This is a genomic window from Halomonas sp. A29, assembly GCF_046723295.1.
Lineage (GTDB): Bacteria > Pseudomonadota > Gammaproteobacteria > Pseudomonadales > Halomonadaceae > Halomonas.
In genome coordinates, this window is record NZ_JAXQPR010000013.1 from 1 (window position 1) to 99,572 (window position 99,572).

Below are 99,572 nucleotides of genomic sequence, written 5' to 3' on the forward strand. Positions count from 1 at the left end.
TGCCGGAGCGGGTGCGCAACACCTGGCGGCGCCGCGACGAGCCCGACTTCTCCCATGAGGTCTACGAGGCCATGGCGGGCTGCCTGGCCTGCAAGTCCTGCGCCGGCCAGTGCCCGGTGAAGGTCAACGTGCCGGATTCGCGCTCGCAGTTCCTCGAGATCTACCACGGCCGCTACCTGCGCCCTGTACGCGACTACCTGATCGGCGGCATGGAGTTCTTCGTGCCCTATCTCGCCTACGTCGCACCGCTCTACAACGCTGCGCTAGGCAACCGCCTGGTGGACCGGCTGCTGGCGCAGCACGTCGGCCTGGCCGACAGCCCACGGCTCTCCCGGGCACGGCTGGCCAGGCAGCTGCGCGCCTGGGGCGTGGCCGAGGCCACGCCGGTCTCACTGGGCCTGCTCAGCGAGGCGCAGAAGGCCCGCAGCGTGGTCATCGTGCAGGACGCCTTTACCAGCCACTTCGAGGCCGAACGGGTGATGGACATCGTCGAGCTGCTCGCCCGCCTCGACGTGAAGGTCTTCGTCGCGCCCTACTCGCCCAACGGCAAGCCGCTGCACGTGCAGGGCTTCCTCGGCGCCTTCGCGCGCACCGCCGAGAAGCAGGCACGCCGCCTGCGCGCCCTGGCCGAGTTCGGCGTGCCGCTGGTGGGCATCGACCCGGCCATGACCCTGACCTACCGCCAGGAGTACGTGAAGGCGCTGGGACCACAAGCCGTGCCCGAGGTGCTGATGCTGCAGGAGTGGCTGGCGGCCCAGGGCAAGCGCCTGGTGCCGCCGGCGCTCGCGCAGCAACTGGGCCAACTCGAGGACCCCGGCTTCCGGCTGCTCTCGCACTGCACCGAGAAGACCAATGCCCCGGGCAGCCCCAAGGCCTGGCAGCAGGTGTTCGCCGCCTTCGGTGTCGAGCTGGAGCTGCTCAGTACCGGCTGCTGCGGCATGTCCGGCACCTACGGCCACGAGGCGCGCAACCTCGAGACCTCGAAGACCATCTACGCCCAGTCGTGGCAGCCGGTGGTCGAGGGCGAGGCCAACCGCGGCCGGCTGCTGGCCACCGGCTACTCCTGTCGCAGCCAGGCCAAGCGGCTCTCCGGCCAGGCCCTGCCGCACCCGCTGCAGGGGTTGCTGGCCGAGCTCAAGCGGTGCGGTTGAGACCTGTCTTGCGCCGCTCTTTAGGCGAGATACCGAAGAACTTTCGATAGCACTTGCTGAAGTGGGAGGTAGAAGAAAAACCGGTCGCTGTGGCGATATCTATGATGGGCATCGAAGTATATCGCAGTAGCCTATCACCGTGCTCCAAACGAAAATTCAGGTAATAGTTTGCTGGCGTGACCCCGAAGTGCTGCTTGAAGAGTCGCTGCATCTGACGGTGAGAGACATCCACCAGCATCGCGATGCTCTCACAGCTCAAGGGGTCTTCAATGTGAGACTCCATGACTTTAATAGCAGCTATGAGCGTGGAATTGTGAACCCCAAGCCGGGCTTCGTGACTCATCCGCTGCTTCTCATGAGCCGAGCGAATATTCGGATGGATACACTGTTCAGCGATCTGCTTGGCCAGCTCACCACCATGCTGCCTCTCGATCAAGGACAGCATCATATCCAGACCAGCGGTACCTCCTGAACAGGTCATGATGCCCTGGTCGATCTCAAAGAGTTCATTGGAGACCATTATTTCCGGATATTCTTCCTGAAGGCTGGCCTGATTTTCCCAATGAATGGTGCAGTGTTTACGATCGAGCAAGCCCGCCTTGGCCAGCAAAAAACTGCCAGTTGAGGTTGAACCCAACAGGCGGCGACTTCGCCCCACCTTTCTCAGCCACTGAAAAAGTCGCTCATCGGCGATCAGATTGGTGCCCAAACCAGCGACCAGGATGAGGGCATCGAGTTCATGCCAATCAGCCATCGCTAGAGTCGGCATGAAAGGGAGACCGTTACTGGCTTCCAGACCTTGATCGTCAAGGCTCATAAGATGCCAGCAATACAGAGATTTCCCACTCATGCGATTAGCTATTCGCAGCGGCTCGATTACGGAGCTGAACGACAGCATGGCGAATTGGGGAAAGAGCAGAAAACCCACCATAAAGGGAGAGTCGCCGTCTCGGAAAGGCTGATTATGGCGTGTCACGATCTTACCCATACATGTCGCTTTTGAACCTTAAACTCTGATTGGACTGCCGCAAGATGTCAATACTGTTCGGGCAAGCATTAGTTTCATAACAGGAGTTAGAAATGAATTCCGAAAGTGTTTCGATCATTAGCGATGGTCTTAGGCTGGATGGTTCCTACTACTGGGAGGAGTCGTCTCTCAAAAAAGAGACTCCCCTGGTGATTGTCTGCTCCGGCTTCACCGGCTTGAAGCGGATTCACCCGGAGCGCTTTGCGCGTTATCTCACCAAGCAGGGCTTTATGACGTTTGGCTTCGACTATCGCGGCTTCGGCGATAGTGAAGGAGAACGCGGCAAGGTTCTGCTCGAAGAGCAGGTACGCGATATCGCCAATGTGGTGGCAGTGGTCAGCAACCGCGCCAGGAATGAAGGACGCAAGCTGGTACTGGCCGGCTGGGGGATGGGTGGAGGGTTGGTGCTGGATGCCTATCAGCATGCCGAGGAGCTCATCGATGGCCTGATTTCCATGAATGGCTTCTTCGATGCGGTACGCGTTCAGAAAGCACTGCGGGGTGAACTCGGCTGGAAGCAGTTCCGGGCCTTCATGAACGAGGAGCGTCGCTATCTGGCCCAGGGCGGCGAACCGCGAGAGATCGACCCCTTTGATATCTATCCGCTGGATGAGATTTCTCGTGGGTATGTGGACGAGGTACTGCGCAAGACGCCGGGATATGGCCTGACCTCGGTACTGGACTTTGCCGACTCGCTGATTGCCTTCTGCCCGGAGGCACATATCGACGAGCGCTACGCCAATACGCCGCTGCTGATCGCTCACGGTGCCGAGAACGATCTGCACCCAGTCAGCGAGGCACGGTCATTGTATGCCACCTACCCGGGCCCCAAGTCGCTCTATCTGCTTCCCGAGGGCGGCCATACCGAGTGGATGCTCGACGACGATCCCAAGTTCCAGACCTTCGCTAGTCATGTCGCCGACTGGCTGCAGCGTGAATTCTGAGCCTTGCATGGTATGAGAGGGATTGCGCCAATGATTCCCCTGTGTGCGGCTGCCGATCCTGCTCCGCGTACGCCTGACTTCACCGTCCCTCCGGGGGCGGTGGACTGTCATGCCCATGTGTTCGGTCCGCAGAATCGCTACCCCTATCACCCCGAACGCACCTATACCCCACCCGATGCGAGCCTGGTGGACTATCTGGCGTTGCACCGCACCCTGGGAATAGAGCGCGGCGTACTGGTACAACCCAGCGTTTATGGCCTCGACAACAGGGCGACCCGTGATGCGCTACGGACCCTGCGTAGTTTCGGGCTGGATTACCGGGGCATAGCCGTCGTGGATGGCAGCGTCGAGGAAGGCGAGCTGGATGCACTGCAGCAAGACGGCTTCTGCGGGGTTCGTCTCAACCTGCTGTTCAAGGGCGGCATCGACTGGCAGGACGTGGCGGCGCTGGCTGGGAGGCTGGCGGATCGCGACTGGCACCTGCAGTTCCTGGTGGATGTCTCGACCTTCGAAGGCCTGGAGGCGCGGGTCCGGCGTCTGCCGGTACCCGTCGTCGTCGACCACATGGGGCACATGCCCTGCGCCAAGGGAGTGAACCATTCAGGTTTCTTGGCCTTGTGCCGGCTGCTGGAAACAGGCAATGCCTGGGTCAAGCTATCCGGGGCCTATCGCATCACCGATGATAAATTCCCCCCCTTCGAGGATGTGCTGCCTTTCGCCAGGCAACTGCTCTCTGCCAATGAGGAGCGTTGCGTCTGGGGTTCGGACTGGCCACATCCCCATATTCCGGTGGCCATGCCCAATGATGGTGATCTTCTGAGCGAGCTGGCACGCTGGGCTCCTGATGAGCGCTTGCGCCAGCGCATCCTGGTGGACAACCCGAAGTGCCTCTACTTCAGTTGAGCCAGCACAACTTCTTCCTTTCGAACGACTCGACAGCGCCAGATGCTGCCGAGTCGTTACGTATTGGGCTGGGTCAGGTCAGGCTAGAGGGGGCAGGAAAGGGTCAGGAAAACCGAGCGGACAGTAGTTGCTGGATCAGAGGGGTGTCGGCATCGCGATGGGTTGGCAGCTCGAAACGTGCCTTGGCGATCTCGCGCCGCGACAGCGACGCAGTGATCAACGCCTCGGCGTCCTCTGCCGCGATGAGAGTCTCGCCACGCGGCCCGAGGATGCACGAGCCACCCCAAAAGTGGCTTGCTCCCTCGGGGCCGAAACGGTTGGCCATGATGACTGGGGTACCATAGGTCATGGCGTAGAAGCGAACGTTGAGCAGCCAGTTGCGCTCGTTGGAAAACTCCTCGCTGACGATGCCCGAAGCTGAGTTGATCGGCGCGCACAGCACCGCCGGACGTGAAAGCAGGGCCGCATGCACCAGCGCCGGATTCCACAGGTCGGCGCAGATCAACGACGTGGTGGTCCAGCCGGGGCATACGTCAGCATGAGTCAGCCGTAGACCATGGCAGAACCACTTGCCCTCTTCGAGCCCCCCATAGGTCGGCAGATTGAGCTTGCGATGAACGGCCACGACGCGGCCATGCTGCAGCACGCCGAGCGCATTGTAGTACTCCCCGGGGCTGGCCTCCTCCACGAAGCCCACGATCGTCTGCATCGCTTCGGCAGCCTCGGCCAGGGCGATAAGGCGTGGATCCTGAGCTGGCATGGCGACTTCCATCACCCGAGGGCCAAGCGCGTAGCCTGTCAGCGACAATTCGGGAAAGACCAACAGCTCGAGCTTCTGGCGGCGAGCCTCGGCAATGTACTCCTCGTGACGGGCGAGATTGTGATCCACGTCGCCCAGCTCGACATTGAGCTGTACGGCGCCGACCCGCAGGGTGTCTTGATGGTGCATGGCGACCTCGAAAGAATGGAAGGCTCGAGCTTCAGGCAACGGTAGTGGGACCAGGGGCGCGCAGGCAATGCAGCAGAGCCGAAGCGGGCAACTGTTCGAGCCGCGATACCACCTCGAGCAAGCGCCGGGCGTCAGTACCGAGCACGGGTTCGGCCAGGGTCAGAAACTTGGCGTGGAGCGCTTCATCGGACAAGGGCGAATGCGGATCGCCCCGGGCTTCTCGCGGCTCACTCTCTACCACACGCCCGTCAGCCAGGTGGACTCTGGCGATAGCCCAGCGCTCGCGAGGGAAGCGATGATTAAAAAGCTCGCTCTCCTGGATCACGACCCGTGCGGCCAGCGTCGTCAGCCTGGTATCGTCCAGTGCCGTGGTCACGGCGTCCACATCGATGCCACCCGAGAGCAGGGCGCAGGCCACCGCCCAAGGGAGACTGTACTGAGCCTCCTCCGTGGTGCGGGGGCGAACCGTATGCAGGCGCTTCGCCTCGTGAAAGGTGATGATCTCGATGCGCCGGATCCGGTTCGGATCCCCTACCGCATCGCGCAGTGAGCGTACCGCCTCGACGGCGGGCTGGGCCCAGCGGCAAACAGGATAGGGCTTGAAATACTGTTCGTGGAGGTACCAGCGCTCTCCGAGATCGGCCCACAAATGGGCCACCTCCCGAGCGCTGACGCAGAGCGCCGGGGCGCCGGTGAAACCGTCCTGCGCCAGCAAGGCGGACGAAATCCCAGCCAGCGCCCCCCACCCCGAGCCGTCCTTGAGCATGGTGGGCGAGTCGATGCAGCGCATCATCTGGCTGCGCGGCCCATAGAACTCGGCGATACCCAGGGCGTGGTGGAGGCGCGACGCATCAAGGCGCAGCAGGCGTGATGCTACTGCAGCAACGCCCAAAGCGTTCCAGGCGCCCGACGTGTGGTAATCCGGGCTAGTGGCATGGAGCGCGATGCCTGCTCGGGTCGCCACTTCGTAGCCCATTGCCAGCAGCCCCAGCCATTCACGCCCCGAGAGCGCTTCGGCCTCAGGCAGGGCGAGCAGCCCGGGAAGTAGGGCCACCCCGGCGTGCCCTTTGGTAAGGGCCTGACCATCATGGGCATCGAGGGCATCGATCAGCCAGGCCCCGTGCAGGGCGACACCGCATGGCGAGGCGCGCCCCTCGGAGAACAGCAGGGGACGAGTGCCCGGATATTGGCACAGAGTGAAGCGTTGCGCCTTGTCCGCCAGCGGCGTTCGCGTGGCGGCGGCGGCCACGCCGAGCAGATCGAGCAGACAGCGCTTGGCTTGCGCCAGATGAGCGTCAGCCAGCCGCCCTGGATCCTGGCCGATGAGCCAGGCCAGCAGTGCAGGAGCGGGAGTCATCTCGCTGTCTCCTGGTTCAACCTGGCGTATCGAAGACCGGGGCCTCCCATGGAGGCCCCAGCCGGCAGAGGTCAGAGCAAGCCATGCTCCTCGAGAAAGGTTTTCGCCACTTCCTCGACTGACTTGCGGCGCACGTCGACCTGAGCATTGAGATCGGCCATAACATCATCGTCGAGCAGCGACGACAGGTCGTTCATCTGATCCTCCAGCGACGGGAAGGCCAACAGGGTCTCCTGGCGTACCACCGGGGTCAGGGCATAGGCAGGAAAGAAGTTCTGGTCGTCTTCCAGCACCTTGAAGGCGAACGCAGGGATGCGACCATCGGTGGCAAAGACCAAGCCGACGTCGACTTGTCCATCACGCAGTGCCTGATAGACGAGCCCCGAATCCATGCGGTTCACATCGCGTCGGCCTACCTCGAAGCCATAAGCCTCTTGAAGCGGCCGCCAGCCATCGTCCCGGGCATAGAACTCGGCATTGAGAGCGAAGCTCAGCGCCTCACCGTCATTGACGGCCCGGGCCAGATCGGAGAGGGAGTGAATGCCGCGCTCTTCGGCCACTCCCGCGCGCATGGCCAAGGCATAAGTATTGTTGGCCGCAGAGGGTTCCAACCATACCAGGCCTTTCTCAGCATCCAGCTCCTTTACGGTGGCGTAGGTCTCCTCCGGGCCAAGTCTCTCACTGATACCGTTGAAGTTGATCAGCGAAGTGCCGGTATATTCCCAGTAAAGATCGATCTGACCGTTCTCCTGTGCCTGGCGCAGCACCGCCGACCCCATACCAGCCCGGGTATCCACCTGATAGCCAAGGCCTTCCAGGTACTGGCTGGTCATGCTGGCAATGATCTGCTGTTCGGTGAAGTTCTTGCCACCCACCACCAGATCGGAGGCGTGGGTGATGGAAATACCTCCGGCCAGAGCCAGCCCGATGAGGGTGGTGAAGCATTGCTTGATCATGGTGCGTATTCCTTAGTTGTTTATTGTGGATGTTGCTCAAGCATGAGCTGCTGCACGAGCAGGGTTGACACCGCGAGGGACCACCAGAAAGGCGATGGAAGCAACCAGGGCATCGACGCAGATGGCCAGTAGCGCGGTGGGAATGGCACCGGCAAGCATCATGACGGGGTCATAGAGATCGATGCCGGTGAAGATCAACTCACCGAGACCGCCGGCGCCGATCAGGAACGCGAGAGGGACCGTCCCAACGTTGATAGCCAACGCCGTGCGGATACCAGCGAAGATGACGTAGAGCGCATTGGGCAGCTCGACGCGAAACAGGCGCTGAACAGGCGACATTCCGATACCAGCCGCCGCCTCCTTGAGAGCCGGTGAAACCCCCTTGAGGCCGGTGTAGGTGTTACGCGTGATTGGCAGCAAAGTGGCCACGAACAAGCCGAAAATGGCAGGTACCATGCCAATGCCCAGCAGGCTCATGGAAAGTGCCAGCACTGCCAGGGTTGGGATGGTGGTACCGACATTGAGTATCTGCATCGCCGATTCAGCCCAGCGTGCCACGCTGGGACGCGACAGCAGCACACCCAACGGAATAGCGACCAAAATGGCCAGACTGCCAGAAACAGCGGTGAGCCAAAGGTGCTCGGCCGCCAGGAACTGGATGTCAGGCAGATAGAACAGGAAATCATCGATCAAGCCACTGGCATGGCTCCATGCACCGATGAAGAAGATGGCCAGCAGGAGCAGAGCGCGCAGTGCCCCTTTCAGGGTCTGGATGGGCATCGGCTCACCCCTCCGTCAGCAGGCTGGTCGGCTGTGGGGCATCCTGCTGCGCGCGAAAGCGGGCACCCAGATGATGCGTCATGTCGCGCTGGGTGATCTGCCCGCAGAGCTTCCCCTCGTCATCGGTGCAGGGCAGCCAGGTCATATCGTTGGCCAGCATCAGCGATACTGCCTTGCGCAGGTCATCGCCGACATGCACGGTCGCCGGCACCCGCTGCGCATGGTCATGGCAGATGCCCCGGCTGGCCTTAGCCACCGCGCGGGGAATGATGCCAATGGGCTGGCGTTTCTCGTTGACCATGACGATAGCGTGCTGGTAGCCATAGTCATCGAGCCGCTTGAGCGCGGTCTCGAGGCTATCGCTGGGTGTCACGGTGGCAAATTCCCCGCCGATCACCTCCTGGACCTTGACGAGATTCAGCCGCTTCAGTGCCCGATCCTCACCGAGGAAAGACTCCACGAAGGCGTCCTTGGGCGTCGCCAGCAGCTCATCCGGTTGAGCGTACTGAACCAGGTGGCCGTCACGAAAGATGGCGATGCGATCCCCCATCTTGATCGCTTCGTCGATATCATGGCTGACGAACATGATGGTTTTCTTGAGCTCCTGCTGCATCTTGAGGAACTCATCCTGGATCACGGCCCGATTGATCGGATCGATGGCGCCGAACGGCTCATCCATCAGCATGACCGGCGGGTCGGCCGCCAGCGCACGAGCCACACCGATACGCTGCTGCTGCCCTCCGGAAAGCTCGTTCGGATAGCGCTTCAGGAAGGCATCCGGCTCCAGCGCGATCATTGCCATCAGCTCCCGGGCGCGTTCCCTATACTTGGCTTTGTCCCAGCCGAGCAACCTTGGCACGACGGTGATATTTTCCTCGATCGTCATGTTGGGAAACAGGCCAATCTGCTGGATCACATAGCCGATGTTGCGTCGCAACGTCTGGGTATCCATGCCAGTGGTATCTTCACCATCGATAAAGACCTTGCCGGAAGTTGGCCTGATGATACGGTTGATCATCTTCAGCGTGGTCGTCTTGCCGCAGCCCGATGGCCCCAGCAGAATACAGATCTCTCCGCTAGACACTTCCATGTTGATATGGTCAGCGGCCACCACCGCACCCTCAGGGGTATCGAAGACCTTGGTCAAGTTGTCCAGTCGAATCATTTCAGTATTCCTTATTATTGGATGGAGGTATCAGGAGAGCGAATATCAGGTCCCAGCGGGAACTCCCTCCATCCCTTTTGGCGTCAAGTATTTCTGCAGACAAAGCAAAGCAAAATCGACAATGATAGCCAACAAACTGACGGCCACAGCACCGACTATTAACTGACGGGGGTCGGACTGAGAAATACCACGACTGATGAAAGTTCCAAGACCTCCAGCGCCGATATAGGCGGCAATTGCCATGACGCCAATATTGAGCACCACGGCGGTTCGAACACCCGCCATGATGACCGGAACAGCTAGCGGAATTTCTACCATACGTAGGCGCTGATTGGGGCTCATGCCAACACCCTTCGCAGCCTCACGCAATGCCGGGCTTACATTATTGATCGCTGTATAGGTATTACGGATGATAGGAAGCTGCGAATAAAGAAGAACAGCAATGATAGCCGGCACATAGCCAATCCCATGCCCAATAACCGAGAGCAGCGGAATCATTAGGCCAAAAAGTGCAATGGAGGGAATGGTCACAATGATAGATGCGACATAGAGCACATTCTTCGCCAAACGCTCATTCTTGGTGATGGCGATGCCGATCGGCACTCCAGTCAGTGTGGCGATGCCCACTGCTATCCCGACTAGTGCAATATGCTCGAGAGTGCGTGACACGAGCAGATCGAGATTAGCAATAGCAAAATGCATCAGCTCCATGACGTAGCCTCTTATTGGATTTGCTGGGTGCAGGCTAGGTTCTATCCTAGTGCCATGAAGCAACACGAACTAACCAAAAGGCGACACAAAAGAACATAATCCTGTCATTGGCAGCGCAGGGTAGGACAGCAATCCCCTGAGATGTAACGTTGCTGCCAAGCCGCTGTCATGGCGCCCTGCCAGGATGCTGGGGTCTTCCCCACCCTCAGGTGCCGACCATGCGTTTGACGCGACGAGATCTGCTGAGCCTGGGCCTGAAAGGGGGTGCCGTACTGGGCACCACCCTGGCCGCTCCCTCCATCATCCTGGCCGAGAGCCGCCGCCCCGTGATCACCAGCGGCGTAATGAGCGGCGACATGCTTGCCGACCGCGCCATGCTCTGGTCGCAGGTCGACCGGCCGGCCCGCATGTTGGTCGAGATCGCCGACAACCCCGAGTTCCGTGGGGCTCGTCAACTGCTCGGCCCGGAGACCCTGCACGCCACCGGCCTGACCGCCAAGCTCGACGCCACCGGGCTGGCCGGCATGGACACCGCCCACTATCGCGTCCGCTTCGAGGCGCTGGACGACCGCCGCGCCATCAGCGAGCCGGTCACCGGCCAACTGCGCCTGCCCCCGGCGACCCGCCGCGACGTACGTTTCGTCTGGTCCGGCGACACCGCCGGGCAGGGCTGGGGGATCGACGAATCCCGCGGCGGCATGACCACCTACGGCACCATGCTGCGCCAGCGGCCGGACTTCTTCATCCACTCCGGCGACACCGTCTACGCCGATGGCCCGTTGCAAGAGAGCGTAGCACTGCCCAATGGCGAGCTGTGGCGCAACCTGGTGACACCCGACAAGCTCAAGGTGGCCGAAACCCTGGACGAATTCCGCGGCCAATACGCCTACAACATGCTCGATGCCAACGTGCGCCGCTTCAATGCCGCCGTGCCCATGCTCGCCCAGTGGGACGACCACGAGACCGTCAACAACTGGTACCCCGGCGAGATTCTCGACGACGACCGCTACAGCGAGAAGAACGTCTCGCTGCTCGCCGCCCGAGCCCGCCGCGCCTTCCTCGAATACATGCCGCTGCGCCAGCGCCCCGAGGCCCCCGGGCGAATTTATCGACACTTCGCCTACGGCCCCAGCCTGGAGATCTTCATGCTGGACATGCGCTCCTACCGCGCGGCCAACAGCCGTAACCAGCAGACCGGAGGCGAAGAGGCTACCTTCCTCGGGCAGGACCAGCTGCGCTGGCTACTCGACGGCCTGCGCCAATCCCGTGCGACCTGGAAGATCATCGCCTCGGACATGCCCATCGGCCTGATCGTACGCGATGGCGACGACTTCGAAGCCATCGCCAACGACCACCACGGCGAACCCCTCGGGCGTGAGCTGGAGGTCGCCGAGTTGCTCAGGGCGATCCGCGACGAAGCCATCCACAACGTGGTGTGGCTCACTGCCGACGTGCACTACACCGCCGCCCACCACTACTCGCCGGAGCGTGCCAGCTTCCAGGAGTTTGCCCCCTTCTGGGAGTTCGTCAGCGGCCCCCTGCATGCCGGTACCTTCGGCCCGGGCGAGCTCGACGGCACCTTCGGCCCCCAGGTGGTCTTCCAGAAGGCGCCGCCGGATGGCCGCGCCAACCTGTCGCCCGCCGAGGGCTATCAGTTCTTCGGCCAGGTCGACCTGGACGGCGAGAGCGAGACCCTCACCGTTACCTTGATGGATGCCGCCGGCGAGGCCCTGCACCGGCAGGTACTCGAGCCGCAAAGGGCTTGAACACGAACGAGGGATGGGTCACTGCGCTGCCACGGCCGTGGCAGCGCGGTTAGCCCGCCAGCGCCTCCTCCACCACGGCCCGCGCTTCACCGCTCATGGGCAGCTCCAGCGCCAGCTCCCGGGCGCGCGGCGACATCTTCTTCCAGGTCATCTGCACGATGCGCACCAGGTGCTCGTGTTCCACCTGCTTGGAGAAGTCGGCGAAGTAGTTCTCGAGAAATACCAGGCAGGCGCAGTCCTCAACCGCCTGGGTGCCCGGGTCGCGGCCCAGGCCCTGCTTGCGGATCATCCTGGAAACCTCGGCAGCGTCCTCAGCGGTATAGCCTTGCGCTTCCATTACCCGCGCCGTGGTCTCGCCGGCCCGCTTGCCCTGGTCGCGGCGCCAGGTGAGATAGCCCACGCGCCCCTCCGGGTATTCGCTGCGGGGCACCTCCCAGCGCTGCAGGTGCTGCGAGCGCACCGCGATCTGCACCAGCTCGCTCGGGGCTTCCTCCACCCGCTCTAGCCAGGCGCTCATGCGCCCCGCATGCCACAGCTCCAGGGGCAGGCTTTCACCCTCCACATCCACCCGGCGCGGATCCTCGGCGTGCAGGGCATCGAGTTCGGCCATGGCACGCTGGAACGGTGTTTGGTCAGACATGGGTGAATCCTCGCAAGTCATTATTGCCACAGCATACCGCACCCGGCAGGCGGCTCACGAGCGGGCTACCGAAGCGCAGCGCTACCCGCCGCCCCGGCCAAGGACAAGATGCCGCATGTCATCACCTTGTGAACGCCATGCGCTATAACTAGCGTTGAAAATACTTCTTTCCACCTGTTGAGGTATGCCCGATGAAACGGATAGCCATCGCCCTGCTGCTCACCTCCCTGACACTCGGCGCCGCCCACGCCGCCGAGGAACTCGAAGACGCTGGCGGCCAACCCGCTCAAGACCTTTCCCAGGCCGTGGACTACCTGGAGATCGAGAACGACAGGCTCGACGCGCTGCTGCAGAAGCGTGAGCTGACCGACGACGACCTCGCCATCATCGAGCAGCTCAGCGAGACCCTCGCGAACGCCCTGAACACGGTTCGCAGCGAAGTCGACACCATGAGCGAGCGGGTACAGGAGGTGCGCTCCGGCGCAGCGGATAAGGACCACGATCGCGTTCGCGAGAACGGCCAGGACTACCTGGAGCGAATCAAGACACTGATGCAGTAAGGCAGCGCTGCGGGCCCGACACCACCGGCATCAGCGCACCAGCATGCGTGGCAACACGCCCTGCCCGTTGCGCCGATGCCACCATCCACGCGACTTCCCCTTCGAAGCCCGCCATCAGCGGAATATCGAAGTGCTCGAAGGCGCGCCCCGATCCGTACTGGCGCAGCAGTCCAGCGCCGGCACCGCCAGCATTGGTGGGCAGCCTCGACACTATTCATGAACGGTTCCTTCCCCTTGGCCGCAACGGCCTCGTTACGCTCGATTCTTCAACGTAGCGGCGGATTGAAGAAGTTGTGTGAAAGCCCCCGCCGGTGTTCCCTTCTTGCGAGGAAAGCATCGGGCTCGGCATGATACAAAGCCTCACCCCTGACCCGGAGCCTGCATGTCATTCTTCACTCGCCTCAAGGAAGTGGCCTCCCCCACCATCGGCCTGGGCTGCATGAACCTCTCTCACGGCTATGGCAACCCGGTTGACGAAGCCGAAGCGCTGCGCGCCCTGGATGAAGCCTTCGAGATGGGCTATCGCCACTTCGACACCGCCACCCTATACGGCGCCACGGCCAACGAGCGGGTGGTAGGCAAGGCGCTGGCCAACAAGCGACACGAGATCCTCTTGGCCAGCAAGTGCGGCATGGCCATGAACCCTGAGCTTGGCAAGAAGGTGATCGACGGACGCCCCGAGACGATTCGCCGGCAGTGCGAGGCCAGCCTGGAGCGCCTGCGCACCGACCACCTGGATCTCTACTACCTGCACCGAATGGACCGCAACGTGCCCATCGAAGAGAGCGTCGGCGCACTGGGGCGACTGGTGGAAGAAGGCAAGGTGCGCGCCATCGGGCTCTCTGAAGTTTCCGCCGCCACCCTGCGCCGCGCCCGGGCCGAACACCCTATCGCCGCGGTGCAATCCGAATACTCGCTGTGGACCCGCAACCCCGAGATCGCCCTGCTAGACGCCTGCCGCGAGGCCAACACGGCCCTGGTCGCCTTCAGCCCCCTGGGCCGCGGCTTCCTGGCCGGCGCCATAACGGAAACCACCCAACTCACCGAGAACGACGTGCGCCGCGGCATGCCCCGCTTCAGCGCCGAAAACCTGCCGCACAACCTGCGCCAGCTCGAAAAGCTCCAAGCCATCGCCAGCGAACAGGAAGTGACCACCGGCCAATTGGCACTCGCCTGGCTCAAGGCCCAGGGCGACGACGTGATCCCCATCCCCGGCACCCGCTCCATCGCGCATATGCGCGAGAACCTCAAGGCCGAAGACCTGCGCCTGGATACCGCCACCCTTGAGCGGCTGAGCGAGCTGCTGACACCGGACCAGGTGGCCGGCGCCCGCTACAGCGAAGCGCTGCAGGCGGAAATCGATACGGAGGAGTTTGGGGGGTAGTGCGGTGGAAGCTATGGATGTAGCTCTACCATTGAGCTGCACCCAAGACGGTTTGTTTTCTCCGCCACTGCGGGGAACGAAGTCTCACCAGTGAGACGATAAGCCGGTATTACGGTTTATCCCCGCTCCGCGGGGATCGGTCTTTCTCGGGGACCAGGTGCCAGGCTTCCTTCGGTTAATCCCCGCTCCCGCGGGGATCGGGTGCGCTCGAAGACCTCCATCGCCTGGAGATACGGTTAATCCCCGCTCCCGCGGGGATCGGCTTTCATCAATTCGATACCATCCTCTGCCGTGCGGTTAATCCCCGCTCCCGCGGGGATCGGGTTTGACCCGCCATGAAGGGCTCGAAACCTTCCGGTTAATCCCCGCTCCCGCGGGGATCGGTCGCCGCTCATGGCCTGTTCGATGAAGCGAGCCGGTTAATCCCCGCTCCCGCGGGGATCGGTTGAGTCGTCAAAGGAAATTGAAGCGCAACAACGGTTAATCCCCGCTCCCGCGGGGATCGGTAGCCGATCAGCTGCGCCAGTTGCTCTTGATACGGTTAATCCCCGCTCCCGCGGGGATCGGCTATCGTGAAGTCGGGGCACCGAGCTGGTGGCCGGTTAATCCCCGCTCCCGCGGGGATCGGCAGGTATGGCTGCGGTTGAGCCGCTTCGTCACCGGTTAATCCCCGCTCCCGCGGGGATCGGTACATCGCCAATCCCGCGAATATTGGTGTGAACGGTTAATCCCCGCTCCCGCGGGGATCGGTGCGCTCCTGCGACCACATCGCCGAGGAGCTGCGGTTAATCCCCGCTCCCGCGGGGATCGGACCCCGAACTCCCGGGGCGCGGCGTCGGCGGACGGTTAATCCCCGCTCCCGCGGGGATCGGCAACCTGGGGGTTTCTCGTTTCTGGGGTTTACCGGTTAATCCCCGCTCCCGCGGGGATCGGCAGGTATGGCTGCGGTTGAGCCGCTTCGTCACCGGTTAATCCCCGCTCCCGCGGGGATCGGGGAGTATTGGAGATGATCAATGTTCGTCGAGCCGGTTAATCCCCGCTCCCGCGGGGATCGGTTGCCGGCTTGCGGGCCGTGGTAGCCCTTGGGCGGTTAATCCCCGCTCCCGCGGGGATCGGAACTTGGCCAAGGCCACTTCGCCGGATACCCGCGGTTAATCCCCGTTCCCGCGGGGATCGGGTCACTGTGATCTGGACGAATACGCCATCGACCGGTTAATCCCCGCTCCCGCGGGGATCGGCCGCCGACTTCTTTATCCAGCGCATCTTGATGCGGTTAATCCCCGCTCCCGCGGGGATCGGCCGCCGACTTCTTTATCCAGCGCATCTTGATGCGGTTAATCCCCGCTCCCGCGGGGATCGGTGGCTAGAGAGCGCCGCGACTGCCTTCACCGACGGTTAATCCCCGCTCCCGCGGGGATCGGATTTCCCTATAAATTACGCTGTTTCTACCCAGCGGTTAATCCCCGCTCCCGCGGGGATCGGTGTTATTCAGTAGGCCCGCGTTACGTTCCACACGGTTAATCCCCGCTCCCGCGGGGATCGGTCGGCCAGGGCCTTATCGAACGCAGCGGCTACCGGTTAATCCCCGCTCCCGCGGGGATCGGCAGGCCGGTCTGCATCTCGTAGGCCATGCGCGCGGTTAATCCCCGCTCCCGCGGGGATCGGTCATGCGGCAGGGCATTGCTGGGATACGTGCCCGGTTAATCCCCGCTCCCGCGGGGATCGGGAGTACTGCTGGGCTGCGCTGATGCACCTGACCGGTTAATCCCCGCTCCCGCGGGGATCGGTGGCCGGTTTGCATGAATGCGATGCAGATAGGCGGTTAATCCCCGCTCCCGCGGGGATCGGATCACAAGCGATGGGGTGTTCTAATGTTTAATCGGTTAATCCCCGCTCCCGCGGGGATCGGTTGCCGGTTTGCATGAATGCGATGCAGATAGGCGGTTAATCCCCGCTCCCGCGGGGATCGGATCACAAGCGATGGGGTGTTCTAATGTTTAATCGGTTAATCCCCGCTCCCGCGGGGATCGGGCCGCGGTCGTGTTCAAGCTGATCCGTCGCGCCGGTTAATCCCCGCTCCCGCGGGGATCGGTTCGCCGTAACATCTACGCCGAGGGTATCGGACGGTTAATCCCCGCTCCCGCGGGGATCGGGACGTTCCTAGGCCTACGTCCGTGGCTATCACCGGTTAATCCCCGCTCCCGCGGGGATCGGAGGCCGCCGAACATCTGCAGTACCGGGTCCACCGGTTAATCCCCGCTCCCGCGGGGATCGGATTAGCGCCCCATTTACCAACGGCATCGGCAACGGTTAATCCCCGCTCCCGCGGGGATCGGTATTAACGGGAGAGTCACTCATTTCAGGCGCTCGGTTAATCCCCGCTCCCGCGGGGATCGGATTAGCGCCCCATTTACCAACGGCATCGGCAACGGTTAATCCCCGCTCCCGCGGGGATCGGTATTAACGGGAGAGTCACTCATTTCAGGCGCTCGGTTAATCCCCGCTCCCGCGGGGATCGGACCAGGGAAGAGGCGGCAAACGCGAATCTCGGCGGTTAATCCCCGCTCCCGCGGGGATCGGGCATTGAGGCTGTGCGATATGTGACGAAAGGTCGGTTAATCCCCGCTCCCGCGGGGATCGGCACTGAGGTTTATGGAATATCCAGTCTGCTGCCGGTTAATCCCCGCTCCCGCGGGGATCGGGCGGCAAGGTGAAGGGCGCCGCCCCTAACCTGCGGTTAATCCCCGCTCCCGCGGGGATCGGTCAATGAATGCGGTCGCGTCCAGGTAGGTGCCCGGTTAATCCCCGCTCCCGCGGGGATCGGGCGGCAAGGTGAAGGGCGCCGCCCCTAACCTGCGGTTAATCCCCGCTCCCGCGGGGATCGGTCAATGAATGCGGTCGCGTCCAGGTAGGTGCCCGGTTAATCCCCGCTCCCGCGGGGATCGGGATCACGTTCATGCAGTGGTGGTCTACGACAACGGTTAATCCCCGCTCCCGCGGGGATCGGCCGACCACGCATTAGATAAGACCGCTGCCAGGCGGTTAATCCCCGCTCCCGCGGGGATCGGCATACTGGCCGAAACTGCCGTAATCAAACCCCCGGTTAATCCCCGCTCCCGCGGGGATCGGAACATTCCGCAATACCAAAGGTTTGGTATGAGCGGTTAATCCCCGCTCCCGCGGGGATCGGATTTCCATGACCTGACGAACGAGGCCATCAAGCGGTTAATCCCCGCTCCCGCGGGGATCGGGGCGCGACGACTGCGAACCATACGCCACCTGGCGGTTAATCCCCGCTCCCGCGGGGATCGGATTTCCATGACCTGACGAACGAGGCCATCAAGCGGTTAATCCCCGCTCCCGCGGGGATCGGGGCGCGACGACTGCGAACCATACGCCACCTGGCGGTTAATCCCCGCTCCCGCGGGGATCGGGGCCGAGAAGTCGCGCAGCTGGCTGAACCACATGGTTAATCCCCGCTCCCGCGGGGATCGGGGTTACGAAATAGGAACAATAATAGGTGAAGGCGGTTAATCCCCGCTCCCGCGGGGATCGGTCGGCCTGCTTGCGCTCGCGCTGGGCGCCGGCCGGTTAATCCCCGCTCCCGCGGGGATCGGATAATGGCGAACTTCGGTATCGGGCTCGGTTCCGGTTAATCCCCGCTCCCGCGGGGATCGGTCCTCGGGTAGCTCGGCTTCGATAAGAGGAACCGGTTAATCCCCGCTCCCGCGGGGATCGGTCGTCCCGCTCGCGCCCGGTCAGTCCCTCATCCGGTTAATCCCCGCTCCCGCGGGGATCGGCGAGTCTGAAACTCGCGCGACATGGCCGACCCCGGTTAATCCCCGCTCCCGCGGGGATCGGTCGTCCCGCTCGCGCCCGGTCAGTCCCTCATCCGGTTCATCCCCGCTCCCGCGGGGATCGGTGTTCCAGATCATGGGCTTCCACTGGGCGCGCCGGTTAATCCCCGCTCCCGCGGGGATCGGCTGCTGGTCGGCGACATCGCCGGCGTCCGTCACGGTTAATCCCCGCTCCCGCGGGGATCGGCTAGTCTGAAACTCGCGCGACATGGCCGACCCCGGTTAATCCCCGCTCCCGCGGGGATCGGCTAGTCTGAAACTCGCGCGACATGGCCGACCCCGGTTAATCCCCGCTCCCGCGGGGATCGGGCCGTGAGCTCGGCCTGCGTGAAGCGCTCAAGCGGTCAATCCCCGCTCCCGCGGGGATCGGTCGTAGTCCCCCCGGATCAGCTTGATTTCCTGCGGTTAATCCCCGCTCCCGCGGGGATCGGCGGCGAAAAATGCCCGTTCGTCGCTCTGGGTCCGGTTAATCCCCGCTCCCGCGGGGATCGGTCGATACGCCGGGTGTTGAGCTTTTCCATCACCGGTTAATCCCCGCTCCCGCGGGGATCGGAGCCTGGCGCGCAGCGAAACCGAACTCGAGGCCGGTTAATCCCCGCTCCCGCGGGGATCGGCGCGACATGCTTTGCCGCGCCATCGCGGCCATCGGTTAATCCCCGCTCCCGCGGGGATCGGCGTGGCGTAGCGCTTTACCTCGATATGCACACCGGTTAATCCCCGCTCCCGCGGGGATCGGACCACCACTACGCCCATATCGCCCAGGTACTGCGGTTAATCCCCGCTCCCGCGGGGATCGGAACTACTGCAACAACCGGGGCTTCGGATTCAACGGTTAATCCCCGCTCCCGCGGGGATCGGGCGCAACTGGTCGAGCTGGAGCAGCGGCAGCGCGGTTAATCCCCGCTCCCGCGGGGATCGGTTGCGGCAGGCCAACCTCTCGACCGGCGCCGCCGGTTAATCCTCGCTCTCGCGGGGATCGGGTGGGGGGCTACGGCCCCGTGCAGGGCAGCAACGGGGAATCCCCGCGCCCGCGGGGATCGGGTGTGGGGCTACGACCCCTTGCAGGTCAGCAACGGTTAATCCCCGCTCCCGCGGGGCTCGGGTGTGGGGCTAAGGCCCCTTGCAGGTCAGCAACGGTTAATCCCCGCTCCCGCGGGGATCGGTTGCTCCGTGATTGGGCAACTCGTCCTCTACACGGTTAATCCCCGCTCCCGCGGGGATCGGTGTCGGATAGCATTAGCCACCGCATCGAGAGACGGTTAATCCCCGCTCCCGCGGGGATCGGGGCCCCGGCCGTGCTGCGCTCGCTCAGGGCGTCGGTTAATCCCCGCTCCCGCGGGGATCGGGCCGCTTCGACGGCATTGATACAGTTTGGCGCCGGTTAATCCCCGCTCCCGCGGGGATCGGGAACCAAGGTCTTCAACGTCTGCTTCCTCATGCGGTTAATCCCCGCTCCCGCGGGGATCGGGGTCAAGCAGCAACCCGCCTAACCGGTGACGGAGGTTAATCCCCGCTCCCGCGGGGATCGGGCGGTAAAAGGCACCCGCGCTGTCGGCGCCACCGGTTAATCCCCGCTCCCGCGGGGATCGGACACTACTCAAGCCGACGACATGCTGCGCTTCCGGTTAATCCCCGCTCCCGCGGGGATCGGTCGAAAGCAGGCTCTATTTCTGGACCGAATTGCGGTTAATCCCCGCTCCCGCGGGGATCGGATATATCACCGATGGGATAATCTTCTAGGTAGCGGTTAATCCCCGCTCCCGCGGGGATCGGTACTCAAATACCCACGCGAGGAACTGGAATGGCGGTTAATCCCCGCTCCCGCGGGGATCGGATCTCCAGCGAGGAGAAGTCCGACTGTATGATCGGTTAATCCCCGCTCCCGCGGGGATCGGGGTCGGCTGGTGACGTTGCATTTATGATTCGACGGTCAATCCCCGCTCCCGCGGGGATCGGGCTCGGTTCGTTTTTCATCGATCCCCAGCCGGCGGTTACTCCCCGCTCCCGCGGGGATCGGGCTCGGTTCGTTTTTCATCGATCCCCAGCCGGCGGTTACTCCCCGCTCCCGCGGGGATCGGGCTCGGTTCGTTTTTCATCGATCCCCAGCCGGCGGTTACTCCCCGCTCCCGCGGGGATCGGGCTCGGTTCGTTTTTCATCGATCCCCAGCCGGCGGTTACTCCCCGCTCCCGCGGGGATCGGGCTCGGTTCGTTTTTCATCGATCCCCAGCCGGCGGTTAATCCCCGCTCCCGCGGGGATCGGCTGCATCGGCTCTGGCTCTCTCGTCTGTCGCTCGGTTAATCCCCGCTCCCGCGGGGATCGGTCATAACTGGTGTTCCAGGGGCAGGGAAATCGCGGTTAATCCCCGCTCCCGCGGGGATCGGTAATACTACTCATCCACGCCAATATCGCGGTACGGTTAATCCCCGCTCCCGCGGGGATCGGGGCATGAACTTACCGAAGGCACAAGCCCAGTCCGGTTAATCCCCGCTCCCGCGGGGATCGGGACGCTACTCGTTATGTCCAGGCCTGCACGGACGGTTAATCCCCGCTCCCGCGGGGATCGGCTGGCCGGTTTGCATGAATGCGATGCAGATAGGCGGTTAATCCCCGCTCCCGCGGGGATCGGACCAAAATGCTGAGGGGGAATTTGAGCATATTCGGTTAATCCCCGCTCCCGCGGGGATCGGTGGAGACGATCAGCGGCAGGTTCGAGCTCACGCGGTTAATCCCCGCTCCCGCGGGGATCGGTCCCAGTAGGTCTCTGTCCTGCGGATGCCGAGCGGTTAATCCCCGCTCCCGCGGGGATCGGCTGGTCGACAGCCTGCGTCGCCCGCCGTCGTTCGGTTAATCCCCGCTCCCGCGGGGATCGGCTGGCGTTGGTCGGGGCGCTGCTCTATCTCGCCGGTTAATCCCCGCTCCCGCGGGGATCGGTAGACGATGGCCCGGATCTCATCGGCGGTTAGCGGTTAATCCCCGCTCCCGCGGGGATCGGGGAGAGTGTGATGGGTAAAGTGACACGCCTGCCGGTTAATCCCCGCTCCCGCGGGGATCGGATCTCGGCAGCGTCCTCGGCCGACATGCCGGGCGGTTAATCCCCGCTCCCGCGGGGATCGGCGGACGGTATGAACCTCAGCAGAAACATATTCCGGTTAATCCCCGCTCCCGCGGGGATCGGCCTCGATATGCGTGCGGATTAGTCGAACTCAACGGTTAATCCCCGCTCCCGCGGGGATCGGACATTTGATGTGAAAAAAAGGCGTGAAAAAAGCGGTTAATCCCCGCTCCCGCGGGGATCGGCCGCACCAGGTTCCAATAAGTCGGACTGGTCGCGGTTAATCCCCGCTCCCGCGGGGATCGGCGATGCTGATAGATCACCTGGGCGCTGTCGATCGGTCGCTCCCGCGGGGATCGGACGGACTGTATCGCGGCGGCTCGATACTTGGCTTCATAACAGTTAATCCCCGCTCCCGCGGGGATCGGTCATAACTGGTGTTCCAGGGGCAGGGAAGTCGCGGTTAATCCCCGCTCCCGCGGGGATCGGATCGGGTCATCGTCCGCCACGGTCAAGACTGACGGTTAATCCCCGCTCCCGCGGGGATCGGTAGGACCATAGCCCTACACACACAGACGAGGGCGGTTAATCCCCGCTCCCGCGGGGATCGGCCTGGATCACCTCACTCACTACGCGCGCCTGGCGGTTAATCCCCGCTCCCGCGGGGATCGGCTATGGCGAGCAATCAAGCGGCGTGGCGATACCGGTTAATCCCCGCTCCCGCGGGGATCGGACGGACTGTATGCGCCTCCGCTGAAACATATTCGGTTAATCCCCGCTCCCGCGGGGATCGGCTGAACTATATCAACGGGCAAATGCTGATCGACGGTTAATCCCCGCTCCCGCGGGGATCGGACGGACTGTATGCGCCTCCGCTGAAACATATTCGGTTAATCCCCGCTCCCGCGGGGATCGGCTGAACTATATCAACGGGCAAATGCTGATCGACGGTTAATCCCCGCTCCCGCGGGGATCGGTTAGTGCTGACACAATCTGGAGCAAAAACATACGGTTAATCCCCGCTCCCGCGGGGATCGGCCATTTGAGGAATTATAAACATATCCAGAATTCGGTTAATCCCCGCTCCCGCGGGGATCGGTACCTATGGTGGCATGCAAGCTTTTTTCACGCCGGTTAATCCCCGCTCCCGCGGGGATCGGATTAGCGCCCCATTTACCAACCGCGTCAGCAACGGTTAATCCCCGCTCCCGCGGGGATCGGTGGCCGGTTTGCATGAATGCGATGCAGATAGGCGGTTAATCCCCGCTCCCGCGGGGATCGGACTAATCGTAGACGATTGATCTACAAAAGGAAAATCGCCAGCGGATTTCCCACCAGCGATTTTGCCTATTTTTTGTACAGCATGGATTGTTAAAGAGCCTGGAAAATCAGTTAGTTGGTCTCTAGCGGAAGAAAGCGCACCAAGCGCAGTCCGTCATGGTCCCAGGGCTCACGACGATTCGAGCCGTATGTTTGGAATTCAAAACCGGACTCATGATTGCTAGCCCAGGCCATCACGACATTGCCTTCCTCCGCCAGCGCATTGATCTGCTCCCAAATCATTTCGCGGATACGCCTACTGACGTCGCCGACATAGACACCAGCGCGGACCTCGAGCAGCCACACGGCAAGCCTGCCGCGTAGACGGGGCGGTACGGCTTCGGTCACTACGACTAGCATGGCCATTTCAACCGCTCCTGTGCCCGGCATCGCCCACGGCTGCCGGCTCCGGTATGGCCGGTGGCACGGCTTCAGGGGCTGGCGGCGGTGGTTCGATCTCCCCTGCTGATAGAACTTCTTCGATCAGTGGTATCAGGCTCTGAAGCAGCTTCGTTTGCCGGAAAGCATCGCGGCAGGCAATACGCACCTCCCGCTCTGGCAGAGGTGGATTGCGCGCCGCCACGCGGAAAGCCGCAGGAACTACCGTTTCGAACTTGACGATATCGGCGATATCGTAGACGAAGCTCTTTGGCTTTCCGGTGTGCAAAAAGCCAATGGCTGGCGCATAACCCGCCGCCAGAATCGCTGCTTCAGTTACCCCGTAGAGACAAGCGGTGGCAGCGGAGAGGCATTGGTTGACGGTATCGGAAGCATCCCATTGGCTCGGGTCGTAACGGCGCCCTGTCCATTTGATTCCGTACTGTTTGGCCAAGTGTTGATACGTCTTGCGCACACGGGCGCCTTCGATTCCCCGCAACTGTTCGATACTGCGCCGCTCAGGTGCCGGCTCACCGAAGCGCAGCTCGAACATCTTGCGCACCACCTTGAGCCGCAGCTTCTCCTCCAGCACCAATCTAGCCTGATAAAGCAGCTTGTCGGATCGGGCGCCGCCAGGCTGCCCTGCACTGTAGAGCCGTACGCCGGCATCCCCAACCCAGATCAGCAGGGTGCCCACCGCCGCGGCAAGCTTGATGGCTGCATGGGAAACTCTGGTGCCAGGCTCGAGCAGCAGGCAGGCAACCGAGCCGACCGGTATGTGCATGCGCTCGCCGTTGACATCGTCGATCACCACGAAGGCGCCATCACGTACGTCGATCTGGCCCATGCCGATGAAGATCATCGACATGCGATCCTTCATCGGGATCGGCTTGAGGGGGATAAAGCTCATGGATCACTCCGGTACGCGGCGCAGCAACATCAGGCCACAGCCAAAGGCCTTGGCGCGACCAATGCCCTCTTGCAGCGCGCGATTGAGCCGTTCGGGTTCCGTCACCTCCAGCAGACCTTCGTAATCCACACTGGAGTAACGGATGGGCTCCCCGCCCTCCTTCTTGCTCAGCGCATGCTGGCGGTATGCACCCACCTCCGGTGCGACCGGCAGCGTGAAGCCAAAACCTTCAGCACGCGCTTGGAGCCAGTTGCGGGCCGCAGCCTCCATCGCCTCGACGCATGCCAGACTCGTCCGCTCTCCCTTGGGAAACGGTTTGCGCGCATCCATCAAGACATCGGCACGATGGGAACGGCTGCCATGGCCGACGTATTTAGCAACCGTGGGGTTGGCGCGCAGCCGAAACGCCAGTCGGTCGCCTTGCGCAAGCTGGGGCTTGAGAGGCTTGCACTGCACGTCGAAGCCCTCGACCGGCTCGGGCGGCCGATCCGAGGCGACGTAGAAGCGAGGCAGCCCTGCGCTCTGGCCGCTGGCGTCTTCTTCCATCTCCTGGCGGAAAATAAAGGGCCGCTCGCCCTGAGGCGTCTCGGGAAACAGCCTCCAGAGCAGCTGATGAGCGGTGTAAGCGCCACCTTCCAACACATCGAATAGCTCGGAACGAGTCAAACGGTTGAGATCGAGCCTGACACTTGAAAGATACATTAGTGTGTCTCCTCCACAGCTTCGATTCGCCTGTGTTCAAGGCGCGGCCCGAACTGCCAGCGGCGGCGATGCAGCGGTTCATCCCAGACCTCACTGGACTCACTGGCCGTAACGCCATCGAGCGCATCGGCTGCCCCTTCCCAGGCGTAGAGCACCTCGTCGGGTAGGCTCAGCAGGCGCTTATCCTTCTCCTCATTCCCCACCAGCGCCAGCCAAGTGCGGTCGGGGTTCAGCGCGCTTTCAAAACGATGATCCAGCGCCTGCCGCCAGTGGCTGGCCTCGACCACGGCCGGCACCAGGGGAGCTGCTAGTGGGCACGCCTTGCGACCGAGATAGAGCGGGAACCGGGGCCTTTCCAGCGCCAACTTCAGCTCATCCAGTGTCCAACCAGCATCTGACGCTAGTCGAATCGCAACGGACCAGAGGCCGTCGCAACGGTAATCCCGAGAAGAGAGAATGGTATTGAGTGACTCCTTGGGCACCGAAAGCTCTTCACGGCGCGTGCGGTGGGATACTTTCGCTTGCGATGGCGGCACCTGCACGGTGTGATAGTCGCGTAGCAACAGCCCCGGTGAGCGCTGCTTGACCGCCACTTGCAGACCCTTGCGCAGGCGGCGCTGTCCTTCATCGTCGTCGCGCCGGATGCCAAGTGCCGCCCCGACTAGCCCCAGGATGGCGCTACGACCGGGGTAGGTCGCCGTTGGCCGTGTCTCGCCAACCGCGGCCTCCCCCCAACTCGCCATGGGCGCATAGAGGCGAAAAACCAGATGTCGTGGCATACCGCCTCCGTTCACTCGTCGTCTTTGAGAAAGCTCAGCAGATCCTGCAGGTTGCCTCGCTGAATATCGCCCTTCAGAACAGGCGCGCCGTACTCCGGCGTTGCCGAGAGGATAAAGCGGCGATCCGCGCCGGCACCGTAGGCGTCATCGAAGGCCTGGGCCTGCCTTTCCAGTTTCTCGATAGCCTTGGTCGCCTGCTCTTCGCCGTTGACCGGTTGCAGGAAGGAAGCTGCCAGCGAGCGTGGCTGCTGATCACCCTTCTCTGCCAGCAAGTAGCTCGCATGGGCGCGGGAGCCGAAGCTGTTCTGCTTACCCTTGGGCGAGATCTTGACGGCAGATTCCACCAGCGCAGCGATGGCACGATCAGCCAGTTCTTCGTTGCCTTGCAGGTTCTCGATCAGTAGATCCCGGTCGATGCAGATATAGAGATAGAAGAGCCCGGCGGCAAAGCCGGCCTCGCCAATATGCGCTGCGCCGCGGTCGTCATCGCCGATGTTGAGGTCATCGACGGCGGTGAAGTAGTCGTCTTCGACCTCGGCGGCGTGCACGGTGATGGCATGAGCAACCTGACAAGCGGCTTCGACGTTGTAACTGGGGGCGGCGGCAAGCATCCGCCCGAACAGCGCCACATCGACGGCGGTGGGGCGCTGCGCGAGCAACTCAGTGAGTTCTTCATCGGTCGGCTCGCGATTCTCCGCGCCCAGGGTATCGGCCAGCCCCTCCAGTGCTGTGAGTTCTTCGGGGCCAACATGCACCAACTGCTCGATCTCGTACTCGTGCTTTTCTCCCTTCTCGACTTTACGCAGTTTGCCGAAGACACCAGCGATCTTCTCAGCACTGCTACCGGCGACTTTCTCGTCGGCACCCGCGCTGGTCATCCGTTTGTAAACCTCTCCTCCCAGACGCTTGGTGCGTGTGCCCTTGTGGCCATTGACCGCCGCTTCGAACAGATTGGAGGTGCGCCAGTTGCGCTTGAGACTCTGCGAGGAGACACGCAACCGCCGGGCGCCGCCCATAAAGGCCGTCTTGGGGCGACCCAGATCGTCGCGGTTGAGGTTGGAGGGGGGGTAGGAGGTGAGTAGGTGCAGCTGAATGAAGTGGCTCATGATGGGTTCCCTGAATACAAGAGTAATACGGATGTTAGAAAGTGGCTGTCGTCGCTCAGTCGCCCGCTGCCGGTTTCAATGCGCGCGCCTTGAAGTAGGCATCGCTCATGACGAAGGCAAAGCGTTGGGCGGCCTTGACGCGGTACTGACCGCGCTGCTCTAGGTCCCAGAGCGCGACTATATCGGCCAGGCGGACAACGCTAATACCGGCGTTATCCGCGAGTTTGAGCGCCCGACGGAAGCGGCGAATCAGCTCTTCCCCACTGTGACAATCAAGCAGCTGCTGGAAGCGTAAGTCGCTCATCCGCGGAGTATCAACGGTATTGGGGCGCTTCTCTCCCAGACGTTTACCCAAGGGGGCATCAAACGTTTCGTCGCGTAGCTCGCATACCACCGCGGCAATGACCGACCAAACTTCGAGACGTTGATTGCGCTTATTCGGCCCCTCGTTAGCCGCCTCCGTCCAGGCCCGTGATTCGAGCGTCAGCCAAAGATGGCGAAAGGCCTCGGTCAGCATGACCGACTCGATAGTGGCGCAGCGGCGCAGCGTAGCGCGCACGCCGCGGGGATAGGGCCGCTGCTGCGTGTATCGCTTGAGCTTCTTGTCATCCATGACCAGTCGCCGCCACCACAAGCGCAGCTCATAGGCCTCTTGATCAGTAAGCACATAGCGGTAGCGCTCTACCGCATTGCCTGCGGTAGCCTCGCCCTCTGCCGCTTGTGGCTGCGGCGCTTGTTGCTCCACCTCACTCATGCTGCGCTCTCCTCATCACGTTGGGGCATTGAGGCTTGCAGCTCAAAGCCGCCCACCTCGGCGAACGCCTGAACCGTTTTGCCGACCTTCTTGCCGCTGCCGTTCAAATAGGCTTGTAAGTAGCGCCGGGAGCTGGTGATCCGCTCCAGTTGCTGCATCTTCATGCCCTCCAATGGCCCGCTGATGGCCTGCGCATCGAACAGGGACAGCGCTTCATGCTTGAGGGCGAGGTACCACTGTCGGTGAATGTCGGGGGAGAGCGTCGGCGTTGCGGTTTCATCGCGCAGCGTCTCGCTCATCATGCGCAGCGCCTTGAAGAACGCCAACTGGGTGGCTTCGAAGAACTGGGCATCGACCTGACTCATATCGCCCTTGGCATCTTCCGGGCGTTTGAACCAAGCACGCTTGAGCTGGTTGCGCAGGGTCCAGCTAAACTCCGAAGCCAGATCGACGAAACGTTTGACCCAGTCGCGTAGTATCTCCTGATGCGCTTCAGGCACCCCTACCAGTGGCATTTCCACGCTATACCAGCCGCGCGGCTTCATGTTGTCCATGTCATAGCCAAACACCCAGAGTCGGGCGCGCCGGAACAGCGCCTCGAACGCTTCACCGTCGTCACGTGCGGCTTGGACCATACGGTACTTGTGCAGGTGGTGAGTGACCACGCGGGCAGGCAGAGCTCCGCTCACGGCTTCATCTTCCAGCACCAGCCCCGGCCAGTGGCGGTAGCCCAGCCCGCCGGGTTGCCCCTTGCTGGAGAGCGGTAGTTCATCGAGCTTTTTGGGATTGAGACGGCGATAAGGTGTGAGCGGGTGCCGCCAGGGGCCGTCGTAGTTGGCACCCTGCTTCTTGGCACGCAGACGGCGCACCGGGTGCGACGTCTCCCGACCACAGAGATCGCAGCACCCCAGCGTCTCGTCGAACAGCAGCCGGTAGCGCCGCGGCATCGACCAGAAGGCGTGCAGGGGGTGCACTTGTTCAGGCAACACCTCGGTGCCCTTCTTGTCGCTGATGCGGGTCTCAGCCATCCAGAAGAACAGCTTGCCATCGTCTGCTTTGGGCGGGCGCCACGTTTGCCCCGGCTGACCCACGGCCTCGGCGGGCATCACATTGGGCCAAAGACGATGCCATAGCGGCTTGGACTCGTCCTCCGGCAAGATCAGGGTGGTGAGCGGCCCGCCACCACGCAGCCCGACCCGAATGCCGGCCCCACCGGCGGGTGCGTTAATCTGCATGGTAAAAAGGGCCAGCGCCGCGCACTCGGGGCAAACGGTCTCCACCCGACCGCGCTTGACGAAGAAATCGGTGTTGTTCTTGATGCCGTTGGCACCGGGCGAGTCGATCAACAGGCCGGCGACCGACGCTTCCTTCACGTCTTCCAGCGGGTCCAGGTCCTGCATGAAGCGTGGGCCGTCGCCGTCGAGCACGAACGCCGTCGCAAAAGGTGCCAGCGCTTCGTCAAGCTCCGCCACGCTGGGTGGCGACTGGTAGCGATCCAGCCAGGCGTCGGTATCATCCGGCGTCATTGCTGTCTGCAACAGCGCAATCAGAAACTGCCACGCCGCGCCTTGGAAATCGGCGCGAGGCAGCGCCAGATCGAGCACCTCGGGGTCGGCGAGGGCCGAAGGTGGGCGATATTCGATTCGGCCATCGCGATGGCGAAAGGGTAACCAGGGTTCTGTCAGTAGATTCATGGGCATCCCTCGAAAAAATGGGCTGACTCATTTACAGAGCCAGCCCCATGCTTAGTTCAATTTATCCACCTCGTTGCTGTTTGTGGTTACCGGCGGCCCGACAACGCGAAAGCTTTTGATGTCGATGACTCGGCCACCAGCGAAGTGCAGATAGAGACGAAAAAACATAATGCCTCCTTTGGCATTGAATACAATGGGAGGCGACGCCCGCTTGTGCGTTGGCACCAAAAATACTAGCCTGTCGTTGCGAGCAACATGGTAGTGCAATTCGGTGATTCGTCGCCGCCTTGCGCCCTTTAGTTTCATAAGGTGCTCAGCGCTATCTATTGCAAGCCCAAATAGAACTCAAGAGACATGGACCCTTCTACACGGAACTGGTACCATTGTCAAGTCAAATGCGTTTCGCTACGACAGTGGTGATGAACCTGTGCTTAGCGCCAGCTAGGCAAGGCCAAGGTGACGTTCCCCGCGTAAGCGGGGATTTTCATTACCCAAAACTCACGCCCCACTGCTCATCGTAACCACACTCATCATCCTCCTCCGGTAGCCAGGGCTGGACGAAGCGCAGCCCACGGTGGCGCTCCTGCAGCGCTTCCCACTGCTCGGCATAGTGCCCCGGTAGCGCGGCGAGTTTTTTGACCTGACTCTCCCTTAGGCGGCATCGGCTCAACCGATCGGCATGGCGGTGGTCCTCTGCCCAGAGCACGAGCGTCTCACCCTGACGTTTGAGTAGCGCCACCTCAAGGCTCCGCTCGTCGCTAAGCCGGGTGCCGAATTCGCGCTCCTCCTGCCAAGGGTCGAAATCGGCATTGAGGCGATAGCCCGCTTCCAAATTCAATGCATTATGGGTGGCCATCGAGGCCGCCAGCTTATCCATCCCCGTTCGCTCGAAGTGCGCCTGATCCAGCGCCTCGGGAATATCGTCCACCGGGAAGGCGTAGACACTTTCGATCAGCGTCCGCGCTGCGCCTGGCATGGTAATGGCGCCCAGCTCGCGCAGCACACGCTGAGTCAGCCAGATCAGCGAGGTGTCCTTGTATACCGCCTGGGTGCCGCGGTGCGCCTGGCTTAGCCAGTCCGCTCTGGGATGCACGTCCCATTTGGGCGCGAGCACGTGCAACACCGGGGCGGCACGCTCACCGCGCTGGTGACGCTGCAGGCGCCCGGCACGCTGAATCAACAGATCGATGGGGGCGATATCGCTGACCATTTGGTCAGTATCACAGTCGAGACTTTCCTGGAAAACCTGAGATGTGACAAGCACTTGGCCGCGCCTTAATGGCGGCTTCGAGTCTTTGCCAAAGCGGCGGATGACCTCGGATTCGATTCGCTGGCGGTCCACCATCGCAAAGCGAGCGTGGAAGAGCAGGCAGAGCTCGGGCTCGGGATGGCGCTCGCGTAGCTGTTGAAAGGCTCGGATGGCATCGTCGACGGTATTGCGCACCCAGACGATGCACTCACCCGACTCCGCCGCCGCCAGCACGCACTCGATGGCCTCTTCTTCTCTCTCCAGCCACTTGATGGCCACGCTACGCGTGACTTCAGAGCGGGTTTTGACATGAATCTCCTCGGGAGTACCTTCCCCGCAGTGGGTGAGCAGCGGATAGTCGGTTTTCTCGAGCAAGCTGGGCTCCGCGCCCAGACCATGACGCCAAGCCGCTACCAGCGCCTCACGCATAGCATGGGGCAGCGTCGCCGTTAGCAGGATAGCGCTGCCGCCTTGGCGGGCGTGGTGGGCCAGCAATTGGTGCAGCAGGGTCTGCATGTAGTGATCGAAGGCGTGAACCTCGTCGATGATCAAAACCTTGCGTGCCAGCCCTAATAGGCGCAGCGATTGATGGCGAAACGGCAGCGCGCCCATCAGTGCCTGGTCGATAGTGCCGACACCTACATCGGCCAATAGCGCCTTCTTGTTCGAGTCGGCGAGCCAACGGTTGCATTGGGTCGAGGCGCTGGCGTCTTCTGCATCGTAGTCGTCGTTTTCCGGCTGGGCGATAGCGCGTTCGAACTCCTCGTTGAGTTCGCGAGCCCCGTGGGCAAGCACCAAGGAAGGCCGCGAATCGCTGCTGTAAAAATGGTGGTGCAGGTCGCCCAGGCGGCTATACATGGCATTGGATGTCGCCATGGTGGGGAGCGCAAAGTAAATCCCTTCGCCGTGACCTGCGGCCAACAGACGCTGAGCCAGAATGCAGGCGGCTTCGGTCTTGCCCGCGCCGGTCACATCTTCGAGGATGAACAGCTGCGGACCGCTCTCCAAGGGGAGACTCTCTGCTTGCTGCTGAAGCGGGGTGGGCGTGGCGTCACCGTCGAACCATTGGGCAAGGCCCGCGTAGGGTATCGGCTCCGGTGGGCGGTCGAATCCGGTAACCTCCAGCACCTCCTCAGCCTGCTTGAGCGCCCATGGCCAGTATTCACCCAGTGGAATGGGCTTCTGGCAGTAGGGAAAATAGTCACGATGCGACCCCAACCAGTCGCTGAGGGTGGCCCAACCGGCAACAGTCCAGCTCAGCGTCTTGAAGACGCCCTGCCAATGTTTGTCGAGTAATCTTTCGAGCGGCCAATGGGGTTTGATGAGCGCTGCCCAATCGGCAACAAAATCACCCGCAGCAGTGACATCGTCGAGCACACCATCGTCGATGTAGAACTGAGCGAGCGTGAGCTGGCCCGTGGATACGGGATGCCCGTGATGGCCAAAGAACGGTGCCATCAGGCTATCCATGGGCTCCAACAGTTTCGAACTGCGTACGCCCGCGTCCTCGGGCCAGCCAAGCACCCCTTCCCTTCGCCATGTATTCCAACAGGCGTCCCAAAGCAGAACGCCCAGGCGGTCGTGGCGCACGGTATATCCATATCGCGCCACCGGAGGGGCAAGCGTCATACCCTCGGGCCTAGCAAGCCCCTGAAATGTACGCGAGAACTTGCCAATATCATGCAAACCAAGCAAAAAAACGAAAAAGCGTCGTAACTGCTCAGGCGGCATATCGAGGCGCTCTGCCAGCAGTTGGGTAAGCGGCCGCTCCGGGGCGAGCAGGTGCCAACCGACGGCAGCCACATCGAGGCTATGGTAGGGCAGGAGATGGCAGCTTGCGCCTTGCGAGCCTGGTTTCGCTTTTCCCCAATAGAGCCAATAGGTCACCGGCGAACTCCCTTTCGTTTGTTGTTCTCAATGCCCCTCATGTAATCACTTGTTAGGATGGGTAACTAGTGATGTATATCAAACCAGCGTACTAAGCAGCCCGGTCAGTCCATTTTCGTTTGAGTGCGCTGAGCTCATGGAGAAGTTAACGATGGAAAGGACCTCGCTGCCCTGGGACACTCAAGCCCGCTATCGCCTGATCGAGATTCTGGCGCTCTGGGAGGGGCGAGTGACGGCTTCACAGATCGGGGCAGTGTTCGGCATCGGCAGGCAGCAATCTCAAAAAATTATTCGGCAATACAGGGAGTTGGCGCCGAACAGTCTGATCTACGACGAGTCGAGAAAAGGCTTCGTACCCACGGAAGATTTCAGCCCTCTCTTTACCCTCGGTCGGGTCGAAGAGTACCTACATCTACAAGGAGCAAATCATCAGCTCGACTCGCCGTTTACGGGATTGAGTCTAGGGGCAGCCAACACCGAGGCCCTGCCGATGCCCAGCCGTGAGATCTCTCCCCTGGTGGTAAGGGAAATCGTCAAGGCCGCTCGACAAGGTTTGAGGCTGGAAGTTAATTACGCTTCGTTCTCTAATCCCCAGGGTGAGGATCGTATTCTCGTACCGCATACACTGGTATTCGCCGCTGGCCGCTGGCATGTCCGGGCGTTCTGCGAGAAGCACCTGCAGTACCGTGATTTCGTGCTAAGTCGATTCCGTGACGTACCGGAGTCGTGCGGTAGCATGTTGGATAATCACGATGGAATGCACGATGCCGATTGGCATACGCAGGTAGCGGTTCGGCTGATTCCTGATCGCCGACTGCCGGAAGTCGAGCGCACTTTGATTGCCAGAGATTACGGGATGGACAAAGGAGAGCTGTCACTGACCTGTCGCGGCCCGCTCGTGCTATACGCCTTGAGGGAGATGGGGCTTAATCCTCAGCACAGCGAAGTCAACCCGCGCGCTCAGCAGGTCGAAATAGCCAACCGTGAAGTACTGACCCGGTGGATACGCTGGGATTGAACTACTCCTCCCACCACTCTCAGCAAAGCCTCAAACCACCTCCGCTACCTCCTCAAACGCCAACCTCGCCCCCCTTGGGCGCTGGCTCTCGGGGTCACCTGCGCCCAGGTTGACCAGGAAGTTGCTCTTGTAGCGGCCGTCGGGGAAGAACTCTTCGTCGACCATGGCGTTGTCGAAGCCGCTCATGGGGCCGACGTCCAGGCCCAGCATGCGGGCGGCAATGATCAGATAGGCGCCCTGCAGGGTGCCGTTGCGCCAGGCGGTGTCGCTGGTCGTTTCGGGGTTTGCGGCGAAGCGTTCGCGGGCGTTGGGCGAACTGGGAAAGACCTTGAGCATGTGTTCGTAGAAGCGGGTATCGACGGCGACGATCACCGTGACCGGGGCTTCGTGGGCCTTGTCGCGGTTGGCTTCGGAGAGCGCCGGCAGCAGGCGCGACTTGCCCTCTTCGCTCATCACGAAGACGTAGCGCGCCGGCTGGCAGTTCATCGAGGTGGGGCCCCACTTCAGCAGGTCGTAGAGCCGGCGCAGGGCGGCCTCGTCGACGGGCTCCGGCCGGAAGCCGTAGTGGGTATGCGCTTGGCGGAAGACGGTGTCGAGCGCGATGTCGTCGAGGGGCGGTCGCATGGGGTCTCCTGCTGTAATGGGGTTTTTGTCCCTGTGGCCGTGCCTGGAAGGGGTCGCCTCGTCTCACATCACATGATGCGCTGCGGGCAGGTTTTCGGAGAAGTAGATTTCCATGGCCACCGGGGCCATGTCCGTCTGCTCACCTGTCGCCGCGGCAATGGCTCGCGAATAGATCAGGTCGGGACTCTGGGTGATGACGGCATCCATCGTTCCATCGAGTAGCATGCTACGAGTATCGGGCGTCAGTCCATGACCTATGAAACAGATATCGGCATCACGTCGTGATTCGCGCAGTGCTCGCCCAATGCCATCCGACGCACCGCCCACATTGTAGATGCCCACGATATCGGGATGCGCTTCCAATAGGCGGCAGGTGTTCTGGTAGTTCTCGTCGCGGTTGTCGTGCCCTTCGTGCGGGCCGATCACGCTCAGGTAGGGGAAGTTCGCCTCCGTCAGGGCCAGAAAGCCCATCTCGCGCTCCATGTGGGCACGGTAGGCCCGGCTTGCTGCAATGAGCGCCAGCTTGCCCGAGGTGACATGGCAGAACCGCCCCATGATCTGGGCGGCGGTGCGCCCCGCGGCGAAGTTGTCGATACCGAGATAGAGGTGGCGGTTCGAGCTTGGCAGGTCCGAAATGATGGTGATGATGCGTTTTCCTGCCATCACGAGTTCGTCGATGGCCTGCCTCACCCGTGGATGATCGATGGCCATGAACACGACGGTATCTGCGCTTCTGCCGTAGCGCCTCAGCGCCTGTGCCAACGCATCGGGATTGAAGCTCTCGATGAAGTGGCTCCGGACCTTGACCGGCCCGGGAGAGAGAGCCGCCAGTTCGCGTACGCGCGTATTGAGCCCCGTGAGGTAAGGGTTCGTTCCCCTGGGCAATAGAAAGACCACCTTGGCAAAGCGCGGGCCGAGCCGTTTGCTCAACTCCTCCTCGTCCATGTAGCCGATGTGCACGGCCGCTTCGAGCACTCGGCGCAGCGTGGCCTCCCGTACGCCAGGGCGACGGTTCAGGACCCGATCCACCGTCGCCGTCGACACCCCTGCCAGGTCGGCAATATCCGGTATCAGCGGTCGCCTTCCATCAAAAACCATCAAGAAGTCCTCATTGCCTCTTCGCAGGATCGTGCCCTAGCCTTGAGAATCGTAGGGTACGAACATCATTACCTACAAATAAATAAAAAAACATCAGCCGGAGAACGTCATGCTTAACAAGATCAACAAGCTCGGCCGCCTGACGGCCGTAGCGAGTGCGCTGGCCATGTGCGCTGGCACGGCGGCGGCCCAGGAAGTCACCCTGCGCTACGGCCACATGCATACGCCGAACTCGATCGCCGGCATGCAGGCCGAGTGGCTGGCCGAGGCCATCGCGGAGAAGACCAACGGCGAGGTCGCGGTGGATATCTTCCCCAATTCGCAGCTCGGCAAGCTTCAGGAGCTGGCCGAAGCGGTATCGACGGGATCGATCGCCATCTCCCACAACACGGCTGGCGCGATCGGCTCGCTCTACCCTCCCTTTGCCGCGTTCGATACGCCCTACCTGTACCGCGACATCGACCACTTGATGGCCGTGATGGATGTGGATTCGCCCGTCATGCAGGAACTCAACGAGGGCCTGGTGGACGCCTCCGGGGTGCGCTTGCTCTACGCCTTCTACTTCGGCACCCGCCACCTGACGACCAACCAGGAGATCAAGTCGCCGGACGATCTCGAAGGCGTCAAGATTCGGTCCATTCCCTTCCCGATCTACATGGCCACCGTAGAAGGGATGGGCGCGGTTCCCGTTCCCGTGGATTGGGCCGAGGTGCCCACGGCACTGGCAACCGGCGTGGTCGAAGGCCAGGAGAACCCGGTCAACGTGGTCGTCACCTCGAAGCTGAATGAGGTGCAGAGCCACATGATGCTGACCGGCCATATCAGCGCCGCCCAGGTCATCGTCATGAACGACGACACCTGGCAGTCGCTGTCGCCGGAGCATCGGGACGCCATCACCGAAGCCGCCGCCGAGGTTCGCGAGCGCGCCACGGCCGCCATGCTGGAGGCGGAAGCCGAGGATTTCGCCACCCTGCGAGCCGCGGGCATGCACATCGTCGGCCCGGAGGAGGGCCTGGAGCTCGAGGCGTTCCGCACCCGCGTCAGTGATCGTATTGCCGAGGAGTTCACCGCGCAGTATGGCGAACTGTACGAGCAGATCGCAGCCGTCGACTGAGCCATGAACGAGCACAAGCCGATTGTCGGGCGAGCGGTCACCTGGCTGACCCAAGCGTGCCTTGGGGTGTCGATGGTCCTGCTGATCCTCATTGCCGTACTGATCGTGACCCAGGTCGTGGCGCGCAACCTGTTCAACACTGGCCTGCCCAGGGTTGATGAGGCCGCCCGCTTTGCCGGCATCGCCATGGTCTATCTTGCCGCCCCGTTTCTGCTGCTACGCGGCCAGCACGTGGCGGTCACGCTACTGGTGGAGCTGCTGCCCCGACTGGGGCGCCGGCTCTGCCTGGTGGTGGGTGAACTAGCCACGCTGGGGTTCTGCGCCCTGATGCTGTACGGCTTCTATCGCTTCCTGTTGCGTGCTGGGCGCTTCGCCACACCGGCAATGGGCATGCCGAACCTGTGGTTCTACATGCCTGCACTGGTGGGGCTGGCCATTCTCGCCGTGGTGGCCGCCTACCGCCTCGGCCTGTTGGCGTCGGGCAGGGAGGTCGAGGAATGACCGTTACCCTGCTCATGCTGTTCGCCCTGGGCCTGCTCATCGGCGCCCCCGTGGCCGTCAGCCTTGGCCTGTCGGCGGGGCTCGTCATCCTGATTCACGACCTGCCGGTCACGGTACTCGCCCAGCGGGCCGTGAACACCCTCGACAGCTCGCCGCTGCTGGCGGTACCGCTGTTCATACTGGCCGCCTCGCTGCTGGGGGCGACGGGTGTGACAACCCACCTGTTCGATCTCATGCGAATGCTGGTGGGGCGAGTACGCGGCGGCATGGCGCACGTGAACGTGCTGGTCAGCCTGATATTTTCCGGCATGTCGGGGGCGGCGCTGGCGGATATCGGCGCGCTCGGCGGCATCCAGATCCGCCAGATGGTGCACCAGGGCTACAGCCAGCGCTTCGCCTCGGGCGTTACCATCGCGGCGGCCACCATCGGCCCCATCTTTCCGCCTTCCATTCCGTTGATCATCTTCGCCACGGCCGCCGAGGTGTCGACCATTCGCGCCCTGCTGGCGGGCGTGGTACCCGCCCTCGTAGTGGCCTTGGCACTGATGATCCAGATCGCGGTGATGGCGCGCCGTCATGACCTGCCGCGCGACGACATCCGGCCCACCTTGCCCGCCATTCGGCGCAAGGCTTGGATCTCGCTGCCTGCGCTGCTCGCGCCCGTGCTGCTCGTTGGCGGCATGATCAGCGGTTTCTTCGGCCCCACCGAAGCGGCCGGAGTGACGGTAGCCTATGCCGTGCTGATCGGGCTGCTGGTCTATCGTTCGCTCACCCTGGAGGGATTTGTCGGCTGCACGCGCGACACGGTGCTGGCCACGGCCAACGTGCTGTTCGTCGTAGCGGCGGCGGCGCTCTTCGCCTGGGTATTGACGATGGACCGGGTACCGGCACGGGCCGGGGCATGGCTGCTGGAGGTGTCGGAAAATCCGCTGGTCTTGCTGCTGATCTTGAACCTGCTGCTGCTGGTGGTCGGCATGTTCCTGGAGGCCATCGTGGCCATCCTGATCATTGCGCCCATCGTCACCCCGGCGCTACTGCAGGCAGGCGTTCCGCCCGAGCAGCTGGGTGTGGTCTTCGTGCTCAACCTGATGCTCGGGTTGCTGACACCCCCGGTGGGAATGAGCCTCTACATGGTCTCGATCATCACCAAGATGCCGCTGCTGTCGGTCATCCGCGGCGTCGCCCCTTTCTATCTTTCCCTTTTCGCAGCCCTTGCGCTGGTAACGCTGGTTCCCGGCCTTTCCACCTGGCTGCCCAACCTTGTCATGAAGTGAGATTCCATGAGCAGACATCTCGGCGCGATCCGCCAACTGGGGTACGTGGTAACGGATATCGAGGAAGCGATGGACCATTGGTCCCGGGTCATGGGCGTCGGCCCGTTCTTCTACAATCCGCGCGTGCCGATAGAGAACTACACCTATGAGGGGCAACGGTACGAGGTTCACAACTCGGTCGCCCTGGCCAACTCGGGATTCATCCAGGTCGAGCTGATCCAGACGCGTAACGATGCGCCCTCGATGTACCGCGACTTCCTCCAGGCCGGGCGCACCGGGCTCCAGCACGTGGCCTTCTGGACCGAAGATTACGACACCGACCTGGCTGCCATGGAAGCCCAGGGGTTTAACGTCAAGATGAGTGGCGAGGTCGGCGAGAACGGGCGTTTCGCCTATTTCGACCGCGAGCATCACCCCGGCACGGTGATCGAGCTTTCCGAAGTGCGTGGCCCCAAGGGCGACATGTTCCGCCTGATACGCGAGGCCTCGCAGGACTGGGATGGCAGCGACCCGGTTCGTCCCTTCCCTTCGCTCGACAGGGGCAGCGCATGATCCGTGCCTCTTATCTCGTGGAAACCCCGCTTGACCCTCGCACGGTAGCGGAAATGATGGCCGGGGAGCAGAGTTCGGGCACTTTCGTGCGCGTCGAAGGTGAAACCGAGGCGCTGCGAACGCGATTCGGTGCCCGTGTCGCCAGGGTCGAGGTGATCGACGAGCAGGACGGCCCCAGCCTGCGCAGCGCCTACCTGGAGCGCAAGCGCGTCTCGGGTCCATGGCGACGCGTGGCGGTGGAGATCGACTACCCCGAGGAGAACGTGGGCCTCAACCTGCCCAACCTGGCGGCGACGGTGGCCGGCAATCTCTTCGACCTTGGCGAGGTGACCGGGCTACGCCTCACCGGGCTCACCCTGCGCCCCGAGTACCGGGACCGCTACTTGCTGCCCCGCCTGGGCGTGGCCGGCACGCGCGCGGCGCTGGGCGTTCAGGAGAGACCGCTGTTCGGCACTATTCTCAAGCCCAATATCGGCCTTTCCCCCGAGGAGACCGCCGATCTCGTCGAGCGGCTGTGTGAAGCGGGGGTCGACTTCATCAAGGATGACGAGATCGCCGGCAACCATCCCCACGCCCCGGTGCGCGAGCGGGTCAGCGCGGTGATGGCACGGGTGCGCCGCTGGCGGCAACGCAGCGGCCGCGACGTGATGGTGGCTTTCAACATCTCCGACGAAGTGGATGCCATGCGCGGCCATGCCGACCACGTCGAAGCGGAGGGCGGCACCTGCGTGATGGCCAGCCTCAACTGGTGCGGGCTCTCGGCGATGCAGAGCCTGCGCGCCTCGACGCCGCTGGCCATTCACGGGCATCGCAACGGCTTTGGTGCCTTCGCTCGTCACCCGGCGCTGGGAATCGATTTCTCCGCCTACCAGGTACTCTACCGGCTGGCGGGAATCGACCACCTGCATGTCCACGGCATGGGCGGCAAGTTTGCCGACCTGACCGAGGAAGTGGCCCACGCGGCGAAGCTCTCGCTGCAGCCGCTCGGGCATTCGGACGACCGGGTGATGCCAGTGTTCTCTTCCGGACAGTGGGCGGGCACCTTGCCGACGACGCTGACGGAAACCGGCAGCGCCGACTTCATGTTCCTGGCCGGTGGCGGCATCCTGGCCCATCCCGACGGAGCCGCCGCGGGGGTCAGGAGCCTGCGCGAGGCCTGGGACGCCATACAGGCCGGCGAACCGCTGGAGACCCCCGGACGCCCGGCGCTTGCCGCCGCGATCGACTTCTTCGGAGCACGCTAGGCATGCGCTACGTATTCGTTGCGGATGACTTCACCGGCGCGTCCGATACGCTCGCCACGCTGAGCCGGGCGGGCCTGAGGGCACGGCTCTACCTGGCCCCGCCCACCCTGGCGGAAGTGCGCGACCTCGACGCCTTCGGCATCGCGACGGCAGCCCGCAGCATGGAGCGGGATGCCTTGACCGCGACCATGCGGCACATCGTCGAAGCCCTGAAGCCCCATGCGCCAGAGGTCATCCACCTCAAGGTCTGCTCGACCTTCGATAGCAGCGTTGAGGTAGGCAATATTGCCACTGCCATGCACGTGCTGACCGAAGGTCTGGCCCCGGCTACCACGGTCATCCTGGGAGGCCAGCCAAGCCTCGGCCGCTATTGCCTTTTCGGCAACCTGTTCGCCAAGGGAGGCGATGGCAACCTTCACCGGATCGACCGCCACCCCGTCATGCGAGACCACCCCGTCACTCCCATGCGCGAAGCGGACTTGCGCCGCCATTTCGAGGCCCTGGGGCTGCCGAACCTGGCACTTTTCGATCTCCTGGCGCTACGCTGCGGCGAGACACTGCCCAGCAACCCGATGCTGTGTGACGTGCTGGACGAAAGCGACCAGCGACTGCTCAAGGGGCGGCTGGCGTGCTCGCCCTTTCCTCAACTCTGGGTCGGGCCCAGCAGCGTTGCCGAGACCTGCTTTCCCGAGGCTTCTGCACCTCAGTTGCCGGACACCTTGCCCGGCCCCCTGCTGGTGTTCGTCGGTAGCCGTTCGCCCATGACCGCTGCCCAGGCGGCAGCCGCTACCGGATTTGCCAAGGTCGTCATTCCCGCCGGCTCCCTCGCGCACCAGCCTGACGAATCCTATCGACAGCTCCGTGAACTCCTGGCTTCGGGCAAGCATGTGCTGGCGGTACTCGACGATGACCTGAGCCATGGCCTGTCGCCTGCGGCCATGGCGCAGCGCTCTGCCGACCTGCTGGCCCACCTGATGGCCGAGCATGCCGCCGGCACTGTGCTGGTGGCGGGGGGCGATACCTCCAGCCTGGCCATCCACGCCCTCGCCCCACGCAGCATCGACTATACGGGGCAGCTGTCGCCGGGCGTCGCCATCTGCTGCGCGCACTTCGCGGATGGCAAACGGCTGCCCATCATTCTCAAGGGCGGCCAGATGGGCGAAATCGACTTGTTCGACAAGGTTCGAGCCATGGTCCAGAGAGAACCGCTGTGACATGGAGACTGGCGGCTCGCCTACCCGTTCAGCCAACCGATGCCCGCATTGAGATACCCCGCGAAGCCGACCCAGGCCAGGTAGGGCACGAGCAGCCAGGCGGCAAGTGACGAAACGCGAGCGAAGCGGCTGATCGTGAGCAGGATGAGGCCCCACAGCAGCAGCAGGTCAGCCAGGGCAACAAAGATCCAGTGCAGGCCGAAGAACAGGATCGACCAGAGCCCATTGGCCGCTAGCTGGGCGACGAACGGCCACAGCACCGTGAAGCGCTCCGCGGCAGGCACCCGAAGCGTAGCCCGCCAGGCGGCCACGGCCATCATCAGGTAGAGCGTCGTCCAGGCTAACGGGAACAGCCAATCGGGCGGGGTGAGCGGCGGCTTGTCGAGTGCGGCGTACCAGGCGCCTGGCGGCGTCAGCACACCGGTCATCGCGACGAGGGCGACCAGCAGCAACCAGCCGAAAAGAATCGCCATCGAATGGCGGGGGGCGACGGTCATTGCGCATCTCCTTTGCGGCTGGATGCCGCCAGTGTGGGATGCCACCTCGGCAAATGCTACTTTCATAAGGCATACCTTCATCGCCTGATAAGGAATCCCTCATGCCCAGTTGCCGCTTCCTGCCCTTCGTGTGCGCAGCCCTGATGCTCCTCGCCTCTCCGCTCGCCTTGGCGCAATCTGCCGAGGGCGAGTACCAAGCCTACGAGGACGCCCTGGCCCGCGGCGAGCGCCATGCCAATGTGTGGCAGTACGGCTGGGCCGGCATCTACGCCTCCTCGCTGGCGCTGAACGTCTACCAGGCCAGCGAGTCGGATAGCCGCGACACGCGCTACGACGCCCGGGTGGGCGCGGTGAAGTCGGTGCTGGCGCTGGCCGGCACGCTGATGGATACCCAGCCGCACCCGGCCGCCAACCGTGAGTTGCGCGAAGGCGATGGCGATATCGAAAGCGCCCGTCGGTTGCTGCACGCGGTGGCCGCGGAGGAGCGCCAGCGCCGCAGCATGCAGGCCCGCCTGGGCTCGCTGGCGATAAATGCCGCTTCGGGACTGTTGATCGGCGTGGGCGACGGCCGCGGCCGCGACGGGGCGATCAACTTCGCCACCGGCATGCTGATCAGCGAGCTGCAGTTGCAGACCCAGCCACGCCAGGCCTCGGTGGCGATCAATCGCTTCAAGCCGGCACGGGTCTCGCTGGGCGATGTGCATCTTGAAGGGGAATACGCCCTGCTGGTGGCCCCGAACCAGCTGGGCGTCGCGCTGCGCTATTGAAGCAGGTGGCGGTTGACGATTACGCCACCGGCCTCGATCTGCTCCAGCAGGTAAGCCGAGTCGACCAGGCTTTCCGGCAGGTATAGCCCGGAGCCTGGCAGGGCCCCGCCGTCGAGCCCCAACAACCGCTCGATACATACCGCCACACCGCGCGCGCTAAGCATCGCGTAGCCTTGCGGATCCACCAGTTCGTACCGATAGCGTCCGATGTCGCCCCCGATCATCTCCCCGCTGATTTCGATGATCACTTCGTGGGACGGTCCTTGGCCGCTGCGGCTGCTTGCGGTACGTCCTTCGGCCACATCCACCCGCATCGAACTCAGTGTCTCGATCGAGCACAGGCTGAGCAGATCGGCCAAACCCACCGCCTGGCCTTGATGGTGGACCCCGCCGACGCCGGTGAACGTACGTGCAGCCTCTTCTCCGGCGGCGTAACTCCAGCGCCCCTCACGCAGCACCAGTGGCTGCGGCCCCACTTGGGCGATCCGTGCCATATCCGCGTTGGACATGGCGCCGAAGGGGTCGTCCGGATCGAACACCAAACCAATCTCGATCGCCTCAACGCGGCTGAATCGACCAGCAAAGTGCAGTGCCGCCAACGTGGGTACCGCGCCGATACTGTGGCCGAGCATCAGTACCGGCACTGTGGGCTCATGGATATATCGCGCCACCAGCGGGCCCAGCTCGAAGGGCGCATCGGAAAGGGCGATATAGGCGATGCCACGGGCTTGGGCGAAGCACATGCTGTTGAGCGAGAGGTCCCTCACCGCGGTCGCCACAGCACTGAACGCGCGATCTTGCGGCAAGCCCAGATCGGCACGGCTCAAGTCCACCAGGGTGGCATCGGCATTGCCCAGCTCCGTGGCCAGCGCCTCGGCTTTTTCCCGGTTGCGCCCGGCGATGGTCAGATGCAGTTCGGGATGACGGCGGCGTAGCAGCCGCGCGATTCTGGAACCCAGGCTGCCGTAGCCACCGAGCAGCAGTACCGACGCACTATGTAGCGGCGTCATGACGACAGCTCCCCAGGGGATTCAATGCGGGCGCCAAACTCCAGCAGGCGCTCGACGAAATAATCCGGCTCGATAATCACTTCCGGTAGATACAACCCCGGGGCAACCGGCCCACCGCCCGTAAGGCCGAGCAGGCGCTCCACTCCAAGCGCAACCCCAAGGGCGGTCAGTGGTGCCTGCCCTGCGGGGTGTACGATTTCGTGGCGTGAACGGTGGGGCTCGCCATCCTTACCCAGACCCTGCAACTCGACCACGATTTCAGTGGAAAAGGGCTCACCGCGCCGACGGCTGGCGGATTCGCCCAAGGCGAGATCGAGGCGGATGGAGTTGGCATCGGTAGCTGCGGCCAGGCCCATGATGTCGAAAGGGGAGTAGGCCTGCGCCACCATCGGTGTGCCGTCCACGCTGGTAAAGCGGCCTTCGGCTTTTATCCCGTTGACCCAGGTGAAGTGGCCGTTCCGGAGAGTCAGCGCGGCGGGAGACACACCGGTGATGCGCTCATAGTCCGCATAGGCGGCCGGGCCACCCATATCCTCCTCATCCAGCAGCACGCCGATGTGGATGGTTTCCAGCGCTCGATAGGACTTGGCAAAATGCAGCACCGGAAAGATCGCTGCCCCTGCGAGCCAGTGGCTGGCCATCAGGATCGGCGCAGCCTCCGGGCGGTGGACGAAGCGAGACACCTCCGGCCCCAACTCGAAGGAGCCGCTGGAAACGCTGATATAGGGCAGCCCTCGATGCTGGGCGAAGCGCATCGAGTTCAGCGTCTCATCTTTGAGAAAAATGGCCACCGCGCTGTATTCGGCATTTTCCGCCAAGCCGAGATCTGCGCGCTTGAGATCCACCGCTACGCCATGGGCGCCGCCCACTTTGGCGGCCACCGCCTCGGCCTTGGCCAGATCGCGGCCACCGATGGCAATGGGTAATTGCGGCTGCAGGCGGCGCAGGGTGTGCGCGGCCTGCGAGCCGACAATGCCGGAACCGCCTCGATCTCCGCAGAGGTGATCCGCGAACGGGTGGGACTGGAACAGGCCACGGCCAACCTCGCTGCGCTGATCATCAATGGGGTCCATGGCGACTAATGAGTGTGCAAGCTCACCAAGTTGCTCAAGCCTGACCATCAGGCTGTCGCTTGGGCAGGGCGGCGTCAGCTCACCACTTGGACCGGGCCTGGTTGTCGCAGTGGTCCCCGTGGGGGTGATGCAAGTGCCCATCGACGAGGTAGTCGATGTGATCGCCATGGGGCACCGGCTCATGGCCGCAGCCTGGCCCGTGCACGTGGTCTGGATCATGCCCGGCGCACTGGGCATCCACTGGGGTTCTGAACGGGCGCTCATTGGTCGAATCGCGCCATACCCTCACGGCTTGCCAGGCAGTTACGCTTAACGGTTCCCTTCTGCGCCAAATCCTGGATACTGCCGCCCGTGAGGACAGTCAATTTACTGTCATCACGTGTCGTAATGAAGACTCCCACTTTGCCGGCCGTCTTGTTATGTTATATCTTAATCGGTTTTTGCGAGGGCCACTCATGGCGCACCGTACGCATCGGCACCGCCCCGAAGGGCCGTGCCATTTTTCGTTGATGTCGCTTTCCGCCACACGCCGGCTGCTGCTGGCCGCCCTGCCCCTGGGCGTGCTTTGGCTGACCGTTTCCTGGGCAGCGGGATGGTGGGGCTGATGGTCGAGACGCACCCTTCACGTCTGGAGCTTCACGACCTGCAGCTGGCCCAAGCCAACCGCACCGTGCTCGAACACGTGAGCGGCCGTTTTCGCGACGGTGCAATCACCGCCCTGGTCGGTGCCAACGGTGCCGGCAAGAGCACCCTGATCCAGGGCATCATGGGCATGCTGCGCCCCGTGGCGGGCAAGGTGATCTGCTCGGTGCCCAAGGAGCGCCGTGCCTGGCTGCCCCAGCAGTTGGCGCTCGACCTCACCTTCCCCATGAGCGTGGAAGAGCTAGTGATGACCGGTAGTTGGCCGAGCCACGGCGCCCTCGTCGGTTACTGCGCCCACCACTACCGGCGTGGCCGCGAGGTGATGGCACGCCTGGGCATTTCCCACCTGGCCCACCGCCCGCTGGGCGAACTCTCCGGCGGCCAGCGCCAGCGCGCGTTGATCGGCCGTACCCTGATGCAGGAAGCCGAACTGCTGCTGCTCGACGAGCCGTTTGCCAACGTCGATGTGGAAACCGTCGAGGTGCTGATGACGGTACTGCGAGACATGGCGGCCGAAGGCGCCACCATCATCGTGGTACTGCACGACATGGAGCAACTGACCCGCCTGGCGGAAGAAGTCGTGGTGTTGACGGGCGGCCACGCCCGCTGGACCACTGCCCAGGCCGTGCTGCAGAACCAACCCTCCGCCGTCGGATCCGCGCGGCTGGCCCTTGGCATGCCGGGGGTCGACGCATGATGGAGCTGCTGTACGAGTGGCTGATTGCCCCCTTCGACTACGGCTTCATGCGCCGCGCGGCGGTAGCCGGCCTGGCCCTGTCACTAGCGGCTCCGCCCATGGGCGTGTTCCTGATGCTGCGCGGCATGAGTCTGATCGGCGATGCCATGGCTCACGCCATCCTGCCGGGTGTGGCGCTGGGCTTTCTGCTCGCCGGCTTCTCGCTGCCGGCCATGAGCCTGGGCGGCGTGCTGTCGGGGCTACTGGTGGCCATGCTGGCAGGCAGCGTGTCGCAGATGACCGGCCACCGGGAGGACTCGGCCATGGCCAGTTTCTTCCTGATCTCGCTGGCAGCGGGCGTCATGCTCGTCTCGCTGGGGGGCAGCAGCGTGGACCTGACCCACGTACTGTTCGGCTCGATCCTGGCAGTGAATACCACCGCCCTGCTGCTGATCGCGGCGATCAGCAGTGTGATCGTGATCACGCTGGCGCTGATCTTCCGCGCCCTGGTGGTCGAATGCCTCGACCCGCTGTTTCTACGCGGCCAGGGCATGCACGGCAGCCTGGTGCACGGCATCTTCCTCGGCCTGGTTGTGCTCAACCTCACCGCCGGCTTCCAGACCCTGGGGACCTTGATGGCAGTAGGCCTGATGATGCTGCCGGCGACGACCGCGCGCTTCTGGAGCAAACGCTTGGAGGGGCTGATTGGCATTGCCGTGGTGCTGGCCATGCTCGCCAGTACCGGGGGGCTGCTGCTGTCGTATCACCTCAGCATTCCATCCGGGCCGGCCATCATCCTGCTGGCAGGCGTGGGCTATATGCTCTCCGCCCTGTTCGGCCGTCATCACAGCCTGATTGCGAAGATGCGGCGGCATGCTGCGCCGCTCGGCACGCCCGAGTCCCATTGAATCATTGAGCATATCCATCACCTGAAGGAGGCCATTCATGCGACACGTCACTCCCGCCGCCCTGATGCTGGGCGCCTCGGCCATGCTGGCTTTGCCTGCCGCCATTGCCGCCGAACGCGTTCAGGTCGTCACCAGCTTCAGCATCCTGGCCGACATGGTGCAGAACGTGGGCGGCGAGCACGTGGAGGTCACCTCGCTGGTCGGCCCCGACAGCGATGCCCATGTTTTCTCTCCCAGCCCGCGCGATGCTCGCTCGCTGGCCGAAGCCGACCTGGTGGTATTCAACGGCCTGTTGTTCGAAGGCTGGATGGAGCGGTTGATCGACTCCAGCGATTACCGCGGCGCGCTGGTAACCGCTACCGACGGCATCGACAAGCTCGACTATCATGGCCACGACCATGACCATGCCCATGGTCACGACGACCACGGCCATGACGACCACGACGACGACCATGACGATCGCGGGCACGACCACGACGACCATGACGGCCACGATCATGGCGACGACGACCCGCACGGCTGGCAGGATCTGGCCATGGGCAAGATCTACGTGGGCAATATCCGCGATGGCCTGATCGAGGCGGACCCGGACAACGAAGCGGCCTACCGTGAGAATGCCGAACGCTACATCAACGAGCTGGAAGCCACCGACGCCGAGATCCGCGAGCTGCTGGGCGAAATTCCTTCATCAACCAGCGTGATCACCGGCCACGACTCCTTCGGCTATTTTTCCAACGCCTATGGCATTCGTTTTCTCTCGCCGGTAGGGCTCTCCACCGAAGCCGAGCCCAGCGCCGCCGACATGGCCCGCCTGATCGACGTGATTCGCGAGCAGAACGTACGCGCCCTGTTCCACGAGAACATGACCAGCCCGGCGGTGATCAATCAGCTCGCCGAGGAGACCGGCCTGGAGATTGCCGGCACACTCTATGCCGATGCGCTTGCCGCAGAAGGCGAAGCCAGCACCTACCTGGGCATGATGCGCCACAACGCCCAAGTGCTGCATGACGCCCTGGCCGAGCATGGCCATGACGATCATGGGCACGACCACGACCACGACGGACATGGTCACGATCACGATCACGACCATGGTCACGGCCATAGCCACTAAAAGAGTTATTTCATGATGGACGAGGCGCCACCCGAAAGGGGGCGCCTTTTTCGTTCTTGTCTACCCGAAAGCGAGCCTACATGCGCAAACAGCGGTAGGCGCGACTAAGCTGGTAAGCCTCTCATCGCAATCGACACCCAGAACCCTACACAACAAGACAGAGGGGAGGATGAAGCATGCATGACGATACCCAGCACGATGGCGAGAGGGCCTCTGTGTCGCTGTCCCGCCGCACCTTTCTTGGCGTGGCCGCCGCCGCAGGTGCCACGGCGGCATTCAAGCCTGGTGAGCTGATCGCTCAGGAGCGACCCTGGGATGGCTCACCCGTGTCTTACCCCGACCCGGCCATCGAAGTCATCGACGAGCGCTTCGGTGCCTACCGCCTGGCCAATGCGGCGGTAGAACGCCTGGCCACCGGCTTCCGCTGGGCAGAGGGGCCGGTCTATTTCGGTGACGGCCGCTTTCTCGTCTGGAGCGATATTCCCAATAACCGGCAGATGCGCTGGCTCGAGGATACCGAAGAGGTGAGCGTCTTCCGCGAGTCCTCCAACTATTCCAACGGCAACACGCGGGACCGCGAAGGGCGGCTGCTGTCCTGCGAACACGACACGCGCCGCGTGACCCGTACCGAGCACGACGGCACCATCACCGTGCTCGCCGATGAGTTCGAGGGCAAGCCACTCAATGCCCCCAACGACATCATCGTGCACCCCGACGGCGGCATCTGGTTCACTGATCCGGGCTACGGCATCCTGATGCATTATGAAGGCCATATCGCCGACTTCGAGCTACCCGAAGCCGTCTACCGCATCGATCCTGACAGCGGCCGACTGGAGAAGATGGCCGAGGTAGAGAAGCCCAACGGCATCGCCTTTTCCCCGGACTACTCCCGCCTCTACGTCTCCGACACAGGAGGTACCCACACGCCCGGGCATCCCCATCAGATCCTGATGTGGGACGTCGTGGACAACGGCACCCGCCTGGCCAACGAGCGTCAGTTCGCCGAGGTCGGGCCGGGCTTCGTCGACGGCTTGGCCGTGGACATGGACGGCAACCTCTGGTGTGGTGCCATTTTCGGTGGGCTTTTCGATGCCGACGATCATGATGGCGTACATGTCTATGCCGACGACGGTACCCTCATCGGCAAGATCCACCTACCGGAGCCCTGCGCCAACGTCTGTTTCGGTGGCCCCAAGCGCAACCGCCTGTTCATGACTGCCAGCCAGTCGCTCTATGCCGTCTACGTCGAAACCCAGGGTGTAGCCGTCTGGGCTGGCAACAGGTAGCCCTACATCCTGGCAACCACAGGAGCGGAGGGCCTAGTTCTCCGTTCCTGCCTCCTCCTCCCGCCTTCGATCGCCATTTCACCTGGCACGATTCGTCATATCCGCTCACAAAGCTCTTTGCCGCAGCTTCGCCACACCTCTACCCGTTCTTCCGCACTCTCCTTTCACGCTCTGCGCCTCACGAGCATTTACTAAAGTCTTAACCGGTCTTCTCGCGAGAAAGATTGGCACGAAATGCAAATACTGTGGCGCGAAGCGTAAACCTGCCCAACCGCTTTCTTTCTACCATGAACGGGCATGCCAAGGGCCAGCAGGCCTCTCACAGGCAACCCACATCCTTTGCACAAAAGTTCACCAAATTACGCACAGGTTTATCCACAGACGCGCATTTAACGCCAAACACAAGAAAACAATCAAAAGGCCACACTATGACATCGACACGCCGCTTCGCCCTGGGTGCGCTCGCCGCCTCCATCATGCTCGCCGGCCAGGCAGTACAGGCCGAAATAACCGACAACGAGATCCGCATCGGCTACCTGGCCGACATGTCGGGCCCCTACCGCGACCCCATCGGCCCCTTGGGCCTGGACGCCATTCAGATGGCCATCGAGGATGTGGGCGGCAGCGTGGCCGGCGCCAGCATCGAGGTTTTCAGTGCCGACGACCGCAACAGCCCCGACGTAGGCTCGAGTGTGGTTCGCGAGTGGATCGACCAACGCAACGTCGACATGGTCACCGGCCTGGTGGCCTCTTCCGTCACCCTGGCCGCCGTGCGCCTGCTGGAAGAGGAGAATCGCCTGGGGCTGGTCAACGGTGCCGTCTCCTCCGGCGTGACCAACGAGAGCTGCTCGCCCAACCATATCCACTGGGTCTACGACACCTGGGCGATGTCCAACGGCACCGCCAAGGCGATCACCCAGGAGGGCCACAAGAACTGGTACCTGCTGAGCGCCGACTACGCCTTCGGCCACGCGCTGGAAGGCGACGTGGAGCGGGTGGTTACCGAGAACGGTGGAAGCATCGTGGGCAAGGCGCGCCACCCCTTCCCCAGCAGCGACTTCTCCTCGTTCCTGCTGCAGGCCCAGGCCTCCGGCGCCGATGTGATTGCGCTCAACAATGCCGGCTCCGACACCATCAATGCCATCACCACCGCTGGTGAGTTCGGCATCACCCAGGCGGGCCAGGTGCTCGCCGGCATGGTCCTGTTCAGTACCGACGTGCGCAGCATCGGCCTCGATGCTGCCCAGGGGCTGCAATTCACCAAGGCGTGGTACTACGACCTCAACGACGAGACCCGCGCCTGGGCCGAGCGCTTCCGCGAGCGCACCGGCAGCATGCCGACCATGGTTCACGCCGGACTCTACTCCAGCACCCTGCACTACCTTCAGGCCGTCGATGCTATCGGTACCGACGAAGCCCAGGCCGTGCGCCAACAGATGGCGGCAACGCCGATCGACGACATCTTCGCCACCGGCGGCTATATCCGCGAGGACGGCCGCATGGTGCACGACATGTACCTGGTCGAGGTGAAGACGCCGGAAGAGTCGCAGAACGAGGACGACCTGTTCCGCGTGGTGCGCACCATTCCCGCCGAAGAAGCCTTCCGCCCGCTTTCCGAAAGCCAGTGTCGCCTGGTCAACGGCGCTTGAACAGGAGGATGAGATGAGGATTCAGCAGAACACCATCGGCGCCGCGCTCAGCCGCAGCGCACGCAAGCATGGCAACAAGCTGGCGCTGGCCTTCGAAGGCCGGCGCTGGAGCTACGATGAACTGAACCGGGCGGTCAACCGGGTCGCCAATCGCCTGCTGGAAGCGGGCCTGACGCCGGGCGACCGCCTGGCCGCCTACGGCAAGAACTCCGACGCCTACGCCATTGCCTGGCTGGCCGCTACCCGCGCCGGCCTGGTGCACGTGCCGGTCAACTTCGCGCTGAGCGCCGACGAGCTGCGCTACATCCTCGAGCAGTCCGGCGCGACTGGGCTGCTCAGCGACACGAGCCTGGCCGAGAACGTGGCCAAGGCGAGCGAAGGGCTTGGCCTCACGCTTTCCGGCACATTGCATACTGAAGGCGAGACAGGTTTCGACGTACTGCAAGTGGCCCTCGACGTAGCCAGCGATGATAGTGAGCCGGACGTGGCCGTCGCAGCCGACAGCCTGGCCCAGTTGCTCTACACCTCGGGCACCACGGCAGCGCCCAAGGCGGCGATGATGACCCACCAGGCGCTGCTCGCCGAGTACATGGCCTGCATGGTGGAGCTCGACATCAAGGGCGACGAGCCGATGCTGGCCGCCCTGCCGCTCTACCATTCGGCGCAGATGCATGTGTTCCTGATGCCGGCACTGCTGCTGGGTGCTCCGGTGCACCTGCGCATGGCGCCGCTGCCTGACGACTGCCTGGCGCAGATCGCCGCCGAGGGCATCGCCTCGTTCTTCGCCCCGCCCACGGTGTGGATCAGCCTGCTGCGTCATCCCGACTTCGACACCTTCGACCTCTCCACGCTGAAGAAGGCCTACTACGGCGCTTCGATCATGCCGGTGCCGGTATTGGAAGAGCTGCAGCAACGCCTGCCCGGCGTGGGGCTCTACAACTGTTATGGCCAGAGCGAAATCGCTCCGCTGGCCACCGTACTGCGCCCCGAGGAGCATGCCGAACGTCCGGCATCGGCGGGCCGTCCCATCCTCACGGTGGAAACGCGCATCGTCGATCTGGAGATGAACGACGTGCCGGCCGGCGAGCACGGCGAAATCGTCCACCGCTCACCGCAGCTGCTTACCGGCTACTGGAACAAGCCCGAGATGAGCGAGGAAGCCTTCACCGGCGGCTGGTTCCACTCCGGCGACGTGGGCTACTTCGACGAAGCGGGCTATCTCTACATCGTCGATCGCATCAAGGACGTGATCAACACCGGCGGCGTGGTGGTGGCCAGCCGCGAGGTGGAGGAGGGCCTGTTCAAGCACCCTGCCGTCTCCGAGGTCGCCGTGGTGGGCCTGCCCGACGCGAAGTGGATCGAGGCGCTCACCGCCGTGGTGGTCACCAAGGAGGGTATGGAAGTGAGCGAAGAGGAACTGATCGCCCATGCCAAGGCCCACATGGCGCCCTACAAGGTACCCAAGCGCATCCTGTTCGCGGAGACCCTGCCCAAGAGCACCGCCGGCAAGATTCTCAAGCGCCACCTGCGCAAGGAGCTGAGCTGACCCATGACGGCACCGCAAGACGACCTGACGCCGCTGTTCCACGACACCATCCGCCGCTTCCTCGAGCAGGAAGTGGCGCCCCACTACGAGGCGTGGGAGGCCGCCGGTGAAATGCCGCGCTCGCTGTGGACAAAGCTCGGCGAGGCCGGCCTGCTGGGCATCGATTTGCCTGATGAGCTAGGCGGCAGCGGCGCCGACTTCGCCATCGTCCAGTTGGCGCTGGAGGAGATCTCGCGCCAGGGCTTCGGTGGCCTGGCCAGCGCCTATAACATTCACGCCAACATCGTGATGCCCTACCTGCTGCACATCGCCACGCCGGCCCAGCGCGAGCGCTGGCTGCCTGCCATGGCCAGCGGCGAGGCCATCGGCGCCATCGCCATGACCGAGCCCGGCGCGGGCAGCGACCTGGCGGCGATGAAGACCCGCGCCAGCCGTACCGAAACGGGGTGGCGGCTGGACGGCAGCAAGCTGTTCATCACCAACGGTCAGGTGGCCGACCTGGTGATCGTTTGCGCCAAGACCGACCCCGCCGCCGGTGCTCGCGGTGTGTCGCTGTTTCTGGTCGACACCACGCTTGCCGGCTTCTCCCGCGGCCAGCCAATCAAGAAGATCGGCCAGCATACCAGCGACACCGCCGAGCTGTTCTTCGATGACCTGCGCCTGCCGGCAGACGCCCTGCTCGGCGAGGCCGGCGCCGGCTTCGCCTACCTGATGCAGGAGCTGCCCCGCGAGCGCCTCGGCGTGGCAGCCCAGGCGCTGGGCGCCATGGAGGGGGCGCTGGCGCTGACCCTCGACTATGTGCGTGAACGCCGCGCCTTCGGCCGCGCCGTGGGCGACTTCCAGAACACCCGCTTCACCCTGGCCGAAGTGCGTGCGCAGATCGACATGGGCCGCGCCTATTTCGAGCAGTGCGTGACCAAGTACCGCCGCGGCGAGATGAGCAGCACCGACGCCGCCATCCTCAAGCTGCAACTCAGCGAGATGCAGTGCCGCACCATCGACGCCTGCCTGCAGCTGTTCGGCGGCTATGGTTATACCCGGGAATACCCGATTTCGCGTTTCTATCTGGATGCCCGCGTACAGACCCTCTACGCCGGCACCTCGGAAATCATGAAGGAAGTGATCGCTCGTTCGCTGCTCGGCAAGAGCGACGCCGCCTGATCGCTTGCTCGCGGCAATTCAAGAAGGCTAATTCAGGAAGAGAGGAGAACTCCATGCGGCTCGATTCCGTCGTCATTCTCGGCAGTGCGCGCACCGCCATCGGCAGCTTCGGCGGCAGCCTGGCCGGGCTCGCCCCGCATGAGCTGGGCACCATTACCGCCCGCGAGGCGCTGACTCGTGCCGGCGTCGAGGCTGGCGAGATCGACCACGCCGTCTACGGCCATATCATTACCACCGGGCCGCAGGACGCCTACCTGGCCCGCCACATTGCGCTGGAATCCGGCGTGCCCGAAGGCGCGGCGGCGTTCAACGTCAACCGCCTGTGCGGCTCAGGCGTGCAGGCGATCCTCTCTGCCGCCCAGCAGATCGTGCTCGGCGACAGCCGTCTGGCGCTGGCCGGCGGCGCCGAGTCGATGAGCCGCGGCGCCTACCTGCTGCCGCCCCAGGCGCGCAACGGCCTGCGCATGGGTCACGCCAACGTCACCGACCTGACGCTCGGCGTGCTCAGCGACCCCTTCGGCAGCGGCCACATGGGCGTGACCGCGGAGAACATCGCCAAGCGCTGCGGGCTCGGCCGCGAGGAGATCGATCGCTTCGCCCTGGAGAGCCACCGAAAGGCCGCCCGTGCCATCGCCGAGGGCCGCTTCGATGAACAGATCGTGCCGGTCACGGTGCGCGAGGGTAAGAACGAGCGACAGTTCGACCGTGACGAGCACGTACGTGAAGGCGTCACGCTGGAAGATCTCGCCCGGCTCAAGCCCGCCTTCGCCAAGGAGGGCGTGGTTACCGCCGGCAATGCCTCGGGCATCAACGACGGCGCCGCTACCCTGGTGCTGGCCCACGCCGACGAGGCCAGCCGCCGCGGCCAGACACCGCGCGCCCGACTGATCTGCGCCAGCACTGCGGGAGTCGAACCGAGCGTGATGGGCCTGGGGCCGATTCCCGCCGTGCGCCGTTGCCTCGACGAGGCGGGTCTCTCCATTGCCGATATCGACGTGATCGAGTCCAACGAGGCCTTCGCCGCCCAGGCCATGGCAGTGGCCCAGGAACTGGACTTTCCCGCCGAGCGGCTCAACCCCAACGGCGGCGCAGTGGGGCTGGGACATCCCGTCGGCGCCACTGGCGCCATCCTCACCATCAAGGCGCTGGCCGAACTGGAGCGCACCGGCGGCCGCTACGGGCTGATCACGCTGTGCATCGGCGGTGGCCAGGGCATCGCGCTGTTGATCGAGCGCCAACGCTGAAGCCAGCGGCCCTGGACTGCTGCTATTCAACTGTTGTTCAACAGCAGAGCTGGTTACTGTAAGAAGTTAATAATAAGGGTCTGTGTCGCTGTCGTCGGGTCGGGGGTCACCGCTTTGCGCAGCAACCAGGCCACTCACGAGAGGCCATTCATGTCGAACGTTCAGTATTACGATAACAAACCCTGGATGAGCCATTACCTCGCCGTCCGCCCTGATGCCGATGAAGCCTCTGCCAACCACCATTTGCACGACAACCTGCCAGCACTGATCCAGGCAGCCGGGCAGCATTACCGCCAGCAGCTCGCCTTCACCACCTGCATGCCCAACGGCATGAACGGCAGCCTGACCTATGCCGAAGTCGACGAGTTGTCGGATGCCTTCGCCGTCTATCTGCGCGAGTGCGTCAAGCTGGAGACCGGCGCCCGCGTGGCCGTGCAGATGCCCAACTGTTTGACGCTGCCCGTGGTGGCCTTCGGTGTCCTCAAGGCCGGCTGTGTCCTGGTGAACGTCAATCCGCTCTATACCAAGCGGGAAATGGAGCATCAGTTCAACGACAGCGGTGCCCAAGCGTTGGTCATCGTCGATATGTTCGTCGACAAGCTGGAGGCCATCATTGAAAGCACGGGCATCAAGCAGGTGGTGGTGACCTCCGTTGCCCAGTGGTTTCCGCCCGTCGTGAAAGGGGTGTTGAAGCTGGTGCTCAAATACTGGAACCGGGCGATTCCCGCCCATCGGCTGGATGTCGATACCATCGATCAAGCCTTGAAAAAGGGACGGGAAGCCAAGGCCGCTGCCGGTATCGACGTTCGCCAGTACTGGCAGCACTTGACCCGCTCGGACACCGCCTTGTTGCAATACACGGGGGGCACCACGGGGGTCAGCAAGGGCGCCGAGCTGACCCACGGCAACCTGATCAGCAATCTGGAGCAGGTCGATTCGGTCGCCGGTGGCCACATCGAGCCGGGCAAGGAGTGCATCCTGACGGCCCTGCCGATCTATCACATCTTTGCCTTCACCGTTAACCTGCTGGCCTTCTACCACAAGGGCGCGCACAACGTTCTGGTGCCCAATCCACGCCCAATCCAGAACTGCCAGCGAGCTTTCGACAACTACGACATTTCCTGGATCTCGGGGGTCAACACCCTTTACAACGCCCTGTTGAACGAGGAGTGGTTCACCGTCTACCCGCCTCGATCCATGAAGGTGGCGCTGGCGGGAGGTACCGCCCTGCACAAGGCGGTCGCCGAGCGTTGGCGCACTGTGGTGGGCAGCCCCATCGTCGAAGGTTACGGACTGACGGAAACTTCCCCTGTCATCTGTTTCAACCCCATCGGCAAGGAGCGCCCGGACTCCATCGGCATACCCGCCCCGGATACCGATGTACGCATCGTCGATGATCAGGGCGAGCCGGTAGCGATCGGTGAGCCGGGTGAAATCATCGTGCGTGGCCCCCAGGTGATGAAGGGGTATTGGAATCGCCCGGAAGAAACCGCCAACTCCCTCAAGGAGGGCTGGTTCTACACCGGCGACATCGGTGTCATGACCGAAGACGGCCATTTCAGCATCGTCGATCGCAAGAAGGACATGATCCTGGTCAGCGGCTTCAACGTTTACCCCAATGAAGTCGAGGACTGCATCGCCCGCATTCCGCAGGTTCAGGAGTCCGCAGTGATCGGGGTCGACGACGTTCAGACCGGTGAAGCCGTCCATGCCTATGTGGTCTTGCGTGATGAGAGCATCACCGAGAAGGATGTCATCGCGCACTGCAAGAAGGAGCTGGCGGCCTACAAGGTGCCCAAGAAAGTCGTGTTCTGGGACGAATTACCCAAGACACCGGTTGGCAAGGTACTGCGCAAGGAAGTGCGAGCCGCAGCCGCTGGCAATTGACCTCTCATCGATGGCTGTATCGGTGTCGATAAAAATAACGTGGGAGCCTAATGCATGCTGAGTCCATTGGAAGAGAGTCTGTTGTCCATCATGATGGTGATCATCATGTTTGGCATGGGGTCATCGCTGACCTTCAAGGATTTCAGGCTGGCCTTGCGCCATCCGCAGGCAGTGGGGGTGGGTTTTGCCTCCCAGTACATGCTGATGCCGTTGATCGCCTTCTCGTTGTCACGCGTGCTGAACCTGACGCCTGAGCAAACGGTGGGCCTGGTGCTGATCGGCTGCATGCCCGGCGGTACGACCTCCAACATCTTCGCCTATTTTTCCAAAAGCCTGCTCAGCTTGAGCATCATGATGACCATCTGCTCCACCCTGGCCGGCTTCATCATGGTGCCGCTGCTGATGGAGTTCTACACCCAGGGCATCGATGACGCCTTCCGCATCCCGCCGGATCAGATCGCCCGGCTGCTCTTTGTGCTGCTGATCCCCACCCTGATCGGCATGTGGCTGCGTCGCAAGAATTCCAATATCGGTGCCGTCATCGAACTGATGGGGGGGATTCTCGGCGCCATCGTCATCCTCTTCCTGGTGGTGACCTGGGTACCCCGGAACTGGCGTCTGCTGGCCGAGACCGGCTGGGAAGTGTATGCCGCCGTCATTCTGGTCGGCCTGATCGGCTTCGCCTTCGGCTACCTCTTCTCCCGGGTACTGCGGCTCAATCCACAGAAAGCCAGAACGGTGTCGCTGGAAACCGGAATTCAGAATGGCCCCCTGGCGGCGCTGATCGTGATCATGACGTTCGCTGGTGAAACCCAGCAGCTCATCCTGTTGATGCCGGTCATGTATTCGCTGTTCATCGTCATCAACTCGACCTTTGCCACCCTCTTCTATCGTCGCTGGACCCGGCGTGAGGAGCTGGCACGCGACCAGGCCAAAATCGAGCCGGCCTGAATCAGGCAGGCTGCGGAGATGCGATCGCCCGCCGATAGGCGGCAGGCGAGTTGCCGGTCCACGCCTTGAAGGCGCGGCTGAAGCAGGCCAGGTCCTGAAAGCCCAACTCATCGGCAATGGTGAGAAGCGGCCGTTCGGAACGGGTCAGAGCCTGAATCGCGAAGTCGCGCCGGAACTCATCCTTCACCGCCTGGAAGTGGGTGCCCTCGGCGGCCAGCCGCCGCGACAGCGTGCGCACCGACATATGCAGCGCTCGCGCCACGTCGTGCACGCCGCCCGAAGTGGCCAGGTGGCGCGACAGATGCTCACGCACCCGGTGCGACACCATGCGGTCCTCGAAGGAGACGTAGAACCAGTCGGCCGGCGCCCGTCGCAGGAAGGCGCCCAGGTGCTTCTTGGTCTGGCGGATCGGCTGCTCGAGCAGTGCCGCGTCGAAGTAGATGGCGGTCTGCGGCCGTTGGAAACTCACCTTGCCCGGGTAGAAGTAGAGATAGTCGGCGCTATGGGCGGGCTGGGCGTAGGCACACTCCATCATCACCGGTGGAATCTTGCGCGCGATCATCCACGAGCTGATGCCGTGGAACAGCTTCAGCATCAGCTCATGCACCAGAATGCGGCTGCCCATCGGCGGCCGGTGCTCCACCAGTGCTACCCGCGCCAGCCCATTCTCCACGCTGTATTCATAGCCGAAGTCGTCCAGCACGATGCGGAAGAACAGTGTGTAGCGGTGCAATGCCACTTTCAGCGTGGGCGCCTCCAGTACGCTGAGGCAGAGCAGCTTGAGCGTGCCGCTCCTCAGCGGCCGAGCGAAGAACCCCGGCGTCTCGTCGTCGCACTTATTGACCAGCGAGCGGTAGAGGGTAGCGAACTGCTCCACGGTGACCCGCCCATGGGGGGCGGCGAGCAGGAACGGCGAGATTCCCGCTTGGGCGAGACAGGCGGCGCGGGCCGCCTCGCTTTCAGGCACCCCGCGAAACAGCTCGTTGACGAAATGCATGGATACCGTGACGGTCACTTCCCACTTCCCCTCGGTTCCGCCCTGACGACACCAGGCCGTGTGGTCATGGTAAGTTACTCGCTGCCTTGGTTGGATACTCTGCGACCATGGCATCATCGCCGCGACGCCGACGGGAGCCGCCATGCTCGAATTTCGCCAGGTTCACAAGACCTACGCCACGCCCCAGGGGCCGCTTGCGGTGCTGGAAGGCGTCGACCTCGAGCTGCGGGCCGGCGAGAGCCTGGCGCTGATGGGCGAGTCCGGCAGCGGCAAATCGACGCTACTGCACCTGGCGGCGGGGCTCGACCTGCCGGATGCCGGCGAGGTACTCGTTGCCGGCCGTTCGATCCCTACGCTGGACGAGCCGGCCCGCGCCCGGCTGCGCCGCGATAGCCTGGGCCTGGTGTTTCAGCAGTTCCACCTGGTACCGAGCCTGAACGTCATCGACAACCTGCGCCTGCAGGCTCGGCTAGCCGGGCGCGAGCAGCCTGACTGGTCAGCGCATCTCATGCAGCGACTGGGGCTGGCCGGCCTGGAGCGGCGCTACCCCGAGCAGCTCTCCGGTGGTCAGCAGCAGCGCCTTGCCATCGGCCGGGCGCTGGCGCCGCGCCCCGCCCTGCTGCTGGCCGACGAGCCCACCGGCAACCTCGACGAGACCACTGCCGACGAAGTGCTCGAACTGCTGCTGGATTTGGTTCGAGAGGCCGGCAGCGCCCTGCTGATGGTGACCCACAGTCCCCGGGTGGCGGCGCCGCTGAACCGCTGCCTGCGCCTGACCCATGGCCGGCTTGACCCGGCCCATGCAGTAGAAAGGACAGAACGAGAGCCGAGCCGCCGCTGATGCTGACTGCCTTCGCCACCCTGCTCTCCCACTACAAGCGTCACCCCGGCCAGCTTGCCATGCTGCTGCTCGGGCTATGGGTGGCCAGCGCCCTATGGAGCGGCGTACAGGCAATCAACGCCTCGGCCCGCGACAGCTACGCCCGTGCCGAGGCGCTGTTCACCACCGGGCTCGACCGCCTGGAACGGCGCGACGGCGAACCGTTGACCCGCGACGACTATTTGCGCCTGCGCCGAGCCGGCCTGCCCGTCTCGCCGCTGCTGGAAGGCACCATCGAAGCACCGGACGGCACCCGGCTGACGGTGATTGGCATCGAACCCTTCACCCTGCCCGGCGACAACGCCTTCGCCTCGGCAGGCAGCACCAGCGAATTAACCGCCTTTCTCAGCCCGCCGTGGCAGACCCGGGCAGCCCCGGATACCCTACCCGCCCTGGGCGTGAGCCACCGCGAGGCTCCTGGCGCCGAGCCACGCCTGGCAGAGGGCCGGCTGCCACCGCTGACGCTGGCTCCAGCGCTGCCGCCCGGCACCCTGGTAATGGATATCGCCGCCGCCGCGGCACTGCTCGACAGCGGCGAACGGCTGTCGCGATTGGTCACAGCTCCCGGCACACTCGAACACGCCCCCGAAGGACTAGTGCTGACCCGGGCGGCCACGCTGGTCTCGCCCGGCCAGCTCACCGAGAGCTTCCATCTCAACCTCAGCGCCATGGCCCTGCTCGCCCTGGTGGTGGGGCTGTTCATCGTGCAGGCGGCGCTGGGTCTGGCCCTGGAGCAGCGCCTGGGGTTGCTGCGGACGTTGCGGGCGCTGGGCGTCTCAGGGCGCGGGCTGGTCGGGCTGCTCGCCCTGGAGCTTGTGCTGCTGGGTGTCATCGGTGCCCTGGCCGGTATCGTCAGCGGCGTGTGGCTGGCGCGCGTGCTGCTGCCCGATGTAGCCGCCACCCTGGGCAGCCTGTATGGCGCCGACGTGGCGGTGACCCTCAACCTGCCCTGGCACTACTGGCTGGGTGGGCTGGCCGTGACCCTTGGCGGGCTGCTGCTGGCCGGCAGCGGCGTGCTGTGGCGGGCGGCAACGCTCAGCGTGCTGGGGCTGGGCCAAGCCCAGGCCTGGCGCGCCGGTTTTTATCGCCAGCTCAAGGTAATGAGCATGGCTGGCGGTGCGGTCGCCCTGGGTGGCCTGGCGCTGTGGGCATGGCTTTTGCGCCAGCCACCGGGAGAGGGGCTGCTGGCCGGCTTCGGCCTGGTCGGCGCCCTGTTGCTGGCCAGTGCACTGCTGCTACCGCCGCTGATTGCCCTGCTGCTGGCCGGGCTCGCTCGCCTGCTGCGCCGCCGCCCCCTGGCCCAGTGGGCGCTGGCCGACCTTCAGCTGCAGCTGCCACGGTTGGCACTGGCCATGATGGCGCTGCTGATCGCGCTCTCCGCCAACCTGGGCGTGAGCAGCATGGTCGGCGGCTTCCGCCTGACCTTCCTCGACTGGCTCGACCAGCGCCTGGTGGCGGACTTCTACCTGCGCCCGCCCGCCGAGCAGCACGACGACATTCACGCCTGGCTGGCCGAGCACGACGAGGTCACCGAGCTGCTGCCCACCCGCCGCAGCGAGGCCACCCTGCTTGCCGTGGGGCGTGGTGAGGAAACTCGCGAGCTGGCGCTGCCGGTGAGCGTCTACGGTATCACGCCCGGGGCGACGCTGATCCCAAGCTGGCCGCTGCTGACGACCCAGGCCGGACGCGACACCGCCTGGCAGGCTTTTGCCGCGGGCGAGGCCGCTTTCATCAACGAACAGCTCGCCATTGCCGAGGAGCTCGCCCCGGGCGACCGGCTCACACTGATGGCGCCGGGCGGACACGAGACTCTCGCGGTAGCCGCCATCTACCCCGACTACGGCAACACCCAAGGCGAGGTGCTGCTGGCCACGCCCCAGCTCGCCGGCCGCTTCGCCGCACCGCCGGGCTCCATCGGCATCGTGCTGGCCTCGGATGGCGACGGGACAGCGCTGAGAGAGGGATTGCGCCAGCACTTTGCGATCGGCAGCGACGAACTGGTGGACCAGCGCGAGGTGAAGCGCATCGCCACCGGCATCTTCGAACGCACCTTCACCATCACCCGCGCGCTGAGCGCGCTGACCCTGGCGGTGGCCGCGCTGGCGCTGCTGGCAAGCCTGCTGGCCCAGGCCCGGGAGCGCCGCCGCCAGTTGGCCCCGCTGTGGGCGCTGGGCGTGCCACGCAAGCGGCTGGTGACGGTGCAATTGGCCCAGCTCGGCGGCTCGGCCTTCGTCGTCGGCGCTATGGCGCTGCCGCTGGGCGTGCTGCTGGCGCTGGGGCTGGTGGCGGTGATCAACGTGGCCGCCTTCGGCTGGCGCCTGCCGTTGCATGTCTTTCCCGCCGAGATGGCCTTGACCCTGGCCACCGCAGTGGGCGTGGCTCTGATAGCTTCCGCTGTGCCGGCAATAAAGCTGTGGCGCACGCCACCCCGCGCCCTGCTGGCGGAGGAGGCCACATGAAACGCATTGTCACTTGGGCCACTCTGCTGGCCATGTTCTCGCTGGTGGGCTGCGGTGACGAGACCCCACCCACTCAGACCGCCGGCTTCGCCGGATTGGGCGAGGAGGCCGGCGACTTCGCCCAGGCCCATGACGGCATCACCCTGCGCTTCCCCGAGGATCACGCCGCCCACCCCGACTACCGCATCGAGTGGTGGTACCTCACCGCCAACCTCGAAGACGAGCGCGGCGAGCCCCTGGGACTGCAGTGGACGCTGTTCCGCCAAGCGCTCACTTCACCGAAAGAGCGCCCCGCACCCGGCCCCTGGGCCGCCGATCAGCTGTGGATGGCGCACATGGCGGTCTCACAGGGCGAGACCCACCGCGTGGCGGAGCGCTTCGCCCGCAGCCACTCGGCCGATGAAGAGGGCCAAGCGGGCGCGATGGCCGAGCCGTTTCGCGCCTGGATCGACCACTGGCAGCTGGCCAGCCATATAGAAACGCCGGACGACACGTCCGACGAGGCGAACGCAGGCGACACCTTCACCGAGCTGCAGCTGACGGCGCATCAGGACGACGAGCACGGTGGCTTCGGCTATGACCTGGCGCTCACCGCAGAAGGGCCGCTGGTCCTACACGGCGCGGCAGGCTTCAGCCAGAAATCTGCCGACGGCCAGGGCTCGATGTACTACAGCCAGCCGTTCTGGCGCGTCGAAGGCGAGGTCACCCTGGATGGCGAGACGCGTGCGGTGAGCGGCCGCGGCTGGCTCGACCGCGAGTGGAGCAGCCAACTACTGGGGCCCGAACAGCGCGGCTGGGACTGGTTTTCGCTGCACCTGGCAAGCGGCCACAAGCTGATGGCCTTCCAACTGCGCGGTGGCGGCGAGGGCGGCAGCGACTACCGCTCCGGCACCTGGATCAGCCCCGAGGGCGAGCCCACTGCACTGGCGACGGACGAAATCGGCCTGACACCGCTAGAAAGCCGTCGCGTGGCGGGGCGCGAGGTGCCGACCCGTTGGCGCCTGACGATTCCCCGCGCCGGGCTCGACCTGAGCGTCGATGCCCCCCATGCCGAGCGCTGGATGGATACCAGCGTGGCCTACTGGGAAGGCGAAGTGATCGCCCGCGATGCCGATAGCGGCGAGAATCGAGGCATCGGCTATCTGGAAATGACGGGTTATTGAAGTTGCGCGAGGAGACACCATGAACCTGCTGGACGCCATGACCGCCTACGTGCGCGTCGCCGAACTCGGCAGTTATACCCGCGCGGCGGAAGCCTTGGACCTGTCGCGCACGCGGGTCTCGCGGCTGGTGATGGAGCTCGAATCCCACCTTGGCGTACGCCTGCTGCAGCGTACGACGCGGCGCCTGCATCTCACCGAGGCCGGCGAGAGCTACCTGGCCCGCGCCCAGGGCATCCTGCAGGCGCTGGATGAAGCCGAGGCCGAGCTGGGCGCCGGCAGCACCGAGGTGTGCGGCAGGCTGCGGGTCAACGGGCCGATGTCCTTCGGCACCCGCTTTCTCTCGCCACTGATCGCGCGGTTCATGGTCGAGCACCCGGCGCTGGAGGTACGCCTCGACCTCAACGACCGTCGGGTGGACCTGTTGGAGGAAGGCTACGACCTCGCCATCCGCATCGGCGAGCTGCCGGACTCCAGCCTGGTGGCTCGCCGCCTGGCGCGCTGCCGCATGATACCGTGCGCCTCGCCCGAGTACCTGGCGCGCTTCGGCGAACCGCGCACGCTGGCCGAACTGGCCGAGCATCGCTGCCTGCGCTACCGCACGGCCAGCGGCACTGACTGGCAGTTGGGTGGGCAGCGTCTGGCGGTCCATGGCCCACTGGAGAGCAACAACGGCGATGTGCTGACACAGGCCGCCGAGGCCGGGCTGGGTATCGCCCACCAGCCGAGTTTCCTGATCACCGAGAGCATAAAGAGCGGGCGCCTGGTGCCGCTGCTGATCGAGGAGGCCAGCGTGTCCATCGATATCTACGGCGTCTACCCTGCGCGGCGCCATCTGCCGGCCAAGGTCGAACGCCTGCTCGACTTCCTGGCCGAGGCCTGGGGGGATCCGCCCGAATGGGAGCGGGAAATGGGCCTGTAGGCGAGACCAATTATCGCAATTACCGCAACAGTGATGTTCAATAACCGCAGATTATCTCCATATTCGGCTCGGGTAGAGTGATAGCCATCGAAGCACAACTCGCCCTTACAACGACCCCCGACGGAGATCACAACCATGACCACTCAAGCTATTCAGTTGACCCGTGCCGACACCCTGCAGGCTCATGCCACCGCCCTGCTGCGCGTATCGCTCGGCGTCATGGCCCTGGCCCACGGCCTGCTCAAGGTATTCGTTTTCACCGTGCCCGGCACCGTCGGCTATTTCGAATCGCTCGGCCTGCCCGGTTTCGTTGCCTACCTGACTATCCTGGCCGAAGTGGGCGGCGGCCTGGCCCTGATTTTCGGCGTCTACACTCGCTGGATGAGCCTGGCATTGATCCCGGTACTGCTCGGCGCCGTCTGGGTGCATGCCGGCAACGGCTGGGTCTTCTCCAACCCGGGCGGCGGCTGGGAATACCCGGCGTTCTGGGCGATCGCCCTGCTGGTGCAAGCAGGCCTCGGCAGCGGTAGCTTCGTGCTCAATCGCCGCTTCGCTTGAGCCACTCGAGTCACCCTGCGCCTGCCTCTCCTGGGCAGGCGTACCCCGTTCACAGGAGCCATCCCATGCTACCCAGCTTCTTTATTTCTCACGGCTCACCCATGCTGGCCCTCACCCCGGGGCCGGCCCACGATTTCCTGCGTGAGCTTGGCCCGACCCTCTCGCCCAAGGCGATCGTGGTGATATCGGCCCACTGGGCCAGCGAGCGCCTGCTGGTGAGCACCAGCGCCCACCCCGAGACCATCCACGACTTCGGCGGCTTTCCGCGCGCACTCTACGAATGCCAGTACCCCGCCCCCGGCGAGCCGGAACTGGCCATGCGCCTGGCCCGTGAGCTCAATGCCATACCCATCGAACGTGGCCTCGATCACGGTACCTGGGTGCCGCTGTCACTGATGTTCCCCACGGCCGACGTGCCGGTGGTGTCGCTGTCGCTGCCGGTGACCTGGTCGAATCAGGCCCTGGCGGAGATCGGCGCCACACTGGCAGTGTTGCGCTCTGAAGGCGTCCTGGTGATCGGCTCCGGCAGCCTGACCCACAACCTGAGCGAGATGCAGGTAGAGGGTACGCCGATGCCGGCCTGGGTCGGCGAGTTCGTCGACTGGGTGCACGGCAAGCTGACCGCAGGCGAACGCGACGCACTGCTGGCGTGGGAAGCCGCGCCCCAGGCCAAGCGCAACCACCCCACACCCGAGCACTTCCAGCCGCTGCTGGTGGCCATGGGCGCCGGCGACCAGGCAAAGCGCCTGCACCACAGCGTGGAGGAAGGGGTGCTGGCCATGGATGTCTACGCCTTCGCCTAGAACTCGCCCTGGTGGCGAGCACGAAAATGCTGCTCTCCCGGGGCCACGTCGTTATGCACCGCAGCGATGAGTTCGGCGTCCAGACTGGGGTCGTCGAGGGAGAGCAGCCCACACTGCGACAGGGCCTGACGCAGGCCCACCTGTTCATCCAAGCGCTCGAAGAGCACTCGCACACAACAGGGCATGCGCTCGCTGTTGTCCGCTACACCGAGTCTTAGCCCGGTAAGCCGCGTCACCTGGCTCTGGAAGGTCGGAAACAGAATGGTGTGAGTCACTTCATATCCATTGAGGGCTTCGTGATCGGTCAGGAAGATACGATCCGCCAGCTTGACCGCTACCCCCATGTAGAGGTTGTGGCAAGGCCGGGCCTGGGTCGTGCCCTGCATGCGCTCGGTGCGCTGATAGACGATGCCGCTGTCCCGCTCCTCAAGACATACCAGCGTGCGGATGAGGTGCCCTGGCTGCGACATCGAATGGTAGTACTCGAAGTAGCGCCCCAGGTAACGCGACATCCCCTCACGACCACGATAGAGCAGCTCGTCCGGCCAGCTGACTCCCGCCCGACGTGACGATTCGTTCGGTATTCTTCCCGCCTGCACCAGGGTGACGAAGTTTTCATGGGGCAGGTAGAGCTCGTGCTCCTCTACCCCGAAGAAAGCGCACAGCCGCTGCATGGCGGCATGCCGGGGTCGGTAGCGACCTTTCAGGTAGCGGTTGAACTGGGCGCGATTGATCTCCAGCCGACGACATACTTCAGCAATGGAGGGGTAGTAGCTGCACAGCAGGCGCAAGTTGGCGACGAAGTCATCATTCATCTGTAGCTCCCAGGGCGCCAAGCGAAGTGGTGCAGTCTGATGCACTTACGTTCGCAGAAAGTGCATCAGAGTGCAACGCAGCGCTAAATCCCACCACATCCACCAATTGTTTCAATCGTTGCCAGGCCTTAACAGATATTCCCCTTCAGTTACCGAATCGGCGCTTCAAAAACAAAATGACCGAAAAACCTTCCGTAATACGCATGAATTTCTGGTCGGGGCTGGGTGTCACCGCCATCGCGGGGCTACTGCTGGTCTGGATCATTCCCGCATATGGCGGTCGCGGTTTCGCCGTTGGCATGCATCCGCGTACCCTGGCCACCCTGGGGGCCTGGGTGATGCTGGCCTGCGCCGCCGCTCTCGCCCTGCTGAGTGCCGTCGCCCTGATCCGCCAGCGCCAGCCCTTCGCTCGCCTTCCCGAGATCGGCCACCTCTGGCACCAGACGTGGCCGTTTCTCTATGTGCTGGGCTTCATCGTGCTGGTCGACCGTTTTCCGCTCACCTGGGTCGCCCCGGCCCTGATCGCCGGGTTGCTGCTGATCCTGGGTGAGCGCCGCTGGCACGTGGTGGTCTTGACCGCCGCCATTCCCGCCGCATGCCTCTATGTACTGACCGCGCACCTGATGCGCATCGGGGTGGTGTGAGATGATCGGGTTCGATGCCATTCTTGCCTCTTTTGCGGCCGCCCTGCACTACGAGTCCATTGCCGTCATCCTCGGCGGCGTGCTGCTCGGCTACATCGTCGGTGTAATTCCAGGGCTCAATCGTGCGGTGGCCATCGCCATCGCCATTCCGCTGACGTTTTACATGTCGGCCTATGCCGCCATCGCCTTTCTGATCGGCCTCTCGAAGGGCACCGCCGCAGGCAGCGCGGTCTCGGCCATCCTGCTCAACACGCCGGGCGAACCTTCTTCTGCCGCCACTTGCCTGGACGGCTACCCCATGGCGAGCGCCGGCAAGCCTCGCAAGGCGCTCAAGGTGGGTCTGCTGGCATCAGTGATAGGCGACCTGCTGGCCACCCTGCTGCTGATCGCAGTGGCCATACCCTTCGCTTCGGTGGCACTCAAGTTCGGCCCCTATGAACTGGCCGCCATTCTGCTCTTCGCCCTGGTGTTCATTGCCGGTATGGCGGGCGGCTCTTTCCTCAAGGGGCTGGCTGCCGGCGGCATGGGTGTCGTGCTCGGCACCGTGGGGCTCGATCCGGAGACCGGGGCGTCGCGCTTGACCTTCGGCTATGCCGAACTGATGGAGGGCGTGCCGATCCTGCCGCTGGTGATCGGCACCCTGGCCCTGGCCGAGATGTTCGTGCAGCTCGACGCGTATCGTCGCAACAAGGGCGCCAGCGTGATCAAGCTGGGCAAGGACAGCGATGACGATCTCTCCTATCAGGAGTTCAAGAGCACCCTACCGACCATCCTGAGGAGTACCGGCGTGGGGGCCTTCGTCGGCGCCCTGCCGGGACTGGGTCCGTCGGTGGGAGCCTTCATGGCCTATGGGCTGGCCAAGCGCACTGCCAAGGACCCGGACAGCTTCGGCAAGGGCAACCCCAACGGCATCGCCGCCGCCGAATCTGCCGACAATGCGGTGATCCCGGCCAGCTACATCCCGCTTTTCGGCCTCGGGATCCCCGGCAGCGTATCGGCGGCGCTGCTGGTAGGTGCCTTCATGATCCACGGCATTCAGGTGGGGCCGCTGATGCTGCGCGACCATCCGCAGATGCTCTTCACGCTGTTCTCGGGAATGATCGTGGCGAGCGTGCTGATGCTGGCGGTGGGCTGGTACGGCCTGCGCATCTTCGCCAAGGTCACCAGCGTACCGCCGCATATCGTGATCCCGGTGGTGATCTTCCTGTGCCTGGCAGGGATCCAGGTCCAGGGCTACGGCACCTTCGGCCTGATCACGGTGTTCGCCTTCGCGATCTTCGGCTACTTCCTGAAGAAGTTCGACTACTCCTTCGTCACCTTCCTGGTCGCCTTCATCGTCACTCCCATGCTGGAAATGAACCTGCGCCAATCGGTGATCCTCTCAGGCGGCGACATCGGCATCCTGCTCAACAGGCCGATTGCCCTGGTCTTCGTCATCTTCACGGCCCTGCTGGTACTTCACTTGTCCTGGAGCGGCTATCGCCAATGGCGACGCACTCGCTTGTCTCCACGCACATGATCCCGCTGCCGGCATCTCCCGGCGGCACCACCAACCACAACAACGCAATCCAGAGGATCGACATCATGAAAAGACAACTACTGGGAACTGTTCTGCTCTCCTCGGCCATGGTCTTCGGCACCGCCGGCCTGGCCCAGGCCAATGACTTCCCCACCAAGCCGCTGACCATGGTGGTCGGCTGGGGCGCTGGCGGCAGCACCGACATCCAGGCCCGCGTGCTGGCCGACATTCTTGCCGAGGAACTCGGCCAGCCGGTGAACGTGGTCAACCAACCGGGCGCCGGCGGCGGCGTGGCCCTGGCCCGCCTGACCAACAGCCGCGACGAGGGCTACACCTTCGTCTTCGGCACCTCGATGACCATTACCTTCGGCCCGCTCTCCAGCGAGGCGAACTATGAGCTGGACGACTTCCGCTATGTGGCCGGCGTGACCCTTGGACAATCGGCCATCGTCACCGGCGAGGACCGCCCATTCGGTAACAGTTGGGAAGAACTGGTGGAGTATGCCCGTGAGAACCCGGGCATGAGCTATGCCACCCAGACCGCGCTGGATCGCATGATCATTCAGTACATCGCCCAGCAGGAAGGGCTCGACCTGCGCGTCGTGCCGACTTCCGGCGGTGCCGGCATGGCGCCACTGATCCTTTCCGGCGATGTCGATTTCGCCTACAGCGGCGGCACCCATTCCGGCTATGCCGAGACAGGCGAAATGCCGGTACTGTTGAGCCTCGCAGAAGACCGCCTGGTGGCGTTCCCCGATGCGCCGACCCTGCAGGAAGCCGGCTACGACGTCAACGCTGCCGAGATCCGCGTGGCCATGGTGCCCAAGAATACCCCGGACGCCCACGTCGAGCGGTTGGCCGAAGCCCTGGAACTGGCCACCGAGGATCCGCGCTTCATCGAGATCACCGAGGAGCGCATCCTGATGCCGGTGACCTACATTCCCGAAGAGGAAATCACCCAGACGCTCCGCGATCAGGTGGAGGGCTACAAGGCGCTGATCGAAGAGCTCGGCGGCCTGCCCGAAGAAGGATGATGGCAGCAGGTTCCTGCTTTCAGCACGGGCAACGACTGTAACCCCGACGCCGCCCAACAGGGCGGCGTCGGTGCGTCTCATGGCGAGAAATTCAAGCCCCCAACGCCGCCAGGCGATCGGCCTGGACCACCTCGATCCAGTAGCCGTCGACATCCTTGACGAACACCACGTCCTTCATCTTGCCCTGGTCCGAGCGCTTGACGAAGGTGACATCGTTGGCATCGAACCAAGCCTCGGCGGCCTCGAGATCGGGCACCGAGAAGCAGATGTGGCCGAAGCCCTGGGGTTGGGCGTTGCCATCGTGATAGGTGAAGTCCTCCTGGGTCTCGGTACCCCAGTTGTGGGTCAGCTCGAGCAAGCCCCGCTGGCTGAAAGTCCATACGGTCCGCTCACCCTCGTTTTCGGGCACCGCATCACCCTCATCCAGCTTGGCCAGGAAGTAGAGCGAGAAGCCCAGCTCCTCGAAGTCGAGCCGGCGCAGGACCTGCATGCCGAATACGCGGGTATAGAAGGCCAGCGCCTTTTCCGGGTCCTTGACCCGCAACATGGTGTGATTGAGGCGAAAGCCCTGCGTATCCGCCGTCGGTGTCTTCACTCCGGGGTGCTGCTCTCCCTTGAAGCTCATTGCCTCTCTCCTATGCTGTCGCGTGTCGCCACGATGATGCGGATCGCTGCGACGTTTTTCCAGCAACATGCGGCTGCCATGGGCGCACGGTTCGCGCTAAAGTAGGAAAAGTACCGCTGCGTAGAGCGACTGCCGATGCCGATCTCGTCCCTGCCGCCCCCGCTTGCACTGAGATTCTTCAGTCAGCACGCCAGGCCTTTCTTTCGCCATCTGGCCTGCCTGCTGGCACTGACGCTGCTGGCCGGCTGCGCCAGCCGTGACCTGGCCACCCATGACCCGCGGCCTGGCTCGGATGCCCTCTCCATCGAACGCGCCTTGATACTCGCCACCGCCAAGAGTGCCTTGGGCACCCCCTATCGCCTGGGTGGCAACTCCGCTGAGGGGCTCGACTGTTCGGGCCTGGTGGAGATGGCCTATCGTTCTGCGGGCATCAAGGTACCGCGCACCGCCGATGAGCAGTACCGCGCCCTGCCGGCCGTCGATCGTGCCCAACCCGGCGACCTGCTGTTCTTCGGCGACCGGCGCAAGGCCACCCATGTCGGTATCTATCGCGGCAACGGCCAGATGATTCATGCCCCCGGCAGCGGGCGCAAGGTCACCAGCGTGCCGCTGCATATCGACTACTGGCAGGACCGTTTTTTGGGAGCCGCCGCCCCAGCGCCCTGACGACACCTCGAGTGCCAGGTATGATCGAGGCATGACCCATCCCTTGCGGTGAGATACATGCGCCTGGATCTTTCTCTCTATCTGGTAACCGACCCCGAACTCTGCGCCCGCCACGGTCTGGTGGAAACCGTCGTCGCCGCGGTACGCGGTGGCGTTACCGTCGTACAACTGCGCGACAAGCAGGCTTCCGACGGTGAGCTGATCGACCAGGCGCGGCGCCTGAAGACGGCGCTCGCCGGCAGCGGCGTACCCCTGATCATCAATGATCGCCTGGCGGTGGCGGTGGCGAGCGGCGCCGACGGCCTGCATCTCGGCCAGGACGACGGCGACGTGGCCGCTGCCCGGGCCGCCCTGGGCGAGAGGGCCATTCTCGGTCTCTCGGTACAAAACCATGGCCAGCTCAGCCGCCTCGACCCGGCGGCACTGGACTACCTGGGCCTGGGCCCGGTGTTCGCCACCGCCACCAAGCAGAACCACGCCACGCCGCTCGGCTTCGACGGCTTGGCCTCACTGGTAGCGGCAAGCCCCCTGCCGGCGGTGGCCATCGGCGGACTCAAGGCCGAGCACGCCCGCCAGGTGCGCGCAGCCGGCGCGCAGGGTCCGGCGGTGGTCTCGGCAATCTGCGGACAGCCGGACCCGGAAGCCGCCGCCCGGGCGTTCTTCGGCGATTGAAAGGCTACCTGAAGCAAGCAAGAGTGAAGCAGGTGGGAGTGCGATAAGCAGAGCGCCTCTCAGGAGCTACGGCGCTCCTGGGCACGCGCGAAGCGCTGCATGACGTCCAGGGTTTCCTGGCTGACGTGGTGCTCCATGCCTTCGGCATCGATGCGCGCGGTACGGTCGCTGACGCCAAGGGCACGCAGGAACTGCAGCACGATGGCGTGGCGCTGATGCGACATCGCCGCCATTCTTTCCCCTTTCTCGGTCAGGAACAGTGAGCGGTAGGGCTTGCTGGAAACCAGTTCCAGCGCCTTGAGCCGGGTCACCATTTTCGACACCGTGGCCTGGCTGACACCCATGCGGGCAGCGATGTCAGTCGAACGCGCTTCCCCCTGATGTTCCTGCAGGTCGGCAATCAGCTCCACGTAATCTTCAATAAGCTCGGTTTCATGGGCGTTGCGCACGGCGGCGTACTGCTGCGCATGCTGGTCGCTAGGCGGCAGGGCGTCCGCCTTGCTCAGGCGATCAGGCGTCACATCGTTCGGGGAGTCGGTCATCGCGCCAATATAGCCAAAGTACTGATAGGGCAGCAACAGTGCCCCGATAGGAATTTCCTACTACCCTACAAGTTAACCTTGGCTAAAATACTAGCCATGCACTTAGAAACTCACTGAAACGAAACAACCAACATTCAACGGCTCCGCCGTCCGAGGAGAGTGACTGATGCTGGTCCCCAAGGGATTGGTGCTGCTCAGCGCCCTAACGATCGTGCTGTCGACCGCGTCCCATGCCGAGGAGCCGCCGCTGCGGGTGGCGGTCACCTTCTCCGTGCTGGGGGACTTGGTGCGCGAGGTCGCGGGTGACGATGCCCAGGTCGACGTCCTGACCCCGGTCGGCGCTGAGGTGCACGAATGGGAACTGGTGCCGAGCAATTTCATCACGCTCGAAAGAGCCGATGTCGTGTTCTACAACGGCTACGGTCTCGAGCAGTGGATGGGCCAGGTCCGCGCCACGGTGAGCGACGGCGTGCCGCTGGTCGCCCTGGCCGAGGAGAGCGGCTACGCCACCCAGCCGATCGCCACCGGCGACTTCGCCGGCGAGCCCGATCCGCACATGTGGATGGATCCGCGTGCCGCTGCCGAATACGCCCAGGTGATCGCCAACACCCTCGCCGAGGCCCGGCCGGACGCCGCCGAGGCCTTCCAGGCGCGCGGCGAGGCGCTTTCAGAATCGCTGCACGCCCTGCATGACGAACTCACGGAGGCCCTCGCCGACATTCCCGATGAGCATCGCCTGATCCTTTCCAGCGAAGCGGCCTTCCTCTATTTCGCCGACGCTTTCCGCTTCGAACACGACGGCATCTGGGGCAACAATGCCGAGCAGGAGGGCTCTCCCAATCAGGTCATGCGCATCGTCGACCTGATCGAGGAGAAGCAGCCGGCCGCCATCTTCTGGGAGAGCACCATTTCCGACCGTCACGTGCGCAGCGTGGCCAGCGAAACCCAGGTGGAAATCGCCGGCCCGCTCTATGTCGATTCCCTCAGTGAGCCGGAGGGCGAAGCCCCGGACTATGCCGGCATGCTGCGCCACAACGCTCGGCTGCTGCTCGAGGCCCTGGGAGGCGGCCATGACTGACCCTACACCGGCGCTTCAGGCACACCGGCTCTGTGCGGCCTACCACCAGCAAACCGTGCTCGAGGACGTCACCCTGTCGTTGCCCCAAGGGCAGTGGACGGCCATCGTCGGCCCCAACGGCGCCGGCAAGTCGAGCCTGCTCAACGTGGTGATCGGCAGCCTCGCGCCGTTGCGCGGCGAGCTTCGGATTCTTGGCGAGAGCCCCGCCGCACAGCGACGCGCCGGCAGCATTGCCTACATGGCCCAGCAGGAAAACATGGAATGGGATTTTCCCATCTCGGTACGCGATACGGTACTCACCGGCCGCTACGGCCTGATGCGCCATGACCCGCTGTGGCAGCGCCTGGCCCCCCGGCGCTGGGCCAACCCCAGCCATCGGCAGGCCGTGGAGGCCGCCCTGGAAGCCGTCGACATGGCCAACCATGCCGCACGCCCCATCGGCGAGCTTTCCGGTGGACAGAAGAAGCGCGTGATGCTGGCACGCGCCCTGGCGCAGCAGGCCAGGATCCTGCTGCTCGACGAACCCCTGGCAGGCGTGGATCCTCCCAGCGAAGCCCTGATCCTTGCCACCCTCGAGCGCGAACGCGGTGCCGGACGCACCGTCATCATGGTGACCCACGACATGCCGAGCGCACGCCGCCATGCCGACAACGTACTGCTGATCAACCGCACCTTGATCGGCATGGGCACGCCGGACGAAATGCTCAACGACGCCATGCTGGCACGCCTGGCGGTAGGGGCACCCGAGGCCAGGCATGGAGGTGCTCGTGTCGCAGCTTGAGCTATTGGCTCTGGGCGTGATCGACATGCTGACGGCACTGCTGATGATGGCGGTCAACCTGCTGCCCGAGAGCCTGTCCGCCCCCTTCGAATACCGCTTCATGCAACGCGCCCTGCTTACCTCGGTACTGGTGGGGGCGATCTGCGGCCTGCTCTCCTGCTATGTGGTACTCAAGCGCTGGTCGCTGCTCGGCGACGCCATCTCCCATGCGGTGCTGCCTGGCGTTGCCATCGCCTACCTGTTGGGCTGGCCGTTCTTCATCGGCGCCTTCGTCACCGGCGCGCTGACCTCGCTGGGTATCGGCGCCATCGAGCGCCACACCCGCATCAAGTCGGATGCCGCCATGGGGCTGATGTTCACCGCCGCCTTCGCGCTCGGTATCGTGATCATCAGCAAGATCGCCACCAGCACCCACCTGATGCACATTCTGTTCGGCAACGTGCTGGGCGTGCAGACCTCGGCGCTGATATTGACCCTGCTGGCCAGCCTGGTGGCGCTGCTGGCCATCTGGCTGGCCTATCGCCCGCTGCTGCTCTACACCTTCGACCCACAGCAGGCCCAGGCGCTGGGCTTCAATACCGGCGTCATTCACTACGGGCTGATCCTGCTGCTGACGCTGACCATCGTCGCCAGCCTGGAAACCGTGGGTATCATCCTGGTGGTGGCAATGCTGATCACCCCCGGCGCCACGGCTCACCTGCTCACCGACCGCTTCACTACCATGCTGGCCATCTCGGTCGCTGTCGGCGTGACCTCCGCCGTGCTGGGTCTGGTACTCTCGGTGTCGCTGGACGTCGCCTCGGGCGGTGCCATCGTGCTGGTGGCCTCGACCCTGTTCTTCGTCGCCCTGCTGGCGGCCCCCAAGCACGGCCTGATTGCGCGCCATTGGCGGCGCTGGCGGTTGAACCGAGCCTAAGCCGTCGGGCGGCGCTTCAGGGTGGTTCGGCGGTCGTGATAAGCGATCGCCAGACCGCTGCCGATAATCAGCGCACTGCCGACGAAGACCCAGATATCCGGCATCTCCCCCCAGAACCACCAGCCCAGCAGTACTGCCCACAGCATCGCGGTGTAGTCGAAGGGCGCGGCAATCGCTGCCGGAGCAAAACGGAATGCCAGGGTAATGAAGGCCGTGGCCCCCACGCCGATGATGCCCGCCCCCAGGAAGCCCAGCCAATGCCAGGGATGGGGCGTCTGCCAGACCCATGGCAGGGTGACGGAGGTGATCACCAGCGGCACCAGGGTGATATAGAACACCATCGCCCAGAGGTGCTCGCGGCCACCGTAGCGTCGTGAAGTGATCATCAGCAAAGCATAGAAAACCGCAGCGGCCAGCATGACCAACGCACCGGGATGGAAACCCTCTCCGCCCGGTCGCACTACCACCATCACGCCGGCAAAACCCAGCAGCGAAGCCGCCACGACTTGATAATCGACCCGCTCGCCGAGCAGCGGCACCGAAAGCAGCGTGACGAACAGCGGTGCGGCAAAAGCGATGGCCGTGGCCTCAGCCAGGGGCAAGAGCGTCAGGCCTAGTACGAAGAAGAACATGGTGCCGGTATAGATCAGGCCACGTATCAGATGCACCCCGGGGCGGCGAGTGCGCAGCTTGATGAGCCCGCCACCGAAGTGGGCCAGCACGGCGATCAGCGGCAGCGAAACCAGGGTACGAAAGAAGATGATCTGCAGCGGCGAGTGAACCTCGCCCAGCCATTTGGCGATGGCGTCGCCTATGGCCAGGCACAGCACGCCGGCACACATGCACAGAATGCCCTTCAATGATGGCGACATATACCCCTCCCTGTTGGCCTGCACCTTATCGGTGCAAGCGCCGACCCCCTAACATAGCCGACTCCGGGGCCCCGGGCGATGCCGATAACGCACTCGCTGAGTTTCAGGAGCGACCAAAACCGGGCCTGGTACATGGTTTAATGGAAGGAGTAAGGTACAAACTGTGCCGAAGGGGAGCATGACCATGACGGATCATTCAGTTCACGCCCTTGAGACTAGCCTGGGAACTAGCCGGGAAACCGGCCCGACCGAACGCGTATATCAGTCGGAACTGACCCAGAGGGCACTACGCCTGGCGCCCGAGGATGGCTTCTTCCGCTCCGCCATCGCGCCGCTGACGCTGATTCGCGTCAGCGAGACGACGGCTCCCATGCCATGCGTCACCGAACCCAGCCTGTTCGTGGCGATACAGGGCCGCAAGCGCATGGAGCTGGCCAGCCAGCCGTTCATCTACGATCCGCTCCACTACCTGGTCGTTTCCCTCGCCCTGCCGGTCACCGGCCAGATCATCGAGGCCAGCCCACAGGTGCCCTACCTGTGTGCGCGGCTCGACATCGACCTCGCCATGCTCGGTGAGCTGCTCCTCGAGTACGACCCCGGCGAGCCGGCGATCGACAGCGACGAGCGCCGCGGCCTGTTCGTCGCGCGCATGTCCGATTCGCTGATCGATGCGGTGTTGCGCCTGGTGCGCCTGCTGGATACGCCCCACGACATTCCCGCGCTGGCACCGCTGATACTGCGCGAGATCCATTACCGGGTGCTGTGTGGCGAATTGGGCCACCGCTTGCGCGATCTTGCCGGCATCAATGGGCAGGGCAGATCCATCGCCGAGGTCATCCAACTGCTCAAGTCGCGCTACGCCGAGCCACTGCGCATCGAGGAGCTGGCCGCTGCGGTGCATATGAGCCCGTCCACGCTTCATCATCGCTTCAAGGACCTGACCTCGATGTCACCGCTGCAGTTCCAGAAGCAACTGCGCCTACACGAGGCGCGCCGGCTGATGCTGAGCGAGGGGGTGAACGCCTCGACGGCCAGCCATCGGGTCGGCTACAACAGCCCGTCTCAATTCAGCCGCGAGTATCGTCGCCTGTTCGGTGCGCCGCCCAACCAGGAAATCGCCCAGCAGCGAGAAGCGACCACGGGAAATCTCCTGGCCAGCCCAGTGTGATAGTGCTCAGAGCCCGCTACCGCGGCTTGCCATGATAGACGCGCACGATATCGGCCATGACCGCCAGGGCGATCTCGGCGGGCGTCTTGCTGCCGATATCGAGGCCGATCGGCATGTGGATGCGCGCAATTTCCTCGCTGCTGAGCCCACCCGAGCGTGACAGGCGTTCGGCGCGTGCCGCGGAGGTCTGGCGCGAACCCATTGCGCCGATATAGAAGGCCGGGGTACGCACCGCTTCGATCATGGCCAGGTCATCGATACGTGGATCGTGAGTCAGCGCCACCACGGCCGTCGAGGCGTGACAGCCTTCACTGACGAGATACATCGACGGCAGCACCGGGCGTAGCTCGACACCCGTAACGGAGAAGGCTTCGATCTCTTCCTCGCGCGGGTCGCAGACCACGACCTCGAAGCCCAGGGTACGAGCAAACTCGGCGCACGCGACCGAGACCGGCGACACTCCCGCGATGACCAGCCTCAGCGACGGGCCTACGCGGATTCGCACGCGCTCACCCTGGCGCTCGACACGCGGCCGCTCCTGATCGCGGCTGCCGCCCGGAGGGGCCTCGGTCTGCAGGTCGACCTCACCCGTGGTCAGATCGACCTCGCGAATCAACCGCTGCTGGCCGTGCAGCGCCTCCTGCAGCGCAGCCAGGTGCTGCCACGTGGAAGGCGCTGCCTCCATGCGCTCGATCAGTACCTCGAGAATGCCGCCGCAAGGCAACTTCAGGCGTTGCTGATCGTCCGACGATTCGCCGTAACGGATCACCTGCAGGGGCGCCTGGAAATCGCCGGCCGCGAGCCGCGACAAGAAGTCCTCCTCGACACAGCCTCCCGAGAGCGAGCCGGCATGACGCCCGTTCCGGCACGCCACCAGCAGCGACCCCGGCGCGCGGGGAGACGAGCCATAGGTCGCCAGTACCGTGCACAGCCACACGGTGTCGCCCGCACGACTCCAGCGGCTGCCGCTCTCAATCACTTCGAGATCGAGATGTTGCATGGGGCTAGACCGGAAGCCGACGGCCAAACGGCATCTTGCGCAACCGCTCGCCGCTCGCATCGAAGAGCGCATTGGCCACGGCCGGGGCAAGCGGTGGCACACCCGGCTCGCCAACCCCGGTAGGGGCTTCGGTCGACGGCACGATGTGCACCTCGACCGCCGGCATCTCATTGATGCGCAGCACTTCGTAGTCGTTGAAGTTGGATTGCTGCACGACTCCCTCCTCCAGGGTGATCTCGCCATGCAGCGCGGCTGCCAAAGCGAAGCCGATCCCACCCTCCATCTGCGCCACGATCACGTCCGGATTGACGGCGATCCCGCAATCCACCGCACACACGACCCGGTCGACACGGTAGCTACCGTCCTCCTCGACCGTAACCTCGGCGACCTCCGCAACGAAGGAGCTGAAAGACTCGTGCACGGCGACACCACGGCCGCGCCGCTGCCCATCGCTACCGGGCTCGAGCGGCTGGTCCCAGCCTGCCTTCTCCGCCACCAGGTCCAGTACGCCACGAAGGCGGGGGTGCTCGCTCAGCAGCGCACGACGGAACGCGACGGGATCCTGCTCGGCGGCGACTGCCGCCTCATCGATCAGGCACTCCGTCGAGAACGCGGTATGCGTATGTCCCACCGAGCGCCACCATTGAATCGGCACGCCGATATCCTCCGGCGTATGCAGCTCGACCTGCAGGTTGGGCACGTCGTAGGCCAGGTTCGAGGCACCTTCGACCGAGGTCACGTCGACCCCGTCCTGAATCATGAAGGACTCCAGGGAGGTACCCAGTGCGATCGACTGGCCAACGAGGCGTTGGTGCCAGGCAATCAGTTGGCCATCGGCATCGAGGGCCAGGCGTCCGCGGTGGAAATACATCGGCCGGTAGTAGCCGCCGCGGGTATCGTCCGCACGCATCCAGACCAGCTTGACCGGGGCATCGATACCCTGCTCCCGCGCAGCCATGGCGATCGAAACCGCCTCCAGCAAGTAATCCGAGTGCGGGTTGCCACGCCTGCCGAAGCTGCCTCCCGCATACAGCTGTGTCAGGCTGACGTTCTCCGGGGCGATGCCCAGCAGCTCCGCCACGTACTGCTGGTCCATCGTTTGCCACTGCTCGCCGTTCCAGATATCGCAGCGTTCGTCGCCCAACTGGACCAGGCAGTTCAACGGCTCCATGGCCGCATGGGCAAGGTAGGGAAACTCGTAGTCGGCCTCGATCAGGGTCGCCGGCTCGGCCAGCGCCTCGGCCACATCGCCACGCTGTGCCGCCATCGTCCCTTCCTGCCCGGCCAGTTCACGATAGCGCGCCATGATCTCGTCGCTGCCCAGCGAGAAAGCCTCGCTGTCGTCCCACTCTATCTCCAGCGCATCGCGCCCCTGGCTCGCTGCCCAGGTGTTTTCCGCCAGCACCGCCACACCCTCGAAGCGGTGCGGTCCGCCGGCGAACTGCACCACATCGACGACGCCGGGTACTTCCCTGGCCTTGGTGTCGTCGAAACTCGCGACCCGGGATCCGAAACGGCTGGGGTGTGCCGGCACTGCGATCAGCATACCGGGCAACTTGATGTCCTGGGTAAAGACGGCGCTGCCGTCGGTCTTGCCGGCACTGTCCGTACGCGGCGTGTTACGCGTCCCGATCAAGGTGAAATCCTTGGGATCCTTGAGCGTCACCTCCTGCGGTACCGGCAGCTCGCCAGCGGCCTCGGCAAGCTCGCTGAAGTCCGCCTCGCGGCCTGATGCCTCATGCTTCACCACGCTCTGGCTGACGCTGATCTCCTCGGCCGAGACACCCCAGCGTTCGGCAGCGGCCGCCACCAGCATGGCGCGGGCCGTAGCGCCAGCCGTACGCATCTGTTCGTAGGAGTTGGCGATGGCCGTGCTGCCCCCGGTGCCTTGCAGGCCGAAGGCGAGGTTCTTGTAGCGCTCGGTATCCGCCGGGGCGCCTTCCACTCTCACGCGGCTCCAGTCCGCGTCCAGCTCCTCGGCGACCAGGGTGGCGAGCCCGGTATAGGTGCCCTGCCCCATCTCCAGGTGCTTGGCCAGGACGATGACGGTGCCATCAGCGGCAATCCGCACGAAGGCATTGGGCTCGAAGTCGGCCTCCGCGTCTTCCTGCGCGGCGGCCCGGTTTCCATTCAGGACCAACGGCGCCAGGTAGAGCCCCAGCACCAGGCCGGTGGAACCTTGCAGAAAGCGACGCCGGCTGACGTTGACGACACCCCCGGCTGCCTGCTCGGAGCCTGGCACTTGCTTGAGAATTCCCATCACAGCACTCCTTAGGCCAGGTTCTCGGCGGCGTCATGGATCGCGGCACGAATTCGAACGTAGGTCGCACAGCGACAGATGTTGCCGCTCATGGCGGAATCGATGTCGTCGTCGCTGGGGTCGGCATTGTCGCGTAGCAGGGCCACGGCCGACATGATCTGGCCGGACTGGCAATATCCGCACTGCACCACGTCGTGCTGGCGCCATGCCTCCTGCACGACCTTGCCGACGCGGTCCTCACCGATCGCCTCGATGGTCGTCACTTCCTTTCCGGCGGCGGCGGAAACGGGTGTGGTGCACGAGCGGATCGCTTGTCCGTCGAGATGCACGGTACAGGCGCCGCACAGGGACACACCGCAACCGTACTTGGTCCCGGTCAGGTTCACGACATCCCGCAGGGCCCAGAGCAGCGGCATGTTATCGGGCACGTCGAGCTGATGGGATTCACCATTGATGGTCAGGGTCGCCATGGGATTCCTCACGCTTTTTTGGTTATAGGCAGCGGTGCTGGGTGGCAATGCGTCCCGCCACCCCAGCGTCTCGATACTCGAGGCTACGCCAGAGTATAGGAAGGTCGCTTCCATGAGGATTAGCCCATTAATGGCGAATCATTGCCTGATCCTGTCACGCCAGGGCTGGGCACGACCTTGCCTTCGCATATCGGGCGAACGATTTGCCAAGTCCAGCGTACGTTATGTTATATAGTTACCTTTCAAGCCACACTGACTCATCAAGGTTACCGTCAATGCCCGCTCTCCCGACTCCCCACTCCCGGGTGACCACGCCTTTGGGCGTGCCAATGCCTGCCCACTGGGCATTCGGCCAGGACATCGAGGTTCTGCCACGTATCTTCGACGACGAGATTACCCTGGCGGTCATGGAGCGCCGGCTCGACTCGGCCCTGACCCTGGCCATACAAGCGCAGCTAGGCTGCCAACGCGGTCTCGAATGGCAATGGCGAGGCGCACCCGGCCAGGCAATGCAGGACGATCTGGCACGCCGGCTGCCTGCCCCCGAGGCAGGTGAAGCGCTGGTGGAGGATATCGGCACCATCGCCGAGGCCATGGCCTATCTCTTCTCGACCGACACCATCGGCATTCGCCTGCGCACGCTGGAAGGGGCCATGTGTCCGCGCTTCCACGTCGACAACCTGCCGGTGCGTCTCGTGAGTACCTATGCCGGCCCGGCCAGCGAGTGGTTGCCCGAACATGCCGCCAACCGAGCGGGGCTCGGCGCCCCGCATCCGGACAAGCCCGATATCGTGGCCGACCCTGGCGCCATTCAGCAGCTCGGCGTGGGTGACCTGGCCCTGCTGAAAGGCTGTGGCTGGGTCGGCAATGAAGAATGCGGCCTGATACACCGTAGCCCTCAGCCCGCACCGGGTGAGCGCCGCCTGCTGCTGGCACTGGATCCGGGCTGAAACGCTTGCGTCACAAACCTCCAACTCATCGAACCCCTGCACGGATGATCCTGCAAATGCCCCTCTCATCCCGATCTCTGACACCCCGATCCCTGCTGCTGGGTCTTGCCCTGCTGCCCCTTGCTGCAGCCGCCGACCGCCCACTCTCCGTGGTTGCCCCCTGGGAGATTACCGGCCCCGACCCGTCGACCTCGGGCTATGTCTTCGCCCGCATGCGCGTCGCCGAGACACTGGTCGATACCGACGCCGACGGTCAGCCCGCACCGGGGCTGGCAGCGTCCTGGCAGCCCAGTGAAGACAGCCTGACCTGGCGCTTCGCCCTGCGTGAAGGCATTACTTTTCACGACGGCAGCCCGCTGACGGCGGAAGCGGCGGCCGCGAGCCTGCAGCACGCCCTGGCCAAGCCGGGCATTCTCGATTCGGCGCCCATCACCGGCATCGAGGCCGACGGCAACGAGGTGGTGATCAAGCTCGAGAGCCCCTTCGCACCGCTGCCGGCCCTGCTGGCCCATTCCACCACCCTGATTCTTGCTCCGGGCGCCTTCGACGACGAGGGGCGGGTCACCCAGGTGATAGGTACCGGCCCCTACCGAGTGGCAAACGTGGCTCCTCCGCAGCGGCTCGACGTGGAGCGCTTCGACAACTACTGGGGCGAGGCGCCCGCCATCGACAGTGCCAGCTACCTGGCGGTAGGCCGCGGCGAGACCCGCGCGCTGATGGCCGAGAGCGGCGATGCCGACGTGGTGTTCACCCTCGATCCGGCCAGCCGTGCGCGTCTGGCGCGCCACGACCGCATTGCGCTGCACGCGGAGCCGCTGCCGCGCACCATCGTGTTCAAGGTCAACGCCTCTCATCCGATTCTCGAAGACGAGCGTGCCCGCCAGGCGCTGAGCCTGGCCATCGATCGCGAAGGTATTGCCGCCGGCCTGCTGCGTGACCCCGAAGCCGCCGCCGCCGAGCTGTTCCCGGCCAGCCTCGGGCCCTGGCACCTGGGTCTTGATGCCGACGAAGCGCAGGACGTGGAGCGCGCCCGCGAGCTGCTCGCCGAGCTGGGTTGGGAAGCCAACGGCAGCGGCATGCTCGAACGCGACGGCCGGCCTTTCGCACTGACCCTGCGGACCTTCTCCGACCGCCCCGAGCTGCCGCTGGTGGCTACCGCCCTGCAGGATCAATGGCGCGAGATCGGCGTGGCGCTGGAGGTCGAGGTGGGCAACGCCAGCGCGATCCCTTCCGGCCACCAGGACGGCAGCCTGGAACTGGGCCTGATGGCACGCAACTACGGCCTGGTGCCCGACCCGCTCGGCACCCTGCTCGACGACTTCGGCATCGACCCCGAGGCCATGGGCGGCGACTGGGGCGCTATGGGCTGGCGCGACGACGACCTGGCAGCCTGGCTCGATACCCTGCGCCAGGAGGCCGACCCCGAGGTCCGTACCGAACTGGCAGGGCAGGTCGCGCGACGCCTGAACGAGGCCATGCCGGTCGTGCCCGTGGCCTGGTACCAGCAGACCGCCGCGGTCAACGCCGAGCTGGAAGGCTTCTCCATCGATGCGCTGGAGCGCAGCTACCGCATCGACGAGCTGAGGTGGAGCGAATGAGTTTAGCGTTGGCCTCACAGACGACTCCACGCTGGACGGCAGGCCTGGGCGGCCTGCTGCTGCAGCGCCTATTCCAGGCCGGGCTGGTGGCGTGGATGGTCGGCACCCTGACCTTCGTGCTGACCCGCTCGCTGCCCGGCGACATGGCCTACCGCATCGCCGCCGGGCGTTACGGTCACGACATGGTCAATACCAATGCCGCCGAAGCCGTGCGCGCCGAGCTGGCGCTGGACCAGCCGGCGCTGACTGCCTACTTCGGCTGGCTGTGGGACCTGGTGCAGTTCGACCTGGGCCGCTCGCTGGTCAGCGGCCAGCCCGTGATATATGAACTTTGGCACCAACTCGGCCACTCCCTGGGCCTCGCGGCGATGGCCGTGCTGCTCTCGCTGCTGCTTGGCCCACCGCTGGGGCTGATCGCCGGGCTCAAACCCAATGGCTGGCTGGACCGGGTCAGTGAAGTGGCGGCCAGCGTGCTGCGTGCCCTGCCGCCTTTCGCCGTGGGCCTGCTGCTGATCCTGATCTTCTCGGTGTCGCTCGGCTGGCTACCCGCCGCCGGCCATGGCCGCCCCGCCCATGGCGTGCTCCCGGCACTCACCCTGGCGCTGGCGCTGGCCGCCATCTCCAGCCGGGTGGCGCGCAACGCCATGGCCGACGTATCGCAGTCAGCCTACTACGCCTTCTCGCGCACAAAGGGCCTGGGCGAGCGCCTGAGCTTCCTGCGCCACGGCCTGCGCAACGCCGCGGTGCCGGTGGTCGCCTACCTCGGCGTGCAGTTCGTCTATCTCATCGAGGGCGTGGTGGTGGTCGAGACCCTGTTCGCCTGGCCCGGTATCGGCCACGCCCTGGTGCATGCCATCGTCGCCCGCGACGTGCCGATGATCCAAGGCACTGCCCTGGTCATGGGGCTGATGTTCGTCGCCCTCAATACCGTGGTGGACCTGATTTGTCATTGGCTCGATCCCAGGAGGCGCAGCGCATGAACACGCTAGCAATGACTCCCGCTCGTCGCTGGCTGCCTGCCTTGAATGGCCGCCAGCGCCTCGGCGCCCTGCTGCTCGCCCTGCTGCTCGCCTTCGCCTGGCTGGTGCCCTGGCTCTCCGATGCCGACCCTGCGCGCCAGCAGTTGACCCGCATCCTGCAGTTGCCGTCGCTTGCCGAACCGCTCGGCACCGACCACCTGGGCCGTAGCCTTTTGGCCCGGCTGGCGTCCGCCGTGCAACTCTCGTTCGGCATGGCGCTGCTCAGCGTGACTACCGCTGCCATTCCGGGCGTGCTGTTGGGCGTGGTTGCTGGCTGGCACGGCGGTTGGACCGACCGCGTGCTGGGCAGTCTGGCCGATGCCTGCCTGGCCCTGCCCGGCCTGCTGCTGGTGCTGCTGCTGGTAGCCATCGCCCCGGGCAACTTCTGGGCGCTTTACGTCGGCATCTCGCTGGTGCTGTGGATCGAGTACTTCCGCGTGGTCAGGGCCCGCACGCGGATATTGGTCGCCACCCCTCAGCTCGAGGCGAGCCGGCTGCTCGGCTTCGGCCCGTTCTACCTGTTCCGCCGACATCTATGGCCGGAGCTCGCACCGCAGGTGCTGACCCTGGCCGCCTTCGGTGCCGCCAGCGCAATACTCGCCATGGCCGCGCTGGGCTTCGTCAGCGTCGGCCTGCGTCCCCCCACCGCCGAGCTGGGGCTAATGATGATCGAGCTGCTGCCCTACTACCATGAGGCGCCCTGGGCCATGGCCCAGCCCATCGTCGTGCTGTTCGTGCTGGTATTGAGCCTGAACCTGCTGGCAGGAAGGGATCCGAGATGAGTACATACTTACTTCAAGCCGAAGGCGTGACGATCCGGGGCGAGGGCGTCACGATCGCGCCCTTCTCCTGCTCGCTCGGACCCGGCGGCCGCCTGACCCTGCTCGGTGAGACCGGCTCGGGCAAGAGCCTGATCGCCCAGGCCATCATGGGCACGCTGCCACGTGGGCTCGTTGCCCAGGGCCAGTTGGTCATCGATGGCGAGGCGTTCGACGCCGCCGACAGCACGTCACGCCGCGCACTGTGGGGCCACCGTCTGGCGCTATTGCCCCAGGAGCCCTGGCATGCCCTGGACCCGACCATGCGCGCCGTTTCCCAGGTCGCCGAGAGCCACCGTCACGTGGCCGGACGCGACCGCCGCGCCGCCCGCCAGGCCGCCTGGGCCGACCTGGCCGAACTGGGTCTGGTTGACGCGGGCAACAGGCTGCCAGGTGAGCTCTCCGGCGGTATGGCGCAGCGCGTGGCCTTTGCCGCCGCCAGTGCCGGCGGCGCACCCATCGTGATCGCCGACGAGCCCACCAAGGGACTCGACGCACCACGCCGGGACGCTGTAGTCGAGCTGCTGGCGCGCACGCCCGAAGCCGGCGGCGCACTGCTCACCATTACCCATGATATCGACGTGGCCCGCCGACTGGGTGGCGAGGTGGTCATCCTGCGCCAGGGCCAGGTGGTCGAGCGCGGCCCGGTCCAGCAAGTGCTCACTCACCCGCAGAGTGAGTACGGCCAACGACTGCTGGCTGCCGAGCCCAGCCGCTGGCCGCGACCGCAGCCACTGGGCGAGCGCCGGGCGCCTGTCGTAAGTGCCACCGGCCTGGCCAAGAGCCGTGGCGGGCGCGAGCTGTTCCGCGACCTTTCGCTCTCGGTCAGCCCCGGCGAGATCGTCGGCGTGGTCGGCCCCTCCGGCTGCGGCAAAAGTACCCTGGGCGACATGCTGCTGGGCGTGACGCGCACCGATAGCGGCGATATTCACCGTGCGCAGGGGCACCCGCTGGGTTTCCAGAAGCTCTACCAGGACCCGCCAGCGGCGTTCTCACCGCACTGGCGGCTCTCCCGCCTGCTCGACGACCTGATGCGCCGCCATCGCCTGGATCGCGCTGCAATCCCGCCGCTGATGGCGCGCCTGGGGCTCGACGAGAATCTGCTGGGGCGGCGCCCCGGCGAAATCTCGGGCGGCGAGCTGCAGCGCTTCGCCATCCTGCGCGTGCTGCTGCTGGAGCCGTGCTTCCTGTTCGCTGACGAGCCCACCTCACGGCTCGACCCCATCACCCAGCGGCAGACGCTGGAGCTGCTGGTGGAGCTGGCCCGCGAGCGGCATTGCGGTGTGATGCTGGTGAGTCATGATCCCGCACTGATCGAGCGGACCTGCGACAAGCGCATATCCCTTGGTGCCACTGCCAGTGTGGCAAAACGGGAGCTGGATCCTGCCATCGCCTGAGGTGTTACAGCCTTGAAGGTGCCAGGCCCAAACGAACGACGCCCCGCAGGCGGGGCGTCGTTCTTGCAACTGGTCAAAAACAAGCGGATCAGCAATCGCTCAGTAGTGGGCGACCACCATGCAATCCATGCCTTGGGCACGCAGGCTGTTGCAGGCGGAGTGAGCGTCGCTCTCCTGCAGGTCGACCAGGCGGGCGCGGAAGACACGCCGCTCGCCGTCCGATTCCGCCACCGACACGCGCACGTCGCGCATGAGGCTGGCAAGACTATCGGCAGCACGGGTCGCCAGGTGGCGAGCCTGATCCGGATCATTGAAGGCTCCGACCTGTACCGCCCAGTTGCCACTGACGGCGCGCGGCGAATCGGCCTGGGCGATCAAGGCGCGAATCGGGTCGTCGGCGGAGCCCATCTCGATGTCCATTTCCGACTGGAAGGAGAGTCGGCGCTCTGAATCGGATACCTCAGGCATGGAGGTTGCCTGCGGCGCAGCCGCCAACTGCTGGGCCGAGGCCGGCGGGCTCTCCGACAGCTCCATGCGGTCACCCAGCACGTCGGCCCGGGCGATCCAGTCGCCACGCTGCAGCATGGAGAGCCGGGCGAAGCCGCGGTCGAGCAGGTCGGCCATATGGGTATCGCGCGAGGCAGCGGTAAAACCGCCCATTACCACCGAGACGATACGGCGGTTGTCACGAATCGCCGAGGTTGCAACGTTGAAGCCCGAAGCACGAATGAAGCCGGTCTTGAGACCATCGGCGCCAGGATAGTTGCGCACCAGCCGATTGTGGCTGGTATGGGTGGTGCCGCGATAAGTAAAACTCTGGGTAGAGAAGTAGTGATAGTACTGCGGATAATCCTGCATCAAGCGAACCGACAGGGTGGCCATATCACGCGCGGTAGTGACCTGGGCGTTGTCCGGCAGTCCTGATGCGTTGCGGAACACGGTATTGGGCATGCCCAGTTCATTGGCACGCTGGGTCATCATGCGCCCGAAGCTGGATTCCGTTCCGCCCAGCGCCTCGGCCACCACTACCGCAACGTCGTTGGCGGAGCGCACCACCAGGGCCTTGATGGCCTCTTCCACCGTGATGCTGCTACCCGCCGAAAGCCACAGCTTGGAAGCGGGCATGGAAGCGGCATGGGAAGATACCGGCAGCGACTGGTTGAGATGCATGCTGCCGTTCTCGAGTGCCTCGAACAGCATGTAGAGGGTCATCATCTTGGTCAGTGAAGCAGGATAGCGGGTGGCATCCGCATTGGCGGCGTGCAATACGTCGCCGCTCTCGACATCGATGACGATGGCCGCGTAACGGGGGTTGGCCTGCGCCGTACCGATCGACAACAGCTGAATGCAGAAAAAAACGAAGATGGCCACACCGAGGTAGTGTCGGTTGTAGGAGTGCATGACGAAGACCTCTGGTTCCCTTGTGATTCCCTGTGGCCCGATTCTAAAGCGGACCTAGATCCAGTATGGCCGTTAACGGGGCGGTTTACAGCCGGAATAGCGAGTTTTTTTGTCGATATACCGGCTGCTTCCATCATACTTTCGTTTATTAAATCAATTGGAATAACGGCTGACAATCTTGCCAACTCAGCCTGGCAATTCCCAGGCCGGGAAAGGATCGGGCAACGAACCCCAGGCTTGAGGACCATCCGCCAGTTCGGCATCGCCGATCAGGCAGGCATCCAGCGCTTGGCGAATCCTCGCCTCGTCGAGGTTCTGCCCGATGAAAACCAGCTCCTGGCGCATGTCGCCGAACGGCTCTTCCCACTGCTCCATGATATATCCTCGGCTCTCCGGATCCGTAGGCCAGCGCGACTCGGGCACTGACTTCCAGAACATGCCAGCGAAGCCATAGTGGGCGATGCCGCCCGCCTGACTCCACTGACCGGCAAATTCCGGCCGCGTCGCCAGCCAGAAGAAGCCCTTCGAGCGCAGCAGCTTGCCGCCAAACCAGTCTCCGTGCAATAGCTCGTGAAACTTCTGTGGATTAAAGGGGCGCCTGGCCCGGTAGACGAAGCTGGAGATGCCGTACTCCTGGGTTTCGGGCACGTGCTCGCCACGCAGCTCCTTGAGCCAGCCGGGGGCAAGCTGGGCTTTCTCGAAGCTGAAGCGGCCGGTGTCGAGCACCTTGTCGAGCGGCACCTGGCCATTGGCCATGGCAATCAGCTCGGCATCGGGATTTAGCGTACCCAGCACGGCTTTGACTTCGGCCAGTTGCTCTTCGTCGATCAGATCGGACTTGCTGATCAACAGCACGTCGCAGAACTCGATCTGATCGACCAGCAGGTCGGCCACATTGCGCAGATCATCCTCGCCGAGGCTCTCACCCGCTTCAGCCAATGATTTCGCCTCGCGATACTGCTCGAGGAAATTGGCGCCATCGACCACCGTAACCAGGGTATCCAGCCGGGCGACGCTGGAGAGGCTCTTCCCCTGCTCATCCTCGAAGGTGAAAGTTTCCGCTACCGGCAGCGGCTCGGAGATACCGGTGGATTCGATCACCAGGTAATCGAAGCGCCCTTCCTGTGCCAGCCGGCTCACTTCTATCAGCAGGTCCTCGCGCAGGGTGCAGCAGATACAGCCGTTGCTCATCTCCACCAGGCGTTCCTCTGCCCGGTTGAGGGCCACCTCACCCTCCTGACTGCCCGGGCCGCCGCGCACCAAGGCGGCATCGATGTTCACCTCGCTCATGTCGTTGACGATCACCGCTACGCGGCGGCCCTCACGGTTGGCCAGGATATGGTTGAGCAGGGTGGTCTTGCCGGCTCCGAGAAAGCCGGATAGAACGGTGACGGGCAAAGTATTGGGGGGCATCACTGGTCTCCTCTTGACTTGCTGTAGTGGTGTTCGTGCTTCTCCTGGCGCTCCTTGGCCTCGAGGCACAGCTCCGCGGTTGGCCGCAGCATCAGCCGCGCCAGCCCAATGGGCTGGCCGGTTTCGGCGCAGTAGCCGTAGTCGCCCTCCTCGATGCGCCGCAGCGCCTGGCCGATCTTGCGCAGCAGGCGCGTCTCGCGATCGGCTTGGCGCAGCAGCAGCCGCACATCCTCCTCTACCGCGGCGCGATCGAGCTCGTCACCGCTGCGTTCGTTGTCGGCAATGGCCTTGCGCACCTCTTCGAGATGCGCCTCCACCTCGGCCTGCTCGGTCAGCAGCCGCGCTTGAAAGAAGGCCAACTGCTCCTCGTTCATATATGACGCTTCTGGCATGGCCAGCAGTCGCTGCGCCTCGGGGTCGGCCTGCATGGCTTTCTCTCCTGAAAACGAACGTTATAACATAACAATTACACCTAAAAGCAAGTCCACTCGGATTCGATGCGCCCATTCCCCGTTTCCGAACCCATCCTTATTCAAATCCACCTGCGGCACAACTGGATCAAAACAATACGGCCCCACCAGGGGCAACAAAGATGAGAGAGAGCTGAAGCCAATGGTTCGGCAGCTCCATGGGGGTTGGATCGGTCACGATCAGGCCAACCGGGAAGCGAATCCACGGCTCGCTCAGCGCCAAAGACCGGACACGACCCAGCCGATCACAGAACGAAGTCCCCCTAACCTATGAAGGTACAGACTGGCGGCCGGTGGCGTCGAGCAGCATGCTGTAGAGTACTCCGGTTTAGCCAATGCCACTTTCCATGGCCAGCTCATTCAGTTCCGAGGCGATCCCCACCGGATCATTCAGCGCCACCATCACCGGAGGCATGCCAAGCGGTTCGGCCTGGGCATTGGCCCACCGCTGCAGCCCCTCGACCTGCCCCTGCCGTCCTCCGATACCGTTCATGGGAACCAGGCTGTGACCGAAGGGGGTGGGCGGAGGAACGCTGTCATCGTTGGAAACGGACCCCGGCATGCCCCCGGGTATCCAGGGATAGCCGGCTTCGGCAACACGTTCTTGCAGTTCGGCCAGAGGGGCGGCGTGATCGGCACAGGTAATAGTGAGGCAGCGGCCCACTCAGCTCCAAAGGCCAGACACGATCCAGACGATCACGCCGACGAAGCCACCTACGCCAATGACGGTGCAGATCAGCGGCCAGTAGAGTTCCCACCAGCCAATCGGGCCATTGTCGCGCCACGTCAGTACGTAGGGATCATCCGCGTCTACCGGACTTTCCCGCACCACCTCCTCAGGCCACTTCGGCACCTTGCTGGTCCACATCGCAAACATTCGGCCGATGGCGTTAAGCCCCAGCACGGGGGAGCCAAGCAACTGTAGCCATGGCCAATGGCCCGTCCAGGCATAGTTTTGCACGATGCTCCAGCGCCAGCCCTCTTTGCGCCCATCTACCGGCATCAAATATCCCGTATTCTCTTTAAGATGGCGCCAGGTGCGCTCTACGCCATTCTCCGCTTCCATATAGGGCTGTAGGAAGGCCCAGAACTTGTCGATCGACTCGGCATTTCCCAGTAATGATGGATATCCCAGTGAAAACGATTCGCGCACCGTTTCGCCATCGGCATCCAGCACATGGGCGCGTAGATCATAGGTGGTGCCCGACAACGGACTCTTTTCCTTCCCTAAAGTCAGAAACAGTGAGTCCCAGGGCACCGTCAGGATGGTGCCGTTCTGGCGGAAGAAATGCACCTGTCGTGTCTTGCGATTCAGGCGCATGGGGTAGTGGGTCAAGCGGCCACACTCGGTTCGGATCAGCCACCAGCCGCCCCAAACGAATGCCAGGAAAAGCGGAGTCAAAAAGCTTAGTCCAATCCAGTCCACCATCTCTACAGGTGCGGTGCGGCCGGAAAAAAATAGGGCACTATATATCCCCGCCGCCCCCCCAACGGAAAGTAAAATGACACAGATTCCAAACCAAATATTGAACCCTTTGATCGGATACCAGCGATCTACTAATTCCATATAGCTGCTGTTACATTTTATGACCGACAGAAAATCCATCGGAGGTGCGCTACTTGGCTTCTTCTGATGGTAACGTGCCGCGCGCTCGGCCTCGGTCAGGGGACGATCCACGGGGAAACGGATATTACGGTAATCCAGTCCAGCGTAATCCATGCGTTAGCCTTTCATCTCGTTAAGGGCCAGCTCCAGTTCGCGCAGCTCTAATTCCGGATCTCGGTAGCGCTCACCTGCCTCAAATTTTCCGAAATGGCATCTCTCCAGCCAGTCCTGTATCTTGTTGTCCTTGAAGATCTCGATCAAGACGGCGATCACGATCACTAACACAATCAATACGATGCCTACACCAGTGGCAGCAGCACCAAAAAGCATCGTGCCCAATTTCGTGAAGGCCACAACCGCAAGAGAAGTAAATATTCCTGATGTGAGGAACAGTGCACCAGCCCCACCATTCCCCTCTTGGATCTCCTGCCACCCACGGATACCGCCCCATATTGCCATCGCCACACCCGTGGCAATACCCAGAACTTTTCCTACTATACGCAAGGCAACGCCAACGTATCGCTCCAGCGCCTTGGCAATGCGGCTACCTGTCTGCGCCGCCCTCTCCGACCATCTACCAGCTGTCTCAGTCAGCACCCCCACCAAACCCACAAGCCCGGTGTGATAGCACCAGCGGTTTTCGTTCTTCTCATGCGCCAGGCCATTGGCCAGATCATCTGGCCAGCTTGCCCAGCGCGATGATCTGCAGTATGCCCGCCACCACGCCCAATCCGGCCTCGGTGGGCAGCAGTTGGCGCCAACGCAAACGTGTCATCTCCTGACGATCGGCTGGGGTCAGGATGACGGCTTCGGCGAAACGTTCTTGCAGTTCGGCCAGAGGGGCGGCGTGATCGGCACTACCGCCACGCCAGGCGGCCAGCGAGAGTTTTCGCATGTGATCCCGCCGCCGCAGGCCACCGCTCCCCACCGCGGCGTTGGTGGCATGCTCGTGCCACACGCGCTTGGTCCAGGCGGTATCGGAGAAGGCCAGGTAGATATCCCCCGCCTGGTCGGCGTTGGGAATGGTGAGGCAGCGGCCCGAATAGTGGTGATCAGGATTGCTGGCGCAGGTGAACTCTTCCTCCCGGAGCGGCAGCAGCAGGGCATCGATGCCCTGCTGCAACCGCCGCTCCTAGAAAGCCGCCCGGATCAGCAAGGTGATGCCAACCCCGAGCACCGCCAGCCCGACGAACCCTAGCAACGCCACCGTCAATCGCCGTGAGAAGCGCGCCTGAAGTTGAATGTCCTTACTCTGATCTGCCTTCCCTGTAACCATTTCCAAAGCTCTTTTCTGACGGTATTGAAAGCCTCCATTGCAGGAGCCTAATTCATAGTTAACCTTACTTGTGAAGCTGGGATAGTTGCCCTCCCTTTTCCATCCCGCAGATAGTAACCGGGCCGGGGTGATTACCTTCCCAGCAACGCGCCATCTAGCAACGAGCTCCCGAAGGTGACAATACCGGTCCGTTCCTCAAACGAGACTGGCTCGCCGTTGGCATCCCAATAGCCCGACACTACGCATTCATCGACGGTGGTCAGGCTCCTGCCGGCTGACACATTCGCCTTGAATACACTGGCTGTCGAATAGTTAGCCGGCTGTGAGTAGGCGGCCTGTTGCATATGAATACCCGCGACGCCCCTTGCCAGTACCTCGCCATCGGCCTTGAAGTCTATGGCCACCCGGCCGCTGGGCGGAAAGCCCAGCCCCGGCGTGAGTGCCACGACAGTGGCACTGGCGGGCAGCCTCGTGGTGCCTGGGCTGCTGCTACAGAACAGTACTTCCATCAGGACCCGTGGGCCTGTGACCACATCGTCTGCGGCCGGCTCCGTACAGCCGGCCAGCAGCAAGCTACAAAATGCTATGCACCATGCCCGATTCATCGGCGCCCTCCACCCTGCAGGCGCATTCGCTCTAGTTGGCGTTCTAGTGAGCCGGGCCGGTTGGCGAACTCCCCCTGATAGCTGGGTTCTTCCCATCGGTGCGGGTCGTTCGGTTCGACCTGGCACTCGGCCTCCACCTCCGGTGGCCATACCGGCGTCTTGCAGCTGTTCAAGGTCAGCCAACGTCCCAAGGTCAGCAAACCAACGATCGTGTAGAACAGCGGAAACAGCACAAACCGCAAGGCAATGAATCCCGGGCCCATATGGGCGTAGGCATGAATGTAACAGTTGGTCCAAGAAGGGGTGACCGATTTGTCGATCTGACGATCCAGCGGGTGTTCGGCAACCGTTTCCGGGCCTTCCTCCATATAGCGGCGAATGAACTCCCACATCGCCTGGATGCGATCCATCCGGCTGTCATCGAAATAGTGGCCCACAGCGAAGGTATCCTTGATCCTCGAGCCCTTAAGCACATGGCCGCGTATATCGCACAGGAACTTCTGCTCCATCCCGCGCCCGACATGCCAAAACACCTCGTCCCAAGGCACCGTCAATACGCCGCCCGGGCCATTGTGTCGAAAGACATACACCTTACGGTCCTTGCGGTTGAAACGAATAGGGTAATGAGTATAGGTAAACAAATCCTTACTAAAATGGCGGCGCCAAGCAAACCAAGTAAATCCGAAAACTAACACTGACATAACAGCAGCAAAAACCCCATTAGCAACAACCTCATGCCCTCTTAGCAAATCATAAATAGAGTAAACAACAAAAAACAATCCGCCTAAAAAAATAAGAAGCGCAAGCAACCCGCCAAAAGTTGTATAAGCCATCCCCCGCAAGCGATCTCGGCGATCAATAAATTCAGCATAAGTCGAGTTAAAACTAATCAGGCTACCAAATGAATCTGGGATAATGCCAGGCTGCCGCTGCTTCGGAAGTTCTGCATAGCGCTCTTCACGCTCCAGAGGACGATCCAGCTTGAAAGGTTTGGTCCAGCCTGTAAGCATTATTTACCCCCCATAGCGGCGTTTTCGCCGCCTTCCTGTCCAAGTGCCTCCATTGCCAGTTCAAACTGCTCCATTTCCACCTCGAGGTTATCGTAGCGCTCACTTTCTAACTTCCGAAGTAACTGCGCTCCATCCAATCCTGAAAGGAATTATTATTGATAAAGTCAATCCATAGAGAAAACCCTATGACAGCAAGAGCGAGAATGACGCCCCAGCCAGTCGCGGACAACCCAAGCAATGTAAGCCTAGATTCATAGATATAACCGCGGTACTTTGGACCGCACGGTAGAGGCAGGAGGGCCAGCGCCGGTACCCTTCTCAGCTCACCGACCAAAGTGAAGCAGAGCATGGGATACCGACAGCTGACCCAGACCCAACGATATCAGATCCACGCCCGTTAGGACCTAGGCATGAGCCAGCGCCAGATCAGCAGGGAGTTGATCATCCACAGCAGCACGATCAGCCGAGAGCTGCGCCGAAAGGCCCACTCAGCGCCAAAGGCCAGACACGATCCAGACGATCACGCCGACGAAGCCACCTACGCCAATGACGGTGCAGATCAGCGGCCAGTAGAGTTCCCACCAGCCAATCGGGCCATTGTCGCGCCACGTCAGTACGTAGGGATCATCCGCGTCTACCGGACTCTCCCGCTCGATCTCCTCCGGCCATTTCGGTACCTTGCTGGTNCTCCCGCTCGATCTCCTCCGGCCATTTCGGTACCTTGCTGGTCCCCATCGCCAACATCCGACCGATGGCATTCAAACCAAAAAAAGGTGAGAATACCAATTGCAAATAAGGCCAATGTGCGCCCAGCATGAAGCTACGTACAATACTCCAGCGCCAGCCCTCCTTGCGATTGTCTACCGGTACAAAATACTCCGCATCGTTCTTGAGATAGCGCCAAGTGCGCTCTACACCATCCTCTGCTTCCATATAGGGTTGCAGAAAGGCCCAGAATTTGTCGATTGATGCTGCATTACCCAACGGGGAGGGATACCCCAGCGTGAACGACTCGCGCACCGTTTCGCCATCGGCATCCAGCACATGGGCGCGTAGATCATAGGTGGTGCCCGACAGCGGACTCTTTTCCTTCCCTAAAGTCAGAAACAGTGAGTCCCAGGGCACCGTCAGGACGGTGCCGTTCTGGCGAAAGAAGTGCACCTGACGTGTCTTGCGGTTCAGGCGCATGGGGTAGTGGGTCCAGCGGCCGCATTCGGTGCGGATCAGCCACCAGCCGCCCCAGACAAGCCCGAGTGCAATTGGCAGAAAGACGATCACCATGAACCAAAGTGCTTCACGCTGCTCTGTCACAGGCGCCCAGAAAAACGCCCAAATAATAATACAGGCCCCAGCGAGACTGAGCCCTGAAACACATACCCCAAACCAAGTATTGAACCCCTTTATTGAATACCAGCGATCCACTAGATCAATATAGCTACTATTGAAATTTATTACCGATAAAAAATCCATCGGCGGTGCGCTGCTTGGCTTCCTCTGATCGTAGCGCGCCCCTTTCTCGCCCTCTGTTAAAGGGCGATCCACGGGAAAACGGATATTGCGATAATCCAGTCCAGCGTAATCCATGCGTCAGCCTTTCATGTCGTTAAGGGCCAGTTCCAGTTCGCGCAGCTCCAATTCCGGATCCCGGTAGCGCTCACCTGCCTCAAATTTTCCGAAATGGCATCTCTCCAGCCAGTCCTGTATCTTGTTGTCCTTGAGGATCTCGATCAAGACGGCGATCACTATCACCAACACCACCAAGACAATACCCACACCAGTGGCGAAAGCACCAAAAATCATCGCACCCAATTTCGTGAAGGAAACCAATGCTACGATAGTACCGAAACCCGACCCTATGAATAACGCTCCTACCCAAGCATTTCCTTCTCCAAGCTCTTGTAGTCCGCGTCGAAAATCCCATATCGCCATCACCACGCCCGCGCCAATCCCCAAGCCACGGCCGGCAAAGCGGAAGAAGCGCCCGAGATAGCGTTCGATAAATCGCCCCAGTCGACTACCTGTCTGCACCGCCCTCTCCGACCATCTACCAGCTGTCTCCGACAGCACCCCCACCAAACCCACAAGGCCGGTGTGATAGCGCCAGCGGTTTTCGTTCTTTTCATGCGCCAGACTATTGGCCAGATCATCGGCCAGCTTGCGCAACGCGATGATTTGCAGTATGCCCGCTATTACACCCAATCCGGCCTCGGTGGGCAGCAGCTGGCGCCAACGCAAACGTGTCATCTCCTGACGATCGGCCGGGGTCAGGATAACGGCCTCGGCGAAACGGCGAGCATTGCCCTGGGCATCCTTCCCGGGAAAATCTCCAACGACCCTAGGGTCGGCCATGATCAGGTAGCGGTGCCGACCGCTGCCTTCGACAGCAGTGCCGTAGATGCGTGCCTTACGCATCTGGATATCGATCGCCCGGTTCAGGTCATCCAGCGATCCCACTTCGGGGTTGACCGCCACCATGCGGGCGATCAGCTCCGCAATTGCCTGGCCTCTACTCATCGTCACATCTACCAGGATCACCGGCGCACGGGCAATGACGCCCATTGCCACCAACGCCGGTCCCACGGCCCGGTCAACCGCTGTTGCGGCCACCTTACCGAGGGGGCCGCCCATGGCGACTGTCAGCCGCACGACCGCGTTCTTGCCTCCCTCGCGGAGAGCACTGCGCGCCTCGTCGTAACCTTTGATCAGGCCATCCCAGGGTAAACCACGCAGAGCTTCCGCCTGTAACCCTCCTTGCACTTGCCCTTCCCACTGTTCCAGTATCGCCTCCTGGTGGTAACCCAGAGCTCTCAGTAGCAGGTTACGCCGCTCAACGGTCGTCGCAGAGAGCCAGCGCTCGTAAAGCGCCACGCAAGGGGCATACTCCTGAGTGTCTTGAATGCATAGCAACAGCGCATCGACAAAGGAAGCACCGGAATCGATGTCCTTGTCGTCATGTTGGGCATCCAAGTACTGGTAGAGGTTATCGCTCTCCATCCACTCCACATGGGCTCGAGCCAGCGGGGCCAATTGCTCGCTATCGAAGCTCTGCAACTCCTGTTGCCAAGCGGCCTCCCACGAGTGCAACCTTGGCTTGTCGAGCTTGTCACGGTAGCTACTCCAAGCGTCGTCTCGGGCAGTTGCCAACTGCTCGGGGGTGGGGTCACGCCAGCGCTCCAACATCTCTTGCTGCCGTTCACGCACGGTGGAGCTGAATACCCCTGCCAGCGCTATCCCGCCACCTCCATAGCCTCCACCGTAAACCAACTGAGTGGCGCTACGCTCGGTGCGATAGATCTGCCGATTCTCGGCATCTTCGCGAATACTCTGCCGGATATTGGCGATGGCCGAGGAGATCGCCAGCGGCCGGGCGTGGTCGGGATCTGCCATCTTTTCGCGCAGCCTCGCCCCCATCAGCCCCGCCAGATCGGCGGCAATGCCTACCGGATCCTCCAGCGCCACCATCACCGGCTGCATGCCGAGGGGTTCGGCCTGGTCATCGGCCCACCGCTGCAGTCCCTCGGTCTGCCCCCCGATACCGTTCATGGGGACCAGGCTGTGACCGAAGGGGGTCGGCGGGGGAACGCTGTCTTCGTTGGAGACGAACGCCGGCATGTCGGCAGGCATCCACGGATAGCCGGCTTCGGCGACACGCTCTTCCAGTTCGGCCAGTGGGGCGGCATGCTCGGCACTGCCGCCACGCCAGGCGGCCAGCGAGAGTTTTCGCATGTGATCCCGACGCCGCAGGCCACCGCTCCCCACCGCGGCGTTGGTGGCATGCTCGTGCCACACGCGCTTGGTCCAGGCGGTATCGGAGAAAGCCAGGTAGATATCCCCCGCCTGGTCGGCATTGGGGATGGTGAGGCAGCGGCCCGGATAGTGGTGATCAGGATTGCTGGCGCAGGTGAACTCTTCCTCCCGGGGCGGCGGTTGCAGCAGGGCATCGATGCCGCCCTGTACCCGCTCCGGATTCATCCGCGCCAGGATGTCGTGCTTGATTTCCGTGACATAGGGAAACAGGTAGCCCCGTTCCGTGACCACGTAGCCAGACCAGCTCCCGCGTGCTTCGTTGAACACATACAGATAGCCGCCTCGCAGCATACGCAGGGTATAGGCCTGCCCGTTCGGCAGGCCTATATCGGTCACCCCGGCACCGAAGGACCCGCTCAGCGCCGGTCCCGAAGGGGCTGAGTTCCTGCTGTCGGTGCGGGTGATGGCGTAGCGCAGAGGCAGGATCGGCAATCCCCCCTTCTGGCAATAGGGGCATGCCGCGATGGATTGTTGTTGGGTCGAGCTGCTCATCGAGCCTCCTTGCGTCTATCTGGGCCTGCCAGCTCGGCAGCCAGGCTGGCCATCCTGGCGTCATCGAGGTCGGCACAGGCCGCAGTATAAGAGATGCCCTGCTCACGAACGCGGTCGAGCCGGGCATGGATCGTTGGGTGAGAGTGAATCTGAGGGTGAAAGCGCACCGCCTGTTCGGCATAGCACTGGCGATCATCCTCGTCAGCCAGTGGCTGTCGTTCCGCTTGCTCCAGCAGAGTGTCGACCCATCGCCACAAGGCTGCATCCTGCTCTCGTTCGGGTTCTGCCAGTTCCAGCGCGTCCAAGGTGCGATTGAGCAACGCCAAGCGATCGATACGAGCCCACTGTGCTCGGCTGAGCAGCAGGTGAAGCACGTCCGACGCCTGATCCGACTGGTGCCGCCGGCAATACCAGTGCCCCTGCGCATCCGGCCAGTACCAGGCGTCTATCGGCCCTAATAGACGGTCCATCTGTTCGGCATCCAACTGCCAACACAAGTGACGGAAGACATAAGGGTCGTAGAACCGCAGCCACCAACGCCGCTTGTCACCGGGGCGACGCTGCTCCAGGTGGAGTTTGAGGTGTTGCGCCATCCGCTCCGCAGGTGCACGGCTGTCCAACAAAGCGCAGAAGAATGCCACGCCACGCCGCTGGTGCTGTTCAATACGCTCGGCCAGCGCCTCGCGAGCCCCGGCCGAGAGCTCATTCAAATGGATCAGCTGCGGCAACAGATGCGGCCGGGTGTTGACGTTTCCGGTCACCAGTGGCTCACCCGGCAAGTCGACCCAGGCGTCCGTATCCACCGTCAGCGGATTCAGCAGAGCGTAGGAGCATTGCCGCAGCCACTGTGACGGCAACTCATCGGCTCTCTCGGCATATAGCGGTTCGTGATTCGCAGGCATCTTGCCGTTACCCTCCCAGCGGCGTGGCTCCTGCACGCTGCTGATCCGCCCCCTTCATCTGGGATTCACATCCACTCTCTGGCATTACCGGCAGATTGCTGCCCATGCTCGTTGGCCCTGCAAAGGCGTGCTGGGCGCCCTTGACGTCGATCCTGCCGGGGGCGTGGATCTCGATATCGCCCCCCTTGAGACGGATGTAGCCGCCCCCGCTAGAGAGCAGAACCTCGTCGGCAGCCTCAATGCGCACCAGGCCTTCGGTCGAGGTGACCTTGACGTCCTTCTCGGCGGTCAGCTCCATCGCGTCGCTCTGGGCCTGGACCTCGACCTTGCCCCGCGCAGCAAACAGCTTGATCCCGGCGTTCTGCACGAACAGCGAGAGTTTCTCGGAGATGGCGGCGATCAGGCTGCGCCCGGTGGCCAGGTTGATGTCTTCGCCGCTGGTTACGCTGAGCGATTTGCCTTGCGCCAGGTGGCTCGATTCGGGGGTGCTCAGCGCGATCCCCGCCGGCGAGGCGAGGTGCAGCCAGGGGGCGTTGAGGCGTGCGGCTTCGCCACGCCCGCCCTGGCTGGCCCCTTGGGCGGTGGCGTGATCGGCGTCGCCGCTGCCGGCTCCGGGGCCGTAGGTGCCTTGGGTGTCGTCGCCGGCTTGCTTGAGGTGGTCGCGGGCAGCCAGGGGCTCGGCGTGGTGCTGCTCGGCACTGCCGCTGAGGCTGTCGGCGAGGCGGTAGGCGCTGTGCAGTTGCTGGGTGGCGGGGCTGAGGTCGAGCTGGTCGCCGGCGCCGCCGAGCTGACCCCAGCTGGTGAGGTAGAGCCCGTCGTTGGCGCGGATGGCGCCGTAGGCGTCGCTGCGCAGTTCGAAGCCGGTGCCGCGAAAGGCGCCGCGGGTGTTGCCGTGCTGGTGGATGAGGTAGCCGAGGTTGAGTTGGCTCTTGGCGTG

Annotated in this window: 88 protein-coding genes and 2 CRISPR repeat arrays; of the genes, 45 read left to right on the forward strand and 43 right to left on the reverse strand. The window is 63.6% G+C overall.

Features of this window, described 5'->3' with window-relative positions:
- The coding region (locus SPH52_RS20045; RefSeq protein ID WP_411796807.1) for a (Fe-S)-binding protein at positions 1-1,151 on the forward strand (1,151 nt) is incomplete at its 5' end.
- Here the strand turns inward: SPH52_RS20045 and SPH52_RS20050 are convergent.
- Positions 1,135-2,139: a GlxA family transcriptional regulator gene (locus SPH52_RS20050; protein WP_411796808.1), complete on the reverse strand. Its 1,005-nt coding sequence runs from the start codon at positions 2,137-2,139 to the stop codon at positions 1,135-1,137. The genes SPH52_RS20045 and SPH52_RS20050 overlap by 17 nt on opposite strands.
- 92 nt (positions 2,140-2,231) lie before the next feature.
- On the opposite strand from SPH52_RS20050, the gene SPH52_RS20055 reads away from it, so the two are divergent.
- Both SPH52_RS20055 and SPH52_RS20060 read left to right on the forward strand, forming a co-directional pair.
- Positions 2,232-3,122 carry an alpha/beta hydrolase gene (locus tag SPH52_RS20055; RefSeq protein WP_411796809.1) on the forward strand — a complete coding sequence of 297 codons (891 nt, stop codon included), beginning with the start codon at positions 2,232-2,234 and terminating at the stop codon, positions 3,120-3,122.
- 30 nt (positions 3,123-3,152) lie between these two features.
- Positions 3,153-4,025, forward strand: coding sequence for an amidohydrolase family protein (locus SPH52_RS20060; RefSeq protein WP_411796810.1), 873 nt, complete (start codon positions 3,153-3,155; stop codon positions 4,023-4,025).
- 103 nt (positions 4,026-4,128) lie between these two features.
- Here SPH52_RS20060 and SPH52_RS20065 read toward each other — a convergent pair whose 3' ends face one another.
- The 6 genes from SPH52_RS20065 to SPH52_RS20090 all read right to left on the reverse strand — a co-directional run bounded on the left by SPH52_RS20065 (position 4,129) and on the right by SPH52_RS20090 (position 9,943).
- Positions 4,129-4,974, reverse strand: coding sequence for a nitrilase-related carbon-nitrogen hydrolase (locus tag SPH52_RS20065; RefSeq protein WP_411796811.1), 846 nt, complete (start codon positions 4,972-4,974; stop codon positions 4,129-4,131).
- 31 nt (positions 4,975-5,005) lie between these two features.
- Positions 5,006-6,331, reverse strand: a complete 1,326-nt coding sequence (locus tag SPH52_RS20070) for an MmgE/PrpD family protein (protein ID WP_411796812.1) — start codon at positions 6,329-6,331, stop codon at positions 5,006-5,008.
- 71 nt (positions 6,332-6,402) lie between these two features.
- Positions 6,403-7,287, reverse strand: coding sequence for a glycine betaine ABC transporter substrate-binding protein (locus SPH52_RS20075; protein WP_411796813.1), 885 nt, complete (start codon positions 7,285-7,287; stop codon positions 6,403-6,405).
- 36 nt (positions 7,288-7,323) lie between these two features.
- Positions 7,324-8,067 (reverse strand): ABC transporter permease, encoded by a 744-nt coding sequence (locus SPH52_RS20080; protein ID WP_411796814.1) that lies wholly within the window; start codon positions 8,065-8,067, stop codon positions 7,324-7,326.
- A gap of 4 nt (positions 8,068-8,071) precedes the next feature.
- Positions 8,072-9,232 carry an ABC transporter ATP-binding protein gene (locus SPH52_RS20085; protein WP_411796815.1) on the reverse strand — a complete coding sequence of 387 codons (1,161 nt, stop codon included), beginning with the start codon at positions 9,230-9,232 and terminating at the stop codon, positions 8,072-8,074.
- A 45-nt stretch (positions 9,233-9,277) separates the two neighbouring features.
- Complete coding sequence (locus tag SPH52_RS20090) at positions 9,278-9,943, reverse strand: ABC transporter permease (RefSeq protein ID WP_411796816.1); 666 nt, start codon at positions 9,941-9,943, stop codon at positions 9,278-9,280.
- Between the two features lie 218 nt (positions 9,944-10,161).
- Here SPH52_RS20090 and SPH52_RS20095 point away from each other — a divergent pair, with 218 nt between their 5' ends.
- Entirely contained in the window at positions 10,162-11,709 is a 1,548-nt protein-coding gene (locus tag SPH52_RS20095; RefSeq protein ID WP_411796817.1) for an alkaline phosphatase D family protein, read from the forward strand.
- Positions 11,710-11,758: 49 nt separating this feature from the next.
- Here the strand turns inward: SPH52_RS20095 and SPH52_RS20100 are convergent, their stop codons facing one another.
- Positions 11,759-12,349: a DUF4202 domain-containing protein gene (locus tag SPH52_RS20100; protein ID WP_411796818.1), complete on the reverse strand. Its 591-nt coding sequence runs from the start codon at positions 12,347-12,349 to the stop codon at positions 11,759-11,761.
- Between the two features lie 191 nt (positions 12,350-12,540).
- On the opposite strand from SPH52_RS20100, the gene SPH52_RS20105 reads away from it, so the two are divergent.
- Positions 12,541-12,909, forward strand: coding sequence for a DUF6746 family protein (locus tag SPH52_RS20105; protein WP_411796819.1), 369 nt, complete (start codon positions 12,541-12,543; stop codon positions 12,907-12,909).
- Here SPH52_RS20105 and SPH52_RS20110 read toward each other — a convergent pair.
- Positions 12,890-13,120, reverse strand: a complete 231-nt coding sequence (locus tag SPH52_RS20110; protein WP_411796820.1) for a hypothetical protein — start codon at positions 13,118-13,120, stop codon at positions 12,890-12,892. The genes SPH52_RS20105 and SPH52_RS20110 overlap by 20 nt on opposite strands.
- Positions 13,121-13,291: 171 nt before the next feature.
- Here SPH52_RS20110 and SPH52_RS20115 point away from each other — a divergent pair, with 171 nt between their 5' ends.
- Positions 13,292-14,293 (forward strand): aldo/keto reductase, encoded by a 1,002-nt coding sequence (locus tag SPH52_RS20115; RefSeq protein ID WP_411796821.1) that lies wholly within the window; start codon positions 13,292-13,294, stop codon positions 14,291-14,293.
- Between the two features lie 172 nt (positions 14,294-14,465).
- Positions 14,466-21,511: a CRISPR direct-repeat array (repeat unit 29 nt; unit sequence CGGTTAATCCCCGCTCCCGCGGGGATCGG).
- 92 nt (positions 21,512-21,603) lie between these two features.
- A CRISPR array of direct repeats spans positions 21,604-22,486; the repeat unit is 29 nt; unit sequence CGGTTAATCCCCGCTCCCGCGGGGATCGG.
- A 110-nt stretch (positions 22,487-22,596) separates the two neighbouring features.
- Here the strand turns inward: SPH52_RS20115 and cas2e are convergent.
- The 8 genes from cas2e to cas3 form a co-directional block, all read right to left on the reverse strand.
- Entirely contained in the window at positions 22,597-22,890 is a 294-nt protein-coding gene (gene cas2e / locus SPH52_RS20120) for a type I-E CRISPR-associated endoribonuclease Cas2e (protein WP_181516448.1), read from the reverse strand.
- Between the two features lies 1 nt (position 22,891).
- Positions 22,892-23,812 (reverse strand): type I-E CRISPR-associated endonuclease Cas1e, encoded by a 921-nt coding sequence (cas1e, locus tag SPH52_RS20125; protein WP_411796822.1) that lies wholly within the window; start codon positions 23,810-23,812, stop codon positions 22,892-22,894.
- A gap of 3 nt (positions 23,813-23,815) precedes the next feature.
- Positions 23,816-24,514, reverse strand: a complete 699-nt coding sequence (cas6e, locus tag SPH52_RS20130) for a type I-E CRISPR-associated protein Cas6/Cse3/CasE (protein ID WP_411796823.1) — start codon at positions 24,512-24,514, stop codon at positions 23,816-23,818.
- Complete coding sequence (gene cas5e / locus SPH52_RS20135) at positions 24,514-25,293, reverse strand: type I-E CRISPR-associated protein Cas5/CasD (protein WP_411796824.1); 780 nt, start codon at positions 25,291-25,293, stop codon at positions 24,514-24,516. The genes cas6e and cas5e overlap by 1 nt, the downstream gene beginning before the upstream one ends.
- 11 nt (positions 25,294-25,304) lie before the next feature.
- Positions 25,305-26,399, reverse strand: coding sequence for a type I-E CRISPR-associated protein Cas7/Cse4/CasC (gene cas7e, locus SPH52_RS20140; RefSeq protein ID WP_411796825.1), 1,095 nt, complete (start codon positions 26,397-26,399; stop codon positions 25,305-25,307).
- Between the two features lie 55 nt (positions 26,400-26,454).
- Positions 26,455-27,153, reverse strand: a complete 699-nt coding sequence (gene casB / locus SPH52_RS20145) for a type I-E CRISPR-associated protein Cse2/CasB (protein ID WP_411796826.1) — start codon at positions 27,151-27,153, stop codon at positions 26,455-26,457.
- On the reverse strand, positions 27,150-28,847 hold the full coding sequence (gene casA, locus SPH52_RS20150) for a type I-E CRISPR-associated protein Cse1/CasA (protein WP_411796827.1): 1,698 nt from the start codon (positions 28,845-28,847) through the stop codon (positions 27,150-27,152). The genes casB and casA overlap by 4 nt, the downstream gene beginning before the upstream one ends.
- Before the next feature lie 487 nt (positions 28,848-29,334).
- Positions 29,335-31,983: a CRISPR-associated helicase Cas3' gene (cas3, locus tag SPH52_RS20155; RefSeq protein ID WP_411796828.1), complete on the reverse strand. Its 2,649-nt coding sequence runs from the start codon at positions 31,981-31,983 to the stop codon at positions 29,335-29,337.
- 151 nt (positions 31,984-32,134) lie between these two features.
- Here cas3 and SPH52_RS20160 point away from each other — a divergent pair, with 151 nt between their 5' ends.
- Positions 32,135-33,001, forward strand: a complete 867-nt coding sequence (locus SPH52_RS20160; protein WP_411796829.1) for a WYL domain-containing protein — start codon at positions 32,135-32,137, stop codon at positions 32,999-33,001.
- Between the two features lie 30 nt (positions 33,002-33,031).
- On the opposite strand, the gene SPH52_RS20165 is transcribed toward SPH52_RS20160, so the two are convergent.
- Both SPH52_RS20165 and SPH52_RS20170 read right to left on the reverse strand, forming a co-directional pair.
- A complete protein-coding gene (locus tag SPH52_RS20165; RefSeq protein WP_411796830.1) occupies positions 33,032-33,625 on the reverse strand; it encodes a malonic semialdehyde reductase in 594 nt (197 codons plus the stop codon).
- A gap of 63 nt (positions 33,626-33,688) precedes the next feature.
- Entirely contained in the window at positions 33,689-34,723 is a 1,035-nt protein-coding gene (locus SPH52_RS20170) for a LacI family DNA-binding transcriptional regulator (protein WP_411796831.1), read from the reverse strand.
- Between the two features lie 109 nt (positions 34,724-34,832).
- Here SPH52_RS20170 and SPH52_RS20175 point away from each other — a divergent pair, with 109 nt between their 5' ends.
- Genes SPH52_RS20175 through SPH52_RS20200 form a run of 6 tightly spaced genes read left to right on the forward strand, consistent with a single transcriptional unit; the run spans position 34,833 to position 40,622 of the window.
- Positions 34,833-35,837 (forward strand): TRAP transporter substrate-binding protein, encoded by a 1,005-nt coding sequence (locus SPH52_RS20175; protein WP_411796832.1) that lies wholly within the window; start codon positions 34,833-34,835, stop codon positions 35,835-35,837.
- A gap of 3 nt (positions 35,838-35,840) precedes the next feature.
- Entirely contained in the window at positions 35,841-36,338 is a 498-nt protein-coding gene (locus tag SPH52_RS20180) for a TRAP transporter small permease (protein WP_411796833.1), read from the forward strand.
- A complete protein-coding gene (locus SPH52_RS20185; protein WP_411796834.1) occupies positions 36,335-37,612 on the forward strand; it encodes a TRAP transporter large permease in 1,278 nt (425 codons plus the stop codon). Before SPH52_RS20180 ends, SPH52_RS20185 begins: the two co-directional genes overlap by 4 nt.
- Before the next feature lie 6 nt (positions 37,613-37,618).
- Entirely contained in the window at positions 37,619-38,164 is a 546-nt protein-coding gene (locus tag SPH52_RS20190) for a VOC family protein (protein ID WP_411796835.1), read from the forward strand.
- A complete protein-coding gene (locus SPH52_RS20195; protein ID WP_411796836.1) occupies positions 38,161-39,408 on the forward strand; it encodes a RuBisCO large subunit C-terminal-like domain-containing protein in 1,248 nt (415 codons plus the stop codon). The genes SPH52_RS20190 and SPH52_RS20195 overlap by 4 nt, the downstream gene beginning before the upstream one ends.
- A gap of 2 nt (positions 39,409-39,410) precedes the next feature.
- Positions 39,411-40,622, forward strand: a complete 1,212-nt coding sequence (locus tag SPH52_RS20200) for a four-carbon acid sugar kinase family protein (RefSeq protein ID WP_411796837.1) — start codon at positions 39,411-39,413, stop codon at positions 40,620-40,622.
- A 20-nt stretch (positions 40,623-40,642) separates the two neighbouring features.
- On the opposite strand, the gene SPH52_RS20205 is transcribed toward SPH52_RS20200, so the two are convergent.
- Positions 40,643-41,119, reverse strand: a complete 477-nt coding sequence (locus tag SPH52_RS20205) for a TspO/MBR family protein (RefSeq protein ID WP_411796838.1) — start codon at positions 41,117-41,119, stop codon at positions 40,643-40,645.
- A gap of 101 nt (positions 41,120-41,220) precedes the next feature.
- On the opposite strand from SPH52_RS20205, the gene SPH52_RS20210 reads away from it, so the two are divergent.
- Positions 41,221-41,886 (forward strand): hypothetical protein, encoded by a 666-nt coding sequence (locus SPH52_RS20210; protein WP_411796839.1) that lies wholly within the window; start codon positions 41,221-41,223, stop codon positions 41,884-41,886.
- On the opposite strand, the gene SPH52_RS20215 is transcribed toward SPH52_RS20210, so the two are convergent.
- Together SPH52_RS20215 and SPH52_RS20220 are read right to left on the reverse strand one after the other, a co-directional pair.
- A complete protein-coding gene (locus tag SPH52_RS20215) occupies positions 41,880-42,896 on the reverse strand; it encodes a saccharopine dehydrogenase NADP-binding domain-containing protein (protein WP_411796840.1) in 1,017 nt (338 codons plus the stop codon). The two genes, SPH52_RS20210 and SPH52_RS20215, sit on opposite strands and share 7 nt — an antisense overlap.
- Entirely contained in the window at positions 42,893-43,969 is a 1,077-nt protein-coding gene (locus SPH52_RS20220) for an NAD(P)-dependent oxidoreductase (protein ID WP_411796841.1), read from the reverse strand. Before SPH52_RS20220 ends, SPH52_RS20215 begins: the two co-directional genes overlap by 4 nt.
- A gap of 455 nt (positions 43,970-44,424) precedes the next feature.
- Here SPH52_RS20220 and SPH52_RS20225 point away from each other — a divergent pair, with 455 nt between their 5' ends.
- From SPH52_RS20225 to SPH52_RS20275, 11 genes are all read left to right on the forward strand, one after another.
- Positions 44,425-44,574 carry a hypothetical protein gene (locus SPH52_RS20225; RefSeq protein ID WP_411796842.1) on the forward strand — a complete coding sequence of 50 codons (150 nt, stop codon included), beginning with the start codon at positions 44,425-44,427 and terminating at the stop codon, positions 44,572-44,574.
- On the forward strand, positions 44,574-45,308 hold the full coding sequence (locus tag SPH52_RS20230; RefSeq protein WP_411796843.1) for a metal ABC transporter ATP-binding protein: 735 nt from the start codon (positions 44,574-44,576) through the stop codon (positions 45,306-45,308). The genes SPH52_RS20225 and SPH52_RS20230 overlap by 1 nt, the downstream gene beginning before the upstream one ends.
- A complete protein-coding gene (locus SPH52_RS20235; RefSeq protein ID WP_411796844.1) occupies positions 45,305-46,195 on the forward strand; it encodes a metal ABC transporter permease in 891 nt (296 codons plus the stop codon). The genes SPH52_RS20230 and SPH52_RS20235 overlap by 4 nt, the downstream gene beginning before the upstream one ends.
- Positions 46,196-46,232: 37 nt before the next feature.
- Positions 46,233-47,306, forward strand: a complete 1,074-nt coding sequence (locus SPH52_RS20240) for a metal ABC transporter solute-binding protein, Zn/Mn family (RefSeq protein WP_411796845.1) — start codon at positions 46,233-46,235, stop codon at positions 47,304-47,306.
- Between the two features lie 176 nt (positions 47,307-47,482).
- Complete coding sequence (locus SPH52_RS20245) at positions 47,483-48,592, forward strand: SMP-30/gluconolactonase/LRE family protein (protein WP_411796846.1); 1,110 nt, start codon at positions 47,483-47,485, stop codon at positions 48,590-48,592.
- A gap of 428 nt (positions 48,593-49,020) precedes the next feature.
- Positions 49,021-50,241 (forward strand): ABC transporter substrate-binding protein, encoded by a 1,221-nt coding sequence (locus SPH52_RS20250; RefSeq protein WP_411796847.1) that lies wholly within the window; start codon positions 49,021-49,023, stop codon positions 50,239-50,241.
- 13 nt (positions 50,242-50,254) lie between these two features.
- Complete coding sequence (locus SPH52_RS20255; protein WP_411796848.1) at positions 50,255-51,787, forward strand: fatty acyl-CoA synthetase; 1,533 nt, start codon at positions 50,255-50,257, stop codon at positions 51,785-51,787.
- Between the two features lie 3 nt (positions 51,788-51,790).
- Positions 51,791-52,948, forward strand: a complete 1,158-nt coding sequence (locus tag SPH52_RS20260; protein ID WP_411796849.1) for an acyl-CoA dehydrogenase family protein — start codon at positions 51,791-51,793, stop codon at positions 52,946-52,948.
- A 53-nt stretch (positions 52,949-53,001) separates the two neighbouring features.
- On the forward strand, positions 53,002-54,192 hold the full coding sequence (gene bktB / locus SPH52_RS20265) for a beta-ketothiolase BktB (protein WP_411796850.1): 1,191 nt from the start codon (positions 53,002-53,004) through the stop codon (positions 54,190-54,192).
- A gap of 150 nt (positions 54,193-54,342) precedes the next feature.
- On the forward strand, positions 54,343-56,079 hold the full coding sequence (locus SPH52_RS20270) for an AMP-binding protein (protein ID WP_411796851.1): 1,737 nt from the start codon (positions 54,343-54,345) through the stop codon (positions 56,077-56,079).
- 54 nt (positions 56,080-56,133) lie between these two features.
- The gene (locus tag SPH52_RS20275) at positions 56,134-57,030 is read left to right on the forward strand and encodes a bile acid:sodium symporter (protein ID WP_411796852.1); all 897 of its coding nucleotides are present in this window, start codon (positions 56,134-56,136) and stop codon (positions 57,028-57,030) included.
- A 1-nt stretch (position 57,031) separates the two neighbouring features.
- Here SPH52_RS20275 and SPH52_RS20280 read toward each other — a convergent pair whose 3' ends face one another.
- On the reverse strand, positions 57,032-58,045 hold the full coding sequence (locus SPH52_RS20280) for an AraC family transcriptional regulator ligand-binding domain-containing protein (RefSeq protein WP_411796853.1): 1,014 nt from the start codon (positions 58,043-58,045) through the stop codon (positions 57,032-57,034).
- 124 nt (positions 58,046-58,169) lie between these two features.
- Here SPH52_RS20280 and SPH52_RS20285 point away from each other — a divergent pair, with 124 nt between their 5' ends.
- The 6 genes from SPH52_RS20285 (at position 58,170) to SPH52_RS20310 (ending at position 64,809) form a co-directional block, all read left to right on the forward strand.
- The gene (locus SPH52_RS20285) at positions 58,170-58,868 is read left to right on the forward strand and encodes an ABC transporter ATP-binding protein (protein ID WP_411796854.1); all 699 of its coding nucleotides are present in this window, start codon (positions 58,170-58,172) and stop codon (positions 58,866-58,868) included.
- The gene (locus SPH52_RS20290) at positions 58,868-61,366 is read left to right on the forward strand and encodes an FtsX-like permease family protein (protein ID WP_411796855.1); all 2,499 of its coding nucleotides are present in this window, start codon (positions 58,868-58,870) and stop codon (positions 61,364-61,366) included. The genes SPH52_RS20285 and SPH52_RS20290 overlap by 1 nt, the downstream gene beginning before the upstream one ends.
- On the forward strand, positions 61,363-62,529 hold the full coding sequence (locus SPH52_RS20295) for a lipocalin-like domain-containing protein (RefSeq protein ID WP_411796856.1): 1,167 nt from the start codon (positions 61,363-61,365) through the stop codon (positions 62,527-62,529). Before SPH52_RS20290 ends, SPH52_RS20295 begins: the two co-directional genes overlap by 4 nt.
- 19 nt (positions 62,530-62,548) lie before the next feature.
- Positions 62,549-63,448 (forward strand): LysR family transcriptional regulator, encoded by a 900-nt coding sequence (locus tag SPH52_RS20300; protein ID WP_411796857.1) that lies wholly within the window; start codon positions 62,549-62,551, stop codon positions 63,446-63,448.
- 135 nt (positions 63,449-63,583) lie between these two features.
- A complete protein-coding gene (locus tag SPH52_RS20305; protein ID WP_411796858.1) occupies positions 63,584-64,006 on the forward strand; it encodes a DoxX family protein in 423 nt (140 codons plus the stop codon).
- 65 nt (positions 64,007-64,071) lie between these two features.
- A complete protein-coding gene (locus SPH52_RS20310) occupies positions 64,072-64,809 on the forward strand; it encodes a DODA-type extradiol aromatic ring-opening family dioxygenase (RefSeq protein ID WP_411796859.1) in 738 nt (245 codons plus the stop codon).
- On the opposite strand, the gene SPH52_RS20315 is transcribed toward SPH52_RS20310, so the two are convergent.
- Entirely contained in the window at positions 64,806-65,624 is an 819-nt protein-coding gene (locus tag SPH52_RS20315; RefSeq protein ID WP_411796860.1) for a helix-turn-helix domain-containing protein, read from the reverse strand. The two genes, SPH52_RS20310 and SPH52_RS20315, sit on opposite strands and share 4 nt — an antisense overlap.
- Positions 65,625-65,827: 203 nt before the next feature.
- Here SPH52_RS20315 and SPH52_RS20320 point away from each other — a divergent pair, with 203 nt between their 5' ends.
- The 3 genes from SPH52_RS20320 to SPH52_RS20330 all read left to right on the forward strand — a co-directional run bounded on the left by SPH52_RS20320 (position 65,828) and on the right by SPH52_RS20330 (position 68,821).
- Complete coding sequence (locus tag SPH52_RS20320) at positions 65,828-66,268, forward strand: hypothetical protein (RefSeq protein ID WP_411796861.1); 441 nt, start codon at positions 65,828-65,830, stop codon at positions 66,266-66,268.
- A 1-nt stretch (position 66,269) separates the two neighbouring features.
- Entirely contained in the window at positions 66,270-67,787 is a 1,518-nt protein-coding gene (locus tag SPH52_RS20325; RefSeq protein WP_411796862.1) for a tripartite tricarboxylate transporter permease, read from the forward strand.
- A gap of 65 nt (positions 67,788-67,852) precedes the next feature.
- Positions 67,853-68,821: a Bug family tripartite tricarboxylate transporter substrate binding protein gene (locus SPH52_RS20330; protein ID WP_411796863.1), complete on the forward strand. Its 969-nt coding sequence runs from the start codon at positions 67,853-67,855 to the stop codon at positions 68,819-68,821.
- Between the two features lie 91 nt (positions 68,822-68,912).
- Here the strand turns inward: SPH52_RS20330 and gloA are convergent, their stop codons facing one another.
- Positions 68,913-69,446, reverse strand: coding sequence for a lactoylglutathione lyase (gene gloA / locus SPH52_RS20335; RefSeq protein ID WP_411796864.1), 534 nt, complete (start codon positions 69,444-69,446; stop codon positions 68,913-68,915).
- Positions 69,447-69,581: 135 nt separating this feature from the next.
- Here gloA and SPH52_RS20340 point away from each other — a divergent pair, with 135 nt between their 5' ends.
- Positions 69,582-70,112 (forward strand): C40 family peptidase, encoded by a 531-nt coding sequence (locus SPH52_RS20340; RefSeq protein WP_411796865.1) that lies wholly within the window; start codon positions 69,582-69,584, stop codon positions 70,110-70,112.
- Positions 70,113-70,169: 57 nt separating this feature from the next.
- Entirely contained in the window at positions 70,170-70,784 is a 615-nt protein-coding gene (thiE, locus tag SPH52_RS20345) for a thiamine phosphate synthase (protein WP_411796866.1), read from the forward strand.
- Between the two features lie 59 nt (positions 70,785-70,843).
- Here the strand turns inward: thiE and mntR are convergent, their stop codons facing one another.
- Entirely contained in the window at positions 70,844-71,326 is a 483-nt protein-coding gene (gene mntR / locus SPH52_RS20350) for a manganese-binding transcriptional regulator MntR (RefSeq protein WP_411796867.1), read from the reverse strand.
- 166 nt (positions 71,327-71,492) lie between these two features.
- On the opposite strand from mntR, the gene SPH52_RS20355 reads away from it, so the two are divergent.
- From SPH52_RS20355 to SPH52_RS20365, 3 genes are read left to right on the forward strand one after another with little or no spacing between them, the layout of a single operon-like run.
- The gene (locus SPH52_RS20355) at positions 71,493-72,404 is read left to right on the forward strand and encodes a metal ABC transporter solute-binding protein, Zn/Mn family (RefSeq protein ID WP_411796868.1); all 912 of its coding nucleotides are present in this window, start codon (positions 71,493-71,495) and stop codon (positions 72,402-72,404) included.
- The gene (locus SPH52_RS20360; RefSeq protein ID WP_411796869.1) at positions 72,397-73,185 is read left to right on the forward strand and encodes a metal ABC transporter ATP-binding protein; all 789 of its coding nucleotides are present in this window, start codon (positions 72,397-72,399) and stop codon (positions 73,183-73,185) included. Before SPH52_RS20355 ends, SPH52_RS20360 begins: the two co-directional genes overlap by 8 nt.
- Before the next feature lie 25 nt (positions 73,186-73,210).
- Positions 73,211-74,101, forward strand: coding sequence for a metal ABC transporter permease (locus tag SPH52_RS20365; protein ID WP_411796893.1), 891 nt, complete (start codon positions 73,211-73,213; stop codon positions 74,099-74,101).
- Here SPH52_RS20365 and SPH52_RS20370 read toward each other — a convergent pair.
- Positions 74,098-74,973 carry a DMT family transporter gene (locus SPH52_RS20370; RefSeq protein ID WP_411796870.1) on the reverse strand — a complete coding sequence of 292 codons (876 nt, stop codon included), beginning with the start codon at positions 74,971-74,973 and terminating at the stop codon, positions 74,098-74,100. The genes SPH52_RS20365 and SPH52_RS20370 overlap by 4 nt on opposite strands.
- Positions 74,974-75,157: 184 nt before the next feature.
- Between SPH52_RS20370 and SPH52_RS20375 the strand changes: the two genes are divergently transcribed.
- Positions 75,158-76,141, forward strand: coding sequence for an AraC family transcriptional regulator N-terminal domain-containing protein (locus SPH52_RS20375; protein ID WP_411796871.1), 984 nt, complete (start codon positions 75,158-75,160; stop codon positions 76,139-76,141).
- Positions 76,142-76,157: 16 nt separating this feature from the next.
- Here the strand turns inward: SPH52_RS20375 and SPH52_RS20380 are convergent, their stop codons facing one another.
- Genes SPH52_RS20380 through SPH52_RS20390 form a run of 3 tightly spaced genes read right to left on the reverse strand, consistent with a single transcriptional unit; the run spans position 76,158 to position 79,871 of the window.
- Complete coding sequence (locus SPH52_RS20380; protein ID WP_411796872.1) at positions 76,158-77,141, reverse strand: XdhC family protein; 984 nt, start codon at positions 77,139-77,141, stop codon at positions 76,158-76,160.
- A 4-nt stretch (positions 77,142-77,145) separates the two neighbouring features.
- A complete protein-coding gene (locus SPH52_RS20385; RefSeq protein ID WP_411796873.1) occupies positions 77,146-79,401 on the reverse strand; it encodes a molybdopterin cofactor-binding domain-containing protein in 2,256 nt (751 codons plus the stop codon).
- Between the two features lie 11 nt (positions 79,402-79,412).
- Positions 79,413-79,871 carry a (2Fe-2S)-binding protein gene (locus SPH52_RS20390; protein ID WP_411796874.1) on the reverse strand — a complete coding sequence of 153 codons (459 nt, stop codon included), beginning with the start codon at positions 79,869-79,871 and terminating at the stop codon, positions 79,413-79,415.
- Positions 79,872-80,146: 275 nt separating this feature from the next.
- Here SPH52_RS20390 and SPH52_RS20395 point away from each other — a divergent pair, with 275 nt between their 5' ends.
- Genes SPH52_RS20395 through SPH52_RS20415 form a run of 5 tightly spaced genes read left to right on the forward strand, consistent with a single transcriptional unit; the run spans position 80,147 to position 85,653 of the window.
- Positions 80,147-80,821, forward strand: coding sequence for a DUF1826 domain-containing protein (locus SPH52_RS20395; RefSeq protein ID WP_411796875.1), 675 nt, complete (start codon positions 80,147-80,149; stop codon positions 80,819-80,821).
- A 56-nt stretch (positions 80,822-80,877) separates the two neighbouring features.
- A complete protein-coding gene (locus SPH52_RS20400; RefSeq protein WP_411796876.1) occupies positions 80,878-82,419 on the forward strand; it encodes an ABC transporter substrate-binding protein in 1,542 nt (513 codons plus the stop codon).
- The gene (locus SPH52_RS20405; protein ID WP_411796877.1) at positions 82,416-83,399 is read left to right on the forward strand and encodes an ABC transporter permease; all 984 of its coding nucleotides are present in this window, start codon (positions 82,416-82,418) and stop codon (positions 83,397-83,399) included. The genes SPH52_RS20400 and SPH52_RS20405 overlap by 4 nt, the downstream gene beginning before the upstream one ends.
- On the forward strand, positions 83,396-84,220 hold the full coding sequence (locus SPH52_RS20410; RefSeq protein ID WP_411796878.1) for an ABC transporter permease: 825 nt from the start codon (positions 83,396-83,398) through the stop codon (positions 84,218-84,220). Before SPH52_RS20405 ends, SPH52_RS20410 begins: the two co-directional genes overlap by 4 nt.
- Positions 84,217-85,653 carry an ABC transporter ATP-binding protein gene (locus SPH52_RS20415; RefSeq protein ID WP_411796879.1) on the forward strand — a complete coding sequence of 479 codons (1,437 nt, stop codon included), beginning with the start codon at positions 84,217-84,219 and terminating at the stop codon, positions 85,651-85,653. Before SPH52_RS20410 ends, SPH52_RS20415 begins: the two co-directional genes overlap by 4 nt.
- A 99-nt stretch (positions 85,654-85,752) precedes the next feature.
- On the opposite strand, the gene SPH52_RS20420 is transcribed toward SPH52_RS20415, so the two are convergent.
- From SPH52_RS20420 to SPH52_RS20480, 13 genes are all read right to left on the reverse strand, one after another.
- On the reverse strand, positions 85,753-87,054 hold the full coding sequence (locus SPH52_RS20420) for a D-alanyl-D-alanine carboxypeptidase (RefSeq protein ID WP_411796880.1): 1,302 nt from the start codon (positions 87,052-87,054) through the stop codon (positions 85,753-85,755).
- A 186-nt stretch (positions 87,055-87,240) separates the two neighbouring features.
- On the reverse strand, positions 87,241-88,467 hold the full coding sequence (zigA, locus tag SPH52_RS20425; protein ID WP_411796881.1) for a zinc metallochaperone GTPase ZigA: 1,227 nt from the start codon (positions 88,465-88,467) through the stop codon (positions 87,241-87,243).
- Positions 88,467-88,895 carry an RNA polymerase-binding protein DksA gene (gene dksA / locus SPH52_RS20430; RefSeq protein WP_411796882.1) on the reverse strand — a complete coding sequence of 143 codons (429 nt, stop codon included), beginning with the start codon at positions 88,893-88,895 and terminating at the stop codon, positions 88,467-88,469. The genes zigA and dksA overlap by 1 nt, the downstream gene beginning before the upstream one ends.
- Positions 88,896-89,265: 370 nt before the next feature.
- Positions 89,266-89,601, reverse strand: coding sequence for a hypothetical protein (locus SPH52_RS20435; protein WP_411796883.1), 336 nt, complete (start codon positions 89,599-89,601; stop codon positions 89,266-89,268).
- Entirely contained in the window at positions 89,602-90,657 is a 1,056-nt protein-coding gene (locus SPH52_RS20440; protein WP_411796884.1) for a DUF6708 domain-containing protein, read from the reverse strand.
- A 3-nt stretch (positions 90,658-90,660) separates the two neighbouring features.
- On the reverse strand, positions 90,661-91,140 hold the full coding sequence (locus SPH52_RS20445; protein ID WP_411796885.1) for a hypothetical protein: 480 nt from the start codon (positions 91,138-91,140) through the stop codon (positions 90,661-90,663).
- A 76-nt stretch (positions 91,141-91,216) separates the two neighbouring features.
- Positions 91,217-91,666 carry a toxin VasX gene (locus tag SPH52_RS20450; RefSeq protein ID WP_411796886.1) on the reverse strand — a complete coding sequence of 150 codons (450 nt, stop codon included), beginning with the start codon at positions 91,664-91,666 and terminating at the stop codon, positions 91,217-91,219.
- A gap of 284 nt (positions 91,667-91,950) precedes the next feature.
- Positions 91,951-92,328, reverse strand: a complete 378-nt coding sequence (locus SPH52_RS20455) for a hypothetical protein (protein WP_411796887.1) — start codon at positions 92,326-92,328, stop codon at positions 91,951-91,953.
- Positions 92,329-92,420: 92 nt separating this feature from the next.
- Positions 92,421-93,434, reverse strand: a complete 1,014-nt coding sequence (locus SPH52_RS20460) for a DUF6708 domain-containing protein (RefSeq protein WP_411796888.1) — start codon at positions 93,432-93,434, stop codon at positions 92,421-92,423.
- A gap of 624 nt (positions 93,435-94,058) precedes the next feature.
- Complete coding sequence (locus tag SPH52_RS20465; RefSeq protein ID WP_411796889.1) at positions 94,059-95,018, reverse strand: DUF6708 domain-containing protein; 960 nt, start codon at positions 95,016-95,018, stop codon at positions 94,059-94,061.
- Between the two features lie 3 nt (positions 95,019-95,021).
- Positions 95,022-97,733, reverse strand: coding sequence for a T6SS effector BTH_I2691 family protein (locus SPH52_RS20470; protein ID WP_411796890.1), 2,712 nt, complete (start codon positions 97,731-97,733; stop codon positions 95,022-95,024).
- Positions 97,730-98,671, reverse strand: coding sequence for a DUF4123 domain-containing protein (locus SPH52_RS20475; protein WP_411796891.1), 942 nt, complete (start codon positions 98,669-98,671; stop codon positions 97,730-97,732). Before SPH52_RS20475 ends, SPH52_RS20470 begins: the two co-directional genes overlap by 4 nt.
- On the reverse strand, positions 98,643-99,572 hold a 930-nt coding region (locus tag SPH52_RS20480; RefSeq protein ID WP_411796892.1), incomplete at its 5' end, for a DUF2345 domain-containing protein. The genes SPH52_RS20475 and SPH52_RS20480, both read right to left, overlap by 29 nt.

Coding starts and splice junctions, on each gene's coding strand:
- SPH52_RS20050 (WP_411796808.1), bottom strand. CDS start 2,139: ATGGGTAAGATCGTGACACGCCATAATCAGCCTTTCCGAGACGGCGAC.
- SPH52_RS20055 (WP_411796809.1), top strand. CDS start 2,232: ATGAATTCCGAAAGTGTTTCGATCATTAGCGATGGTCTTAGGCTGGAT.
- SPH52_RS20060 (WP_411796810.1), top strand. CDS start 3,153: ATGATTCCCCTGTGTGCGGCTGCCGATCCTGCTCCGCGTACGCCTGAC.
- SPH52_RS20065 (WP_411796811.1), bottom strand. CDS start 4,974: ATGCACCATCAAGACACCCTGCGGGTCGGCGCCGTACAGCTCAATGTC.
- SPH52_RS20070 (WP_411796812.1), bottom strand. CDS start 6,331: ATGACTCCCGCTCCTGCACTGCTGGCCTGGCTCATCGGCCAGGATCCA.
- SPH52_RS20075 (WP_411796813.1), bottom strand. CDS start 7,287: ATGATCAAGCAATGCTTCACCACCCTCATCGGGCTGGCTCTGGCCGGA.
- SPH52_RS20080 (WP_411796814.1), bottom strand. CDS start 8,067: ATGCCCATCCAGACCCTGAAAGGGGCACTGCGCGCTCTGCTCCTGCTG.
- SPH52_RS20085 (WP_411796815.1), bottom strand. CDS start 9,232: ATGATTCGACTGGACAACTTGACCAAGGTCTTCGATACCCCTGAGGGT.
- SPH52_RS20090 (WP_411796816.1), bottom strand. CDS start 9,943: ATGGAGCTGATGCATTTTGCTATTGCTAATCTCGATCTGCTCGTGTCA.
- SPH52_RS20095 (WP_411796817.1), top strand. CDS start 10,162: ATGCGTTTGACGCGACGAGATCTGCTGAGCCTGGGCCTGAAAGGGGGT.
- SPH52_RS20100 (WP_411796818.1), bottom strand. CDS start 12,349: ATGTCTGACCAAACACCGTTCCAGCGTGCCATGGCCGAACTCGATGCC.
- SPH52_RS20105 (WP_411796819.1), top strand. CDS start 12,541: ATGAAACGGATAGCCATCGCCCTGCTGCTCACCTCCCTGACACTCGGC.
- SPH52_RS20115 (WP_411796821.1), top strand. CDS start 13,292: ATGTCATTCTTCACTCGCCTCAAGGAAGTGGCCTCCCCCACCATCGGC.
- cas2e (WP_181516448.1), bottom strand. CDS start 22,890: ATGGCCATGCTAGTCGTAGTGACCGAAGCCGTACCGCCCCGTCTACGC.
- cas1e (WP_411796822.1), bottom strand. CDS start 23,812: ATGAGCTTTATCCCCCTCAAGCCGATCCCGATGAAGGATCGCATGTCG.
- cas6e (WP_411796823.1), bottom strand. CDS start 24,514: ATGTATCTTTCAAGTGTCAGGCTCGATCTCAACCGTTTGACTCGTTCC.
- cas5e (WP_411796824.1), bottom strand. CDS start 25,293: ATGCCACGACATCTGGTTTTTCGCCTCTATGCGCCCATGGCGAGTTGG.
- cas7e (WP_411796825.1), bottom strand. CDS start 26,399: ATGAGCCACTTCATTCAGCTGCACCTACTCACCTCCTACCCCCCCTCC.
- casB (WP_411796826.1), bottom strand. CDS start 27,153: ATGAGTGAGGTGGAGCAACAAGCGCCGCAGCCACAAGCGGCAGAGGGC.
- casA (WP_411796827.1), bottom strand. CDS start 28,847: ATGAATCTACTGACAGAACCCTGGTTACCCTTTCGCCATCGCGATGGC.
- SPH52_RS20160 (WP_411796829.1), top strand. CDS start 32,135: ATGGAAAGGACCTCGCTGCCCTGGGACACTCAAGCCCGCTATCGCCTG.
- SPH52_RS20165 (WP_411796830.1), bottom strand. CDS start 33,625: ATGCGACCGCCCCTCGACGACATCGCGCTCGACACCGTCTTCCGCCAA.
- SPH52_RS20170 (WP_411796831.1), bottom strand. CDS start 34,723: ATGGTTTTTGATGGAAGGCGACCGCTGATACCGGATATTGCCGACCTG.
- SPH52_RS20175 (WP_411796832.1), top strand. CDS start 34,833: ATGCTTAACAAGATCAACAAGCTCGGCCGCCTGACGGCCGTAGCGAGT.
- SPH52_RS20180 (WP_411796833.1), top strand. CDS start 35,841: ATGAACGAGCACAAGCCGATTGTCGGGCGAGCGGTCACCTGGCTGACC.
- SPH52_RS20185 (WP_411796834.1), top strand. CDS start 36,335: ATGACCGTTACCCTGCTCATGCTGTTCGCCCTGGGCCTGCTCATCGGC.
- SPH52_RS20190 (WP_411796835.1), top strand. CDS start 37,619: ATGAGCAGACATCTCGGCGCGATCCGCCAACTGGGGTACGTGGTAACG.
- SPH52_RS20195 (WP_411796836.1), top strand. CDS start 38,161: ATGATCCGTGCCTCTTATCTCGTGGAAACCCCGCTTGACCCTCGCACG.
- SPH52_RS20200 (WP_411796837.1), top strand. CDS start 39,411: ATGCGCTACGTATTCGTTGCGGATGACTTCACCGGCGCGTCCGATACG.
- SPH52_RS20205 (WP_411796838.1), bottom strand. CDS start 41,119: ATGACCGTCGCCCCCCGCCATTCGATGGCGATTCTTTTCGGCTGGTTG.
- SPH52_RS20210 (WP_411796839.1), top strand. CDS start 41,221: ATGCCCAGTTGCCGCTTCCTGCCCTTCGTGTGCGCAGCCCTGATGCTC.
- SPH52_RS20215 (WP_411796840.1), bottom strand. CDS start 42,896: ATGACGCCGCTACATAGTGCGTCGGTACTGCTGCTCGGTGGCTACGGC.
- SPH52_RS20220 (WP_411796841.1), bottom strand. CDS start 43,969: ATGGACCCCATTGATGATCAGCGCAGCGAGGTTGGCCGTGGCCTGTTC.
- SPH52_RS20225 (WP_411796842.1), top strand. CDS start 44,425: ATGGCGCACCGTACGCATCGGCACCGCCCCGAAGGGCCGTGCCATTTT.
- SPH52_RS20230 (WP_411796843.1), top strand. CDS start 44,574: ATGGTCGAGACGCACCCTTCACGTCTGGAGCTTCACGACCTGCAGCTG.
- SPH52_RS20235 (WP_411796844.1), top strand. CDS start 45,305: ATGATGGAGCTGCTGTACGAGTGGCTGATTGCCCCCTTCGACTACGGC.
- SPH52_RS20240 (WP_411796845.1), top strand. CDS start 46,233: ATGCGACACGTCACTCCCGCCGCCCTGATGCTGGGCGCCTCGGCCATG.
- SPH52_RS20245 (WP_411796846.1), top strand. CDS start 47,483: ATGCATGACGATACCCAGCACGATGGCGAGAGGGCCTCTGTGTCGCTG.
- SPH52_RS20250 (WP_411796847.1), top strand. CDS start 49,021: ATGACATCGACACGCCGCTTCGCCCTGGGTGCGCTCGCCGCCTCCATC.
- SPH52_RS20255 (WP_411796848.1), top strand. CDS start 50,255: ATGAGGATTCAGCAGAACACCATCGGCGCCGCGCTCAGCCGCAGCGCA.
- SPH52_RS20260 (WP_411796849.1), top strand. CDS start 51,791: ATGACGGCACCGCAAGACGACCTGACGCCGCTGTTCCACGACACCATC.
- bktB (WP_411796850.1), top strand. CDS start 53,002: ATGCGGCTCGATTCCGTCGTCATTCTCGGCAGTGCGCGCACCGCCATC.
- SPH52_RS20270 (WP_411796851.1), top strand. CDS start 54,343: ATGTCGAACGTTCAGTATTACGATAACAAACCCTGGATGAGCCATTAC.
- SPH52_RS20275 (WP_411796852.1), top strand. CDS start 56,134: ATGCTGAGTCCATTGGAAGAGAGTCTGTTGTCCATCATGATGGTGATC.
- SPH52_RS20285 (WP_411796854.1), top strand. CDS start 58,170: ATGCTCGAATTTCGCCAGGTTCACAAGACCTACGCCACGCCCCAGGGG.
- SPH52_RS20290 (WP_411796855.1), top strand. CDS start 58,868: ATGCTGACTGCCTTCGCCACCCTGCTCTCCCACTACAAGCGTCACCCC.
- SPH52_RS20295 (WP_411796856.1), top strand. CDS start 61,363: ATGAAACGCATTGTCACTTGGGCCACTCTGCTGGCCATGTTCTCGCTG.
- SPH52_RS20300 (WP_411796857.1), top strand. CDS start 62,549: ATGAACCTGCTGGACGCCATGACCGCCTACGTGCGCGTCGCCGAACTC.
- SPH52_RS20305 (WP_411796858.1), top strand. CDS start 63,584: ATGACCACTCAAGCTATTCAGTTGACCCGTGCCGACACCCTGCAGGCT.
- SPH52_RS20310 (WP_411796859.1), top strand. CDS start 64,072: ATGCTACCCAGCTTCTTTATTTCTCACGGCTCACCCATGCTGGCCCTC.
- SPH52_RS20315 (WP_411796860.1), bottom strand. CDS start 65,624: ATGAATGATGACTTCGTCGCCAACTTGCGCCTGCTGTGCAGCTACTAC.
- SPH52_RS20320 (WP_411796861.1), top strand. CDS start 65,828: ATGAATTTCTGGTCGGGGCTGGGTGTCACCGCCATCGCGGGGCTACTG.
- SPH52_RS20325 (WP_411796862.1), top strand. CDS start 66,270: ATGATCGGGTTCGATGCCATTCTTGCCTCTTTTGCGGCCGCCCTGCAC.
- SPH52_RS20330 (WP_411796863.1), top strand. CDS start 67,853: ATGAAAAGACAACTACTGGGAACTGTTCTGCTCTCCTCGGCCATGGTC.
- gloA (WP_411796864.1), bottom strand. CDS start 69,446: ATGAGCTTCAAGGGAGAGCAGCACCCCGGAGTGAAGACACCGACGGCG.
- SPH52_RS20340 (WP_411796865.1), top strand. CDS start 69,582: ATGCCGATCTCGTCCCTGCCGCCCCCGCTTGCACTGAGATTCTTCAGT.
- thiE (WP_411796866.1), top strand. CDS start 70,170: ATGCGCCTGGATCTTTCTCTCTATCTGGTAACCGACCCCGAACTCTGC.
- mntR (WP_411796867.1), bottom strand. CDS start 71,326: ATGACCGACTCCCCGAACGATGTGACGCCTGATCGCCTGAGCAAGGCG.
- SPH52_RS20355 (WP_411796868.1), top strand. CDS start 71,493: ATGCTGGTCCCCAAGGGATTGGTGCTGCTCAGCGCCCTAACGATCGTG.
- SPH52_RS20360 (WP_411796869.1), top strand. CDS start 72,397: ATGACTGACCCTACACCGGCGCTTCAGGCACACCGGCTCTGTGCGGCC.
- SPH52_RS20365 (WP_411796893.1), top strand. CDS start 73,211: ATGCTGACGGCACTGCTGATGATGGCGGTCAACCTGCTGCCCGAGAGC.
- SPH52_RS20370 (WP_411796870.1), bottom strand. CDS start 74,973: ATGTCGCCATCATTGAAGGGCATTCTGTGCATGTGTGCCGGCGTGCTG.
- SPH52_RS20375 (WP_411796871.1), top strand. CDS start 75,158: ATGACGGATCATTCAGTTCACGCCCTTGAGACTAGCCTGGGAACTAGC.
- SPH52_RS20380 (WP_411796872.1), bottom strand. CDS start 77,141: ATGCAACATCTCGATCTCGAAGTGATTGAGAGCGGCAGCCGCTGGAGT.
- SPH52_RS20385 (WP_411796873.1), bottom strand. CDS start 79,401: ATGGGAATTCTCAAGCAAGTGCCAGGCTCCGAGCAGGCAGCCGGGGGT.
- SPH52_RS20390 (WP_411796874.1), bottom strand. CDS start 79,871: ATGGCGACCCTGACCATCAATGGTGAATCCCATCAGCTCGACGTGCCC.
- SPH52_RS20395 (WP_411796875.1), top strand. CDS start 80,147: ATGCCCGCTCTCCCGACTCCCCACTCCCGGGTGACCACGCCTTTGGGC.
- SPH52_RS20400 (WP_411796876.1), top strand. CDS start 80,878: ATGCCCCTCTCATCCCGATCTCTGACACCCCGATCCCTGCTGCTGGGT.
- SPH52_RS20405 (WP_411796877.1), top strand. CDS start 82,416: ATGAGTTTAGCGTTGGCCTCACAGACGACTCCACGCTGGACGGCAGGC.
- SPH52_RS20410 (WP_411796878.1), top strand. CDS start 83,396: ATGAACACGCTAGCAATGACTCCCGCTCGTCGCTGGCTGCCTGCCTTG.
- SPH52_RS20415 (WP_411796879.1), top strand. CDS start 84,217: ATGAGTACATACTTACTTCAAGCCGAAGGCGTGACGATCCGGGGCGAG.
- SPH52_RS20420 (WP_411796880.1), bottom strand. CDS start 87,054: ATGCACTCCTACAACCGACACTACCTCGGTGTGGCCATCTTCGTTTTT.
- zigA (WP_411796881.1), bottom strand. CDS start 88,467: ATGCCCCCCAATACTTTGCCCGTCACCGTTCTATCCGGCTTTCTCGGA.
- dksA (WP_411796882.1), bottom strand. CDS start 88,895: ATGCAGGCCGACCCCGAGGCGCAGCGACTGCTGGCCATGCCAGAAGCG.
- SPH52_RS20440 (WP_411796884.1), bottom strand. CDS start 90,657: ATGGATTACGCTGGACTGGATTACCGTAATATCCGTTTCCCCGTGGAT.
- SPH52_RS20455 (WP_411796887.1), bottom strand. CDS start 92,328: ATGGAAGTACTGTTCTGTAGCAGCAGCCCAGGCACCACGAGGCTGCCC.
- SPH52_RS20460 (WP_411796888.1), bottom strand. CDS start 93,434: ATGCTTACAGGCTGGACCAAACCTTTCAAGCTGGATCGTCCTCTGGAG.
- SPH52_RS20470 (WP_411796890.1), bottom strand. CDS start 97,733: ATGAGCAGCTCGACCCAACAACAATCCATCGCGGCATGCCCCTATTGC.